Below are 113,496 nucleotides of genomic sequence, written 5' to 3'. Positions count from 1 at the left end.
CCTTTCTCCCTGGCTGGCCGGCGTATTCGTCCATCCGGATCACCGTCGCCAGGGCATTGCACAGCGGCTGGAGGCGGCCATCGTGTTGTTGGCACGCCAACGCAATCACCCCGTATTGCACCTGATCACCGATAAATCCGAGGCGCTGTATGCGGGTTGGGGCTGGCAGACCATCGAACGCCGACGGCAATATGATGGCGAAGTGGTGGTGATGGAAAAAAAGCTGGGCTAACGCGGCGTGCAAATGTAAACCAACGCCGGCGGGAAGTTGCGCACCACCCGCAGCCGCTTCCAGTGAAAATAGCGGGACAGCAGCTTTTCCGACAGGTGGCTGTACTGAAACAGCACCAAGGTTCCGTTGCGCGCGAGCAAACGCTGCTGGGCCTGCTGCAAAATACGCATGCTGATTTTTAGCGGGATCGACAGCAACGGCAGGCAAGAGAACACCACGTCATAATCGCCGGCCATCTCTTCAGCCGAGCGATCCATCACCTGCAGACGACGATCGTCAATTTTCCGCAGCTGATGAACAAAATGAGATTGGATTTCAAAGGCCTCGAGCGAAGCATCTGCACGCATCCGGCCTAATATCCGCTTGGTCAGCACGCCGTCCGCCGCGCCCAGTTCGGCGATCGACAGCGCCCCGGTCCATTCAACCTGATTCAACATCGCCTGACATAGCCAGGGGGAAGAAGGTGCCAGCGTACCAATGGTGCGCGGCGAAGCCATAAACTGCTGGAGGTAGGAAAAGTGGTTTTTCAGTTGCAGCCGTGTCGCGTTTAACATTGGGGCCTCCTTAGGTTGAGTAGTCACCAATCTGACCCCAATTCCTTAAGTATTCATTAACATGTTTCCTAAAACCGCCGATACAGTTGTAATAAAATGCAACCGAGCGCAGATAAAAAAGGGTGTGGACATCATCATCGGGTAATCAAGTAATTGCATTACCGGTCAGATTATTATCCACACCCGTTTATTTTATCGGCCACCTGTTACAGTGGCCGAATTTTATTTACTGCAGACGATTAACGATATATTTCTGCATTACCGCGCCAGTTGCTGGAATCCCCCGGGGTGTCCAACCCGATAATACGAATGCTGCTGGCGCCGTCCGCCTGAGCTTTTTCTTTCAGTGCGTGAACCGCATCGCCCGGAGAACCGCTAACGCCGGAAACCGACACTACGCCAAGGCTTTGCATACCGCTGGCCTGCTCTGTATTGATCTGTTTTACCGATGACAGCGGCGCTGCAAAGGAAGAGAATGAAGCGGCTGCCAAAAGAACTGCTGCGATGCCAGGTAATAGTTTCATAATGAACTCCAGATGTTTTTGTTTATTTTCTCGTATCAGTGGAGTTAATTATCTACCAGGCAGTGAAAGCAGACGTAATCCAATGTAAAGAACATCAATCATTGTGATGAAAATAAGGAGGAAGTACGTGCAGGTATGTCTCTGGCAGGACAAAGCGGGTCTATACCGTCACTCTACCCCTGACAGATGACAATTTAAAGTCCGTTTGGCCAAGGAATATAAAAACCGCCCCTTTTAAGATTCTTCTCCCCGTAACCGCGACTGAACTACGCTATTTCTGAAGGTTATCATTATGGAAGGACTCCCTATGTCGCAAACCTTACTGCGTGTTCGTGATGGTCATGGTGCTTCGGTTTCGTTTTCGGAACTGCTGTTCGATCTGATTTACGTTTTTGCCGTTACCCAGCTTTCCCACTACCTGCTGCACCATCTGACGCTGACCGGCGCGGTGGAAACGCTGCTGCTGTGGTTCGCCGTTTGGCTGGCCTGGCAATACACTGCCTGGGTCACCAACTGGTTTAACCCGGATACCCGTCCTATCCGTATTCTGCTGTTTGGCATTATGTTGTTGGGCCTGTTCGCTTCTTCTGCTCTGCCACAGGCCTTTGGCGAACGGGGGCTGACTTTTGCGCTGTTTTACGTGGCGATCCAGGTGGGCCGATCGTGCGTGGTGCTGAACCTGCTGCTCGCCGGCCATCCACTGAAACAAAACTTCCGCCGTATTTTTGGCTGGATGTGTATTTCAGCGGTGTTCTGGATCCTTGGCGGCCTGGCGGAAGGTCATAACCGACTGTTGCTGTGGGCGCTGGCAGTATTGTGCGAATACGTTTCGCCGATGTTCGGTTTCCGCTTACCGGTGCTGGGTCGCTCCGACAGCAGCAGCGAATGGACTATCGAAGGCCATCATCTGGCGGAACGCTGCCAACTATTCGTGATCGTAGCGTTGGGGGAAACCATTCTGATTACCGGTTCGACCCTCAGCGAAATGGAGTCCTGGAGCGCACCGGTGCTGATTGCCTCACTGGTGGCGTTTCTCGGCAGCCTGGCGATGTGGTGGGTCTATTTTGATACCAGCAGCAAAGCCGGCAGCCATGCTATCAGCCAGGCGGAAAACCCCGGCCAGTTGGGCGCTAACTTCCATTACGTACACGTGGTGCTGGTTGGCGCGATCATCGTCTGCGCCGTTGCCAATGAACTGGTGATCGCCCACCCTGACGGCCATATCGACAATGTGACGGCAGCAGTGCTGCTGCTGGGCCCGGCGATTTACCTGCTCGCCAACGCACTTTACAAGCGGTTGGTGTATCGTCGGTTCCCGCTTTCGCACCTGGTGGGATTGATCGCTTTGGCGGTATTGGCGCCGATAGCTTACCTCACCGATTTACTGATGGTGAATGGCCTGACCACGCTGATTATGGTGGCCGTCGCGGTGTGGGAGAGTATTTCACGCGGCAGAACGCCGCAGGCCGGCGGCGTTCACTGATAAACCAGAAAACAGGGGGCAGCGCGCTATTGAGACGTCGCCCCCTGTTGCCTTATTTACTTCAGCGGTTGCGGTAGCGTCAGCACCCACAGCTCGCTAAGCGATTCCGGTTTCTCCAGCGGTTGCAGCTCGATACGGGTGGATACCGCTTTGCCGTCCAGGCTCAGGCTGCCCTGTTTATCCAGCTGATAATCGCCGATTTTCTTGGCCTTGGGTTGTGCGTCCACCAGCTTGGCCTGCAGGCCAAAATCGTTATCGTTAATCACCGCCAGGGTGCGATCGTCAATTAGCGACAGGCCCTCTACCTTCTCCTGTTGCCAACCCAATTTACGCAGATCCACCACTTCACGTTTCTGCGCCAGCTTCACGCCGCGCTTGGCGAGATCTTTGGCATCGTCAAACTCCAGCGCCTTGCCTTGGCCGTCGAAAGCCGTCAGATCGCTCGCCTGGCTGAGATCGACCAGATAGATCTTATTGATCATCTGCTTGTCTTTATCGCTGCCCTGCTCAACCAGCAGGATATGTTGGTTGTCCACCGCCACGATGTCACCCACCTTGGCGTCTTTGGCTTTTTTATAGCTGTCGATATCGATCGGATAGCCGTACATGGCCGTTTTGCCGCTGGCCGGATCAAAACTGACCAAGCGCGTAAACTGCGCCTTGTTTTTACTCTTGCCGTCGACGTCGAGCGTACTCTGCACCGCAGCCAGAATGCGTCCGTCCGGCAAACGGGTGATCCCTTCGAAGCCCCGGTTCGGCTGGCGCCACTTGATGATATTCGGTAACCCGCTGGCCACCGCTTGCTCCCCCTGCTCCGGGGTCGGGCCGTATTTGGCGAGGATCTTGCCCTGATTGTCGATATGGATCAGGAATGGACCATATTCATCACACAGCCAATAGCCGCCTTTACCGTCCGGCGTGATGCCTTCGGTATCCAGCCCACGTCGATCGCTTTCCAACGTTTTCAGCGTGTCGCTCAGCGCCACTTCATTGGTTGAACCAATCAACCCCGCCGGTAGCGGTAATCCGCTGATAGGGCCTTGCTGGTCATGCAGCGGGCGCAAGTTGCTGGCGACCGCCTTGCCGTCGCCAACGCGAATGTCCATCAGCAACGGCACAAACTGCGGATTAGCGAAGATTTTCGCTTCCTGATCGCCTACCGCAGGCGCGTCGGCATTCGGGCCGCGATCGGTCAACGTCGTTAACAGCAAGTCCTTACCCTCACGCCCATTGAATACCAGGCCCGATCCGATACCCACCGGTAATCCTTGCGGGAAATTCTTGGCGAATGCTCCCTGATAACTCACATGTTCGCCACCCGGAAAACTGACAATATAACGCGCCACTTCAACGTCGGTGGCAGCATAAGAAAACAGGGGGAACAACGCGCTGATTAACAGCGAAACTGATTTTATTTTCATGATGTTGGCTCAGTGTTATGGGGGTAGAGTTGGCAGCTTGCTAAGGTATTAGTCTTACATGACAGCCTGATGACAAACGGACCTAATGCTATGAATTGCAGCAACAATTAAATATGGCAAATAGGAATTAGCAATTAACGCAGACAATTCGAATGGAAAAAACAGATAGAAAATCAAATTTAACCATAGCTATTTTCCGCTAAAAATACCTATACCAGCTAAGCTTAGGGTAAATTCTTATAACAGCGATAAAAAAAACAGCAAACGCACGAAAAACCTTAGAATAGGGATGAAGTCGCATAGACAAAATTAATTCCCGGGGATTTAATACCCGCTGTTACTCAAGGTGCATTAAGAAATTACTTATAGAAACCTGCATTAATTTAAAAAGGTGTTCTATAGTTTTTAGTGCTAACGCCCGTTAGTATTTTCCGTGGGATGGAATCTATGTCAAAGCGACTTTTTGCCGAATTTTTTGGCACATTTTGGTTGGTGTTCGGTGGTTGTGGTAGCGCAGTATTAGCAGCTGCATTCCCACAACTGGGTATTGGTTTTCTTGGTGTCGCACTCGCTTTTGGTCTGACTGTAGTCACTATGGCTTATGCCGTTGGCCATATTTCTGGCGGGCACTTTAACCCGGCCATTACCGTAGGTTTATTTGCCGGTGGTCGCTTCGCCGCGAAAGACGTTATTCCCTACGTGATTGCTCAAGTGATTGGCGGGATTGCTGCAGCGGCGGTGTTGTATTTGATCGCCAGCGGCAAAGCAGGTTTTGATCCTACCGGCGGCGGCTTTGCTTCCAACGGTTACGGTGAACATTCACCGGGCGGTTATTCTCTGCAATCCGCGATTGTTATTGAATTGGTATTGACCGCATTCTTCCTGATCGTTATTCATGGCGTGACCGATAAGCGTGCACCGGCAGGATTTGCTCCGCTGGCCATCGGTTTGACATTAACGCTGATCCACCTGATCAGTATTCCGGTAACCAATACTTCTGTTAACCCGGCACGCAGTACCGGTGTAGCAATATTCCAGGGAACCTGGGCATTGCAACAGCTTTGGGTATTCTGGCTGGTGCCATTAGTCGGTGGTGCTATCGGCGGCCTGATTTATCGCTGCCTGTTGGAAGACAAGAAGTAATTTATACCCGGTAATGTTCTGTCAGGGCAGCCGCTATATCCAATGGACTTCCGGTTATCGCTAATCACGCGGTAATCGTAAAGATAAAGGGTATATAGGCTGCCCTGAAATTATTTATCCTCTGACCGCCTCAAACATCATAATATCGCTGGTGAATGAGCCGTCCGGCTGAATGGCAAAATGCTGCAGCACCTCTTCAGAAACCCCCTGTTGCAACGCTCGGATCGCGGTAACGAAATGCTCCGGCGTACGCATACGTGCGACCCAACTGCTGAATTCCAGATATAACCTGTCCGACGTCACTTCCCGTACCAGCAGCCCTGATTCAGTCAGTAACCCCAACCATTCACCCGGCGCATAATTGCGGACATGCGAAGTGTCGCGCAGCACCTCAACGGTTTGCAGATAGATATCCAGCAGCGGATGTCCCGGTGAGACCACATCCATAAAGATCGCTCTGCCGCCCGGTTTCAACACCCGGTGCACTTCGCGCAGCGCCTGGCCGACATCATGCCAATGGTGAGCCGAATAGCGGCTAATCACCAGATCGAAGCTGGCGTCCTCAAACGGCAGTGATTCCGCGACGCCCTGCTGCACCTGAATATTATTGAAACCTTTCTCTACCGCGGCCTGGCTCACTACCGCCAGCATTTGCGCCGACAAATCGTAGGCCACAACCTGAGCCACTTTCGCTGCGGCGGTAAAGCTGGCATGCCCGGCCCCACACCCCAGATCCAGCAGCCTGGCATCGGGATAAGGCTCCAGCAACTGAGCCAGTCGCTGCAGATCCTTCCCCTGTGCATGAACTGCGCTGGTCAGATAGGCGCTGGCCTGCTCACCAAATTGACGATCGACCGCATTTTTATGGCTGTTGCTGTTGCTCATATGTGCTTCCTTTTTTGTCTGGCTTGCGCCGGTGCCGGATGGCTTTTTTATTACTATAATCAGCTTAATATACGGGTACAATATGAGCAGTTATCCTAGTATGAGAAGGTACCAGCCTATGCAATCTGAAGCCTTATCCGGCCCCAAAGCCCTCGGCGCTTTCCTGCGTGCGCACCGTGAACGCATCACGCCGGAAATGCTGGGCTTACCCACCGCACCACGCCGCCGCACCAGTGGACTGCGCCGTGAAGAGCTGGCGCAAATCAGCGGTATCAGCGCCACCTGGTATACCTGGATCGAGCAAGGCCGCGAGGTATCCATCTCGCCGCATACGCTGGCGCGTATCGCCAAAGTACTGCGGTTAGGGCATGCCGAGCGCCACTACCTGTTTACCCTGGCGCGAGTCGCAGACCCCGAACAGGAACAACCTCACGAAGCCGACAACAGCGCGGTGCTGCAAAGCGTTAACCAGGTGACGGTGCCTTGCTACCTGCTGGATATCACCTGGAATGTCGTCGCCTGGAACCCGGCGGCGGAAAGCCTGTTCTGTGGTTGGCTGGGCCAAGCCGCTACGCCCAATCTGCTGCACTTTATGTTTTTCCACCCGTTAGCCAAAACGCTGGTCAGCGACTGGGAGGAACGGGCACGCCGCGTGGTCGCCGAGTTTCGTGCCGAAACCAGCCACCATCAAAATACCGAAGAGATGCGCGCTTTCGTGCGCAACATGACGCACAACAGCGAAGCCTTCCATCACTGGTGGAAACAGCATGACGTACTGGCACGCGAGGGGGCGAGCGTACCTTCTCTCATGTGCAACACGGGGAGCTGCGCTATCGTCAACTGACGTTTAATCCATCGGAAAATAGCGGTCTGAAACTGGTGATGCTGATCCCTCTGACGTAACGGGTAACAAATTCATAAACAGGTTTACCTGCCATTTATTTATTGGTTCATCTAAACGCGCTAGGGTGACAGTTACCGATGATATCTATCATCCAGTATCGTTATTCATCTCCTAGAGGTAATCCTATGCAATCCGAAGAACAACGTCTTATCGATGGTCTGTTTGGCCGCTTGAAAGAAGCCGAGACCAAGACGGGCCAGAGGGATCTCCAGGCAGAGCAGCAAATCAACCAACACATCCGTGAACAGCCTTCCGCACCTTATTACATGGCTCAGGCGATGATCATTCAGGAAGCGGCGCTGAAGCAGCTCGACCAGCGGGTGAAGGATCTGGAGAGCCAGATTGCCCAGCAACAGCAAAATAACGCCAACCAACAAAGCAGCGGCGGCTTTCTGGCCGGGCTGTTTGGTGGCGGTAATCGCAACGCGCCAAGCCCGCGCGAGCAGTATCAGGCGCAACAGCAGAATAACGCGGCATGGAACAATCAGCCGCAGGCGGGCTATGCTCAACAGCAGCAACCAGCCTACAGCCAACCGCAGCAAGCAGCACCTTCACGTGCCGGCGGGTTCCTCGGCGGGGCATTGCAGACTGCCGCCGGCGTGGCGGGCGGTGTGGTGCTGGCCGACATGTTGACCGGTATGTTCCGCCATTCACAACCACAGGAAATTGTTAATATTATCGATGAAACGCCGGCAACACCGGTGGATGACAGCGCGATGAATAATTTCGACGCGTCCAACAATCTCGATACCTTTAACAACGGCGGTGATAGTCGCTTCCTCAACCAAGATAACGGCTTCCAGAACGCGGATTATCAAAACGACGATAACACCGATTTCGCCGACGACGACTACAGCGACGACGATTCGTTTATCTGATCCTTCCCCCCTTTCCACCCGGAGAGGGGGGTTTCTGTTTCTTCTTCCGCACCGCTGGTCTACAGTTAAACCTGTCCAATCACAGCAGGTTACGCAAGCTATGCCGAAGATGAACCCTATCGCCCCCTATGCAAGCCCTCGCCTGTTGATGCGTCCGCCGGTGGCCGACGATTTGCCGCGTTTTTACGCCATTTTTGGCGATCCCGACACCCAGCGTTTTAATCCCGCAGGCCCCATCGCCAGCGAAGAACAGGCACGATTGGCGCTGACGGGGCGGATCGAAAATTGGGCGCAACACGGCTATGGTTCCTGGGCAATTGCACTGCGTGAGCAGCCGGAATGGGTCATTGGCTTTGGCGGGTTGTCCTGGCGGCCGCTTGGGGCTCAGCGGACGGTGAACTTGGGCTATCGTTTTGATACGCAGGTTTGGGGCAGCGGCTTGGCCACTGAGTTGGCGCAGGCCTCGCTGGAGTATGGTTTCAAGCATCTGCAGTTGACAGAAATTTCGGCTATTGTGCGCGAAAAAAATCTGGCCTCATGCCGCGTGCTGGAAAAAGCGGGGTTACGTTTGGTCGATACTCTGGATGACGTGCCCGGCGATACGCCAAGCCTGGTTTACAGCATTACGCGCAGTGAGTATCAGGGCTGCTGAACCGGCGGTTCATCATTGATCTTCGCCAGCGCCCGACGGTAGGACTTAACCTTTTGGCGCTTCTTCAACCAGGTGGTGGTTGAGACAATAAAAATTAGCCCGGACATGGTCAGCACGCCGATCGGGTGGCCGTAAAACACCATAAGGGCGAAATAAATAGCGGAGACAATCGCCACCCATTTTGCCGTATTTCCCACCGCATTCTTCTCCTGACTCAAACGGCGGATGTACTCTTCTTCACTGATCCCCATACGCGCTCCTTTTTAGCTGAACGTTCCACTATATTGGGGCGGAATGATGATAATTCAATCGATTAAAGGGTAAAGAAGCGTAAAGCTCAGCGAGATTGCTCACGACGATGGCGCAGATAACGCCCCGGCAAAACCTCTCCAGGCAACGACGTGCCAGCATTGCGGCCAAATAACCTATAGCGATTGCTCGCCACTGCATTGTAAAACCTATCCGCCAGCCGCTGCGGCAAAAAGCGCGCCAGCGCCAACAGGCGAAATGGCCAGCCAAGCTGACGCAACGCCTGAAAAAACGCCGCCGAACGCAACCAATGTCGGCCCGGTTCAAGATAGACGATGGAGTCAAAACGATCGGTGGGCAAGGCCAGCCAATTCAGAATTGCCTGACCTTCTTCGGATTGCACCGTGGCCAACAGGATCTTGCCCTGTCGATCGGCACGAATCAAAAATCTCACCAGCCCGTGACACAAATTACATTCGCCATCGAATAACAGCACCCGGTCACCGGGCTGGAGATAAGGGGGGAGCGTTGACGGATTCATCCTGCCTCCTGAGGTTTACCCCAGACTAACGCGCATTCCCCTTCAGAACCAGCGGGGCCGCTTACGGCGCTGGGGACGCAGGTGGCGTATCCGGCAATGCCACTACCGAGATTCGTACTTCGTAATGCTTGGCGTTACCGGCGGGGATCACCGAAGTCAGCTTATTGATGGTTTCAGTGGGATTATCGCTGGCGGAAGTCGCACAGAACAGCTCACCGCCGTGGCAGAAGCCCGGTTTAGGCATATGCCCACCAGGGAAAGGAGGTAAGCGGAACTGCTGTTCTGCAGGGGGGACGTTTTTTTCTGCCGGAGCCGGAGCGGAAAGCGCGCTAACGCTGAACAGCGTCACGGCAGCCAGCACAGGAAGCGTCAGTACTTTGATTGCATTTTTCATGTTGTCGATCTCATTTGCCGGGATTGGGCCTAACCTACCCCGCCCCCGGCCGATGAGAAAGCCGCTTTTCACGACCTTTGCATCCCAATGATCTTTGCTTACATCCCTCCGCTAACGTGATGAAAGCTTAAGGATTGTGTAAAGGTCGTTTGGCTTTTCTTTCTATTTTGATTACTTGCCTTTGGTCAGCGTGCTGTAGCTGGTCATCAGGTTGCGGTAATCGGGAATGTGGTTGGAGAACAAGGCCCCCAGCCCTTCGACATCGTTGCGCCAGTCACGGTGCAGCTCACACGCGACGCCAAACCAGGTCATCAGTTGCGCGCCTTCGGCTTCCATACGGCTCCAGGCCGATTGACGCGTCAGCTCGTTGAAGGTGCCGGAAGCATCGGTGACTACGAACACTTCGAAACCTTCGTTCAGGGCAGACAACGCCGGGAAGGCCACGCACACTTCGGTGACGACACCGGCGATAATCAACTGTTTGCGACCGGTGGCTTTCACTGCCTTGACGAAGTCGTCGTTATCCCAGGCATTTATCTGCCCAGGGCGTGGAATAAAGGGTGCATCGGGGAATTGAGCTTTGAGTTCAGGGACCAGCGGGCCGTTGGGGCCGTCTTCGAAGCTGGTGGTCAAAATAGTCGGCAGGTTAAAATACTTCGCTAAATCACCCAGTGCCAGTACGTTGTTTTTAAAACGATCGGGATCGATATCGCGTACCAGTGAAAGCAGCCCTGCCTGATGATCCACCAGCAAAACGGCAGCCTGATCCTTATCGAGGCGTTTGTAATTTGCAGTCATGGTTTACTCCTGTGGGGTGTTGATTATTACGGTTAAAGGTTGCCTTGGCCGAGAGGCCAAAGTGCAGAGGTTACCTAAGTGTAGAACCGGATCCGGAGGTGTTTTTCCGGATCGGCTCTAAGGTGTGCGGTGAGGGCTTAGCCGGCGTGCTTCTCTGCCGTCATGCTGCCGAACTTGCCGCCGTTGAAGTCACGGAAAGCCTGCTGGATTTCCGCGTCGCTGTTCATCACGAACGGGCCATAACCGACGATAGGCTCATCGATCGGCTCGCCGCTCAGTACCAGCAAGCTGACATCATTGTTGGCTTCGAGGGTGATTGAATCCCCTGCACGGTCAAACCTGACCATTTGGGTTTCGCGCACCACTTCCTCACCGTTTACATGAATCGCGCCATGCAGTATCACCAGTGCCAGCGTATGCCCTTCTTCCACCGTCAACGTGGTGGTGTGACCGGCATTCAGCTTCATGTCCCAGACATTAAGCGGGCTAAAAGTGCGCGCAGGACCGGCGTGGCCGCCGAAGTTACCGGCAATCACCCGCACCTGGCCTGCGCCGTCCGCCAGTGGAACCACCGGGATATCCGCATTCAGCAGCGTCTGATAACCCGGCTCAGCCATTTTGTCCTTGGCCGGCAGGTTTACCCACAGCTGAACCATTTCCATGGTGCCGCCGTTGCGCGAGAAATCCCGTGAATGGAACTCTTCGTGCAAAATACCCGAGGCGGCGGTCATCCACTGTACGTCACCGGGGCCAATCACCCCGCCGCTGCCAGTGGAATCACGGTGCTCCACTTCGCCTTGGTAGACGATGGTGACCGTTTCAAACCCGCGATGCGGATGCTGACCCACGCCGCGGGTGCCGGAGGCAGAGCGGAACTTGGTTGGCGCAGCATGATCCAACAGCAGGAACGGGCTCATTTCTGCCCCCAAATCGTTATAGGAGAACAGCGAATTCACCAGGAAACCGTTGCCGACCCAGTGGGCTTCAGGGCTGTTGTAAATACCGAGGATCTTTTTCATCTTGAACTCCTGTTTCAGGTCTCACGACCTTAAGTTGATGTCAGAAGTTTAATCCTGCGGCGTTTGCCGCAGTAGTAGGCAAGATGTACACTCAGTGTTCTACATATAGAACGATGGTAAGGGCAGGCAATGTTCACCGATTTGAACGATCTGTTTTATTTCGCCAGCGTAGTCGACCATCAGGGCTTCGCCCCCGCCGGCCGGGCGCTGGGTATCCCCAAGTCCAAACTGAGTCGACGCATAGCGCTACTGGAAGAACGCCTGGGCGTACGCCTGATCCAACGCTCGACGCGACGGTTTTCCGTCACCGACGTCGGTCTGAATTACTATGCGCACTGCAAGGCCATGCTGGTAGAAGCCGATGCCGCACAGCAAGCCATCGAACAAACCCGCGCCGAACCCTGTGGCACGGTGCGCATGACTTGCCCGGTGGCCATTCTGCACACCCGGGTCGGTAGCATGGTGGCGGCCTTTATGGCCGATTACCCGAAGGTCACGGTGCATCTGGAAGCGACTAATCGCCGGGTAGATGTGGTGGGTGAAGGCCTGGATCTGGCCATCCGCGTGCGGCCGCCGCCGCTGGAAGACAGCGATTTGGTGCTGAAAATTTTGGCGCAGCGCACCTGGTGCATCGCCGCCAGCCCGGCGCTGGTTCGAACCCTGGGCCCAGTGGAAAAACCGGAAGAGCTGCATAAATACCCCACCCTGGATCTCGGTCCGGCACGCGCACAGCACCTGTGGCAGTTGACCGGGCCGCAGGGAGAAAAAATGGAGTGGGAACACAGGCCACGGCTGGTGACGGACGATATGCTGATGCTGCGAACTGCGGCGATTGCCGGTGCAGGGATCGTGCAATTGCCGTCAATGATGATGCGTGACGATATGCTGCGCGGTGAGTTGGTGCAGTTGCTGCCGGGTTGGCAACCGCAGGGCGGCGTGGTGCATGCGGTTTACCCGTCACGCCGCGGCCTGCTGCCGGCGGTGCGGCTGCTGCTCGACTATTTGGGGCAGCAGTTCGCCAGCATCGAAGAGGAGTGATCAGGCGGTAATTTCGATGGCGTTACCGTCCGGATCACGGATGATCGCCTCATAAAAACCGTCCCCTGTCCAGCGTGGCGCCGCCTGCAGGATCCCCTCCTGCTGCGCGCGCTGCGCCAACTGATCGACACGGCTTTCCTCTCCCACCGACAAAGCAATATGCGCCCAACCCACACGTTCACTGGCCTGCTCCGCTGACAGCAGATCCGGCAAACTCATGATCTCCAGCGTTGGCCCCGCCGCAAGGCTGACAAAGCAGGAAACAAACCCCGGACGGTTCCGGCTAACGTATTGTTCCCCGGCAACGCCGTCAAAATACCGCTGCCAGAACGTCACCTGGGCATCAATATCGCGGGTCCAGAGTGCAACATGGGCTATTTTCATCTCAGTCTCCAATGGGTGAATCGCTGTACAACACTTTGCCGCCACTGTGCGTGATCTGCTGTTCGAGCTGCGGATGACGGCCAGGCGGCGTGACTAAATAATCGACCCGATGGGCGGGCAAAAAGCTGTAGGGGGCATAGGTGTTGAGTTTGTCACCGGTACATAGCACCGCCAAGTTGCCTGACCGCGCCAGCAGACGCTTCTTGAACTGGGCATCCTGATAATTCAGCGCCGAGAAACCGCAGCCCGGGTCATAAGCACAAATGCCGACGAAAGCGAGGTCAAAGTAAAAATCGTCGATTTCCTGTACCGCCTTGGCGTCCACACAGCCGCCAATGTCGGCATCCAGCTCGCCGCCGATTAAAATCGTGCGGATCCCCGGCTGTTCCAGCATTTTGCCGGCAATAGTCAATGCGTTAGTCACCACCGTCAGCCGCAAATCGCGTGGCAACAGCTCGGCCAAATAAAGGTGCGTACTGCCGGCATCGAGGAAAATAACCTGCCCTTCCTTGACCAATGCCAGCGCAGCCAGCGCCAGTGCCTGCTTCTCGTCACCGCTCAATTGCAGCCTTGCGCTGATAGGGCCGGTTGCCGGCGTGGGTGCCAGCGCACCGCCATAAATGCGTTTACACAGGTTTTGTGCCGCCAACTGGCGCAGATCGCGCCGAATGGTGGCTTCGGTGGTTTTCAGGCGTTCCGCCATTTCAACCGCCAGCACTCGCCCCTGCTGCTGCAAGGTAGCGAGGATCGCGTCGTGGCGCTGATTGGGCAACATTTTGGACATTCGGCTTCTCGATGGCGAACAAGTGATCACAAATGTACACAAACGTGCATAAACGTACAAATTTTTATGCAACGCTACGCAATGGCAGCGCTGGGCTAGACTGAAACTTTACGTCTCAAATAAAGGACTATTGATGACCTCAGCCGTGCTTTATCCCTTATTCCCCGCCGCAGCAACCGTCATTGGCGCCGCCATCGCGCTGTACCGCCGCCCTGGCGATGCCGCCATGCGCATCATTCATCACTTTACCGCTGGTATCGTCTTTGCCGCGGCCGCGACCGAAATTCTGCCTGACCTCAAGCAACAATCGCCCTGGGCAGTACTGCTCGGTGGTGCCGCAGGTGTGCTGATGATGCTGCTGGTCAGGCGTTTGGGCGAACGGGCTCAGGGGCCGGTGGGCTTTGTGGCAACCGTCGGCGTGGATATTTTTATCGATGGCCTGGTGCTGGGCATCGCCTTCGCTGCCGGTGCAAAAGCGGGCCTGTTATTGACGCTCGCGCTAACGTTGGAAGTGCTGTTTCTGGGGCTGTCGATCGTGGGCGATTTACGTGATTTTTTCGGCCGACGGATAAAAGCCATGCTGGCGATTGGCGGCCTGGCTCTGCTGTTGCCACTAGGCGGTATGCTGGGTGCGCCGATTGCCATGCTGGGGGCATTCTGGCTAACCGCGTTTCTGGCCTTCGGCCTGATTGCCTTGCTCTATTTGGTCACGGAGGAGTTGCTGGTTGAGGCGCATGAAGGAGGTAAAGATACCCCGCTCGCCACCGCGATGTTTTTTGTCGGTTTTTTACTGCTGTTGCTGCTGGAAGAAGGGATGGGTTAAAACTCAGGAATTTTACGGGGTTATTACCTCACCCCAAGTGATTTGGCTATACTGAGGCGAGCAAGGTTACCGCAGAACGTAACGGCTTGGGCGCTAAGGGAAAAGGATGCTGTCAAAAATTGCGAAGTGGCTATTTCAATTGCCGGGCAGGCTGTTTGGGGGCATTTTCAGGAGCCGCCTGACGATTTTTATCTTCTTTATGCTGATTGCCGCTGGGGTTTTCAGCGCCAAACGCTATCTGCGAGCCGATCAAAATGACGATGAGTTTGTCGCGACGGCTACCACAGATTACAACCGGGCCATCCAGCGTGAAATGCCGATGCGCGAAGCACGCGAACAATGTGGTGGCCCGCTGCATGACAATGCCGGGCAACCCTGGCCTCTTTCGGCTGGCTACCTGCATCAGCCGGAAGGCAAAGCCGCCAACCCACTGCAACAACTGACGCTGGATAATCAAAACAACAATTTTGCGGTGTTGGTCAAACTAGAGACGCCGGGCGCGCCACAGCGTTTGGCGGAAGTTTTTATTCCCGCAGCCGGCAGTTTTAATATCAAAACCAACCCGGCCGGGGAATACGTGATGAAAATTAAAAACATCAAAACCGGCTGTAACTTCCGCTCCAAACCTTTCACCCTGAGTCGTCATCAGGATTGGCGGCTGTCGCTGAAACTGCAAACGGACGGCAGTGTGCAATACCAGCCGATCAGCGACCGCGAGTTTTAATCGCGAGGCTTATTTCTTCACCGGATGATCGCGGCGGAATAATTCCCAGCTTTCGATTTCCTGACCGTTCGGCAAGGTACAGGTGGAGTACTGGCCGTCAGCATTTTGCTTGGCGTTCAGCTTGCCGCCGATCTTGGTGCAATACACGTCCGCCGGGTTCGCCATGCCAATTGGTTTTACCTGCGGCGGCGGTGGCGCATCGTTAGATTTCATGCTGCAGCCCTGTAATATCGCCATCCCTGCCAGCAGGGAAACCATCAGAATTTTTTTCATTTTTTCTCTTACCACTCCCGGTCTATTTCACGCCGCGGATAGCCGGCCCATTTGAAATACGGCGGGGAAAGTTAAAAACGGCGCAGCCTGAGCCTACCGCCGTTTAAGCTATCAGGAAATAAAGGATGCGCCCTGTTTCAGGACCAAATCACAGGCTTTTTGCTTCACTTTTTCAGTGATTTGCGAAGTGCCCAGGCTGTTCAGATCCAGACTCTTGCCTTCGCCGGTTTTCAGCAGGCCACCCAGCCCTTGCTGGTAGTCCTGGCTTTTGGCGTTCTCTGTGCTGGTGATGCCCAGTTTGCTCAGCAACTGGTCTTTCACCGCTTCGGTGCCGTTGGCCGACAGGACGTTATTTTTCACGCAGTACTGCAGGATGCCGGCCGCGTTGGTCATGCTGCTGGAGCTCAGCGCCTTGTCGCCACCGTTCAGTAAACCGGTAAGTGAAGACAGTGAAGTGCCACTGGTGCTGCCACCCGATTTACTCAGTTCACCGGCCGCGCTGCTGAGGGAATCCATCAGTCCGGCAGCCTGAGCGGCGCCGCAGGTCATGGCGGAGGTCAATGTCAGCGCCAGCAGTAAACGATGCTTGGTGTTCATGGGGTAAAGCTCCTGTTTATCTCGCCATCCTTTCGGCATCCCCCTAGCCATTGGCGACGGGAAAAAGCGGATGGGCGAATCGTGTGCAATCAGCGCAATGCGCTGGGTCACATCTTCGGACGCCACCCGCGGCGACAAGTTCCTTTTAGCCGGCAATACGGCGTTTTTTCAGAATTCAGGTAATTTTTTGGGCGAAGAATGTACAGCTCGGGGGCTATGGGCCGCCAAACTGGGCGACCCGCCAGGGATCAGAACTGCCAGCGCAGCCAGGCGAAGAACACGTTGCCGTTATTATAGGTGCCGGGAATATAAGTGGCCTGGAAGGTCAGGCGCTTATAACCGATAGAAGCCAAAGGCAACGGGGCCGGAATAGGAATGTAATTCCAGTTATCTCGCGCAGTGACACTGGCGGTGAAGCCCAGACCCAGTCGGAAGTCCTTGTCGTCCAAAGGACGCCAGATCTTCTCATAAGCGTAACCGCCGATCGGCTCCCACTTATTGAATGAATCTTTGAATGCCATCAGATAGATACCGTGCCAGTCACCGTCGCTGTCGTAACGCGAAATACCATAGCCGGCGCCCCAGGGGCGCTCGTTGTACTTATCGATATGTTCGTCGTCGTAAGTCCAGCGGTTATGCCAGGTGATGGCCGGTAGATAAATGTCTTTATTCGGCGAGTTGTTCCAGGTTTCCGCCACGTTATCGGTGAAACGCTGCCACAACCCCGGTTTTTCAGCCTGCGCCGCGCTGCCATTTTCTGCACCAACCTCAGCGTAAGAAGGTAGTGCAGGAAATAGCAGCGCCACTGAGCAAGCCAAAATTGTCCGTTTAAAAAACATCATCAAACTCCTGTAAAAAATAAGGCCGGCGATTCTTACCGATCGACCCATCAAGATCAAGCTGTATCTTATTTATCCAACCGTTTTCTCCTGCCTCGTTGTCACTTGGTTAAGTTTAACCGCAGGCAAAGGGAAACTGGCCCGGCGGGTCGACTCCGGGCGCTCAGGCTACTGCGCTCCCTATGCACCGTCTGTCGGAATACTCCGCAATAATGCCGCTGCCGAAGTAAAACCCGGCGGCTCACCAGCCTGCTAGCGAACTTCTTTCCTGCTCTGAACGTAGCGAAATCTTTACTGCCGCCCAAAGAGCAACTGTAATCGCCGTCACGCTTTTCGTGGGTTCTCTCCCCTCATTTTGCGGCAATCTCAATAAGCTCAAGGCCCTGTCAGGCGACACGACTGTAAATTTGCAGTTACAACGCTGTTTTAGAGACCTACAACGGCAAAAACGGATGACTTCCCACCGTCATTTTTAGCGGCAGGCAAAAGTACCGATGATCATCCCGCGCGCCATGTTCCGGCCACAGCCGTCATATTTCACATATCTATTACATTAGGTGAAAAATACCACCCACAACATCGCTGCGGTTAATCGCCCTCACCCCCAATGTAAACCCGCAAATACAACAAGCTACCCTCTCATGCGCCCCACTCAACTTGAACAAGCCGATAGTTTAAATAATTGTTAAAGCTAACGAGCATGACCCGGTCTGCAAGGGCTGAACGTTTATTGAATTGCTCATAACACAACATCGCCAGCAAGTTATTTGCTGCTCTCTGCCTGATAAAAGAAAGATAAAAAATCCGGAGAAACACATGAAAATCACTATCGGGACATTCATCCTGCAACAGCTCCGCACCCTGAACATCGATCGTATTTATGGCGTACCCGGCGACTATAATCTGGCGCTGCTGGAATTGATCGAGCACGACAGCAATATTGAATTTATTGGCAACTGCAATGAGCTGAATGCGTCCTACGCGGCCGACGGTTATGCACGGTTAAAAGGGGCTGGGGCACTGATCACCACCTACGGCGTCGGCGATCTGGCCGCGCTGTCCGGCATTGCCGGGGCTTACGCCGAGTCCGCACCGGTTGTCTGCCTGGCCGGTACCCCGCCGCTGCACGCAATGAAAAATCATGAGCTGCTGCACCACACGCTGGCGGACGGCAATTTTGATAACGTCATGAACTGTTTTAAACAATTCACCGTCGCCCAAGCGTTGATCACGCCAGAAAATGCGGCGATGGAGATCCCTCGCGTTATTTCCCGTGCCTGGACGGAAAAGAAACCGGTTTATTTACAGTTACCTTCTGATATTTGTGATGTGGAAATTGAAATCACTCAGGCAATGATCGCGCCGCAATTGCCAGCCAGCGACCAATATAATGTCCAGTTGGCGGCCATGGCATTGCTGGCGCGAATAAAACAGGCAAAGAAATCGATTATTCTGGTCGACCAAATGGTGGATCGCTTTCAACTGCAGCAATTAGTGATCGAGGTCGCACATAAATTTGCCATTCCCCTCACCAATATGCCGACGGCCAAATGCATCATTCCGGAAACCACGCCGGGTTGGATGGGCGGTTACAGCGGCAACCTTTCGCGCCCCGAACTCTATGAACATATGGCGCACGCCGACTGCGTGCTGAGCTTTGGCGTTCGCCTGGTGGACTCGACAACCGGGTATTTTTCGCACCAGATCCCGGCTGACGCGCAAATTGATATTCAGCCGTTCTCCGTGAAGCTGGGCACCACCTCTTACCCGGCAGTGGCGACCGCCGACCTGTTGCAGGCGCTGCTGGCACTGGGTGAAGAGGTAACAGGCCACCCGCCGACACCCCTGCCTGAAGCGCGGCATCGGTTGGCAACCCCCAGCGATGCCCCTATCGATCAGGCTTACTTATGGCAACGCATACAACGCTTTATTCGCGCCGATGACGTAATTGTGGTGGAGAATGGCACCTCGGGCGCGGCGATTGGCGGCATGCGTATGCCGGACGGTGTTCAGGTGGTCAATCAACCGATCTGGGGCTCGATTGGCTATACCCTGCCGGCGCTGCTGGGGACCATGATGGCCGCACCGGATCGCCGGCATCTGCTGTTCATTGGCGACGGTTCTTTCCAACTTACCGCTCAGGAAGTTTCCACCCTGCTGCGCTACGATCAGAAGCCGATTATTTTCTTGATTAACAATGATGGTTACACCATCGAACGTTATATTCTTGGCGAGAACTCGTCGTACAACGATATCGGCCCCTGGGACTACGCAAAACTGCCGGCGGTGCTCAATACCCAGGCGAAGCCGTTCAGCGTGGCGGTAGAAACTACCCACCAGTTGGAATTGGCGCTGGAACACGCCTCGCGTCAGGATCGGCTGGCCTTTATCGAAGTTAAGGTGCCGATGATGGACACCCCGCCGGTGATGAAGGAATTCTGCAACCGCTGCAATAACTTTAACTTCGGCTTGACCAACCCGCGTCGCGCTTAACCGCGTCAACATCCGCCGTAGCTCAATGCGCGGCGGATCCCTCCAGACCTTGCACCACCTGCCGCTGCAAACTTTGCAGAAGCGGGTGTTGTCGCCGGTGGCCCAAACGCAACGCATGTGCCACCTTCGGCAAGGGTAACTTACGCTCAAATACCGTCTCGATCCCTACCCGCCGATCGACAGATTGCTGATTAAGCAGGCCAATCCCCATACCGGCAGAAATCGCTGCCAACATGCCGGATATCGAAGGACACTCCACCGAGACCTTGTGGGCAATGCCCGCGGCACTCAGGCGCTCTTCAGCCAGCCGGCGATAAAAGCAGTCTGGCCCGTAACTGACCAATTTCACACAGTCACCAGGCTGAAAACGCCATCCTGGCGGCACACACCAGTGAATTTGTTCCGTTGCCAGCACCACATCTTCGGTGCTTAACGCATCGCAAAACTGCTGATGCAGTACCAGGTCCAACTCTCCCTGAGCCAAAGCGTTACGCAATACCTGGCTTTGATCGATGACCAACTGCACGTCAACCTGCGGATGTTGATGGGTAAAGGTCGCCAACAAGGTGGCCAACCGGGACAGCGACATCTGCTCTGTGGCGCCAAAACGCACTGTCCCCTGCAATAACGAGGGGGGAAAAATGCGCCAATGCCCGATCGTGTGCCTGCAAAATCTGTCGTCCATGCATCAACAGCGCCTCACCGTCCACGGTGGCGATCAAAGCGCCTCCCTGGCGATCGATCAGAGTGCGGCCCAGCTGTTCCTCCAACCGTTTGATTTTCCAACTCACTGCCGACTGACTGAGATTTAGCTGTTTCGCCGCACGCGTCATGCTGCCGGTGTCGATTACGCTCTGCAGCGCCCGCAATGCATCGATGGATAAACGCTGGTTCATAAACGCCCTCATGACAAAAGTTGGATTGAATCACCATAACTTGTCATTGGCGTCATGAAAAGACGAGGGGTAGGGTGATATTCAACACGGTAATGGGGAGAAATCATCATGAGCGGCTTAACTTCTCAGGTTAATCAGCAGGTCATTATTCAAGGGCATCGGATTGCCACTGGCGTACAGGGGACGGGTGTGCCACTGGTGTTGGTACACGGAACCCCCGCCCATTCGATCATCTGGCGAAATTTGCTGCCCCGCCTGACGGTGGCCGGCTTCCAGGTTTATTACTATGATCTGCTGGGCTACGGCGCATCGGAACGCCCATTGTCCGCAGAGACCTCGATTATCGCACAGGCGGATTTACTGATCGCCCTGCTGAACCACTGGCAACTGGATTCCGCCCACGTATTTGGCCACGATATTGGTGGCGCGTTATCACTGCGCGCGGCCTTCGGGAACGCTAATCGCTTTCGCTCGCTAACCATTGCGGACATTTGCAGCTACGATTCCTGGCCTTCACCCACCTGGCGCAGCATCCGCGATAATTATCGTCAGTACGCCGTCATGGACCCCTTACAACATCAACAAACCCTAACGCGTCAGTTGCAAATGGCCGTGTTCAACAAATCGCTGATGATGGGAGAGCTGTTGCAGAGCTATCTGGCCCCGATCGTTGGCGTGCTCGGTCAACCGGCCTTTTATCAGCAACAGATCGCCCATTATGATGCCCGCTATACTGATGATTTCGCGCAGCGTCTGCCAAAACTGCGCCTACCGGTGCAAATCCTGTGGGGAGAAAACGATGAATGGCAGCCGGTCAGTTACGCCTACCGTTTACAAGCTGACATTCCCGGCGCCAGGCTGCAGGTGATCCCGCAGGCGGGGCATTTTCTTATGGAAGATGCACCGGAAGCCGTATCCCAACAGCTGGAGACCTTTATTCATTCACTTTAAATCGGGCGAATGCGCTCAGGAGAACACAATGCAATTGATAGGCATGCTGGATTCACCCTATGTGCGCCGGGTCGCTATTTGTTTGAAATTGTTGGAGATAGAGTTTGAGCACCAGGCAATTTCAGTGTTCAGCGGTTTTGACCGGTTTAAAGCCATTAATCCGGTGGTAAAGGCCCCAACGCTGGTGCTGGCCGACGGCCAGATCTTGATGGATTCTTCGCTTATTCTGGAATATGCCGCAGGTATCGCCCCCTCTGGCAGAGCTTTACTGCCAAACCAGGGGGCGGCGAGACTGAACGCCCTGCAGTTGAACGGGCTGGCATTGGCCGCCTGCGAAAAAACGGTGCAAATCGTTTATGAACAGCAGTTGCGTCCGCTAGAAAAGCAGCATCAGCCCTGGCTGGATCGTGTTCGGGGCCAACTGCTGGCGGCCTACGCCGAACTGGAAAAACAGTTGCCGCAGTCCGCCGTGTCATCATTTATGGGCAGCGCAGAGGTCAGCGTGGCGGTGGCCTGGGGCTTCACCCAACTGATGCTGCCCGGGCAGATCAGCGACCAGCAACACCCGACTTTGGCGGCATTTGCTGCTCAGGCCGAACAACACCCGGCGTTTATCAGCACTCCGCAGGTTTAACCTGCCGAAGCGCGCGTCATGCAGCGTTGGCTCCGCTCATCCACCCGTTTGGCAAACCAGGCGGTGGTCAGCTTACGGGTGATTTTCGGGCTTTCCAACTGAATGCCTGGCAGCATTTCCCGCGGCAGTTTCTTGCCGGTGGTTTTCTCTGCCAGCGCATACACCCGCGCATACAGGTCGGTATCGGCAAATTCGGGCAGGTCCCCCTTCTCCAGCGCCCGGCGAATTGCCGAGTCGCTCATATTGAGCCGCTTGCCAAGGGTACGCACCGCCAGCTCGGTGGTGCCGGGTTTGTCGGTGCCGTAGTTAATCAAGTCGCCATCCAGTGCCAACGGAATGCCCGTCGTGCGGCTGACCGCACTTTGGAAAGCGGCGTTGCGGCTGGCGTACCAACCGGCATTGAAGTCGGCGAAGCGGTAGATCGGCTGGCTGTAGTCAGCCGGGTAACCCAACAGGTGGGCAATGCCGAAATACATGCCGCCGCGGCGGGTGAACACTTCACGGCGGATCGAGCCGTCGATCGGATACGGATAACCTTTGGCATGCGCTTCGGCAAAGGCGATGCTGACCTGCATCGGCCCGGCGGTATGCACCGGGTTCAGGCTGCCAAACAGCTTTTGCCCCATCGGCACCGAATCAATCATATCGTCAAAGATATCGCTCAGGTCTTTTTCGGTGCGAACCTTATCCAAACGCTCGCTGTAGCTCTTGCCGTTCGATGACTTGATCAGCAAAGCGGTATGCACCAAAAAGTTGGGAATATGCAACTGATCAGCGCGGCGGTCGATCTCTTTCCAGGCGATTTTGGGCAGCCCCGGCACCGGCGGATTGGCCTGGAAGGTCGACTCCTGCTCGGTTACCGCCAGCACTGAACACAGGTTTTGGTCGCTGGGCTCGATACCCTGTGCGGCAAAAGCGGCGGTGATATCGGTGGCCCAGCCCTGGCGATCGGCGGTGTTAGCCGGCATCAAGCGCACCAGTTGAGCTTTGACGTCAGCCGGGCGTTGCACCGGTGAAGTCGTGGTGGTTTTCGTGGTACAACCGGCCAGCACCAGCAGCGCGGCCAGGCTCAACGGACGCAAGGTCATCGGGTTGATAAAACGGCGAATTGGCATCTTTTCCCTGATCGTTTTGACATACACTGCAGTGACGTTAGCCCAGCAGCGGACCCCGATCCAGTCTAAATGTATTGGGTGCCAGGAAATACACCTTTAAGCAATCGCCGCAGGGTAAGACATCTTGCCTCGCACACTCTGAATCACACCTTTCATGATCGCGGGCATTTTCAATGAACCGATAAACATGTATTTTATATGCAACATATAAAATCGTTTATTCGCCCACACCAGGGCAACGCAAAATTTAAGGAGAGACGCATGAATGAGCTGCTTTGTTATAAAACCCTGCCGGTATGGAACAGCGCAACGCTGCCGGAGAGTTTCCAGCAAAAGCACAACACCCAAAGCGGCACCTGGGCCGAACTCACGCTGCTGAGCGGCAGCCTGACCTTTGCGTTGATGACCGAAGAGGGCGAGACCACCGAAACCTGGCAGTTCAGCCCTGAGAGCCAGCCGCCGTTTATCGAGCCACAGCAATGGCACCGCATCGTTTCATTTTCCGATGATATGACCTGCCAACTGGCTTTTTACTGCTCACCGGAAGATTACTACCACAAAAAGCACCAGCTGACGCGCACCCATTCCGAGGTGATCGAAGCCGTGCAGCGCATAAAACCCGGCAAAGCGCTGGATCTGGGCTGCGGTGGCGGACGCAACTCGCTCTATCTCAACCTGAAGGGCTTTGACGTCACCGCCTGGGACAAACATGGCCCGTCGATCGACAACCTCAATAGCCTGATCGAGAGCGAAGGGTTGTCGCACATTCGCGCCAGCGTGCAAGATCTCAATACTCACACCTTCAGCGGCGATTACGACTTTATTCTTTCCACCGTGGTGTTTATGTTCCTCAGCCGTGAACGGATCCCGGGGCTGGTGAAAAACATGCAGGACAGCACCCTGAACGGCGGTTACAACCTGATTGTCGCCGCGATGGATACGCCGGACTACCCTTGCAGCCTGCCCTTCCCCTTCACCTTTAAACCGGGCGAGCTGAAGGAGTATTACGCCGACTGGGAAATCCTGAAGTACAACGAGGATGTCGGCCAACTGCACAAAACCGACGCCGCCGGCAACCGTATTTCACTGCGTTTCGCCACGCTGCTGGCGCGTAAGCCCTAAAATCCCTTCAAATGGTGCCGCTCGATACGATATTGACCGGCGCCGGCCTGTAGCAAAATACGGCAAACAACATGAAGTTTAATACGTTGCCAACCTGGCGCTGCGGCGTTAGGATCGCGCCCGGCTACGGGTGTAGCCAGTGTTATTGGCTGTCAGTTCCGCGCATGGAGAGGTTATTGTGTTAGAGAGTTTTGGCGTCCTGAATCTTTGGACCTATTTGGCCGGGGTGGTTTTTATCATTATCCTGCCAGGCCCGAATACGCTGTACGTGCTGAAGACCGGCGTGACGCGTGGCGTACGTGCTGGTTATACCGCCGCGCTGGGCGTGTTTATCGGCGATGCAATCCTGATTTTCTGCGCCTATATTGGCGTGGCTTCGCTGATCCGTACCACGCCGTTCCTGTTTACCCTGGTACGTTTTCTCGGCGCGATTTACCTGCTGTTCCTCGGTGCGAAAATTCTCTACGCCACCTTTATCCAGAAAAATGCGGCGCAGCAACAACAGATTGAAGGCGGCCACAGCATCCTGCGCAAATCGCTGACGCTCAGCCTGACCAACCCGAAAGCGATCCTGTTCTACGTGTCGTTCTTCGTGCAGTTTATCGACTTCAACTATGCGCACACCGGCCTGTCGTTCACCATTCTGGCGCTGATCCTCGAATCGGTCAGTTTTATCTACATGACCACGCTGATCTTCTCCGGCGCGATGCTGGCGCACTTCTTTAACCATAAGAAAGGCCTGGCAAAACTGGGTAATGGCCTGATCGGCCTGCTGTTCCTCGGCTTCGCCACTCGTTTGGCCACCCTCAGCTCCTAGTTCGCCGCATTAACGGCTGATCCCCTCAGCCGTTTTCTCTACTCTGTCACGCACGACAAACCGAATGTCAGACAGACAAAAGCCCTCCTTCTCTGCCTGCTATAGACTTTTAAGGTTAACGATAGCGACCTTTTTTGTCTGACAGGAGGGCGTATGCCTGACAATAACGTAGCAGTGATGGACAGCGTTTCGCGTTTTCTCGATCGTCATCATGGGCTGTATATCGACGGCCAATGGTGTGGTTCCACCGCCGAAGGCCGGCTGGCGGTGTATAACCCCGCCAATGGACAACAAATTTCCTCCACCGCCGACGCCAACGCGCAAGACGTCGCTCGCGCCGTACAATCGGCCCATCAGGCGTTTACCTCTGGGGTCTGGGCGCAACGTTTACCTGCCGAGCGCGAGCGTATTTTATTGCGCTATGCCGATTTGGTTGAACAACACACCGAAGAACTGGCCCAGTTGGAAACGCTGGAACAGGGCAAGTCGATCAATATTGCCCGCATGTTCGAGGTAGGCTGCACGCTGAACTGGATGCGCTACACCGCCGGGCTGACTACCAAGATCACCGGCCAAACCCTGGACGTGTCGATCCCCATGCCGCCGGGGGCCAAATATCAGGTGTATACCCGTAAAGAGCCGATTGGCGTGGTGGCAGGCATTGTGCCGTGGAACTTCCCGCTGATGATCGGTATGTGGAAAGTGATGCCGGCGCTGGCCGCAGGTTGTTCCATCGTGATCAAGCCCTCGGAGACCACGCCGCTCACCCTGCTGCGCATGGCTGAACTGGCGACCGAAGCCGGCATTCCACCGGGGGTATTCAACGTGGTGACGGGTAAAGGTACCGGCTGCGGCAAAGCGCTGACCGAACACCCGCTGATTGCCAAAGTGAGCTTCACCGGCTCCACGCCGGTCGGCAAAGGCATCGCCCGCGCGGCGGCGGACCGGCTGACACGCGTGACGCTGGAACTGGGCGGTAAAAACCCGGCCATCGTGCTGAAAGATGCCGACCCGCAGCAGGTTATCGAAGGCCTGATGGCGGGCAGTTTCCTGAACCAGGGGCAGGTGTGCGCCGCCAGCTCGCGGATTTATATTGAAGCGCCAATCTACGACACTTTGGTGGCCGGGTTCGAGCAGGCGGTGAAATCCCTGTCCGTCGGACCGGGCATGGATGCCAGTGCGCAGATCAACCCACTGGTCTCCAGCGACCACCGCAATAAAGTGGCGGCCTATCTGGACGATGCCAGATCCAAGCACGCTGAGTTGATCAGCGGCGCGACCGGGCCGGACTCGCAAGGGTTCTATATTCCGCCGACGCTGGTAATTAACCCGGACGACAAGCTGAACCTGACGCGCGAAGAAGTGTTTGGCCCGGTGGTCAATCTGATCCGCGTGGCGGATGCTGAAGAAGCATTGCGCAAAGCCAACGACACCGACTACGGTCTGACCGCCAGCCTGTGGACCACCAGTCTGCAAGCGGCGATGGCCTTCACGCCACGAATTCAGGCCGGCACGGTGTGGGTCAACACCCATACGCTGATCGACGCCAACATGCCTTTCGGCGGCTTCAAACAATCGGGTAGCGGCCGTGATTTCGGCCCGGACTGGCTGGATGCTTATACCGAATCCAAATCGGTGTGCATTCGTTACTGAACAGCGCCTTAATCGCCAGTAGCGCCCTCCAGGGCGCTACTGATACTGCTTACGGTATTCGCTGGGCGAAACGCCAAAACGGCTTTTGAAGGCGGTGGAGAAATGGCTGTGATCGGCAAAACCCCAGTCATGGCCGATAGTGACCAACTTTTGCCGCTCAGGCGCCGTGCGTAGCACCTGAGCGCACAAATCAAGACGGCGGTGCTTGATATATTGCGCCACCACCAGTCCCTGACGGGCAAACATCCGGTACAGGCTGCGGACCGAAATGCCCAGTTCAGTGGCGATCCACTCAGGCCGTAACTGAGGCGACTGGATATGCGTATCGATAAACGCCAGCGTACGGGTGAAAGCCTGCGGGAAAACCTCCGCTCCCACTTCAGGTTCCACCAGCGCCGGGCGCAACAGAGTTGCCACGGCACTGAGTATCGCCTCGCTCTCCGGTGCGCTCATCTGCGCGTCCTGCATGCAGCCCAAGACCAGTTGCCGACTGAGGCGCGCCATGCTGCTTTGCCCATCCAGCCGTCGTGCGAATTGCAGATCGCTAAAACGTGCCGACCGTTCGAAATAGCTGCGCGGCATCAGTAATGAGATTTGGCGGGAGTCCTGTTGAAAGGTAAAACTGCTGGTACGTGAAGCATCGATCAGCGTGACGTCACCGGCGGACAAGACTGCCTGTCGGTCACCCTGCTCCATCAATGAACTGCCGCGCAGTTGAAAGACCGTGAAAAAATGCGAGCCGTCGCTGCGGTTAATTTCTTTTTGGGTTCGATACAGGCGGGTTTGCGTCGCATCCACCACGCTCATACGTAACGCGTGGGCACGAAATTCCTGCATCGCGCCGCTAAATCCCGGCCCCAGAGTTCGGGCGCAGAACCGGCCGCAGGCGGAGTTGATTTTCGCCAACCACTCTTCGAAGCCAACCTCCCTGACCGGTACGGAAATTGCCATGGATCCCCCCTTCACACATCAGCGATGGACGCGTTCGAACCGCAAGCGGCAATGAACAGAAAATCAACATAACAACCCAGTAACATACAAGCAATGCCGACAGTGGGATCTGGCGCTGGGATCACAAATTGCGCCTTATGGCTCCAGACATGAAAAACCCGGCCGTAGCCGGGTTGATAAAAACGGGAAAATCGGGAGGATTAAGGCTGGCTATCCAGCAGATAACGCACCACGGCCGCGTATTCTTTTGCATAGCCGTCAACGCTTTGGCTCGCCATTCCGGCATTATCGATTTTGTACTTGCCGGAGACATAAAACGAGGGGGTTGCCCGTACGTCCAGCGCTTTCACCGCTTCATTCTGCTTGGCAATCAAGCCCTTCACCAACAGGCTGTGGCGCGCATTTTCATAGGCCGCGGCATCTACGCCGGCGGCGGCAAACACCCGCTGAATATCCTCTTCACTGTTGATGGCGCGCTTCTTTTGCAGTTCGTCGAACAGCAGGCCTTCGATTTTATCCTCGATGCCCATCACCATCGCGATCGACCAGGCTTCAGTCAGCTCATTGCCCAATTTGCCCATCAGGCCGACATGATATTTGGTCAGCTTGGTGCCCTCAGGCAGCGCCTGGCTGACGGTGCTGCCCACATGGTAGGTTTCGGCAAACTGATAACAAGGGCCGCAATAAAAAGAGAAAAACTCCACCACCGCAGGGGCTGACGCCACCGGTTTATCCAGGCGAGAATATTGCTCGCCAGCACGGTAATCCGCCGCCACGGCGACAGCAGGAAGCAATAGCGCCAGGAGCGCACCGGCGAACAGCCGATTAACTTTAGCCAACATAACTACTCCAATTTAGATGAGAACATTGTCCCTAACGGCGGTGTTTATAATCAAATTATCGGAACAAGACCAGTTTTTATTACCTTGTGTTTATGTGGGATTGGCTCACATCAAGGGGCCATGCGGGCCGTCAGTGGCGTTCTGCGCCCCAGACGTCATGCTACACAACCGCCTCAGAAGAGGCGGCAGCGAAATGAGCATGCCGTTAATTAATAACAACATTGGTGAGTATGGATTCACTGCGGACAAGAAGACTTATGCCAAGAATACGCTGCGTCAGCCTTCACTGACGCAGCGGGATCACACTCAGTTTTTTGGCAGTTGAATACGGACTACGCTTTCCGGTTTGCCGGCTTTGGTGCTGGCTCCGTCATTCTTCACCGTCACGAACAACACGTTGTTGCTGGTGTCCAGCGCCAGGCTGTTAGGGTGCGGCGGCAGTTCTACGGTTTGCAGGCGCTTGAGGCTGTTTGAATCAAACACCGTCAACGTACCTGCGCCATGATCGACGCGGATCCCTTTGCGGTTGGCGACGTACACACGCTGGTTGCGATCGTCCAACAGCAGGCCAATTGGCACTTCATCGGTCAGTTCGCTGGCCAACACTTTGCCGCTGTCCGCATCCAGCGCAAACACCCGGTGACCGCTGCTGCGCTTCACGTAGTCACGCTCAAGGTGGGTATTGCGGTAGTTGTCGCGGTCGATCCCCTGATCCACCCCTAACAGACGGTTATTCTTCCCGTCGTACACCAGGTTCAGCAGCTGATCCGCTTGAATCTCTTTGGTGGAGGTGATCGCCAGGGTATCGGCATTCAGGGTAATCAGTTGCCCCTGCATGTTAGAGACAAATACGCGCCGTCCTTTCTCATCCAGAGTGATGCCCACCGCGTTGTAGCCGAAACCGGGGATCATTTTCTCCAGCTTTTGAGTCCGGGTGTTGACCACAAACAGCACGCTATCTACCCCAAAACCCAACCCCGGCAAGAACAGGCGGCCGCTCTGCGCGTCATACTTCATTTCGCGGATGCGGTACTGGTAGTCTTCAGTGATCTTGAAGCGCTTAAGCTCCTTGAGCAGGAACTCCAGGCGCTTGCCGCTGATACCGGCCTCCTTGTAGGTCTGCTCCAGCATCGTTTTTTCGGTCACTGGAATGCTGTCCAGCGCACGGTTGGTGGTGGTATCCACCACGCCGACCGAGCCATTGAACCCTTGAGTCAGATACAGCCGGTGGCCGGCATCATCCAGGGCTACGCCGAACCCCTTCACCTGCAGAGGGATCTCCGCCTGCACCGCCAACGTGGTCGGATCCAGACGCAACACGCGGGATTTCGCCTCTTCCTTCCAGTCCGGTGCGCTGACGAACAGCGACTTCTGGCTTGGGCTGTAGGCCATTTCCACCAGCGCCGACGACAACGGCTGGCGCTTGATATCCTGCTGAGAGATCCCTGCGTCACGGGCCTGCGCCGCACCGGCCACCACCAACGACGTTGCAATCAACAGCGACAGTAAAGCGCGGGGTGTTCCTATTGTTCCAGACATCCGTTTATCTCCATGAAAGTAATAAAGTCAGTTAGGGTGAACAACGTTATTGCTGTGGCGCCGGCGGCAAGGCCGACAGTGGCATGTCCCCGCTGGCCTGTTGGGCAAAGTGAGAGAAAACGTGCTGAATAGTTGCAGCGATCAACCCCGCCTGTTGCGCGGTGTAATGATCGGTACGGTAGGTCATCATCACGCGAAGGGATTTCACGCCGTCGAGGTTTTCTTCCATCACTTCAAACTGCAAACCGAGCAGCGATTCGGTTTTCTCCGGCTCCACCTGACGATAGGCCACCGTGCTGCCGTCCTGCAGGGTAAATGCCCCGTTCAGCTTGATACGGCTGTGGATCTGAATGAACACTTCGAACATGTGGTTCTTGCGGTCGGCATGAGCGCCAAACAGCCCTTCTTCCACCAGATCGATAGGAATATCGGTGTAAGGCATAGAACCGTTGATGGTGTTTTTCACCTGGTCAATCAGCCCAGCGACCGTCAACTGGTCGGCGAAGCGCACCCGGTGCACCACCACCGTGGTGAAGTAGCCGATGGTGTCAAAGAACTCGGCGTCGTTACGGCCGGAGGTGGAAGTCCCCACCAGCAGATCCGTCGGACCGCCCAACAGGCGCAGCGCCGTAGTGATACCGGCGTAGACCACGTTGAACAGTGAGGCGTTGTTCTTCCTGGCCTGCGCGTACAACCCCTCAGCCACCGTTGGTGCGACGTCAAATTCCAGCCATCCGCCGTTGACGTCTGCATCGGCCGGGACTGCAGGATGGTGCGAAGGTTCCTGCTGGAACAGCGGCTGACCGACCGGTGCATCGCGCAGGTTATCGAGCCAATAGTCCAGGTGTTGCTGTGCGACGCCGCCGGCCTGCTGCTGCCGGGCAAAGGCATAAAACTGCGGCACTTCACCTTTCCACTGCGGCTTCTGCCCAGCCACACGGTGGCTGTAGGCGATGCCCAGCTCGTCCATCATCAGGTTCAGCGACCATTCATCCAGCACCACATGGTGGAACAGCAGCGAAAGCAGTTGCCGGCCGGTTGCCGCGTCACGCAGGAAGGTAGCGCGCAGCGGCAGCTCGCGGGTCAGATCAAAGCGGTGGTCGCCGGCCTTGGCCAACAGTTCGCTGGCGTTACCGGCCGGTGTTTCATAAGAGAAGTGGAACCACTCGTAATCGAGCAGTTCAGCCGCAGGCACGACCTGTTGGCGAACCTCCCCCTGATGTTCGATAAACAGTGAACGCAATACGCTGTGGCGCGTCATGACGTCGATAAACGCCTGACGCAGGGCCATTTCATCCACCGGATCGAGGAAATTGATGGCGAAAGGCAGATTGAAAATCTCGTCGTGACCGAAGGCCTCGTACACTTTCCACAGGGAGTGCTGGGCCAGCGACAGCGGTACCTGGACGACCTCATCCCGCTGCTGCGTATTGGGCGCTTGCACTGCCGGTGCCGTAACCGCCTGACGTTTGGCGTAGGCCGACAGCCCTCGGGCCGTGGCGTGACTGAACAGGTCGTTAATGTTGAGTTCGATACGGTGCAGGCTTAACAAGCGACCGATGACGCGGGTCGCGACCAGCGAATGCCCGCCGCGATCGAAGAAATCTTCATCGACGGTCATGTCCGGCGCCACCAGGGCATCGCGGAATTCCGCCAGGATCAATTGAGCGATTTCATCATTTTCTTGTTGTTGTGCATCCTCTCCCGCCAGAACAGCTTCGGGCTGGGCCAACGGTTGCTCAGCGGCAGGCAGCAGGGCTGTCGTGATCGTCCGTCCGGCGAGATAAGCGACGAACTGCTCCAGCAGGAACGGCGCGACATGCGGGGTCAGGCGCGGATCCGCCACTAGCTCCAATACCATCGAGTCCGGCTCGGGCAGGCTCAAAGCCAGCATCAGTTCAAAAGGCGTATGCAGCGGCGGTAACAGCAGGCGTTCAGCGTTAACCCCATCCAACTGCAGCGCCACCGAAGGATCCGCCAGCCAGCTCACCAGAAGCTGAGCCAATTCTGGGTTGGGCGCTTCCGCCGTTTGCTGTGCCAGCAGCCGGCTTTCCGCCTCCTGATCCGCAGGCTGCAAGGTCAGGCGTTTCAATCGGCTGGCGCCCTGCCAGCCGTCCATACCGTTCGCCTGTTGTGCGTCGTCGAGCGGCACGCACAACTGCACCGGTTGCCCGCCGGACTGAGCGGCGATAAAGCGGCCAAAGCGAACGGCGATCGCCGCCAGTAAGGTGGTTGGGTTATCGGTTACGGGCAAAATCTTGCGCGCCACGCGGGTCGCTATACGTACCCCGGCCTGCGCCAGACGCTCATCCTGTGCTGCCAATTGTCGGTAGTCCCGCAGCGCTGTCGCATGGCGTGGCCACGGCAGAACCAGCTCCGTCGCTTCCGGCAATGGCGTATTCAGTACAACCGGCGGCAGAGTGTCCGGGACTGGCAGGGGATCATGGCGATTATACAGCGCCGACAGCATCGTCAATAATTGTCGACACGACAGCCTTTCAGCCAAAATGTCGTGGGCAACGACGCCCAGCACCGAACCAGCACCGGTAAACAACAGAAAACGAAGCGGCGCTTCGCTTGCCAACTCAAGAGGCGTCGCCTGCGCCTGCAACAGACGGCTTACCGCCTGCTGTTCGTCCGCGACAGGCTGAATGCTCACCGGATTCAGCGTTGCGTTGCCGCCCAGTTTGCGTAAGCCTAGCTCATCGTCGAAATCGTAACGAACGTCCAGTTCCGGCATCAGCCGGGTCAGGGCTTCCAGCGCGCTGGCCAGTCTGCCGATATCCGGCTCGCCGCCCAGTCGCCAGGCCATCGCCTGCTGGCAACCGCCGTCGCCGCGCTGCTGGTGCATGAACCACGCCAGTTCTTCCGCTTCGCTCAATGGCTGTGAGGCATCCGCCGCCCGCTCGCCCAGCGTCTGAAACGCCAGGTCCAGACGCTGGGCCTCGTCATCGCTGAGAATATTGTCAAAATAACCGCTCACTGCTCTATCTCCTTGTGCCCGGCCATACCGGAACCTCGGGGGGAACGCGGGTCATAAACAGGGGCGTATCCACCACAGATCGCTGACAAACTCGCGCAAGCGCCAACAATCCAAGGCGTGAATACGCCCCTGCTGCAGACCGATTGCTATCGCATCAGAATGTCAGTTCCAGCGCCGCACCGATCATGCGTGGACGCTGCTGAGTCGCGGTGTAGACGTCGTTGCCGCTGACCATCACGCGACGTTCCGAGTCAAACAGGTTCTGCGCATACAGGGTGGCGCGGCCATAGGCGAAGGTGTACGCCAGTTGAGTATTCGCCGACCAGTAAGATCCGATGCGCCCGCGAGAGTCGTTGTCGTACTGCGAGTAGTAGGAGTCCGAGAACGCCACGTTGCCGCTCAGTTCCAACCCGGCCATCAACTGGTACTTGGCGCCCATGTTGGCGGTATAAGCCGGCGCACGCGCCAGTTCATGCCCATCTACGCCGCTGCCCGAGAACTTCTTGATCTTGGTCTTCAACAGACCGACGTTCGTGAACAGTTCGAAGTCCCAACGCGGCTGCCAGGTCGCCCCCATTTCCGCGCCGTAGGTTTCTACCTTGTCGGCATTGCGGATCACCGAGGAGTTCGGCCCCAGGGAATACGGCAGCTGCATGTCCTTGTAGTCGTTGTAGAAGATGTTGCTGGTCAGGATGACGTTGGCATCTTTCAGGTGGTGACGGGTGTACAACTCATAGTTCCAGACATATTCCGAACCATAGGTGTAATTGACTACCGGCGTGCCGATGGTGATGCCTGCGCCACCGGCGTTATAGCCGCGCGCCACCTTGGCGCCGTAGGTCTGGGTATCCGTCGGTTTCCAGGCCAGATCCAGCTTCGGCAGGAATACGTCGTAGGTTTCATCGAAATCGATACGCACGGCCTTGCTGCCGCCGGTACGCTGACGGTGCTCGCGCTCCAAACGGCTGGCGGCGGTGATATCCACCTTCGGCGTGATGGCGTAGGTCAGCTCGGCAAAGGCCGAGTTGGTGTCGGTTTTATCCTTGAAGGTCGAACCGCCGAAAATGTTAACGAACTCAACCTGCTTGGAGTGGAAATAACGCAACCCTGCCAGCCCGCGCAGGCGGCTGTCTGGCCCACCAAAACGCGCCACCGGCTCTACGTGCACCTCTTTTCCGCCGATATCGGCGTACGGCAAGGCATAAGCCGTAGGACGGTTAATATTGAAGTCGGTATAAATAACGCGGTTTTCCAGCGTCAGGCTGTCGGATTGCTCCCAGGACAGATCCCAAACGCCGCTGTTGGTGTTGCTTTTAAACACCGCTCGGCGCGGATCGTGGCGCAGGCTGGTCGGGTGAACCAGCGGGTTGAGGCTCTCGTTTTGCGGCGAGGTACTGCCAAAGTGGTTAAAGGTCAGCTTGGTGGTCAGCTCGCGCAGGCCTGCCGGATTGAACAACAGTTTGGCACGAGCGGTAGTGGCTTCAACCTCACGCGGATCGCCCACCGGCTCATAAGCAGGAAGATCGACATCGCTGCGGCGACGCTGGCGATCGACGCTGACGCGGAACGCCAGTTGATCTTCCACCAGCGGGCCTGAAACCATAGCGGACAATTGCGAAGAGTGCTGGTTGCCCGCACCGCCCTTGAAGGCACTCTCCCAATCGAAAGTGGGATCCTTACTGGCCATCACGATCGCACCGGCAATGGCGTTACGCCCCTGAATATAGCTCTGCGGGCCGAGGAACACTTCGACGCGATCCAGATCCCACAGCGACTGCGGGCCATAGGCCTGCTCGTTATAGGTCAGGGAGCGACCATCCAGAGACAAATTGAGGCGCGGACGGGTGCCGCTGAGGAAGGCGTTGGCGCCGGTGTTCGGGCCGGAGCCGTCGATACCGCGCACGGTGGGCAGATCGTTACCGATGCCGACATCCATGACGTTGGCCGTCATGCGTAATAAATCGGGGATCTGCAACGCATTGGGCATAGCGGCGATCCGCTCACTGTCGAACACCTGCACGCTGGAGCCGGTGTCGAAAATGCTGCGCTTTATCTTTTCGCCGGTCACCAGCAGGCTTTCGGAGTCCTGCCAATTATCGTTACGTTTGCTGTCGGCGGCTTCCTGCACCTTTTCGTCCACTGCGGCGGCGTTAACGCTGCCCACAGATAAAGAACAAAGACCCAGAAAGAGTGAGGAAAATGCCCCAATGGCCTGCAAGCCTGCTTTTTCCTTGTTTCCTACGATTTTATGCCTTTGAGCCGCTGAATGCTTGCTCATAGATGTATTCTCCTTTCATCCCAGATGCACAAAAATATGTTTTATTTCACATAGGTAACGACGCTGATTCTCACACTGACAATGGCATTGCGGCCTTCCTGACCTTGCTATTGCATATCCCTGCCGCAGACAGCCGCCCCACCCCAGATAAACCGGGGGCGGACGCAGATTTTTTGTCTGGAAACGTAAAGAAATGTTAATAATGATAATATTTTACATTTTTTAATGCAAATCATTATCAACTAAACAAATAAACAGGATACAGAACGGGTAAAGTGCTGAACGATAAAACGCAGTTATTGTGGGTTCTTTAAAACCAATAATTTCAATTAAAATGAATATAAAACATAATTATATCGGTATTAATATTTTCTATAAGCGAGCGAGAACCTCCCCTTTCCACATTACCCTTACGTTTTATACCAACAAATAAAAATAGTAATAATTTTCATTCCCATTAACATTGCAATATATTCTTACAGTCTCTCAATACTGATGGAAACCCGATGAAAGCGTTGACCACGATGCAGGCCGCCTACTGGGTAGGTCGGCAATCCGAAGCGCCGCTGGGGGGCGTATCCGCCCACCTGTATGCGGAATTTAACTGCTGCGACCTGGACGTCGAACGACTGAGACAGGCCGTTGCCGCCCTTTACCTGCATCACCCTATGTTGCGCCTGTGCATCACGGCCGATGGCCAGCAGACCATCAGCCCCTGCGGCCCTGAACATGGCCTGCATCTGGACGATTTCAGCCAGTTCGATACCCCCGAAGCGAGCCACCGGCTCACAGCCAAACGGCAGCAAAAAAGCAGCCAAAAACTGCCGCTGGAACAAGGTATCCCCTGCGATATCAGCCTCAGCCTGCTGCCGGGCGGCCACAGCAGGCTGCATGTTGATCTGGATATGATCGCCGGCGATGCCATGGGTTTCCGCGTGTTGATGGAGGATTTGGCGCGGTTTTATCACCAATGTCCGGCATCCCCCGCCGACAATGGCGTACCCTACTTTGACTATCTGGATCGTCACTATGCCGATACCGCGCAGCAGGCACGTCGCACTCGCGCTCAGGCCTGGTGGCGTGAACGCCTGCCTCAGCTGCCGCCGGCACCACACCTGTTGCGCACGCCGGATATTTGCCGCAGCGATCGGCTGGCGCTGCAACTGAGCGCGAGCGAAACCAAAGCGCTGGAAGATGCCGCCAGAGCGCACGGTATCACGCTGTCATCCCTGTTTCTGGCGCTGTTTGCCGTTACCGTCGGCCATGGCTGGAACATGTCGCGCTTCAGGCTCAACGTGCCGCTGTTCCACCGGGATGAAGCCAACCTCGCCCCGATCATTGGCGACTTCTCTAACCTGGTGCTGCTGGGCGTGGAGCTGAACCCGGTTGAAAACTTGCCGGCTTTCAGCCGCCGCCTGATGGCCCAGTTGGCGGAGTTAATAGCTCACGCCGATTACCCCGGCGTCAGCGTGATGCGCGATTTGTCGCGCCTGCAAGGCAGCATGCAGCCTTCACCCGTCGTGTTTACCGCCGGGTTTGGCATCCGTGGCAAAGCGTTGTTTTCTGACAACGTCACTCGTACCTTTGGCCCGCTGGAGTGGGTAATTTCCCAGGGGCCGCAGGTGGCGCTGGACGCTCAGGTGGCACACGCCAACGGCGGCATTCTGATCAACTGGGACGTCCGCCTGGACGCCTTCCCTGATCGGCTGTTACCGCAGCTGTTCGCCACTTACGGCGCCTTGCTGAAACGGGCCGCCAACCGGCCGGACAGCTTTAATCAGCCACTTTCGCAGTGGTTGGCGCAATGCTCCTCAGCGGGCCAGGCACGTCAGATGCCGGTTCGCCAACTGCTGCACCGGCTGCTGGCGCGGGTCGCGCCGGACGCCAGGCTGGGTGACGATGACGATATCCGTACCCTGCAACTGCCGCAGGACGCTCTGATGGCCCTATTGGCGGTACTTAACAAATACCTGCCGGTAGCGCTGGCGCCGAAGGATATAGAGGCGAACCCGACTCCGGCCGCTCTTGCCGCAGTGATCTGCGAGCGAGCCCCCAATGCCGCCGAGGGCGCTCAACTGTTATTGCAGGTGCTGGCACCCAAAGCCTGATACCGATCCGGGCGCGTGGTCTCATGCGCCCTGCTTTCTATTTCGTGGGTTAGTGACAATCAATAGGGAAATACCATGGAGACACCACTAAGCGCACTGCAGCAGGCTTACCTGCTCGGGCGCAGCGAACAATGGCCGCTCGGCGGCGTAGCGATGCACGACTTTCGCGAATATCGCGGTCTGGGACTGGATTTGGCCCGCCTGGAAAGCCGATTGAGCGAACTGGTGCAGCACTACGCGGCGCTGCGCACCTGCATCGATACCCAGCGTTTCACCCAACACGTGCGGGCAGAGGCCACGCTGAATCTGGATCGGCACGATCTGCGTGCGCTCGACCATCAGGCAGCGCAACGCCAATTGGCTGACTTGCGCGAGCAATATTCGCATCAGCGCCACGATCCCGCGCAGCCGTTGTGGCGTATTGCCGCCATTCAGCTCTCGGAGACGCAGGACGCCACCGGCAACCCCTACGACACCGTGATTTTCACCAGCTTCGACGCGCTGATCCTTGACGGCCAGGGTATCTCCACCGTCATCGCCCGGCTGTTCGACGACGCCCCGCTGCCGCCTGTCGTGCCGCCAAGCCCACCGGCTGCAGCCACGGCGGAACAGCGTCAGATTGATGCCGCCTACTGGCAAGCCAAGCTACAGGACGTCACCACGCCGTCGGCGTTACCGTGGCGCACCCCGCTGGCCAATATCAAATCCTCTCGCTATCGCCGCGCCAACCTGACTTTGCCGCGCGAGGTTCTAAAACAGTTCTCGCGCCTGGGATCCTCCCATGCCCTGCTGCGCAACAGCAGCCTTTCGGCTCTGATCCTCGATACGCTGGCGCAATGGACCACCGACGGCGAACTCTGCGTCGGCGTGCCGGTGGCGTTTCCTGCAGCAAATGGTGCGCTCAGCAACGCCTCTACCTTTGTGGCGGTACGCTATTCCCGCCTGGGGGGCACCTTTATCAGCCGCGCCCAGGCCTTGCAGGACGACGTGCTGGGGGCGCTCGACCATCTGGCATTTTCCGGCGTTGACCTGGCGCGGCAGTTGCTAAACCTCAGCCAGGGCTCCCCGGCGCTGCCGGTGATCCTCACCAACTGCCTGGGGTGGGAGACGCTGCCTGGCAACGCGCCGGTTCGCTACCATGACGGCGTGACCCAGACGCCGCAGGTGGCGATCGATATCCGCCTGACACAAGATGCCGACAAGAACCTGCTGCTGTGCGTCGACTACGCCGAGCAGGCGTTGGATGGCGAGCAAGTGCAGGCGATGCTGGACGCATTGCAACGTCGGGTAATGTTGATGTGCCGGGACGGCGATGTGGAAATTCCCCCCGCGCAATTTATCGATTACCAACATTACCGCCATAACCACAGCGAGACGTCATTCAGCGCTTACCCTTATCTTGCGCAGTTGGCCGACAGGTTGTTTAACGATCCGCAGCCGCGCCCCGCGTTAATCTGCGACCAACTAAGCCTGACGTACCCGGAATTGGGCCAACGGGTTAGCGCAGTGATGGCAAATCTGCAACAGCGTGGCCTGAAGCCAGGCAGCGTGCTGGCCTTGTATCTGGCGCGCAGCCCGGAGCATGTAACCATTTCACTCGCCTGTGCGCTGTTGGGCATTATCTGGGTGCCGATCGACATCAACTCGCCGCCGGAACGCACCGCCTATCTGCTGACCAACTGTCGGCCGGATCTGGTGGTACACAAGGGTGAACTGGACACCTCGTTCGGGGTTACGCCAGAGGAACTGCTTGACCCGACGGCGAGCGCCGCCAAGCTGCCGGACAGCCAGACGCTGACCGAGCGCAGCGTCAGCACCGAAGCCAGTTATTATCTATATACCTCCGGTACCACCGGCAAACCGAAATGCGTGGTGCTCAATAACCGCGCCACCGCCAACGTTATCGGCCAGACCCTGCAGAGCTGGGCGGTCACCGCCGACGACGTGATGATTTCGGTCACGCCGCCGCACCACGATATGTCGATGTTTGATCTGTTCGGCTCGCTCAGCGCCGGTGCCACGCTGGTGTTACCGGCACCACATCAGGAAAAAGACGCCATCAGTTGGAACCAGTTGGTTGAGCGCCATGGCGTCAGCCTGTGGTGTTCGGTCCCCGCCATTCTGGAAATGCTGCTTACCTGTAAAACCGACGACAGCCTGCGTTCGCTGCGACTGGTGGCTCAGGGGGGCGATTACATCAAACCGGCGACGGTACAGCAATTGCGCGGCCTGCGTCCGGACATCAGCCTGTTCTCGCTCGGTGGCCCGACCGAAACCACCATCTGGAGCATCTGGCACCCGATAGCGCCGCAGGACACCGGCACCGTGCCTTATGGTCAGCCGCTGCCGGCTAACCAATACTTTATCTGCCATGACGACGGTACCCACTGCCCGACCGGCGTGGTCGGCCGCATCCACACCTCCGGGGTGAATCTGGCGCTGGGGTATCTGGAGGACGGCGATTTAAAACAACATGATTTCGTTACGCTGGATGGGCCCGACGGGCAACCGCTGCGGGCCTTCCGTACCGGCGATCAAGGGTACTATCGTCCGGACGGCAATATCCTGTTCGCCAGCCGGGTGAACGGCTACGTGAAAATCCGTGGCGTGCGCGTTTCGCTGCCGGAAATTGAAGATGTGTTGCGCGGACACGAGGCTATTGTCGATATCGTGGTAGTGGATTACCCTGGCGGTGACAATGGCGAAGCGACGCTCGGGGCGATGTACCTCACCCACGACGGCAAACCGCTGTCGCTGGCGGCGATCCGCGCTTTTTCGACCGGCTACCTTCCTTGTACCCATATCCCGACACGCTTTATTCATACCGAGTTGCTGCCGCTGTCGGGTAACGGCAAGACCGACCGTCACCGCATCCGCGCAGCCTTCAGCGCCGATCGTGCCACTCCGGGCCTGAATGCCTGTGCGGCACCGCTGCCGAGCGCGCCACCGGCGCACAGCGGCAAGATCCTGTCGATCTATTTGCAGGCCATCGGCGCAACGCCGCGCCCGGAATGGGGAGAAGAAACGGCCTTTATCAGCATGGGGTTGAAGCTGCCGCACATTCGCCAGGTGGCGGCGCAGCTTAACCAGGCCTTTGGCACCCAACTGCCGCCAACGCTGTTAATCCCCTGCAAAAATGCGCGGGAAGTGGCGGCGTTGTTGGCACGTTAAACGGTTCAAACTAAAAGGGGCTGCATGCAGCCCCCTATCACCTCATTCAAACTTATATCGGGTCGAGCATGGCCCCAACCATTACGCTGACCTTTCGGCCATCAGGCGGGCACCGCCACCAGTTCGCCGAGCGCCGTCTCCAGCGCTTCTTCCCGCAACGCACGCAGTAAAAACGCCTGCAGGTCACGCCCGTAGTCTTCGATCCCATCGCAGGCAAACTGCTGCACGTAAACATCGATATCCAGGTGCAGATCGCCAGCATCGGTGCGCCCGCGGAAGGTCAGGTTAGCGCCGTCGCCAGATCCTCCTGCCAGTACCCGTCGCGTACAGGTGCAGCCGCTGAAACCGGCGGGATCAAACGGCTGGACGTTGATAAACGGCGAGATAAACAAACGAGAGGCCGGCGTCACACCGCGATCTGCGGCAATGTGCCGCAGACGGTAGCCTGCGTGGCTGCGCAGCTCACGCAGCATCTTCGCCATGCCCGACAGAAAATGGCCTAAAGTCTCTTCCGCACGCAGCGATACCAAAAGCGGCAGCGTATTGACCGCCAGCGCCGGCGTATTGGTGGCCTGGCTGCTGCGGCGGTTCATCACCGGCATCCACATGGTGCGCGAATCGCCCTTATCATGCGGCAACGGCGGCAAGGTAAAGAACAGCCAGGCGGCGGACAGGGAAAGCAACAGGTCGGGCCAACCGATACCGCTACGTTCCGACAGCCAACGCAACCGCTGCGGGATCTCCTCCGGCAACAGCGCGCTGGTACTCAGGGATTTCACGCCATATTCCCTGCCGCCTTTGCGCACCGTTGGCAAGATCTGCGACGGCGGCAAATACCGCTGCCAAAAATGCCGATCTTTAGCGCAGCGTTCAGAAGCCGCATAGGCCAGTTCATGGTGCTGAAAAGCATGAATCTCGCCCAGTGCGTGCCCTGCCGCGCTGTCGTCGAGGAAATGCGCATACAGCGCGGCACAACGATGTTCAACCAACGCCATGCCAAAGCCATCAATCACAATATGGTGGGCGCGCACGTACCAAATAAAATGCGAAGGCCCCAGCCTAATCAACCACACCGCGGCCACCGGCTGGCTGCACAGATCCAGCGGTTGATCGACATCCGCCTGCATCAGCCGCATCGCGGTCTGGTAAGGATCGGGCTGTGCCTGAAGATCTAGGCGATTAAGTTGCGGTATTGCCTGGGGATCATAACGCTGCTGCGGCAAGCTCTCGCCAGTGCCGCCGTGAAAACGCAATGCAAACGCCTGCGTTTCCGCCATCGTCTGAGTGATAGCCCGACACAGCGCCTCTTCATCTACCGCGCCGCGTAGTTCGGTGACGTGAGCGACGGTGGAAAAAGGCTGTCCGGGGTGCAAGGTAAATTCGTCCCAGAAGTCTAACTGCGCCGGTGTCAGCGGCAGCCATTCAGTAGCCAAAACAGTTTCCGACATGTTACCTACCTTTGATAAGCCATAAACAAATGTTGAAACAACGGAAGCGAAAACCCCGCTGCCGCCGATAACGACCAAAAACGGGGTAAATGGCGGACACGACTGGATGACCAGCCTATGGGCTGCCCGGCGTGATCCTTATTATTGTGTTGTGGTTGGCGTGCCTGACCTCCCTGGCGCACGTAAAGCGAGATGGCGTAGCCGCCTTTTCCAAGGCCAGGGCAACGCACTGAAGATGTTTCGGTTCGGTTACAAATGAAAATGATAATAACACTTATTATCATTTTCATGAATATAGAACAACCTGTTCATGCTGCAAACTTACTTGACGGGGAGAGTGCGGTTGAGGAGTGATCGAGGGCTAAATGGCGGGACTATGGGGGCTCAAAATCAACAAAACAGGGACCTTCTGGGGCGGTAAAAGCAAGTACCGCCCCGTTCTAACGGCATGCACCTGCCATTATTGGTAAATTACCGCCACGCCGTGCAGTTTATTGCCTCCGCTGGCGGAAATAATGCGGTATGAACTGGCTCCGGCCCGATCGGCTTTCTTCGCCAATTGCTTTTCCAGACCTGAGAGCGTCAGTGCTCCGCTGGCGGAGACCACGCCGATTTTAGTCAGCCCCTGCTCGGAACTGACGCTGTTGGCCGCAAAGCTGCTGGTGGACACCACCGCCAGGATAAACGCCGCCATGACATATTTAATCGCTTTCATATAACCACCTCATTGGATTGACCAGACCAGGTTCTGTCTGGTGAGGTGATTCTAAGTGGGGGTTGCTGACCCCAAAGTGACCCGTCGATAACATTTTTGTCAGACAACCGGAAAAGCGGGGTTATTTACCTAAGCATACAATTTCATGGGCTATCTTGACGCCCGGCCGGTCTGCGGCCGCCGATCAATCTTCATTCCCCAGTTCCCATATTCGCGATCAATCACTTATATTTAAATTGAGGGCTGCCTGAATGCCACTGCGGCGGCAGTGTCCTCAATCAACCTGAGGGAGCCATCCATTTTATGCGTTTAAAACAAAGCACTGCGGGTCTGTTGTTGGCAGGAACCGGCCTGTTGACGGCGGGCAGCGCACTGGCCGCCACGGATACCCTGGTCTACTGCACCGTAGCCTCGCCCGAATCTTTCAACCCGCAGCTTTCCAGCTCCGGCACCACCTTTATCGCCACCTCGCAGGTGCTGTACAACCGCCTGCTGACGCTGCGTGAAAGCGATAAAACCCCGGCGCCCTCACTGGCAACCGAGTGGACCATCAGCCCGGATGGCAAAACCTACACCTTTACGTTGCGCAAGGGCGTGAAGTTCAACAGCAACAAATACTTCACTCCGACGCGCGACTTCAACGCCGAGGACGTGGTGTTCACCGTGATGCGTCAAAAGGACCCCAACCATCCGTATCACAAGGTGTCCGGCGGCAACTACGAGTACTTCACCGACACCGGGCTGGACAAGCTGATCACCAAAGTGGAGGCGGTGGATAACGACCACGTGCGCTTTACGTTGAGCCAGCCTAACGCCGCTTTCCTCGCCGACTGGACGATGGACTTCGCCTCGATCCTTTCCGCCGAATATGCCGATGCCATGCTGAAAAAAGGCACTCCGGAATATGTCGATAACTGGCCGATCGGCACCGGTCCGTTTGCGCTGCAGCAGTACAAGCAGGACTCGCTGATCCGCTACATCGCCAACCCGCATTACTGGCAGGGCGAAGTGGCCAGCAAACACCTGATTTTCTCCATTACGCCAAACCCGGAAACCCGGCTGGCCAAGCTGAAAACCAACGAGTGTCAGATCATCCCTGCCCCGCTGGCGGAGCAGTTTGACGCCATCAAGAGCGATAAAAACCTGCAGTTGCACAATATCGACGGCCTGAACGTCGGCTATCTGGCCTTCAATACCCAGAAGAAGCCGTTCGACAACGTGTTGGTACGCCAGGCGCTGAGCTATGCGGTGGACAAAAAGGCCATCGTTGCGGCGGTATTCAAAGACAGCGGCACGCCGGCCTATTCGATACTGCCGCCGGGCATGCTGGGCTATAACGACAAACTGCCCGAATACGCTTACAACCCGGAAAAAGCGCGTGAACTGCTCAAGCAGGCCGGGCTGGAGAAAGGGTTTGAGACCGACATCTGGTCGATGCCGGTAGCCCGCCCTTACAACCCGAATTCACGCCGCATCGCCCAGATGATCCAAAACGACTGGGCGAAAGTGGGCGTGAAAGCCAAAATCGTCACCTGGGAGTGGGGCCAGTACCTGGCCGGGCTGCGCAAAGGGGAACAGCAGAGCGCGCTGTATGGCTGGATGTCGGATAACGGCGACCCGGACAACTTCGCTACCCTGCTCAACTGCGCCGGTGTGCAAACCGGTGCCAACGCGGCCCGCTGGTGCGACAGCAGCTACGACAAACTGATCCAGCAGGCGATTCAGGTTAGCGTCCCGGCCGAACGCGCCAAGCTTTATCAGCAGGCACAGGTGATTTTTGCCCAACAGGCTCCGCTGCTGCCGCTGGCTAACGGCAAGGTGTTCTACGCCACCCGCAGCAACGTCAGCGGCTATGTGGTTGACGTTAACGGCAGCGACTTTGCCAAGGCCAAGATCAACTGAGTGAAAGTGTGGCACCCGCGTTGGGTGCCGTACCGGCAATCCGCCGGATGAAATTCTCATCCGGCGCTTTCCTCTCCTGTAACATTTGGTTACTCTCATCAACACTGTGATTTAACATCAAAAGGTAACCCGGTGCAGAACTCTTATATGCCGATACAGATCCGTCTGCACTGGCTGGTGGCGATCCTGGTGGTCGTGACCTGCACGACGATTGAGCTGAGAGGGCTTGCCATACCGGGCACCCCAGTGTGGTACGTGCTGGTGGTGACCCACTTCAGCTGCGGAGTGACGGTATTTGTTCTGATGCTCGCCCGCTTGTTTCTGCGCTGGCGCCACACCAGCCCCGCTATCGAGCCGAAACCGGCAAAATGGCAAACCGGCGCGGCGCATCTGGTGCACAGCCTGATTTACCTGCTGCTGCTGACGTTACCGATTCTGGGCGTCTATTCCCGCTATTTGGGGGGAAAGAGTGGTTTTTATTCGGCCTGCCAATGCCGTTCGCCGAGATTGCCGACCGGCCACAGGCGCGAACGATTATCGGCTGGCACAAGACGCTGGCGGCTTTCGGCTATTGGCTGATCGGGCTGCATGCCGCCGCCGCGCTGTTCCATCACTATATCGTTAAGGATAATGCGCTGGTGCGTATGCTGCCTTGGTTGAATCGGCGTTAGCCCGAAATGACAACCCCAACATTGCAATAATAAGCATATAAATATAAGCCATTGGAAATAGTCCATTGGCTTATTAATTTCCAGGCGCCAAACGGTTAGAAAAATTTATATACGCCGAGTTGTATCTATCCCGGATCTTGACTAAGGTTATTCATACAAAATATAAGCCCATGGGCTGACAGAGTTCCGTAAGAAAAAATTTTTATCCACTCATTGCATTTATCTTAAAAAACGCCAGTTGTTTTTAAAGTCTGCTATGCCATGCCCAATGACGGCACAGGGCCACATAGTGCTACCCATGATTTCATTAATTCAATTCTATCGGCTACACACACGGAAAAGTTAATCCAACTTTTCCAAACTTAAAAGTCAGGAGAAGAGTAATGAAAATAATGACTGGCGTTATTTTACCTACGATTGCTGCCATCACGATGGTCGGCATGGCTCACGCGGCAGACACTAAACAACCGGTGACTGGCAAAGTGCAGGTGACATTGGAACACGTACACGCCGTGCAACAAAACGGCAGCCCCGCCCCGCAGCACGATGCCGCCTGTATGAAAGAACTTTCGATGCCAACCTCCAAGTATGTCGGGATGAAAGTCACCAGCGAATACACCGTCAATACCAGTTCGATGATGATGTCGGCTAAATCCATGCTGCCATCGCCGATGGCCACGCAGCCGCTGGAGCTTACGGTTGATTTATCAGCACTCGGCATAGAAGGGGTTTATGCATTTGGTGCCTTCAAACCCAATGTGTTGCCTAAGGATTATGTTTACTTCACCATCGGCAAAGATTTTAAAAACCCCGTCAGCACCTTTATGATTATTAATGAAGGTAAAGAATATAACTGCGTTATTTCCAGCTCAAACAAGGCGATGAGTAAAGAAGAGCGCAGTCATCTTATGGTTAAAAAATAATTTTTATATTTATTAGAAAATAGTGGGATCGGCGGGAAGGGTTAACCGCCGCCCCATTATTTTATCTTCTGTTTTCATTATCTTTAATAAACATCTCTGGGTTCTAATAAAGAATGGCCGCTATAGTGAAAGCGGACATCATTGTGCGTGCTGTTCGCTAATTTTGGTTCAAACGACAAGATAAAATCCGCTCATAAAAAGAAGGACGCAGAGTGTAAAATGAATTATAATGATTATCAAACAGATCATAGAAACATTCAGTGATGGCACAAAGACTGCCCACCTAAATTGAATAAAAAAGGACTTTTATCAATGAAAAATCTATTAGCATTCACTTTTACCGATTTAGTTTCATTTATAATCCCCGCTATTATTGGTTTACTCATATTCACCAAAAGACGCAAAAGTAATAAAATTACTGCAAACTGCCTCTTATTATGGTTTTTTTTAATAATTGGATCATTTTGCGAGATCTTAAGTAATATTTACACAACGTATTCATATCGGCACAATCATTTATATAACAATGATAATATTAAAACTATTTTTAATTACGATGTCTCTGGCATTGTTTTTTTTGCAATTGTCATGATTGTTGCTATTATTCTTTTTATTCAGGAGCTACGTCTCAGAAAAATCGTTCGATGAGACCAAGTTGACGGCATGACATTGGTCGTCATGCCGTCAATAATATGATGGCGTGATGGTCGCTAAAAATGCAATATGATTGCTGGCATAAGGCGATATTGAATAATATAAACCAAGGGTCGGCTTTTAGCACAAAGCGGACAGGTCCGAAGAACATGACGTCTACAATGCACGAAGTGCGGACGTTGACTGACTGTAACGTCCGTAAGAGTTGATAGAAACTGCAGCAGGTGAGTATTCCTAAGGCATCATGAGCATCTTAAATGCATATCACAAGATCGATATACATAGACATTCTTACACTTCATTTATAGCGCTACCTTCAATGAAGGTTTTCCTAGCAACATTACCAACGACATTGGTCGAAATACCATCAAACGTACCACCAATAACGCCGCCCACGAGTGGAATCATTTTACCTAAGTTGATCGCACCTTTTTCACCAAATTTAGTTAGCAGTCTAAAACCAACCCGTTTGTTAATTGCGAAAATCGTTTCCTTCGATATGCTTTTAATTAACTGAGTGGACATCTTCGAGCCAATAATGATCCCTGTTCCTTTAAGGATATCTTTTGCAGCATTACCAGCTAAGCATGAGTACACTAGAGCTTTGACACGATCATCTTTCACATCATATCCTCCCATGATAGCAATTGCTGTTATCATGCGGATTTGGACATAAATCACGGTTGCAATGCTTGCTGGAATTGCAACAGGCATAGTAATTATCCCCCCAAGCCCGGAAACAAACCCAGTAGTCGCAGATTTGGTGTTTTGCCATCTGATGAGAGAATTAACCTTATCCGCTAAGTCCGCCTCACCCTTTTGGTAGTTTTCAGCCATTTCATAAGAAGAATCCGTTCCCGGAATAGTACCATCCAATGCTTTATCGTAAGCCCAATTAAGGGCTACCATTATTTTTCCTTCGCTAAGTTTTTCAGCCATTTTATTTCCTATTAAAATAGAAATGAAGAGTTATAAGCTTATCGACCACGATTTGATTTTCTTGATATTTAAATTATTCTTAGGCTGTTTTTTTACTCTTGGCCGCCAGTCGTTATGCCCCTTTTTGGCACCAAGCTGACTGTCAGATTAGGTTTCGCTGAGGCCTGCAACAATGCCAGTTCTGGTATGAACCAGCATACAAAAAGGGCGCAGCATGCTGCGCCCCTACATGAAATCTCAACGCCATACTAAACGTTAACTGCGAACCAAATCGTCGCCGTAGCCGATCCACTTGTAGGTGGTCAGAGCGTCCAGGCCCATTGGACCGCGGGCATGCAGTTTCTGCGTGCTGACCGCCACTTCTGCACCCAGACCGAACTGGCCGCCGTCGGTGAAGCGGGTGCTGGCATTCACATACACCGCGCTGGAGTCCACCGCACGCACAAAGTGCTCGGCGCTGCTCAGTGAACGGGTGAGGATCGCGTCGGAGTGGCTGGTGCCGTGGGTACGGATATGGTCGATGGCCTGATCGATATCGTCCACCAGCGCCACGTTCAGATCCAACGACAGCCATTCGTCGTCATAATCTTCTGCCGCCACCGCCACCACCGTTGCCGGGCCGTCTTGCAGCAGCGGCATGGCATTCTCCGCCGCGTGCAGGGTAACCCCCACCGCCGCCATTCTGGCACTCAGCGCCGGCAGGAACTCTGCGGCGATGCTGCGGTTCACCAGCAGCGTTTCCAGCGAGTTACAGGCGCTTGGGCGCTGAATTTTGGCGTTCTCTATCACCGTCAGCGCCTTGTCGAAATCAACGCTGTCATCAACGTAGGTGTGGCAAACGCCGATACCGCCAGTGATCACCGGGATGGTCGACTGTTCGCGACACAGCTTGTGCAGACCCGCGCCACCGCGTGGGATCAGCATATCGACATAGCGATCCAGGCGCAGCAGTTCATTCACCAACGCGCGATCCGGGCTGTCGATAGCCTGCACCGCCGCCGCCGGCAGGCCGCACTGTTCCAGCGCCTGCTGGATCACCTTCACCGTCGCCTGATTGGTGTGGTGGGTTTCTTTACCGCCGCGAAGGATCACCGCGTTGCCGGTTTTCAGGCACAGGCTAGCAACGTCGATGGTGACGTTTGGCCGTGCTTCATAAATCACGCCAATCACGCCCAACGGCACGCGACGGCGTTCCAGTTTCAGCCCGCTGTCCAGCAGGCTACCGTCCAACACGTGACCGACCGGGTCGTTTAAACGACATACCTGGCGCACATCGTTGGCGATCGCCGCCAGTCGCGCCGGGGTCAGTAGCAGGCGATCGAGCAGCGCTTCGGTCATCCCGCTGGCGCGTGCCTGCGCCATGTCCTGTTCATTAGCCTGTAAAATCACTTCGCTTTCGGCTTCCAGCCGATCGGCGATAACCGACAACACCTGGTTTTTCTTCGCCGTGCTCAGCACCGCCAGTTGCCAGGAAGCCTGTTTGGCGCCTTTCCCCATTTGCTCTAGCATGCTCACTCCTTAACTGACTATCATATCGTCACGGTGCACTGCTACCGGGCCATATTCATAACCGAGAATTTCGCTGATTTCCTGCGAGTGATGGCCGGCAATCATGCGCATCGCGTCGCTATTATAGCGGCTGACGCCGTGGGCCAAATCGCGCCCCGCCAGATTGCGGATGCGGATCACTTCACCGCGGGAGAAATCACCTTTCACTTCGCGAATGCCCTTCGGCAACAGTGAACTGCCGCGCGCCATAATCGCATCGACCGCGCCGTCGTCGACGGTGATCTCACCGGCCGGCGGTGCGCCGAAGATCCAGCGTTTGCGGTTTTCCAACGGGGTTTCCAGCGCGTGGAAACGCGTGCCCACCGGTTTACCCTCAATAACGTCCGCCACCACGCCCGGCTTGCTGCCGGCAGCAATGATCACGTCGATGCCGGCGCGACAAGCCACGTCGGCAGCTTGCAGTTTAGTGCCCATGCCGCCGGTGCCCAGGCCGGAAACGCTGTCACCGGCAATGGCGCGCAGCGCATCGTCGATGCCATGCACTTCGCGGATCAGTTCCGCCTGCGGGTTATTACGTGGGTCGGCGGTGTACAGGCCTTGCTGATCGGTCAGCAACAGCAATTTGTCTGCCCCGGCCAGGATCGCCGCCAGCGCCGACAGGTTGTCGTTGTCGCCCACCTTGATTTCTGCGGTCGCTACCGCGTCGTTCTCATTGATTACCGGCACGATACGGTTGTCCAGCAGCGCGGTCATGGTGTCACGCGCGTTGAGGAAGCGTTCGCGGTCTTCCAGATCGGCACGCGTCAGCAACATCTGCCCGACGTGGATGCCGTAAATGGAAAACAGTTGCTCCCACAGTTGGATCAGCCGGCTCTGCCCGACCGCCGCCAGCAGCTGCTTGGAGGCGATGGTGGCGGGGAGTTCGGGGTAACCCAAATGTTCGCGCCCGGCGGCAATCGCGCCGGAGGTGACGATAACGATGCGGTGACCCGCTGCATGCTGTTGTGCGCACTGGCGTACCAGTTCGACAATATGAGCACGGTTAAGACGCAGCGATCCGCCGGTCAACACGCTGGTGCCCAATTTCACAACCAGTGTCTGGCTGCCGTTCATAGTATTTCTGCCGTGTAAGATGAGAAGAATAATGCAAAGGACTTTGTAACAGGAGAGACGCGTTATGCCAACAGGCACAACGCGAAATCAGCAGAATACTTGTGGTCTAACGGGGTCAGGCGGAAAGTTTAATCAGTTTTTCTTTGAAATTCTCGGCCGGTTCAAGCGTCAGTTCCATGGTGGTCAGCAGCTCGCCCAGACGACGGTGGAAATCACGCAGGGTGGTTTCCAACTTGGTTTTCACTTCAGCATCTTTAATCTTTTCCGGCGTCCAGTGCCCATCTTTATCAAACAGGCCAAACTGATAGGCGTAGGTGAAACGCGTATCTTCGGCATGCAGTTCGATCCACCAACCCCAGAACTCGCGCTTCTCTGGAGCGGGCTTAACATTGACGCACACGGCTAAACAATCAAAGAAAAAACGGTCGTTCTCACACTGCCCTTCACGCAGGTACGGCCCCAAGCTGGCGAAACGTTTCATTAGTCGGCTTTTAGGGTGACCACTCGGTAACGTCATTCTTTAACCTCCTCAATGTAGACCACTCTTTTTAACAAACTGTTAAAATTTAGCAACTAATTAACGCATTTTATCTTTCATCCAGTGGGTCATTTGCAGCAACGCCTTGTGGAAACTGCTGTAGACAGGGGCGCGCGGTATGGCGATCAGTTTGCCGTCCAGCGAGGATGATGCGATCAGCTGCGCTTCTTCTTTCGGGCTGAGCGGATCCTGATCCCAGTAACCGGCCAGCATTGGCGTCGGGCAACGGCGGCCCAACAGCCCTTGGGTTTTCAGCGAATAGCTGTTCAGTTCCACCTTCAGCACGTTATCCGACGCGTTGGCCATCCCCATCCGGCTGGCCAGCACATCCATGTACATGTCCGGCACATGCTGTTGCGTTTTGCTGTCGCACAGCAGGCGATGCACCACCGGCCCCAGACAAGCCACGCCCCGCAGCCGCTGTGGCTCCAGATAGGCCAGGCGTACCGCCACGTTGGCACCAAAACGGAAGCCAAACGCGGTGACGCGCTGATGATCGACCCACGGCACCGAAGCCAGCTGGATCAGCACCTGCTGATGCAGGAAGCTGGAATCTTGCGTCAGCTTCCACTTGTATGAAGAGCCGATGGAAGGCATATCGATGGTCAGCATGGCGATGCCGTGCGGTGCCAGATAATCGCGGAACAGGCGGTGGTAGTCAGTTTGCAGCGTGTCCAGGCTGCCGCACATCAACACCGTCGGGAACGGGGCCTCGCCCTTTTCCGGCAGGTGCAGGAAACCATTGATGCTGCTGCCGCCCTCAATGCGGAACTCCAGCTCTTTCAACTGATAAGGCAGCAACAGCGCGGCTTCTTCGTAAGCCCGACAGGAGAGCGCTTCGGCCTGCTCGGCCAGTTCGTCCCCTTTCAGGTGCGGGTAGCCAGCGATGCTGTAAAAATTGGCGGCGTTGAGCCAGTGCTGACCGCCGATCAAAGGATCCTGCTGTTCCAACGCGCTCTGTTGCCAGCGCATGCCCTGGTGAACCCATTCGTAAATCCAGTTGCCGTTACGGTAACCGACCACGGTATCCAGCCATTTGTCGTTGGTGTGCTCCACATCGGCGACTGCGATGCGCGCCAGCACTTCGTTGATTTCGATCGGATCAACGCCGCGCCAGGCCCACAACAGCGGGTTAAGCATGCGATACCAGTTGCTGACGGTGTTGCCTTCCAGCGTGGAATGCAGATCTGCGCTGACTTTGTTGCGCGCGCGCATCACCAGCGTCGAGGTCTCAGGATGTTTAAATGAGGGTTTGAACAGAATTTCAGAAAGGTTGGCTTGTGCCATGGTAACAACAGCCTCCGTAAATCTGGCTATAGGCCGCAAACAGCCTAATCAACTGGAGGTAGTGTACCTAACTCTGGGGCGATAAACCAAAATAACGAAAACGCCCGGCGAAACCGGGCGTTTTAATGGAACAGCCTGTCGAACTTAACGACCGCCGATCGGTGGTACGAAGGTCACCGCCATGTCCCATGGCTGTTCGATCCAGGTATCCTGTGGGATATCAACCACATAATCGTCCACCAGCGGGCGACCTGCCGGCTTGGCGAAGATGGTGACGAAATGCGCTTTCGGGTACATCTCGCGGATCGCTTTTGCAGTACCACCGGTATCCACCAGATCGTCGATGACGATAAAGCCTTCGCCGTCGCCTTCAGCGCGCTTGAGCACTTTCATTTCGCGTTGGTTGTCATGGTCATAGCTGGAAATGCACACGGTATCCACATGGCGAATACCCAGTTCACGCGCCAGTAAGGCTGCCGGCACCAGGCCGCCGCGGCTTACGGCAATAATGCCTGTCCATTGGTCTACGGGCAGCAGGCGGTGAGCCAGTTTGCGCGCTTGCATTTGCAGCATGTCCCAGGTAACAACGTATTTTTCGCTCATAGAATGGTGTCCCAGCCAGCCAGGGTGTGGCTTATTCAGTAATCAGGGGAAAAAAGGTTGCGCGAGATTATAGAGACTGGGCGCGCCGAATACCAGTTGTACCGTGGAAATCATAAGTATTTCCTCTGGTGATTGATGCTGAAAAAATGAACTGCAGCGCAGCAAACTAGTGTGATCAAGCGCTTAAACAGCACAATTCGGGACGGGCACCGCCCGGTAGAAAGTGATATTCTCTGGAGATCGTGCCAAAACCGCACAGATGCCCCTAACCCTAACCGAGCGGTATTCCCGCTATGCCGTGAATGCCGTTACAGGAGACTTATTGTGTCTGAATTGTCTCAACTTTCGCCACAGCCGCTGTGGGATATTTTTGCCAAAATCTGCTCTATTCCACACCCTTCTTATCATGAAGAAGCGCTGGCGCAGCACATCCTCGAATGGGCCAAAGAGAAAAACCTGCACGCCGAGCGTGACCAGGTAGGCAATATCCTGCTGCGCAAGCCGGCCACCAAAGGCATGGAAAACCGCAAGCCGGTTGCCCTGCAGGCGCACCTGGACATGGTGCCGCAGAAGAATAACGACACCGTGCACGACTTCACCAAGGATCCGATTCAGCCGTATATCGACGGTGAGTGGATCAAAGCGCGCGGCACCACGCTGGGCGCCGACAACGGCATCGGCATGGCCTCCGCGCTGGCTGTGCTGGCAGACGACAGCGTCGAGCACGGTCCGCTGGAAGTGCTGCTGACCATGACCGAAGAAGCCGGCATGGACGGTGCGTTCGGGCTGCAGGCTAACTGGCTGCAGGCGGATATCCTGATCAACACCGATTCCGAAGAAGAAGGCGAGATCTACATGGGTTGCGCCGGCGGTATTGATTTCATCACCACCCTGCCGCTGCAGCGTGAAGCCGTACCGGCCGGTTACCAGACCCTGAAGCTGACGATCAAGGGCCTGAAAGGCGGCCACTCCGGCGCGGATATTCACGTCGGCCTGGGCAACGCCAACAAACTGCTGGCGCGCTTCCTGTTTGATAATGCCGTGGCGTTGAATCTGCGCGTACTGGACCTGAACGGCGGCACCCTGCGCAACGCCATCCCGCGTGAAGCTTCTGCCGTGGTTGCCGTACCGGCAGCTAAGGCCGATGAGCTCAAAGCACTGAGCCAGGCGTTCCTGGCCACCCTGCAAAATGAGCTGTCCGCTAAAGAAAAGAACATCACCGTTCTGCTGGAGCCAACCACCAGCACGTCTCAGGCGATGACCGCAGACAGCCAACTGCGTTTCCTGGCACTGCTCAACGGCACGCCAAACGGTGTGATCCGCATGAGCGACGCGGTGAAAGGCGTGGTGGAAACCTCACTGAACGTGGGCGTAGTGACCACCAGCGACAGCGAAGCAGAAATCATCTGCCTGATCCGTTCGTTGATCGACAGCGGTAAAGATTACGTGGTCGGCATGCTGACCGCGCTGGGCCAGTTGGCCAACGCCAAAGTGGCCCCGAAAGGCGGCTACCCTGGCTGGCAACCGGACGCTGACTCACCGGTCATGCATTTGGTACGCGAGATCTATCAGGATCTGTTCAACAAGACGCCAAACATCATGGTGATCCACGCGGGGCTGGAATGCGGCCTGTTTAAAAAGCCGTACCCGAATATGGATATGGTGTCGATTGGGCCGACCATCACCGGGCCACACTCGCCGGATGAGCAGGTGCATATCGAAAGCGTGGGCCTGTACTGGAAACTGCTGACGGCACTGCTGAAGGCTATCCCAGAGCGCGCGTAATTTGCCGGGTTCGGTGTACTGAACCCTAAAAAATACCGGGCTGTGCAAGCAAGGGCGCAATATTGCATTGCGCCCTTGTTATTCCCACGGCAGCAACAGCTGGCGCTCAAGCTGCGGATCCAGCAGCGTCACGTGCAAGCCTACCAGCCGCACCCCACGCCCTTCACGTCTTTCGCTCCATGCCTGACGCGCTACATTGATCAAATCGTCTTTATTCAGTACTGGCCAAACGTGTTCCTGGGTTGTTTGCTGGAAATCCTGAAACTTCAGCTTTACGCCTTGGCGGGCGATATGCAGATCCGGTTTTACCTTGCGCAAGCGCATTTCCAGTTCCGGATACAGTTTGTCGACGATCAGCGCTTCGCACTCTTCCCAGGCATGAATGTCCTCCGCCAGCGTGCGTTCTACCCCCACCGACTTGCGCAGCCGCTCTGGCGAAACCTCACGCAGATCGATGCCCTGACAGCGTTCCCAAAGTACGCGGCCAAATTTGCCAAAGCGCTTTAACAACGCCGCAAGATCGTACTGCTGCACGTCGGCGCAGGTGATCAACCCCACTTCTTCCAACCGTTTGGCGGTCACTTTTCCCACGCCCGGGATTTTACTCAGCGGCAGTTGCTGTAAAAATGCGGGTACCTGCGCCGGAGTAATAACGTATTGGCCGTTCGGCTTATTCAGCTCCGAGGCGATTTTGGCGAGGAATTTGATGGGCGCGACACCGGCAGACGCGGTGAGGTTCAGTTCATCGGCTATCGCCTGGCGGATTTGTTCGGCGATCAGCGTCGCCGAGCCGTTGCACTGGCTGCAGTCAGTGACGTCCAGATAGGCTTCATCCAGAGACAGCGGTTCGATCAACGGGGTGTAGCGGGCAAAAATTTCACGGATATGCAGCGAGGCTTCCTTGTACGCCGCCATGCGGCCGGGCAGCAGCTTAAGGTGCGGGCAAAGCTTGAGCGCCATCGCCGTCGACATGGCACTGTGTACGCCATAGCGACGTGCAGGATAGTTGGCGGTGCTGATCACCCCACGCCGGTCGGCGCTGCCGCCAATCGCCAACGGAATATCGCGCAGGCTGGGATCGTCGCGCATTTCTACCGCCGCGAAGAAGCAGTCCATATCGACATGAATGATTTTACGCATCGCCCCTCCAATAATACTGTATAAGTATACAGCCAATAATGGAAAGCTCAAGCCTCGGCAAAACTCGGATCAGCTCGGATAAAACAGGGTTTCACCCAATTATCTTCGACTTGTTAAAAAAGCGTAATTTTTGAATAGTACGCTGTGGCAAATTAATCGCCTCAGTTATTGATAACAATAAACCTTGCACAGGAAGGTGCCCTACATGAAAGCATTATCGGTCTATTTATTCGCTTCAGCATTATCCCTGATATCCCTTGCCGCGAGCGCAGCCCCTGCCATTATTGCGCACCGCGGTGGCACTGCCGACGCACCTGAAAACACTCGCGTCGCAATTGAAACCGCACTGAAAAACGGCGCCGACGCCATTTGGATCACGCTGCAGGAATCCAAAGACGGCGTTATCGTGCTATACCGTCCCTCAGACCTGAAAGCGCTGACCAACCAACAGGGCCTGGTCTCCGCTTACACCGCCGAACAACTGGCGAAAGTTGACGCCGGCTGGTCATTCGCCAAAGGGGAAACGCACCCGTTCCGGGGGAAAGGCATTGGCATTCCTCGGCTGGATGAAATACTCAACGACTTCCCCAAGGTCAATTTCTATCTGGACATCAAGTCACCGGATGCCAATCCGGCCCAGTTCGGTAAAACCTTGCTGGCAACCCTGGAAAAAACCGACAGCCTGAACCGCACCCGCGTTTACTCCACCGATGCCAAATATTTGCAGGCGCTACCGCCGACTATCAAGCGTTTCGAAACCCGCGATGAAACCCGCGACCTGCTGGCGAATATCAGCCTGTCGCACCTGTGCGAACTGAAGCCGGATAACCAGAAGCCGCGCTGGTACGGGTTGGAACTGAAACGGGAAGTGGAAGTGGTGGAGAAATTTACCCTGGGCGAGGGGCGCTCCAAGGCGTTTCTGACCTGGGATAAAGAATCGATCGACTGCTTCCGTTCGCAAGGCCCAGCGCACATCATTCTGTTTGGTATTAACACCCCGGCAGACTACCAGCAGGCGCTGGCGCTTGGGGTAGACGGGGTGATGGTCAACTCACCGGCCGATGCGAAAAACTTTCGCCAGGCCAAATAACCGATAAAAAAAGGGGCGCTGCATGCGCCCCTTGTAGTCAGATAATCCGGTGCTTTTCCAGCTGCTGCTGGCGCAACGCCTCTTTCTCCAGGCGTTTTTTACGCGCATCGCAAGGTTCCGGACAGTCGCAGACCTTATCCATCCCCAGCGCCGTAATGCCGCCGCAGCTGCCCTGCAGGCTTTTACGTTTAAACACGTAGCCCAGGGACATGCCGCCGACAATCAGCAGAAACAACACGAAGGTGGCGACAAATACCGTCAACATAGCGACCTCACGAGTGCTTGTTCAAATAGGGTTTAAACGCCTCAGAGTAGCGTTCTTCAAAACCGGCGGCGGTTTTCACAATCATGAACACCGGGATCCCCATCAGGTTCGCCAATGCCATGCCGCGTTCCGGCCCCAGTACGTTTAATCCGGTCGACAAACCGTCTGCAGCCATACAGGTTGGGCTCAACACCGTGACCGACACCAGATGGTGATGGATCGGCCGGCCGGTGATCGGATCTATGGTATGCGAATAACGCACGCCGTCCTGTTCGAAATAGTTACGGTAATCCCCCGAGGTGGCTATCGACATCTCACCGGGCTGGATCACCAATTGCGCTTTCTGCTCCATGCCGGCGGTCGGCCGCTCAATGGCGATGCGCCACGGTTTTTTCTCACCGTTGTGGCCGCGAGTGCGCACCTCGCCGCCAATATCGACCATATAGTTTTTCACCTGCTGCGACTGCAGGTACTGGGCAATCACATCCACCCCGTACCCCTTGGCGATCGAGGAAAGATCGACATACAGCTCCGGAATGCGTTTGACCAACGCGTTGCCCTGTACCGACAGCTTGTCGATACCGGTCCAGGCGCGGCGCTGTTCCAGTGCGGCGGCGCTCGGTACCTTGTCCGGCCGCCCTTCCGGCCCGAAGCCCCACAGGTTAACCAACGGCCCGACGGTCACGTCCAGCGCGCCGTCGGTAACGCGGTTGATACGCAGCGCCTCCAGCACCACTTCTGCCGTCGCGGCCGACACCGGGAAGGGTTTATCCACTGCGCGACTTGCGTTGAAGCGGCTCAGTTCCGAGCCAGGACGATAGGTGGACATTTGGTCGTTCACCAACTCCAACCGTTTGTCGATCTCCGCCTGTATCTTGGCGGCGGACGGCGTGTCGTCGCCGGTGACGTAGCGGATCGAATAGGAGGTCCCCATGGTTTTACCCTCGAGATTCACCTGCTCCGGCCCGCAACCGGTCAATAACAGGGTGGCGCTCAGCACCACCGTCGTCATCCAGCCCTTCATTGCCCCTACGCGCATTTAGCCACCAAAGTCATCCAGCATGATATTTTCGTCTTCGACGCCCAGATCTTTCAGCATTTTGATCACCGCGGCGTTCATCATTGGCGGACCGCACATGTAGAATTCGCAGTCTTCCGGCGCCGGGTGGTTGCGCAGATAGTTTTCCAACAGAACATTATGGATAAAGCCGGTGTAACCCGTCCAGTTATCCTCTGGCTGCGGATCGGAAAGCGCCACGTGCCAGGTAAAGTTTTCATTCTCTTCCTGCAACCGATTGAAATCGTCCTCGTAGAACATCTCACGCAGCGAACGCGCGCCGTACCAGAAGGTGATTTTGCGCTTGGACTTCAGGCGATTGAGCTGGTCAAAGATGTGTGAACGCATCGGTGCCATGCCGGCACCACCGCCGATAAAGATCATTTCGGCGTCGGTATCCTTGGCAAAGAACTCGCCGAATGGCCCGGAGATGGTCACCTTGTCACCGGCCTTCAGCGACCAGATATAGGAAGACATAATGCCCGGTGGCACGTCAGGATCGCGCGGCGGTGGCGTAGCGATACGCACGTTGAGCATGATAATGCCCTTTTCATCCGGATAGTTCGCCATGGAATAAGCGCGCACCGTGGTGTCATTCACCACTGAGCGATAGCGGAACAGGTTGAATTTGTCCCAGTCGCCGCGGTACTCCTCCGGCACATCGAAATCGGCATAGCTGATGTCGTGCGCCGGCGCCTCGATCTGAATAAAACCACCGGCACGGAACGGCACGTCTTCACCGTCAGGAATTTTCAGCTTCAGCTCTTTGATAAAGGTGGCTTTGTTATCGTTGGAGATAACTTCGCACTCCCACTTCTTCACGCCAAAGATTTCTTCCGGCAGCTCGATTTTCAGGTTTTGCTTCACGTTCACCTGACAGGCCAGGCGGCAACCCTCTTTCGCTTCACGCTTGTTGATGTGCGACAGTTCAGTCGGCAGGATATCGCCGCCGCCCTCTTTGATCACCACCCGACATTGCCCGCAGGAACCGCCGCCGCCACAGGCGGACGAAACGAAGATCCCCTGGCTGGAGAGCATATTCAGCAGCTTGTCGCCCGCCGGAGCGGTAAAGCTTTTGTCCAAATCGCCATTCACTTCCACCGCAATATCGCCGGTGTTCACCAGCTTCGATTTGGCGAACAAGATCAGCAGTACCAGCACCATAACGATGGCGGTAAACATCGCGACGCCTAAAATAATTTCCATAAATTCTTCCCGCCTTTACAACTGAACACCGGAGAAGGACATAAAGCCCAACGCCATCAGCCCGGTGGTGATAAAGGTAATGCCCAGGCCGCGCAACCCTGCGGGGACATTGGCATACTTGAGTTTTTCGCGGATCCCCGCCATCGCGACTATCGCCAACATCCAGCCCGTGCCGGAACCGAAGCCGTACACCACCGATTCGGCGAAGTTGTAGTCACGTTGCACCATGAAGGACACACCGCCGAAGATGGCGCAGTTCACGGTGATCAGCGGCAGGAAAATGCCGAGTGCGTTGTACAGCGACGGGAAGAAGCGATCGAGGATCATCTCCAGAATCTGCACCAGCGCAGCAATCACGCCAATAAAGGTGATGAAGTTGAGGAAGCTCAGATCAACGCCTTCCACCAGCGCGCCATCACGCAGGATCAGGTTGTAGACCAGGTTGTTCACCGGCACGGAGATGCCGAGCACCAGGGTAACCGCAATCCCCAAACCAAAGGCGGTCGAGACCTTCTTCGATACCGCCAGGAAGGTACACATCCCCAGGAAGAACGCCAACGCCATGTTCTCTACGAACACTGCGCGTACAAACAGGCTGATATAATGTTCCATCGGCCATTACTCCTTTTCGATCTGCGCTGGTTTCAGGGTGCGGAGCGCCCATATCAGCAGGCCGATGATAAAGAACGCGCTCGGTGCCAACAGGAACAAACCGTTTGGCTGATACCAACCGCCGTTCTGTACCGTTTCCAGCACCGGGATGCCGAACAGCTTGCCGGAACCGAACAGCTCACGCAGGAAGCCAACCAGCACCAGGATCACCCCGTACCCCAGCCCATTGCCGATACCGTCCATGAAACTCTCGATGGGCGGCGACTTCATGGCATAGGCTTCGGCGCGCCCCATCACGATACAGTTGGTGATGATCAGGCCAACGAACACCGACAGCTGTTTGGAAATCTCGAACGCATAGGCGCGCAGCAGCTGATCGACCACGATCACCAGCGAGGCGATAATCGCCATCTGCACGATAATGCGCACGCTGTTCGGAATATGGTGACGGATCAACGAAATAAAGAAGCTGGAAAACGCCGTAACCAGCGTTACCGCGATGGTCATCACCACCGCCGTTTCCAGCTTGGTAGTCACCGCCAGCGCGGAGCAGACGCCCAACACCTGCAGGGCAATCGGGTTGTTGTCGAACAGAGGCCCTAAAAGGACCCGTTTAATCTCTTTGGAATCAGCCATTTTTCAGCGCTCCTTCACGAACTTTTTTCAGGAACGGGCCAAAGCCGTGCTCGCCCAACCAGAAGTCAAAAGTATGCTGCACGCCGTTGGAGGTCAGCGTGGCGCCGGACAAGCCGTCCACCCCGTGTTCATCTCCCTGACGCGCCCCGCCTTTCACTACGCGGATCGCCGGTTGCCCGTTATCGTCAAACAGCTTTTTACCGACCCACTGCTGGCGCCAGCTGGCATTCTCAACCTCACCACCCAGACCCGGGGTTTCCCCTTGCTGGTAGTAAGTAATGCCTTTCACCGTGTTACCGTCATTATCCAGCGCAACAAAGGCGTACATCATTGACCACAGGCCCGTGCCGTAAACCGGCAGCACAATTTTGTTCACCGCGCCGCTGTCGTCACGCACCAGATAGATTTCCGCCTGGTTACTGCGGCGTTTGATGCCCGCCGGATCGTCAGCCGCCGGCAACGCCGCACTTTTGCTGTCATCACGCAATGCCGCAGCCAGATCGAACGCCGCGGCCTTGCCGGTAACAAACTCACCGCTGTTTAAATCCAGCAACCGGGGTTCGATGCGTTGGGTGAACAGCGTTTTGACCTGCTCGCCCTCCATTTTCGGTTGCAGCAGGCCGGCCACGTCGAGGATATTGCGCTGCTTGTCGAGCAGCTTTTGTTCCTGCTGTTTGGACTTCAGGCCGACGGCGGAACCCGCCACCACCACAGAACACACCAGGCACAACAGCAGTACCACCAGCAGCGTTTTACCGATGCTGTCGTTTTTAGATTCATTCGCCACGGGCTTTTCTCCGCTTGATGTTGGCCTGCACCACCAGATAATCGAACAGCGGCGCGAACAGGTTGGCGAACAGGATCGCCAGCATCATGCCTTCCGGATAGGCCGGATTGACCACCCGGATCAGCACGCACATCACGCCAATCAGGATGCCGTACCACCATTTCCCCTTATTGGTGAACGAGGCGGAAACCGGATCGGTGGCCATAAAGATCATGCCGAAGGCGAAACCACCTAACACCAGGTGCCAGTACCACGGCATGGCGAACAGCGGGTTAGTAGTAGAACCGATGGAATTAAACAGGAAGGCGGTAGCCATCATGCCCAGCATCACGCCGGCGACGATGCGCCAGGATGCCACACGGCCGAACAGAATTATCGCCCCGCCAAGCAGGATCATCAGCGTGGAAACTTCGCCGACGGAGCCGGGAATGTTGCCGAGAAACGCGTCCATCCAGCTGATTGACTGGCCGGTAGCGACGTTGCTCAGACTGTGCGCCCCACCCGCGCTCCATTGCGCCAGCGGCGTTGCGCCGGAGAAACCGTCGGCGGAGGTCCACACCAGGTCACCGGAAATCTGCGCCGGATAAGCGAAGAACAGGAAAGCGCGCCCCGCCAATGCCGGGTTAAGGAAGTTGCGCCCGGTGCCGCCGAAAATCTCTTTCGCCACCACCACGCCGAAGGTAATCCCCAGCGCGGCCTGCCACAGCGGCAGCGTGGGCGGCACAATCAGCGCAAACAGAATCGAGGTAACAAAGAAACCTTCGTTAATCTCGTGCTTGCGAATGATAGCGAACAATACTTCCCAAAATCCGCCGACCAGAAACACCACGGCGTATATCGGCAGGAAGTAGCAGGCACCCAGCACCATTTTGCTGACCCAGCCGGCGTCCGCCGCCAAAGAAGCCCCCAACCATTGCGCCAGCCGGTAGTGCCAGTCGCCCGCCAATACCTGTTGCAGCTGATCGCCGCTGTAGAGGTGATGCAGCGCCGGAATGGCCTGTTGGCCAACGTTGTACATACCCCAGAACATCGCCGGGAAAACGGCCAGCCATACCAGGATCATCATACGTTTCAGATCGATGGCGTCGCGCACGTGCGAAGCGCCGCGTGTCACCAAACCCGGGGTGTAAAACACCGTCGTCGTGGCTTCAAACAGCGGGTACCACTTTTCCAGCTTGCCGCCCGGAGTGAAGTGATGCTCGATTTTGTCAAAAAAGTTCTTCAGGCCCATCGGTTATCCTTCCTGCTCAATCTTGGTCAGCACGTCGCGCAGCACCGGAGCGTATTCATACTTGCCGGGGCAGACGAAGGTGCAAAGCGCCAGATCTTCTTCATCCAGCTCCAGACAGCCCAGCGCCTGTGCACTGTCGCTGTCACCCGCCAGGAGGTCACGCAGCAGCAGCGTCGGCAGAATGTCCAGCGGCATCACCCGCTCATAGTTGCCGATCGGTACCATGGCGCGTTCGCCACCGTGGGTGGTGGTCGAGAAGGCGAACAGCTTGTTTTTCAGGAAATGGCCCAGCGTGGTGCGGGTGATAGAGAATTTATCCGGCGACGGCGCGATCCAGCCGAACAGCTGTTTATCACGCCCTTCTTCCAGCACGGAAACCTGCGAGTGGAAACGGCCAAGATAGGCGTTAGGGCCGGCGACGTGGGTGCCGCTCAGCACCGAGCCTGAAATCACCCGGTTTTCACCGGCTTTAAGACGGCCGGCGGTCAGTTCATCGAGGCTGGCCCCCAGGCGGGTACGCATCAGTTGCGGCAGTTCCACCTGCGGGCCGGCCAGCGCCACCACCCGTTCGGTATCGAGCTTGCCGGTAGTGAACAGCGTCCCTATAGCGATCACGTCCTGATAACCGATATGCCAGACGGTTTTTTTCAAACTGACCGGTTCGAGGAAGTGGATATGGGTCCCCACCAACCCGGCAGGATGCGGGCCGGCAAACTCGTTATAGGTCACCTGTGCATCCGGCTGCTTGCCCAGGTTCGCACCTGATGCGTGACAGACGTGGACTTTACCGTCGGTCAAGCGTGCCAATACCGATAACCCGGCGTTAAATGCCGCCATCTGTTCGGTAATGATCACCAACGGATCGGCAGCCAGCGGCTGGCTGTCCATGGCGGTAACGAAAATGGCACGCGGCGTCCTTCCCGGCACAGGAGTTTTGCTGAAAGGGCGGGTGCGCAACGCCGTCCACAAGCCGCTGGCGATCAGTTCGCTTTCGACCTGCTCGCGCGGCAACATGGCCAGTTCCGCCATCGGGTAATGGGCAAACTCCAGCTGTTCGTCACCGCCATTTTCGATGGCGATCACCACCGACTGCAAGACGCGCCGTTCACCACGGTTGATGGCTACGATACGGCCGCTGGCTGGCGCAGTGAAGAATACGCCGGGGGTCTTTTTATCTTCGAACAGCGCCTGACCTTTCTTAACGCTATCGCCTTCCTGCACCAGCATGGACGGGCGCATTCCGACGTATTCTTCCCCAAGCAGGGCGACATGCTGAATGATTGGGCCGTCATGAATTGCCTGAACCGGTGTTCCGGCAATGGGCAGATCTAACCCTTTTCTGATTTTAATCATAAGATTTATACGATGTTGGTTAGTTTCACACGTCTTACCGGCCCCAGAGGCTGGTGCTGACGATGCCTGGATGATGAGACTGCATCAGCAGCCTCTGGGTTAAGCGCAACGGCATCACGCTCAACATGAAATCTTTCGCACTGACAAAATGGGGTCGCGAACATTCCGTTGATAACTCCTGGATCCATTTTTGCGCGCTAAAAACGCTGTTAATACTTTGTTGCCGCAGGGGTGATTCAATCCCCCGAGAAGTAAGCTCAACACCTCATTCTGCGGACGTAACAGCAGATTAATTCGAGCCGGGATATTAACATTTTTCACAACATTTTTCTGCGCTGGGCAGTGACCTGAGTCAAGCAAACGCAATTAAATTTTCGCTGTTTTACTCCACCAATCGTTAAAATCTGCCTGTCGATTCACTTTTATCGAAGTTTGTAGTTTTTTTATACACATCGCATATTGCTAAAAAAGAACACGCTGGTAATCTGACGGTGTTTTAAGACCGTAAAACAATAATCAGTGGCATGTTGGCCATGTCTACATTGAGCCAGCAGATAAATATAAGCAGGAATAATAATGAGCAAAATCGCGTTGTTGTTTGCGATGCTTTTTTCTATGCCGATGATCACGGCCTGCAGCGCCAGCGAGCAGGTTCCCGAGGCGCCGGTGGTTAAGCAGCAATTAGTGGGTTCACCGGTTTATATTCAGATATTCAAAGAAGAACGCACGCTGGAGTTGTATGCCAAAATGGGCAATGAATTCCGCCTGGTGAACTCTTTCCCTATCTGCAATTTCTCCGGCGGCCTGGGCCCGAAACGTCGTGAAGGTGACTTTAAAAGTCCGGAAGGCTTTTATAGCGTCGACTCGCGCCATCTGAAACCCGACAGTAAGTATTATCGGGCAATAAATATCGGCTTCCCTAATGATTACGATAAATCACAGGGGTATTCCGGCGCTTATCTGATGATCCACGGTGAATGTAAATCGATTGGGTGTTACGCGATGACCAACACCTATATGGATGAGATTTATCGTTATGTCGAAGCTGCGTTCGCTTATGGTCAGAGCCGGATTGATATCAGTATCTACCCGTTCCGCATGACCGATCAAAACCTGAAGCGACACAGTTCGTCTAACTACATCGCTTTTTGGCGCCAGTTGAAGCCGGGTTATGACTACTTCGTCAAAAACCATCAACCGCCAATGGTGGGGGTATCCAACGGTCAGTACGTGCTGGGCCAACCGTTGATGAGCAGCAGCCAGATGACGCAGTATGCGTCAACCACGGCTCCCGCCGTCAGCACCAATCCCTTCGCTCAGGCCAAGCCGCTCACCGAAGTGAAATAACGCGAATTCGCCTGGTGCGATCTTGTGCCAGGTTTCATTCGCCGTCAGCGGTTGGGTGGCAATCACCGTGACCACATCGTTAGGTGTGGTCTGCTGCTGGAAATCAATCTCCACGTCCTGATCGAGTAACGTCGCTTTCCCGAATGGCGCACGACGCGTGATCCAATACAAATTGGTGGAGCAGTACGCCATCACAAAGCGCCCGTCCGACAGCAGCATGTTGAATACCCCTTTCTGACGCAGTTGATCCGCCAACAGCGCGATATAGCGGAATACCGGCGGCCAACGGCTCGGGGTACGAGGGTATTTCAGGGAAAGCTGGTGCAGCAACCAGCAGAAAGCATATTCGCTGTCAGTCTGGCCGACCGGGCGGAAGTTGCCGGTTTCCAACTGGCGATAGCCTTTCAATTGGCCATTGTGCGCGTAGGTCCAGTTACGGCCCCACAGCTCACGGGTAAAAGGGTGGGTATTCTCCAGCGCCACTTCACCGCGATTAGCCTGGCGGATATGCGAAACCACCGCACAGGACTTAATCGGATATTCTTGCACCAGACGGGCGATCGGCGAGTCGAAACTCGGCTGGGGATCTTTAAACGTGCGGCAACCGTTCCCTTCATAGAAGGTAATGCCCCAACCATCTTTATGTGGCCCGGTACGGCCACCGCGCTGAACCAGCCCGGTAAAGCTAAAGCAAATATCGGTCGGTACGTTTGCGCTCATCCCGAGCAGTTCACACATCGCTTGCCACTCCTTAACCACCCTGACGCCGTCTATTGGAGCGCGGCACGCGCACCCCAATACAATATTAGCGGGGGCAGTGCACCCCCTAAAGCCGTTAAGCCTTAACCATCTCTTTTTCGATCAGCTGAATCAAGATGTGGATCGCTTTGATATGAATTTCCTGGATGCGATCGGCGTAACCGAAGTGCGGTACGCGGATTTCCACGTCTGCGGAACCGGCCATTTTGCCGCCGTCTTTGCCGGTCAGGGTGATCACTTTCATCCCTTTGGCACGCGCCGCTTCGATAGCTTTAATGATGTTGCCGGAGTTACCTGAGGTGGAAATGCCCAACAGTACGTCGCCTTCGCGGCCTACCGCTTCCACATAGCGCGAAAACACATACTCGTAGCCGAAGTCGTTGCTGACGCAAGACAGGTGGCTGACGTCGGAAATGGCAATTGCCGGATAGCCTGGGCGGTTTTCACGGTAGCGGCCGGTCAGCTCTTCGGCAAAGTGCATGGCGTCACAGTGGGAGCCACCGTTACCGCAGGAAATGACTTTCCCGCCGGCTTTGAAGGAGTCGGCCAGCAGCACTGCCGCACGTTGAATGGCATCGATATTGGCATCGTCATTGATAAATTTCGCCAGGGTATCGGCAGCTTCGTTCAGTTCACTGCGAATAAGGTCGTGGTACATGAGGAACCTCTTGTTATCGTCAATCTTCCGCCCCGCAGTGTACCGGATCGGGGAAAAACCGAGAAGCACTCTGAGTCAAACAGCGCCTTCGTTGAGGTGCCGCTGAGGTTTTTGATGATTGGTGCGGTCAGATTGTGACTTAAGTTGTAATTAAACTGTAAATGCATTGATAAAAATATGGGCTTGTACTAAAACCTATTACATACACACAACAGGTCAGACCTCTTGCCACTTTGGAGCTTCTTATGATGGTTCTTAGTATTGTTGTTTTACTGGCACTCATTGGTGTGGTGTTCTATCACCGAGTGAACCTCACCCTCAGTAGCCTTATCCTGCTGGCATACACCGCCGCCATGGGCGCCATCGGTCTTTGGACCTTCTGGATGCTGCTGCCGCTGGCGATTATCCTGCTGCCGCTGAACATCACGTCACTGCGCCGTTCGATGCTGTCTGCACCGGCGCTGCGTGCGTTCCGCAAGGTAATGCCGCCTATGTCCACCACCGAAAAGGAAGCGATCGAAGCCGGTACCACCTGGTGGGAAGGCGATCTGTTCCGCGGGACGCCGGACTGGAACAAGCTGCATAATTACCCGAAACCGCAACTGACCGCCGAAGAGCAGGCGTTTATTGACGGCCCGGTGGAAGAAGCTTGCCGCATGGCCAACGACTTCCAGATCACCCACGAACTGGCCGATTTGCCGCCGGAACTGTGGGCGTACCTGAAAGAACACCGCTTCTTCGCGATGATCATCAAGAAAGAGTACGGCGGCCTGGACTTCTCTCCTTATGCTCAGGCTCGCGTGCTGCAAAAACTGGCTGGCGTTTCCGGCATTCTGGCGATCACCGTTGGCGTGCCCAACTCCCTCGGTCCGGGCGAACTGCTGCAGCATTACGGGACTGACGAGCAGAAAAATCATTACTTGCCGGGCCTGGCGCGCGGCGACGAGATCCCTTGTTTCGCCCTGACCAGCCCGGAAGCGGGTTCCGATGCCGGCGCTATTCCGGATGTCGGTACCGTCTGCATGGGTGAGTGGCAAGGCGAGCAGGTGTTGGGCATGCGCCTGACCTGGAACAAGCGCTACATCACGCTGGCACCGGTGGCGACCGTGCTGGGCCTGGCGTTCAAACTTTATGACCCGAACCACCTGCTGGGCAATAACGAATCACCGGGCATCACCTGTGCGCTGATCCCAACCAGCACTCCGGGCGTTGAAATCGGTAACCGTCACTTCCCGCTGAACGTGCCGTTCCAAAACGGCCCTACCCGCGGTAACGACGTGTTCGTACCTATCGATTACATCATTGGCGGGCCAAAAATGGCCGGTCAGGGCTGGCGCATGCTGGTTGAATGTCTGTCGGTAGGCCGTGGCATCACCTTGCCTTCCAACTCCACCGGTAGCGTGAAATCCATGGCGTTGGGCATTGGCGCTTACGCCCATATCCGCCGTCAGTTCAAAATCTCGATCGGCAAAATGGAAGGCATTGAAGAGCCACTGGCGCGTATCGCCGGTAACACCTATGTGATGGATGCCGCGGCTACGCTTATCACCAGCGGCCTGATGCTGGGCGAGAAACCGGCGGTGCTGTCGGCCATCGTGAAATACCACTGTACCCACAGAGGCCAGCAGGCAATCATCGATGCAATGGATATTGCCGGCGGTAAAGGCATCATGCTGGGCAAATCCAACTTCCTGGCCCGTGCCTATCAGGGCGCGCCTATCGCCATCACGGTGGAAGGCGCGAATATCCTGACCCGTACCATGATGATCTTCGGTCAGGGCGCTATCCGTTGCCATCCTTATGTACTGGATGAAATGGCGGCAGCGCAAAATAACGACCTGAACGACTTCGATAAATCGCTGTTCGGCCATCTGGGCCACGTCGGCAGCAACAAGGTGCGCAGCTTCTGGCTGGGCCTGACCAACGGCCGCACCAGTGGTACACCGACCAAAGACGCGACTCGTCGCTATTATCAGCAGTTGAACCGCCTCAGCGCTAACCTGGCGCTGCTGTCGGACGTTTCTATGGGGGTGCTGGGTGGTAGCCTGAAGCGCCGCGAGCGTATCTCCGCTCGTCTCGGGGATATTCTCAGCCAAATGTACCTGGCTTCCGCTACGCTGAAACGTTTTGAGGATGAAGGCCGTCAGAAAGAAGATTTACCGCTGGTCCACTGGGGCGTGCAGGACAGTCTGCACCAGGCGGAACAAGCGTTGGACGATCTGCTGCGCAACTTCCCGAACCGCTTTATCGCCGGTGCGATGCGCTTCGTGATCTTCCCGTTCGGCCGCGTGCATACTGCACCTTCTGACCGTCTGGATCACCAATTGGCCAAGATCCTCCAACAGCCGTCTGCCACCCGCAGCCGTCTGGGACGCGGTCAGTATCTGACGCCGAGCGAGCATAACCCGGTCGGCCTGCTGGAAGCCGCATTGGCGGACGTGATTGCCGCTGAGCCCATTCACCTGCGTCTGTGCAAGGAGAGTGGTAAAAACCTGCCATTCACCCGACTGGATCGTTTGGCACAGCGGGCGCTGGAAGAAGGCAAAATCAGCGCCGATGAAGCGAAGATCCTGGTGAAAGCCGAAGAGAGCCGTCTGCGTTCGATCAACGTGGATGATTTCGAGCCGGATGCGCTGGCGGCCAGTAAGCCGGAAAAGTTGCTAAAGCAGGATAAGCGCCAGAAGCACACCGAAGCCGCTTGACTGCAATAAACACATATACCCAGGGGCGATAATCATCGCCCCTTTTTTATTTCCACTGAGAAATGCGCAGCCGTTCGCAACGTTAACAGAACGGCTAATTTAACCCTGGGAATAATCAGATAGACTGCCGGTGGGTGCTCTGGATCTTTCTGTCCGGAGCTTCAATTTAGTCGAGGATAGAAAGAGAAAGGCCCCGAGTCGATACATCAACCCGAGGCCACTCTGAACGTCTAAGCAACGTCAGGTTAGCCTCTTACCCGCCGGAAGGCAAGGATAAGGAGGTCAAAAATGCAGCAGGAACGGGTCGTTCTTAGGCTGATGATTATCTGCATAACGCTTGTCGCGCTGATGTGGATCACTCGCGGTTCACTGTGTGAACTGCGCATCAAACTGGGGGACACGGAGGTTGCAGCCATTTTGGCTTACGAACCCGAACGGTAAGGCAACCCAACGGCGGGGGCATTGCTCCCGCCTGTTGGTTGTTACGACAGATCCATGAGCACCCTTCCTCACCGTATCCGTCAGGTTGCTAGCCATTTTGGCGGATCCGCGCCAGCAGCGCATCGATATGTTCGATCTGCGACGCATTAACGATCAGCGCGCGACCCAGACTCAATGCGTGGCGCTGGCATTCTGCACGCATCTCGGCATCGCTAATACTGTCCAGATCGGCAACGTGTGCCAGACCAATAGTTCGGCGAATCAGTTCGCTGCCACAGTAACCGACTGCATCCGCCCACACCTGCTGCAGGAACTGCTCGGCGTAACCCGGCACCGCCAGCGCCGGCTCACGAGTGTATTGGTGACACAGCGCCAGGAAGCGATCGGCAAAAATCAGCCAGAGTTCGCGCACATCCTGCAGACGTTGTTCTCGCCCGGCGGCGGCGTCACGCGGCCCTAACAGCCCCGGCAGGCCGCAGTAGTTCAGCAACAGATTGCCCAAGGCGCTGCCGACGTCAAACCCGATCGGGCCATAGAAACCAAACTCGGCGTCTATCGCCTTCAACTTGCCTTCCGCAACAAAAATTGAGCCGCTGTGGATGTCGCCGTGCAGCAACGCTTCCGCCTTGCTCAAAAAGCGGTGTTTCAGTCCTGCCACCGCCAGCTTCAACGCTGAATCGTCACGCAGCTCTAGCACCTGGGGCAACAGCGCAGGATCAAACTGATTACGCTCATGATCGATATAGGGATCGGTAAAGAAAAGATCTTCGGTGATCTGACACAGTTCTGGGTTGGTGAAGCGGCTGACTTCGGCTTTTTTCGCCTGTGCCGTCTGATAAAAGTCAGAGGTATGAAACAGGGTCTGCGCCAAATATTCTGCCAGTTGCCCGGCCGCCAGAGGGTAATAATGGCCCTTGAGCAATTCACTGCGCCAGATGTGGTGGTCGGAAAGATCTTCCTGCACCATCACCGCCAGCTCGGGATCGTGATGCAATACTTTTACCGTATGCCTTGGGCAAAAACCGCCGTGGGTCAACAGGGTTTCCGCTTCAATTCGCGCCCGATCCAGGGTCAGTGGCCAGGATTCGCCCACGCAGCGTACGTACGGCAGCGCCTGTTTAACGATCACCCTGCTCACGCCCTCGCGATCGCGGATCTTGAACACCAGGTTCAGATTGCCGTCACCAATCTCGTCAGCGCTCACCAGCGCCTGCGGATCGGCTAACTGCCCGTATTGGCGGGCATACTCAACGGCATCGGCAGCAGTAAACGTACGATAATGCGACATTCCCAACCCCTCTTTCCTGTCTCTCTGACACAACGATTATTATTTTTTAGACGTAAAAGCATTTGGACGTCTATACATCCGGAAGTCATGTTGGCAGAATAGCTTTCCAGATGCAATAACTACGCAACAAGGAATTAACCGCCGATGCAAGCGCTTAACACCACCAGTTTGACCCTGCGTGACAACCGACTTTGGATCCTCGATCAGCAGGCTTTGCCGCAGGAAAAACAGTGGCGAACCTGCGACAGCGTAGAGGAACTGGTTGATCATATTCACAGCTTGCGGGTGCGGGGCGCACCGCTGATCGGCCTGTCCGCCAGCCTGCTGTTGGCCCTGTTGGCAGAACGTGGGCTGCCGCGTGGACAGCTTGAGCAGGCACTGATCACTCTGCGTGCTTCAAGGCCGACGGCGGTCAATCTGATGAACAATCTGGACCGCATGAAGCTGGCGCTGGCGCAACCGCAATGGGTGGCGGCGATGGTTGAAGAAGCCTTGCGGCTAGTGGAAGAAGACCGCAAATTGTGCGATCGCATTGCCGACCACGGGGTCGAACTGGTCAAACCCGGCAGTCGCCTGCTGACCCATTGCAATACCGGTGGCTTGGCGACCGCTGGCGTCGGTACTGCCATTGGCGTGCTACTACGCGCCCATCAGCAGGGCAAAGTGCAGCAGGTGTGGGTGGATGAAACCCGGCCGCTGCTGCAGGGTGGCCGCTTGACCGCCTGGGAGCTGGGCGAGTTGGGTATTCCTTATCGGTTGATTTGCGACTCCATGGCTGCCAGTCTGATGGCGCAGGGCCAGGTCGACGCCGTATGGGTGGGTGCCGATCGCATCGCCGCCAACGGTGACGTTGCCAATAAAATAGGCACCTACAGCCTGGCAGTCCTGGCGCATTACCACAACATCCCCTTCTACGTTGCCGCCCCGCATACAACGCACGACCCCCACTGTCCGAACGGCGCCGCCATCCCTATCGAGCAGCGCGCCGCAGCTGAGGTGACCGGTGTGTCGGGCAGTTTTGGCTCATGCCAATGGGCGCCAACCGATGCGCAGGTTTACAACCCGGCATTTGACGTCACGCCGGCGAAGCTTATCAGCGGTTGGGTGTTTGACAGCGGCGTGATTACGCCACAGCAGGTCAATGATGGGATCTTCCAGCGGGCGTTAGGCTAACGCCCGCGCAGTATCAGTTGAGACGCGGATAAGCATCGGCGATTTTATCGCCGGTGAAATGTGCCACCCAGCCTTCCGGGTTATCGAACACGCGGATCGCCGTGAAATTCGGCGCCGATCCCATGTCAAACCAATGGCGAGTGTCTGCCGGCACGGAAATCAGATCGTTCTTCTCGCACAGGATCTGGTAGATCTTGCCGTTCAGATGCAGACAGAACAGCCCCGCGCCTTCGACAAAAAACCGCACTTCATCTTCACCATGGGTGTGTTCGGAAAGAAACTTCTCGCGCAGCACTTCGCGCTGGGCGTTGTCCGGACGCATGCTGATCACATCCCAACTCTGGTAGCCTTTTTCCGCCACCAGACGATCAATTTCATGCTGGTAAGCGGCAATCACCGCCGCCGGTTCCGGGTTGTCACCCAGTTCACGATCGGCCTGCCAGCGTTCAAAACGCACGCCGATTTGTGCCAGTTGCTGCTGAATAGCTTCGGCGTCGCGGCTCTGCCACAGCGGCTGCTGCGGCTCTTTATCGCTGAAAATCGTCAATCCACTCATGAGGCAAACTCCCCTAAATCGATGTGATCAAAACGGTTAACCTGCGGGTGCCGGCTCTGCGCATCGGCGTCGTCGCGGATCAGCTGACAGGTGTGCCAACCGGCGGCTCGCGCGGCATCCAGCTCTTGATGAATATCGGAAAGGAACAGCAGCTCGTCGGCGGCGATACCGATTTCATTGGCAATATTGCTGTACGAGGCGGTTTCACGCTTGGCCCCGACGTGGGTATCGAAATACCCGCTGAACAATGGCTGCAGATCGCCGGCATCACTGTTGCCGAACAGCAGTTTCTGCGCTTCCACCGAGCCGGAAGAGTAAACGTATAGCTTCAGCCCCTGCTGCTGCCAGGCGCTTAGCTGCCCGGCCACTTCAGGGTATAAATGCCCGCGGAAATCACCGTTGTGGTAGCCGCTGCGCCAGATGATGCCTTGCAGTGCCTTCAGCGCGGTGGATTTGCGATCTTCGTCCATAAAACGGTAGAGCGCGGCAATAAGCTGCTCAATATCCGCCTGCGGTTGGTCAATCTCATGTCGCAGGGCAGCCAGCGGCGCAGCCACCTCAGCCTCTGCCTGGTGCTGACGGATAAACGGTGCCAAACGTTCACGCGCATAGGGAAACAGCACCTGATGAACAAAGCGGATATCGCTGGTGGTACCTTCAATGTCAGTGACGATGGCGCGGATCATTTTGCCTCCAGTAAACGGCGTTGCAGTTCGCACTGGAACAGGAATTCCAGTCCTTCAAGGTGACGACGAGCCTCCGCAACCTGGCGGCCCCAGCAATACAGGCCGTGACCCCGCACCAGAAAACCGTACTGCAATGGCGTCACTTCGGCATAGGCCGCGACGCGTGCGGCCAAGTGCGGAATGTCCTGATCGTTGTCGAAAATGGGGATCGCTACGGTATCCAGATGAGAGCTCTGCCCGGCGAGAGATTTTTGCATCTCATAGCCCTGCAACACCAAACGCTCACTGGATTCAACGCGTGACAACACTGTCGCATTCACCGAATGCGTATGCAACACCGCGCCAATCTGCGGGTACAGCCGGTAAATCAAGGTATGCAGGCCGGTTTCCGCCGAGGGTGTGCGGCCACTCGGCACATGGTTGGTGGCGGTTTCCACCAGCAGGAAATCCGATTCGCTCAGGCTGCCTTTATCCTTGCCGGATTCGCTCACCAGACAGTGTCGGTCATCAAGACGCAGCGACATGTTGCCGCCGGTCGCCGGGCACCAGCCCTTTTCGCCAATCCAGTGACAGGCAGACAACAGCGCTGTAAGTTGCGGATTTTCGGTCATTATCGTTTCCCGGTCAGTAAGGTCGTCCAGCAGGTGAAGCTTAGAATGATTTGATTAATGATTAGATTTTTTCTTCATTTAGCCATCTAAGCGTCTTGATTGCCAAATACTAACATCGTGTTATATTGACGGCAACATAAGCGCCAGGAGTATTAGCCTGCTATGAGCACTTCAGCATTGATTCCCGAAAGCAAACTGCCCGCTCTGGGCACCACCATTTTCACCCAGATGAGCGCGCTGGCAGCGCAGCATCAGGCAATCAACCTGTCTCAGGGTTTCCCCGATTTCGATGGCCCGGACTACCTGAAAGAGCGTCTGGCCTGGCATGTCAGCCAGGGCGCAAACCAATATGCACCGATGACCGGCGTCGCGTCTCTGCGCGAAGCCATCGCCGAGAAAACGGCGGCGCTGTATGGCTGGCTGCCGGACGCGACCACCGAAGTTACCGTCACGGCTGGGGCTACCGAAGCGCTGTTCGCCGCCATCAGCGCGTTGGTGCGTCCGGGAGATGAAGTGATTTGCTTCGATCCCAGCTATGACAGCTATGCGCCGGCGGTCACCTTGTCCGGCGGTACGCTGAAACGCATTGCGCTGCAGCCGCCGGCCTTTAGCGTCGATTGGAGACAGTTCGAAGAATTATTGTCGCCCCGCACCCGCCTCGTGATCCTCAATACGCCGCACAACCCTTCCGCCACCGCCTGGCAGGCGGAAGATATGCAACAGCTGTGGCATGCCATTAGCGAGCGTGAAATCTATGTGCTCAGCGATGAAGTCTATGAGCATATTTGTTTCGCCAAAGGGGGACATGCCAGCGTGCTGGCCCACCCGCAGCTGCGTCAACGCGCCATTGCGGTGTCATCCTTCGGCAAAACCTTCCACATGACCGGCTGGAAAGTGGGTTATTGCGTCGCCCCGGCAGCGCTGAGTGCGGAAGTGCGCAAGGTACACCAGTACCTGACCTTCTCGGTTAACACCCCGGCACAGTTGGCTCTGGCCGATATGCTGCGCAGCGAACCGGAACACTGGCAGCAGCTATCTGCGTTTTACCGCGCCAAGCGCGACCGTTTCGTGCAGGCGCTGTCCAGTAGCCGACTGGAAATTATACCCTGCGAAGGGACATACTTCTTACTGACGGATTACAGCGCGGTCTCGGATCTGGACGACGTGGCATTCTGTCATTGGTTAACCGAGCACGTAGGCGTGGCGGCGATCCCGCTGTCGGTCTTCTGTGCCGATCCTTTCCCTCATAAATTGATCCGGCTGTGCTTCGCTAAACAGGATGCCACGCTGGATGCAGCTGCGGAGCGGTTATGTCGACTTTAAAAATTACCCTGTTGCAGCAACCCCTGGTGTGGCGAGATGGCCAAGCCAATCTGCAACATTTTGACGCCTTGCTGGCCCCCTTAAGCGGCCGCGATCTGATCGTATTGCCGGAGATGTTTACTACCGGTTTTGCCATGGATGCCGGGGAAAGTGCACTGCCGGAACAGCAGGTGATTGACTGGCTGCACGGCTGGGCGAACAAAAACAACGCGCTGGTTGGCGGCAGCGTGGCGCTGAAAACCGCCGAGGGCGCGGTTAACCGTTTCCTGTTGGTGGAGCCCAACGGCCGGGTGCATGCCTACGATAAGCGCCACCTGTTCCGCATGGCGGGTGAACACCTGCACTATCAGGCAGGCAAACGGCGTGAAATCTTCGAATGGCGCGGCTGGCGCATCCTGCCGCAAATCTGTTACGACCTGCGTTTTCCGGTCTGGTCTCGCTACCAGCAGGATTACGATCTGGCGCTTTACGTCGCCAATTGGCCGGCACCGCGCAGCAAACACTGGCAAACGTTGCTGGCGGCACGGGCCATTGAGAATCAGGTCTACGTGGCCGGCTGCAACCGCGTCGGCGAAGACGGCAACGGTCTGAACTACAGCGGTGACAGCCTGATCCTTAGCCCGCAGGGCGAAACGCTGGCGCAGGCGGAACCCGGCATTGCCGCAAGGCTTGACGCGGAACTGTCGCTGGAAACCCTGCAAAGCTATCGCAGTGCCTTCCCGGCCTGGCGGGATGCCGACAGTTTCCTGCGCCACGATTAAGCATTTCGGGCGCGGTACAGGTACACCGCGCCCGTTGCTTCAGGAAAGCTCTTCTTCCGCCGCTTTTTCTTCTGTCCCCCAATGCGGTTAAACAACAGGTTCAGCAACAGCGCCACCAGGCACGAGGCACTGATGCCTGAATGCAGCAAAGTACGCACCCAGTTCGGAAACTGATCGTAAAAGGTCGGCATCACGATAGGGATCATGCCGAAGGCAATCGCCGTTGCTACCACCACCAGATTCATGTTGTCCTTATACTCAACCTTGGCCAGAGTGCGGATGCCGCTGGCGGCCACCGAGCCGAACAGCACCACACCCGCGCCGCCCAAGACCGGCAGCGGAATGCAGGCCACCAGTCGCCCCAGGACCGGCAACAGCCCCAGCAGCACCAGAATCGTCCCGCCGGCGCTGACCACAAAGCGGCTCTTCACGCCGGTGATCGCCACCAGCCCGATATTCTGGGCAAACGAGCTTTGCGGAAACGAGTTGAATACCGGCGACAGGGCGCTGGACAACATATCGGCACGCAACCCGTTGGCGATACGGCGCGCATTCACCGGCGAACCGACAATTTCACCGACGGCCATCAGCCCGGCGGTGGTTTCCGTGAGTAATACCAGTACGATCAACAGCATGGATAGCACTGCGCTCAGTTCGAAGGTTGGCCAACCGTAGGCAAAAGGCGCGGGGAATGCCAGCCAAGGCCCGTGGCCTACGGCAGCGAAGCTCAGCTTACCCACCCACGCGGCCGCCACACAGCCGACAGCCATCGCCAGCAGCACCGATAACCGTTTTAACGCCGGGGAACCCACCTTGTTCAGCAACAAAATAACCGCAAGTGTGAAAGCCGCCAGGCCAATATTTCCGGTTGATCCCCAATCTGCGGCCTTGGCGTTGCCCCCCATCGCCCAGCGTACCGCCACCGGCATCAGCGACAGCCCAATCACCGTCACCACGGTGCCGGTCACCACCGGCGGGAAATAGCGAATAATCTGCGAGAAAAACGGCGCGATCAGTAACCCAATCAACGACGCCGCGATCACCGCACCAAACACCGCAGGCAACCCGCCGTCGCCAGTGACTATGGTCACCATGGTCGCGACTCCCGCAAAGGAAACGCCCTGCACCAACGGCAAACGAGAGCCGAAACCCGGCGCACCAAGCGTTTGCAATAACGTCGCCAAACCGCTGACAAACAGCGCTGCCGTCACCAGCAGGCCAATTTGCGCGGCGTCTAACCCTGCGGCAGAACCTATGATCAATGGCGGCGCTATGATGCCGCCATACATGGTCAGAATATGCTGCAGGCCGTAGGCGAAGGTTTTTGCCAGCGGCAATTTTTCATCTTCCGGGCAGCACGAAGCCGCGCCCTTATCCTGAGACAGAGCCATAGATACCTCGTCAATGCGGGTTAACCGCTAAGGGCGTTTAGCTGCCCCGGTAGGTTGAATAGGAATACGGGCTGATGAGCAGCGGTAAATGGTAATGCTGCGCCGCATCCTTGATGACAAAATCGATGATCGCCGTGGCGTATAACGTTTCACGATTGTCTGCGGTAAAGTAACCGCCCACGTCGGCATGCAGGCGGTAATGCCCCGCGGGCAGCTCATCCGGCGTTAGCTCACGGGCGCGGCCATCGGCATCGGTGGTGCCTTCGGCTATCGCCCGCCATTGCCCCTGCTGTTCCCGCTCCAGCCAGACTCGCACCTTTGCCGCCGGTTTACCCAGGGAGGTATCCAAAATATGGGTGCTGATATTACTCATCGCTCAGTAACTCCTTAAAACGCAGCATCACGATTTCGCGCAGCTGTTCGGCGGTTTCCTGCCGCTCCTGCTCCACGTCGTTGTTCAAGCGTCGTTCCAGCTCACTCAGAATGGCTCGCCCATCTCGACCGGCGGCACGGATCAAAAACACCTGGCCAAATTGCTGTTCATAACGCCGGTTGCCCACCAGCAGCGCTTGGGCCAATTCCGGATCCCGGTCATTGACCGCCGACTGTTCACGCTTGGAGAACTGCGCCTCTTTCCCCTGGCCTGCGGCACGTTCGCCAATGCGCGGGTGCTGCGCCAATGCCTGGCTGACCTCTTCATGCCGCCAACGCTGCGCCGCCTGCCAGGCCACCGCCAACGCGGCATCGCTGCTGCTGAACGGCCGGGCCGCAATCACTGAAGCTATCCAGCTCGCAATGTTCACGCAGGGCCGCAGCAAACGCTCGGCTTCCGCCACGGGCAATTGATTAAACTGCTGCAGGTTCATCGGTGTTCTCCCAACTGGCCACCGTCTGGCTGTAGGCCTGAATAGCCAGCGCCACGTCGGTCTGGCTTACGGCTTCGGCCGGATGATGGCTGATGCCGCGATCGCAACGGACAAACAGCATGCCCACCGGCCAGCAAGCCGCCACGGCAATCGCGTCATGCCCGGCACCACTGGGCAAAGCCATGCTGCGCCCCTGCACCGCCGCCACGCTCTGCTGCCAACGTTGCTGCAAATCTGCATCACATTCCGTTGCGTTTATGCGATAAAACTCCTCGCTGGCAAAACCTAATCCGCGACGTGCACAGATCTCCTGCGCTCGTTCCAACAGCTGCGTAAGCAATGCCGCCAGCGGGCCATCTTGCGGGCCGCGAACGTCCAGCGACAGTTTCACCTCACCGGGAATGACGTTAACCGCCCCCGGAAGACTTTCGATACAGCCGACAGTCGCCACCAAATGTTCATCGCGGGTACGGGTTATTGCTTCAACCGCCACCATCCACTCCGCCGCGGCCGCCAAGGCGTCTTTGCGTTGCCCCATCGGCACCGTGCCTGCATGGCCTGCCTCGCCGCTAAAGGTGCAATGGAGTCGACGCGCGCCGTTAATCGCCGTCACCACGCCCAGGGCCAGATCGGCGGCCTCCAGACAAGGCCCTTGTTCAATGTGCAATTCCAGATAAGCGCAGATATCACCTGGTGCTCGCCGCGCCTCAACCACCGCCGCCGGATCCAGGCCAAACTCGCGCAACGCCTGCGCCACGCTGATGCCCTCGGCATCAGTCCGCGCCAACCACTCGGCTGGCCACTGGCCGGTAATGCCCCGGCTGCCCAGCAGGGCGACGCTAAATCGCGTCCCTTCTTCATCGGCAAAGCCAATCACTTCAACCGCCACCGGCAGACGCCGCTGCTGCTGATGCAAATGCGCCACCACCTCCAAGGCGGTCAATACGCCGAGCATGCCGTCATAACGGCCGGCATTGCGCACCGTATCCAAATGCGAACCGAGTAACAGCGCGGGCGCACCTGGCGTTTGACCTTCGTAGCGGCCACAAACATTGCCAACGGCGTCCTGCCAGACCCGCATACCGATACTGCGCATCCAGTCGCCTACCAACAGGTTGGCGCGCCGATGCTCCGGCGACAGATAAACCCGCGTCAGTTGGTCTGGCGTAGCGCTGATCGCCGCCAGCGCGTCGCAACGCGCCATCACCCGTGCGGCCGCCTGTTCCGCCTCCTGGACGGTTAACCGCAACGCCATCACCGGCTCCCGTCGTCGTAGGTGTTCCACGCTGCCTGCAGCGCTTCCCCCTGCTTGCTGGCGAAACCCAGACGGTTCAGCACCGCTTCCAGCGCAGTCAAGGTTTGCAGCACACAGTCTTTACGCGCGTTATAGCCCATGGTGCCGATACGCCAAATCTTGCCCTGCAGCGGGCCAAACGAAGTGCCAATCTCGATGGCAAAATCATTGAGCATCATCTGCCTCACCTGCTCGCCATGCACCTGCGGCGGGATCACCACCCCCAACACGTTGTTCATGCGGTTATCGAGATCGCCGAACACCTCAAGCCCCATGCCCTGAATGCCGGCCAGCATCGCCGCGCCGTGCAGCCTGTGGCGAGCGATGGTGTTATCCAGTCCCTCTTCCAGGATCACCCGGGCACATTCGCGCGCGGCGAACAACATGCTGGTGGCTTCGGTGTGGTGATTCAGACGCTCGGGGCCCCAGTAATCCATGATCATGCCGAGATCAAAATAGTTGGAGTAGATCATCTCATCGTCGCCGTCGGCATGGTCGGCAGTGCGGATCCCCTGCTCCACGCACTTGCGACGGCGGACGATCTCTTCGAACTGCGGGCTTAGGGTGACCGGCGAACTGCCGGACGGACCACCCAGACATTTCTGCAGGCCTGCGGATACCGCATCCAGCCCCCAGGCATCGGTTTCCAGCGGGTTACCGGCGAAGGATGCAGTCGCGTCGGTATAAAACAATACGCCGTGGCGGCGGCAGATATCCCCCAGTTGATCCAGCGGCTGCAGCATGGTGGTCGAAGTGTCTCCCTGCACCGTCAACAGCAGACGTGGACGCACCTTCTTGATCGCATCTTCAATCTGATCGGCACTGAACACTTCCCCCCACGGCGCCTCGAGGGTGTGCACTTCGGCACGACAGCGGCGGGCAATTTCACACAGCAAATGGCCAAAACGGCCAAACACCGGCACCAGCACTTTGTCGCCGGGGCGGATGGAGGAGACCAGCATCGCTTCGATGCCCGAACGGGAGGTGCCGTCGATCAGCATCGTCCAGCGGTTTTCGGTACGAAACAGCGCGCGATACAGCTCCATAACCTGATTCATGTAGCCGGTCATTGCCGGATCATACTGCCCAATCAACTGGCTAGACATGGCACGCAGCACGCGCGGATCGGCGTTGATCGGCCCTGGCCCCATCAGCAGACGGGCAGGTGGGTTAATCTGATCGAACTGGGTAATATCCAACATGTTAATTCCTTACCAGCTTAATAACTCAGTAAACTCAGAACTCAGCACGCGCCTCATGGCATATCACGCCTCGGACAGGCCGCGAACTGAAGCAATAAACTGTTTCAATTCCTGCGTTTGCGGATTGGCGAACAGCGTGCGGCTGTCGCCTTGCTCCCACGCTTTGCCCTGGTGCATAAACACCACCCGGTCACCGACCTCACGGGCAAAGTTCATTTCATGGGTCACCAGAATCAGCGTCATACCCTCTTTGGCCAACTGCTCCAGGACTTTCAGCACCTCGCCCACCAGCTCAGGATCCAGCGCCGAGGTAATTTCGTCGCACAGCAACACCTTCGGGTTCATCGCCAGCGCCCGGGCAATCGCCACCCGCTGCTGCTGCCCTCCGGAAAGGTTAGCCGGGGAATAATGCATCCGCTCACCCAGACCAACCTTGTTCAGCATCTCTTCCGCCAGCTCGCGGCATTCCGCCGGGCTTTTCTTCAGCACCCGACGCGGTGCCAACATCACGTTTTCCAACGCGGTCATATGGGGAAATAGATTGAAGTTCTGGAACACCATGCCAATGGAGCGACTGATCTCACGCGCCTGCGAATCACGGTCGGTGATGGTCATGCCACCCAGTTTGATGCTGCCTTCCTGGTACCCCTCGAGCCCGTTGATACAGCGTAACAGGGTGCTCTTGCCCGACCCGCTACGGCCGATAATCGAAATCACCTGGCCCATATCGATATCCAGATCCACGCCCTTCAGCACGTGGTTCTGGCCGTAATATTTTTGAACCTGATTAATTGTGATGAGCGGCATGGAACTTCCTCTCCAGATAATGGCTGTAGCGCGACAGCGGGTAACACATCAGGAAATAGCCCAGCGCGACCAGGCCGAACACTTTAAAGGGTTGATAAGTGACGTTGTTTAACATGGTGCCTGCCTTGGTCAGTTCGACAAAACCAATGATCGACGCCAACGCGGTGCCCTTGATCACCTGAACTGAAAAACCGACGGTCGGCGCAATGGCAATGCGAACCGCCTGTGGCACCACTACCCGCACCAGGGTCTGGCCGAAGCTCAGCCCAAGACAGCGCGACGCTTCCCATTGGCCTTTGGGCAACGCGGCGATGCTGCCGGACCAGATATCCACCAGAAAAGCGCTGGTAAACAGCGTCAGTGCCAGTGCCGCAGCGGCCCAGGGGCTAACATCAATGCCGAACAGCGCCAGCCCAAAGAAGGCCAGGAACAGCTGCATCAGCAGTGGCGTGCCTTGAAACAGCTCTGAATAACAGCGGACAAAACGCAGCGCCCACCGGCGCTTGCTCAGGCGCAGCAATAACAGCGGCAGCGTCACCAGTGTGCCGCCAAAGAACGCCGTCAGCGACAGCAACAGCGTCCAGCGCGCGGCCAGCAGCAGGTTGCGCACAATGTCCCAGTCGGTAAAAGTCAGCATCAGTTCTGGCTCCCTAAAAAGCGGCGGCCGGCGGCCAGCAACAGTTGGCGCATCAGTATCGATAGCAGCAGGTAGAACAACGCCGTCACTAAATACACCTCAAAACTGAGGAAGGTGCGCGACTGGATCAGGTTGGCGGCAAAGGTCAATTCTTCGAACGACACCTGCGACACCACCGACGAGCCCAGCATGACGATAATGCACTGGCTGACCAACGCCGGGTAAATGCGCTGCAGCGAAGGCGGTAACACGATGCGCAAAAATGTCTGGCTGCGGCTAAAGCCCAGCACCCGCCCGGCCTCCCACTGCCCTTTCGGCGTCACCTGAATGCCTGCGCGTATAATTTCGGTGCTGTAGGCGCCCAGATTAATCACCATCGCCAACAGAGCCGCCTGCCCGGCGGTCAGCTTCCACCCCAGGCTCGGCAGACCAAAGACGATGAAGAACAGCTGCACCACGAACGGCGTGTTGCGCACCACCTCGACGTAAATCCCCCAGGCACGGCTAAACAGGTTGGCTTTGCCGCTGCGGATCGCCGCCCCGAAAATCCCCAGCGCAACGCCCATCAGGGTGGCCAGTGCCGTCAACTCAATCGTGGTTAGCAAACCGGCCAACAGCTCCGGCAGATAGGGCCACAGCGCGGGAAAATTTAGCTGATAGGTCATCGGGTGCTCCCATTACGCGCCAAGATGGGCGGGCAGCGGCGCTTTCAGCCATTTTTCCGACAGCCCATTCAGGGTGTTGTCTTTCAGCGCTTGTTCAATCAATTCATCCACTTTGGCTTTCAGCGCCGGTTCGCCCAGACGCAGGCCGACGAAGCATGGCGAATCCTTCAACATAAACTTGGCCACCGGCGCTTTGGTCGGGTTCTGTCGCGCCAGAGCGCTCACCACCAGATTGCCGGTAGCAATGTATTGCACCTGACCGGACAGGTAGGCCGACAGCGTGGTGTTGTTGTCTTCGTAGCGTTTGATCTGCGCGCCCTTCGGCGCAGTGTCGCTCAACACCATGTCTTCTACCGCCCCGCGCGTCACGCCAACGGTCTTGCCTTCCAATTGAGCGGCATCGCTCAACGCGGTGTCTTTAGGGCCAAACACCCCCAGGAAGAACGGCGCATAGGCACGGCTGAAAGCGATAGCCTTTTCGCGTTCAGGGTTTTTGCCCAGGCTGGAAATCACCAAATCCACTTTGTTAGTCTGTAGATAAGGGACGCGGTTGGCACTGGTGACCGGTACCAGCTGCAACTTAAGTTTCATCTTGTCGGCCAGATACTGCGCCATATCGATGTCATAACCCTGCGGCTGCAGATCGGTGCCTACCGAGCCAAACGGCGGGAAGTCTTGCGGTACCGCTACCCGCAACACGCCGCGCTGCTGGATTTCTTGTAGTTGATCCGCCATCACCGACGTGGCCTGCGCCATCAACAGCACCGCCCCTAACGCCGCTATCCCGATTTTCTTGAAGTTCATAGACTATCCCCGATGGTGAAATGATGAAACAAAAGATTCTTTGATTATCACTTTGCAACTAATGTGCCAATCGGAAGCGGCAACCAGCTTAACCTTTGCTGTCTTTGAGTTAGGGGGCTAAGAGGAAACTCCCCTGCCATGACTGTGGCAGGAGGAAGGGATATCACGGAGAAAAATGCGCACCATCAAAGTGCGAAGGCACCAAAATGGCGCGGAAATTAGCGCTGTTCCAACTCATCCAGATCGCCATACAGATCGGCGATCTGATGGATCCGTTGGCGTCCTTGCGTCAGCGTCTCATGCAGCAAGGCATTGCTGAGCAGATTGGCCAGGCTCATGGCGACGGAATAGCTGTCAAAGGCGGAAACGCTATCCAGCGGCGCCGCCAGGTGCCAGTTCGCCAGTGGGATCAGCGACTGCGCCTGCGGTTCGCACACCAGCAGCGTCGGAACCTGCTGAATCTGCAACTGCGTCAGCAAGGCCCGCAACTGACGCGGCCGGCGGCGAAAAGCCACAACTACGGCCACGTCCCCGTGGTCCAAATCGACCAGCTCTTCCGCCAGCGTTTGCCCGGGCTGCGGCATCAATAACACCTGCTCACGTACCTGCATCAGTTGCTGGCGCAGGTGCATGGCAATCGGATAACTGTTGCGAAACCCCATCAGTACCACACGCCGAGCCTGCACCAGGGCGGCGATCACCGCATTGAACTGGCCGGCGTCAATATGGTTCACCCACTGAGTAAGGTTGGCCATTTCCTGCTTGTAGTGCCGCGCCAACAGGGTGTTGCCCTGCACCGCGTCACGATTATCGGTCAGCGGCATACCGCTCTGGCGCAGGGTGCGCAATTCATCACGCATTGCACGGTAGCTTGGGTAGCCCAAGCGTTTGAACAGGCGGCTGACGGTAGCTTTGGATACGCCGCTCAGGCGCGCCAGCTCGGCGCTGTTGTAGCTGATCAGGTCGTCAAAGTGATCGAAAATAAAATCGGCTACCCGCTGTTCCTGCGGCGTAAGCTGCGAATATTCCCCGCGCAGGCGTTCATCGATCTGCTTCATTGCTGCTCCTGCTTGTAACCTTTGTTTCAGCGGAACATAGCACGGCCAATCTACCCGCTGGCAAGCGTTTATTACCGCCGAAGAAAACATGGAACGCCTCTTGCTTGTCTTTGAGACAGAAGCTGACCTCAAACAAGGGCCAAGAAATGATTAACAGTAATACCGCGCCATTGGGCATGGCCGTCACGCCTCACCACCTCGCCAGCGAAAGCGCGCTGGCGATTCTGCGTGAAGGGGGTAACGCCATCGAAGCCATGGTCGCCGCCGCCGCGACTATCGCCGTGGTTTATCCGCACATGAATGGCCTGGGCGGTGACGGTTTTTGGCTGATTGTGCCGCCACAGGGCGATCCGGTGGCGATCGACGCCAGCGGCGCTGCCGGTTCCTTAGCCACGCTGGATTTTTACGCCGGTGAAAGCCACATCCCGCATCGCGGACCCAGGGCGGCGCTGACCGTTGCCGGCACCGTTGGCGGCTGGCGTGAAGCGCTAGACTATTCCGGCGAGCTGGGCGGCGAGCAGCTGCCGCTACCGCGTCTGCTGGCCGATGCCATTCGCTATGCGGCGGACGGCATTCCGGTTACCGCCTCACAGGAGGCCGCCACACGCAGCAAATATCATGAACTGGCGGATGTGGAACATTTTGCCCGCACTTATTTACCGCAGGGGGAAATCCCCCTTGCCGGACAGCGTTTCTGCCAGCCACGGTTAGCGGATACCCTGATTGCCCTGGCCGAAGAGGGGTTGGACAGCTTCTATCGCGGCCGACTGGCGCAAAGCATGGCGGCCGATATGGCCCGGCTGGGCATGCCGCTCACCGCCCAAGATCTGGCGGATTATCGGCCGCGTCGGCGCACACCTTTGCGACTTGAGCATCAGAAAGGTGAAGTCTTCAACCTCACCCCACCGACTCAGGGCCTGGTGTCGCTGGCGATCCTCGGTTTGACCGATCGCCTACCCCTGGCCAGCAAAAGCGAAGGCGCAGTGGTGCATGGCATCGTCGAGGCCACCAAGCTGGCTTTCGGTCTGCGTGACCAATTCATCACCGATCCACGCCAAATGACGCAGGATCCGCAGGCACTCCTGACGACAGAACGCCTGGATACGCTGGCCAAGCATATCGATCCTGAGCATGCCGCGGCCTGGGGCAAAGGCAAGGGGCCGGGCGATACCGTGTGGATGGGCGTGATGGACAGCAGCGGTCTGGCGGTGTCCTTTATCCAAAGCATTTACCACGAATTCGGCAGCGGCGTGGTATTGCCGCAAAGTGGCGTGCTGTGGCAAAACCGCGGAGCGTCCTTCAGCCTGGATGCCGCCCATCTGCTGGCACTGGCGCCAGGCAAACAGCCTTTCCACACTCTGAACCCCGCGGCAGCTCGCCTGTATGACGGACGCACCTTGGTGTATGGCTCCATGGGCGGCGACGGCCAGCCGCAAACCCAGGCGGCGGTGTTTGTTCGCCATGTGGTGCAGGGCCTGCCGCTGCAGCAGGCGATCAGCGCGCCGCGCTGGCTGCTGGGCCGCACCTGGGGTGAAAGCTCTGACTCACTGAAGCTAGAAGGTCGCTTTAGCGCGGAAACCGTCGACTACCTGCGCCAACGGGGCCACGACGTGGAGTTGTTACCGGACTTTAGCGAAGCGGTCGGCCATGCCGGCGCTATTGTTCGCCATACTAACGGCATGCTTGAAGGGGCTTTCGATCCCCGCAGCAACGGCAGTGCCGCCGGCTTCTAGCCGCCATTTATATTGGGGAGAAGTAAAATGAAAAACCAACCTGTCGTCGACTGGGCGGCCTATATCAGCCAAATGGAAGCGATACTGGCGCTGGAAATGGATGACGCGCGCCGTCAGGAACTGCTGACCCAGTTCAATCGCATTGCTGCACTGGCGGAACCCTTGATGGCCTTTCCGCTCGATCCACGCCTGGAGATCGCAGGAGTGTATCGCGCATGAATTCGTTAAGTGCCCTATCGATCGCCGAGATCCGCGCGGCCCTGAAGCAAGGTGCGATTTCTGCACGTGAGATTGCCCAACAGACGTTAGAGAATATTGACGCACGGGATCCGGCGCTGAACGCCTATACCCACATCACGCGCGAACGCATGTTGAGCGAAGCCGATCACCTCGATCGCGCACGTGCCAAAGGTCTTCCATTGCCGAGCCTGGCGGCGATCCCTTACGCGGTAAAAAACCTGTTCGACGTCACCGGCGAAACCACCCTGGCGGGGGCCAGTCTGTTCAGCGATAACCCGCCGGCCAAACAGGACGCCTGGGCGATCGGCAAACTGGCCGGCCAAGGTGCCTTGCTGTCCGGCATGCTGAATATGGACGCCTATGCGTACGGTTTTACCACCGAAAACAGCCACTACGGCGCGACGCGTAACCCGCATGACACCACGCGTATTGCCGGTGGCTCCTCAGGCGGTTCGGCAGCGGCGGTCGCCGCCGGGCTGGTGACATTTTCCCTCGGCAGCGACACCAATGGGTCAATACGCGTACCCGCGTCACTGTGCGGCATCTTTGGGCTGAAGCCAACCTTTGGCCGTCTGTCGCGCAGCGGTAGTCAGCCATTCGTCGCCAGTCTGGATCATCTCGGCCCCTTTGCCCGCCGGGTGCGAGATCTGGCAACGGTGTATGACGTGATGCAGGGCACGGATATTGAAGACCGTTTTCAGGCGGATAAACCGGTCACGCAAACCGAATCGCTGTTGCCCCGTGGCCAACAAGGCCTGCGCTGCGCGGTGCTGGGCGGGTATTTTCAGCAATGGTGCAACGATGATGCTAAAACCGCTGTAAGACAGGCTGCGCAGGCACTGGAGGCCGTGGCTGAAGTTGAATTTCCGCAGGCCGAATTGGCCCGGTCGGCAGCGTTCATCATCAGCGCCGCCGAGGGGGGCAATCAGTATCTGCCGCTGTTGCGCAGCCAGCCAAACCGCTTTGAGCCGCTGTCGCGTGAACGCCTGCTGGCCGGTGCCATGCTGCCCTCCGCCTGGTATGTGCAGGCGCAGCGCTTTCGTACCCATTTTCAGCAACAGGTGCTGCCGCTGTTCGAACGCTGGGACATCCTCATCGCCCCCGCAACGCCCTGCAGCGCCACGCCGATCGGCCAGGAAACCATGCATATCAACGGCACGGATCTGCCGATCCGCGCCAGTATGGGCATGCTGACGCAGCCGGTCTCTTTCCTCGGCCTGCCGGTAGTGACGGTGCCGCTGAAAACCGACTCTGGCCTGCCGATAGGCCTGCAGCTGATTGCCCCCCCCTGGCGAGAGGATCTGGCACTGCGTGCCGCCTATGCGCTGGAACAACGTGGCGTGGCAAGATGTGTTTTACCGGGAAAACAGGACTAAATGATGAAAAGTGAGTATATCGATCGTCCGGCGGTGCTGGCAGAGGTGAACGCCGCCTTTTACCGTTACGAACAGGCGCTGATCGGCAATGATATTGAGGTGCTGGATGAGTTGTTTTGGCACGATGGTCGTACCGTCCGTTACGGCGCGACGGAGAATTTGTACGGCATCGATCAGATCCGTGACTTCCGCCAACAGCGTCCTTCCAAAGGGTTGGATCGCCTATTGGAGAACACCGTTATCACCACCTACGGTGACGATATGGCCGTCGCCAGTACCGAATTCCGCCGCCCCGGCAGCGAAAGCGTTGGCCGCCAGATGCAAACCTGGGTCAAATTGCCCTGCGGTTGGCGCATCGTCGCCGCGCACGTGAGCTTGATGGCTTAAGGCAAACCCGGCGCACAAAAAATGGATAGTCTGGCATGTTGAGCCTTATAGTCGTCAGAGGTATTACCTTTAGCTAACTGAGGCTACTTATGACTACGGCTACATCGATAAAAATTGATGATGAGCTCAAGCAACGGGTGCAACAAATCGCGGCCACGCGTCAGCGAAGTGCGCACTGGATTATGCGCGAGGCTATCCGTGAATACGTCGAGCGAGAAGAAAAGCGCGAAGCGCTGCGCAAAAGGCCGTGGCATCCATTCGTAGCAGCATCAATATCCTGGCCCATCATCCTCAGGCCGGTCGGCCCATTGAAGATATGGAAATTGAATTTAGGGAATGGCCGAACGATTTCGGCAACAGCGGCTATATTGCCCTGTATCATTTTGATGGCAGCACCGCTGTACTGCTGGCAGTGCGCTATCAAAGTGAAGCCGGTTACTGACCGGGTCCCTCAACACCAGTACGCCATAAAGTTAACGGTGGAGCGATCGAGATCGCGTTCGCCAATCAGATAACGGCGTAGCGCCTTCACCGCGGAAGACTCTGCCGCAACCCAGGCGTAGAAGCTTTTCGCCCCTTCGGCTCGTTCCCACAGCAGATCGCCGCCCAAACTGTTTTCCGCCAGCGACTGCGCTTGCGTCCGCGCCGATTCGGGAATATTTACCCGTTGGCGCACCGACTCCACCAGCAGCGTACCGTGCATCTGCTGATGCCCGACGTCACGCGGCAGCCAATAGACCTCGGCGAATGGGAAGCGCTCCATGTTCAGGCAGTCGCCCGCCACAGGAACCTCGAAGAAAGCCTGTACCCGCGGCGGATTGGCCCGCTGCGCCAGCTGTTCCAGAATGCCTACCGCCGCCGGTACCGCCGTCTCGTCGGCGATCAACAGCGCCTGCTGCAGCTCGCTCGGGGGAACCCATTCGTAACCGCCGCTGTCACCGTCAAAATCGGCATTGGGGGCTACGGTTTGAATAACATCCCCCGGTTTGGCATGGGTCGCCCACGCCGAGGCCGGGCCGTTCACGCCATGCAGCACAAACTCGACGTCCATTTGATTCTGTTCGGCACGCAGCGCCCGCAGCGTATAGGTGCGCATCACCGGGCGTTGATCTTTCGGTATCGCCATATAGTCGCGATACCAGTCGTCGCTGTTTTCCAGACGCAGGATCTGCCCCTCTTCGGCCGGGAACAACAGTTTGATGCGCTGATCCGGCGCCTCCAGCTTCATGCGATGGACATCCGGCCCCTCGAAAACGCAACGCAGCAAGGAAGGTGATACGTTTTCTTTTATTTTCAGTGTGATATCAAAAATTCTGTAGCTTGATGCGCCGGACATACTTGTTACTCTCCCGCAGAATTTGCACTGATGCGGTGCTGGCGCCACAGCCAGCCGCTGATGCCCCCCAGCAGAACCGCCATCGTCAAAGCCGCCGCAATCAGCTGCGACTCACCATAAAATTTGGCCACCACCGGCACCATCAATGCGCTCAGGCCGTAACCCAGCGTATGGCTGGTAGCAATGGCCCCCGACCCTTTGCCGGTAGACAATTTCTCGTTCAACATCAGTTGATAACCCGGCGTCGCCATGGCTGCGCCAAAAGAGGCCAGTGCGCAACCAACATAGAATAGCGCCAAAGGCTGAGCGCACATCAGGCCCAGTCCCACTATCATCAGCACGGCGGCAATCAGCAGCAGCTGCGACGCGCTAAAACGCTGCGGGCGCACCACCAGAAACTGAGCCAACAGCGTACAGGCCGCCGCCACGCTCAGCAACACCGCAACGTGATGACTGACGGTGGTGGCGGAATGACTGAATAAACCGGTCAAATGCGGTGCCAATCCCAATTGCATCAAGCTGACCGACGCGGCCAGCAACAGTGCGCACAGCAGGTAAGGCACCATATTGAGGCGAAGTCGGTTTTGCTGATGGGCAACCGGCGGCAGCGGTGGATCGTTATGCTGGCGGCACACTACCAATAGGGCGATCAATGGCGCAAGCGCCATCAACCACAGCGGCGCCATCGGATGAATCGACAACGCCAGCGCGGCGCACAGCGGCCCCAACAGTCGCCCGCAGCTCAGCCCGGAACTGATGGTCGCCAGCGCCGACATACGCTGTTCATAGCCGGCACGCTGTAGCGCCCAGGTCTGGCTCGCTGGCACCATGCCGGACACCGTCAGCCCGTAGATAATGCGTGCCGCAATCAGGCCGCCCAACCCCAGCGTCGATGAAAGCCAGCCAGCCGCCAACCCCCAAACCGCCAGTGCCAGTAAAGCAAAACTGAACAAATACCCTGCTAACGCCATGGTTACTACGAACTTGCAGCCGCGAATTTCAGACTGCCTGCCCCACCAGGGTGACCCCACCAAAAACAGCATCGAGCCGAGCGTCAATAGCCCGGCCCAGACTGAAAGCGACAGCTGGGTCATGCTGACCAGCACCGGCAACGCCACCAGCAGGCCGTTTTGCCCGATACCCAGCAGCCCGGCGCACAACGCCAGCGGCCAGTTGGAAGGAGACGTATTCGCTATTGGCGGTGATTTAGGGGGAGATGAAATATGCATCAAACGTAAATTTACCGTTAATAAAATTATAAGGTTATGTTCAATTCATTGAAAAATTGTATCATACGACGATTGATAACAATAAATATTATTGATATAAGAATCATTCTCAATTGATTCAATAGTGAAATGGGATCATGACAATCCAGTTTGAAACCGCGACGACCGACGTGGCTGCGCAATGTTTTCTCAACGCGTTGATGCGTGAAACCCGGGACTGGCAAATCGTTCCGGCGGCCAACAACCAACAGTATCCGCAGCTTCATATTCCACTTTCGCCTTCTCAGGCTATCCGCATCACTTTACGTCACACCTCCCCCACCCAACATCACCAGTATCTGTTCCCTGCCCGCTTGCATCAGCAAGACGACGGCGCTGGTGTTGCGCTGAGCGTGGAGCAACTGGTGACCCTGTTGCTGGAAAAACCGTCGGTGAAGGGGGAACTGCCGGATGAGGTCGTTACCCGTTTCCGCCAGCGCGTACTGGAGAGTCATGACAATACCCAACAGGCGATCGCGGTTCGCCTGGACTGGCCGACGCTGCGCGACAAGCCGCTCAACTTCGCTCAGGCGGAACAGGGGCTGTTGGTAGGCCACGCCTTCCACCCGGCGCCTAAATCCCATGAACCTTTCGACGAACAGCAGGCGCGCCGTTACCTGCCAGATTTTGGCGCCCGTTTCCCGCTGCGCTGGTTTGCCGTCGATAAAAATCACCTGTGCGGCGACAGCCTGAACCTGACGTTGCAGCAGCGCCTGCAGCGTTTTGCCGCCGAAAGCGCACCGCAACTGCTGGCGCATTTTACCGATGACGTCTGGCTGTTGCCGATGCATCCGTGGCAGGCCGACCATTTGCTGACGCAGACCTGGTGCCAGGAACTGGTGACCCAGGGATTGCTCAGCGATCTGGGCGAAGCCGGCGAGCGCTGGCTGCCAACCAGCTCTTCCCGCTCGCTGTACAGCGCCAGCAATCGCGACATGATTAAATTCTCCCTCAGCGTGCGCCTGACCAACTCGGTGCGTACCCTGTCGGTAAAAGAAGTGAAGCGCGGCATCCGTTTGGCTCGTTTGGCGCAAACGCCACGTTGGCAGCAACTGCAGGCACGTTATCCCACCTTCCGCGTGATGCAGGAAGACGGCTGGGCCGGGCTGCGTTCTGCGGACGGGACGATTCAGGAAGAAAGCCTGATGGCACTGCGCGATAACCTGCTGTTTGAGCAGCCGGAAAGCCAGACCAATGTGCTGGTGACCCTGACCCAGGCCGCACCGGACGGCGGCGACAGCCTGCTGGCGGCGGCGGTGCGTCGTTTAGCCGCCCGACTGAATCTGCCGGTGCAACAGGCCGCTCATACCTGGCTGGATGCTTACTGCCAACACGTCTTACTGCCGCTGTTCAGCACCGAAGCCGATTACGGGCTGGTGCTGCTGGCCCACCAACAAAATATTCTGGTGGAAATGCAGCAGGATCTGCCGATCGGCATGCTGTATCGCGACTGTCAGGGCAGCGGCTTTACCCGCGATGCCGGGCCGTGGTTAGAAGAAATTGGCGAGGCCGAGGCGGAAAACCGCTTCAGCGAACAGCAGTTACTGCGTTACTTCCCTTACTACCTGCTGGTGAACTCCAGCCTGGCGGTCACTGCGGCGTTAGCCGCGGCCGGCTTCGACACTGAAGAACAGCTGATGGCCCGGGTGCGCGATGCGCTGAGTGGTCTGCGTGCCAACGCCAAAAACACCCTGTGTCTGGACTACGTCCTCGACAGCAGCCACTGGAACTGCAAAGGCAACTTCTTCTGTTATCTGCATGACCACAACGAAAACACCATCGTCGATCCGGCGGTGATTTATTTCGACTTCGTCAACCCGCTGCGCCAGGGAGCCGCTCAATGATGCCGCAAGCCAAACTGACGCATGCCGGCAACGGTTTTTGCTGCGAGCAGATGGGAAAGGCGCTGCAACTCAGTCTGGGCCTGGACGGTAGCGCGGTGTTGCACTATCCGGGGCCACTGCCGCAGGACTGGCTGGTGCAGGCGCTGGACCAGTTGCTGGTGGCGGCACCGCAGCTCAGCGGTGTCACCTTGCCCTATGCGCAATGGTGCGAAGAACCGCAGGCACAGGCGCTGTTCGCGTTAGCCAGCAGTGACTATCTGGCGCGCGAAACCTTTTATCAGTTACCGCTGTGGCTCGGTGCCGAACGCCACTCCGCGTCCGGGAAAATGCAGTATGACGCCGAGCGTAGCCTGTGGTTCCCACAGCGACCCGCTCGCCCCAGCGGCGAGGTGTATCGTCGTTACGATCCGCAGCTCAAGCGAACCCTGAGCTTCCGCCTGCCGGAAGTGGCACACGACGCCGAGCAGTTCACCCGCTGGATGAATTCACCGCGCGTGGATGCCTTCTGGGAAATGAGTGGCCCGCTCGAAACCCAGGCCGCCTACCTGCAGCGTCAGTTGGACTCCAGCTACTGCTATCCGTTGCTGGGGTGCTTTGACGATCGCCCGTTCGGCTATTTCGAAGTCTATTGGGCTCCGGAAGATCGCATCGGCCGCCACTACCGTTGGCAGCCGTTCGACCGCGGGCTGCACATGCTGGTCGGTGAAGAAGACTGCCGCGGCGCGCAATACATCCGCAGTTGGCTACGCGGCCTGACGCATTATCTGTATCTGGATGAACCGCGCACCACGCGCGTGGTCGCCGAACCGCGCGCGGATAACCAGCGACTGTTCCGTCACCTGCCGACAGCCGGCTACCACACAGTCAAAGAGTTCGATTTCCCGCATAAGCGCTCGCGTTTGATCATGAATCAGCGTGATGAATTCTTCCGGGGGCTTCAGTATGAACACCGTAGATTACGCCGACTGGCAGCGCGTAAACCGCCAGATGATCGCCAAGATCCTCGCAGAGCTGGAATATGAACGCACGCTGCAGGCCGAACAATACGGCGAACAATGGCGCATTCTGCTGGGCGACGCTCAGTATAGCTTCAGCGCCGAACGCGGTATTTGGGGTTGGCTGCACATCGATCCGGCAACGCTGGCCTGCGATCAATCGCCGTTAGCCGCCGACCAAACGCTGCGCCAACTGGCTCAGGTGTTGAAAATGGACGATGCGCAGGTCGCCGAGCATCTGGAGGATTTGTACGCCACGCTGCGCGGCGATATGCAGTTGCTGTCCGCCCGTCACGGCATGAGCGCACAGGATTTGATTGCCCTGGATGCTGACGCGCTGCAGTGCCTGTTGGCCGGACACCCCAAGTTTATCTTCAATAAAGGTCGTCGTGGCTGGGGCCTGGCCGCGCTGCATCAGTACGCGCCCGAATACCAGGGGCAGTTCCAACTGCACTGGGTGGCGGCTAAACGCGGCAGCTTTGTCTGGTGCGCCGACGAAGAGTATTCACTGGATAACCTGCTTAACAGCGCGATGGACAGTGCCGAACGCCAACGCTTCGACCGCCGCTGGCGCGAGCTGAAACTGACCCATGACTGGATCCCGGTCCCGCTGCACCCCTGGCAGTGGCAGCAAAAGATCGCTTTGCACTTCCTGCCGCAGTTGGCCGAAGGGGATCTAGTGGAACTGGGTGAATTCGGCGACAGCTATCTGGCGCAGCAATCGTTACGCACGCTGACCAACATCAGCCGCCGTTCCGCTTTCGACATCAAGCTACCGCTGACCATTTACAACACCTCGTGCTATCGCGGCATTCCGGGCAAGTACATCAGCGCCGGGCCGGCCGCTTCCCGTTGGCTGCAGCAGATTTTTACCGAGGACGATACGCTGAGCGCCAGCGGTGCCGAGATCCTCGGCGAGCCGGCGGCAGGCTATATGACCCACCCGACCTACGCCTCTTTAGCCAAAGCACCTTATCGCTACCAGGAAATGCTGGGGGTGATCTGGCGTGAGAATCCCTCTTGCTACCTGCAGGAAGGCGAACAGGCCATCTTGATGGCGACGCTGATGGAAACCGACAACCACGGCCAGCCGCTGATTGCCGCCTATATCGCCCGTTCCGGCCTGAGCGCTGAAGCCTGGCTGCAGCAGATGTTCAGGGTGGTGGTGGTGCCGATGTACCACCTGATGTGCCGCTACGGCGTAGCGCTGATCGCCCATGGGCAAAACATCACGCTGGTGATGAAAGATCATGTGCCGCAGCGCGTGCTGTTGAAAGACTTCCAGGGCGATATGCGTCTGGTGGATCAGGACTTCCCCGAGGCAGCATCACTGCCGAAAGTGGTGAGAGACGTCACCGTGCGCCTGTCCGCCGACTATTTGATCCATGATTTGCAAACCGGGCATTTCGTCACCGTGCTGCGCTTTATCTCGCCGCTGATGAAGGCCTGTGGGGTCAGTGAAACCCGCTTCTATCAACTGCTGGCACAGGTGCTGAAAGGCTATATGGCACAGCATCCGGACATGGCGGAACGCTTTGCGTTGTTTGATCTTTTCAAACCACAAATTATTCGCGTGGTGCTCAACCCGGTAAAACTCACCTACTCAGAGCAGGATGGCGGTAGCCGCATGTTGCCAAACTATCTGCAGGATCTGGATAACCCTCTTTACTTGGTCACCAAGGAGTTTGCCCAATGAATCAGCCCCTGGATTTCATCGGCATTGGTATCGGCCCGTTCAACCTCAGCATTGCCGCACTCGGCAGTGAAGTTGCCGGTTTTAACAGTAAATTCCTCGAACGCAAGCCGCACTTTTCCTGGCATCCCGGCATGATGGTGCCGGATTGCCATATGCAGACCAGCTTCCTGAAAGATCTGGTCAGCGCGGTATCGCCAACCAATCCCTACAGCTTTCTTAACTACCTGGTGAAAAGGAAGAAGTTTTATCGATTCCTGACCACCGAGCTGCGTACGGTGTCGCGCGAAGAGTTCGCCGACTACCTCGACTGGGCCGCCAACGGGCTGAAGTCGCTGGAGTTCAGTCAGGATATTCAGAGCGTCGATTTTGACGACCAGCAGCGCCAATTCATCGTCACTACCCAGCGTGCGACTTACCGGGCGCGCCACGTCTGCCTGGGCATAGGCAAACGCATCAAACTGCCGGACTGCGTTACCGAACAAAACGATCGCTGCTTCCATGCCAGCGAAATGACGATGCGCAACCCGAACCTGGCCGGAAAACGCGTCACCATCGTCGGTGGCGGTCAGAGCGGTGCAGACCTGTTCCTGAACATCTTCCGCGCCGAATGGGGGCAGCCAGCGCAACTGAATTGGATCTCGCGTCGCAATAACTATAACGCGCTGGATGAAGCCGCCTTCGCCAACGAGTACTTCACGCCGGACTACGTTGACAGCTTCTATGGCCTGAACGACGGTGCCAAGCAGCGCATGCTGACCGAGCAGAAGATGACCTCTGACGGCATCACCAGCGATTCGCTGCTGGCTATTTACCGCGCGATGTATCACCAGTTTGAAGTGTTGCGCGAAAAGCCCTGGGCGCACCTGCTGCCAAGCCGCTCGCTGGCGGCAATCCAGGCCGCAGGCGATGGCTGGCAGTTGGTTACCCATCACCATCTTGATCAGGGTAAAGAAACCTTCGACACCGACGTGGTGATTTTCGCCACCGGCTATCAGCAGGATCGCCCGGCGTTCCTCGAACCGCTGGCCGATCGCCTGCTGACCACCGCCGATGACCAGTTCCGCGTAGCCCCCGACTTCAGCCTGGAGTGGGAAGGCCCCAAGGAAAACTGCCTGTTTGCCGTTAATGCCGGCATGCACAGCCACGGCATCGCCGAACCCCAGCTCAGCCTGATGGCCTGGCGTTCGGCACGCATTCTCAACCGGGCTTTAGGACGCGACCAGTTCGATTTAACGTCCACCCCGGCGGTGATCCAATGGCGTAGTCGGCAGCCGGGTATTCCGTCCCGCGCCGAGCACGTCATGCTCAATTACACCGAGTTTTAACTACACACCAATATGGGACACTCTGGAAAATAACGATGAAACGCAAACACCTCTGGGTATTAAACCCTTGCCTGCTGGCGATGCTCGCCCCTACGGCCTGGGCAGAAGAACAAAAAAGCGAAGAGCAAATGGTGGTTTCCGCCAGCCGTACGCACCGTACAGTGGCAGAAATGGCGCAGACCACCTGGGTGATTGAGAGCCAGGAAATTGAGCAGCAAGTCCAGGGCGGCAAAGAGATCAAGGACATGTTGGCGCAGTTGATCCCGGGCATGGACGTCAGCGGTCAGGGGCGTACCAACTACGGCATGAACCTGCGCGGCCGTTCAATGATGGTGATGATCGACGGCGTACGTTTGAACTCATCGCGCAGCGACAGTCGCCAGTTGGATTCGATCGATCCCTTTAATATCGATCACATTGAAGTGATCTCCGGTGCTACCTCGCTGTACGGCGGCGGCAGCACCGGTGGCTTGATCAACATCGTTACCAAAAAAGGCCAGAAAGAGCAGCAGGTTGAACTGCAGATCGGCGGTAAAACCGGCTTTGGCGGCCACACCGACCACGACGAGAACGTAGCGGCAGCGGTCAGCGGCGGCAACGACAACGCCTCGGGCCGGTTGTCGGTCTCCTATCAGCGCTACGGTGGCTGGTATGACGGCAAGGGCAACGAAGTCCTGATTGATAATACTCAGACCGGCCTGCAATATTCCGATCGCCTCGACGTGATGGGCACCGGCACCATCAATATCGATGACCACCAGCAGTTGCAGTTGACCACTCAGTATTACAAAAGCCAGTCCGATGGCGACCACGGCCTGTTCCTGGGGGAAAATTTCGCCGCGGTGACCGGCAGCGCCAAGGCGTACAACAGCGGTAATCTCAATTCGGATCGTATTCCAGGCACCGAACGCCACCTGATCAACCTGCAGTACTCCAACACCGATTTCCTCGGTCAGGATCTGGTGGCGCAGGTCTACTATCGCGATGAGTCGCTGACCTTCTATCCGTTCCCGACGCTGGCGGGCAAAGCCCCGAATTATTACGTCAGCAGCATCGGCGCTTCCCAGCAAAAGACCGACTTTTACGGCGGCAAACTGACGCTGAACAGCAAGCCGATCGAGGCCCTGACGTTAACCTACGGCATCGACGCCGAGCATGAGACGTTCAACTCCAACCAGCAGTTCTTCGATCTGGCGAAAGCACAGCAGTCTGGCGGTATGGACCTGCAAAACGCCTATAACACCGGGCGCTACCCGGGCTACAGCACCACCAACCTGGCGTCCTTCCTGCAGGCCAGCTACGACATCAACCCTATCTTTACCCTGAGCGGCGGCGTGCGCTACCAGTACACCGAAAACAAGATTGATGACTTCGTCGGCTACAACCAGCAGCAGGCTATCGCTACCGGCGCCGCCACCTCGGCTGATGCTATCCCGGGCGGGAAAACGGACTACAACAACGCCCTGTTCAACGCCGGCCTGTTGGCACACCTGACCGAACGCCAGCAGACCTGGATCAACTTCTCGCAGGGTTACGAGATCCCGGATCCGGGCAAATATTACGGCAACGGTACCTATGCGCTGAACAACGGCCACTACCAGTTGAACAAAAGCGTCAACGTTGGCGACTCCAAGCTGGAAGGCATTAAGGTTAACTCCTACGAACTTGGCTGGCGTTACACCGGCGATAACCTGCGCACGCAGATTGCCGGCTACTACTCCCTGTCCGATAAGAGTATTTCGATCAACAAAACCGACATGACCATTAACGTCAACTCGGACAAACGCCGTATTTACGGGATGGAAGGCGCGGTCGATTACTTCTTCGAAGACAGCGACTGGAGTGCGGGCACCAACTTTAACTTCATCCGCTCCGAGACCAAGGTCAACGGCGAATGGAAAAAGCTGGTAGTGGATACCGCCAGCCCATCCAAAGTGACTGCCTATGTCGGCTGGGCGCCGGGCGACTGGAACCTGCGCCTGCAGTCACAGCAGACTTTCGACGTATCGGATGACGGCGATTACACCAAGGCAGGCTCTACCCAGGGACGTAAAATTGATGGCTACAACACCATCGATTTCCTCGGCAGCTACGCGTTGCCGGTGGGTAAACTCAGCTTCAGCGTGGAAAACCTGCTGGATAAGGAATACACCACCGTTTGGGGCCAGCGCGCACCCATTCTCTATAGCCCGACCTATGGCTCACCCGAGCTTTACAGCTATAAAGGCCGCGGCCGTACCTTTGGTCTGAACTACTCCGTACTGTTCTGATCCATGCCCGAGCGCAATCCTGCGCTCAAACATAACGAAAAGGGCCACATCGGCCCTTTTTTACTTCTTAAAAGGATGCTGTGCCAGCCAGTGGTCAGCAATATCCTGACGTCGACATACCCAAACCCGATCGTATTGCTCGATATAGTCCAGGAATCGCTGCAGCGCGCGAAATTTGCCCGGACGGCCCAATAAACGGCAGTGCATGCCGATCGACAGCATCTTCGGCGACTCCTCGCCTTCGGCATACAGCACGTCAAAGCTGTCTTTCAGATAGGTAAAGAACTGCTCGCCGGTGTTAAACCCCTGTGGCGAGGCAAAACGCATATCGTTGGCCTCGAGGGTATAGGGTACGATCAGGTGCGGCTTTGTTTCACCATTGGCGCACTGCACCTCGGTCCAGAACGGTAAATCGTCTCCGTAATAGTCGCTGTCGTATTGCAAGCCACCGTGCTCTACCACCAAACGACGGGTATTGGGACTGTCCCGCCCGGTATACCAACCGAGCGGTGCCTGGCCGAACAGATCCCGCAATACCGTCATCGCCTGCTGCATGTGCTGCCGTTCGGTCACTTCATCCATCTGCTGATAGTGGATCCAGCGCCAGCCGTGGCTGACCACATCGTAACCGGCATTTTTAATCGCTTCGACCACCTGCGGGTTACGCGCCAGCGCCATCGCCACGCCAAACACCGTCAAGGGCAGGCCGCGACGCTGAAACTCATCGTGGATGCGCCAGAACCCGGCGCGTGAACCATATTCGTAAAGGGAATCCATCGACATATGCCGTTCTGGATAGCTGGCCGCGCCGATGATATCGGAAAGAAACTGTTCGGAGCCGGCGTCGCCATGCAGCACGTTGTTTTCAGCCCCTTCCTCATAATTGAGGACAAACTGCACCGCGATGCGCGCCTGACCAGGCCAACGAGCATGCGGCGGACGACCGGCGTAGCCGATCAAATCACGGGGATAATCTTTATTGAACGCGAAATCACTCATCGTTGTTTCCCCTTACCGATCACCCGTTAAAATGACTGAACATGCCGGACAAAGGTTTTGCCCGCGGAAAATCCAGATCGCCGTGCTTGCTGGTGCTCAGACCGAGCGCGCTTAGCGATTCGATCATTTTTACCGCAGCGCTGACGCCGTCGATTACCGGGATCCCCAATTCCAGCGTCAGTTCGCGCGCCAAATCGGCCATGCCGCCGCAGCCAAGCACAATCGCCCCGCTGCCATCCTGTTGCTTAGCCCGGATGCACTGCTCACGCACTTTTTGCTGAGCCCGACCGCTACCGTCCTCCAGCGCCAACACCGGCAGATCAATCGCATGCAGCGCCGCACAGTGCCGCTCAAAACCGTATTGATGCAGTAAATGCCTTGCAATGACCAACGTGCGCGGCAGCGTGGTAACAATGGAAAAACGCGTCGCCACCAGCGTCGCCATGTGCATTGCCGCCTCGGCGATACCGACCACCGGCTTGTCGGCCAGCTCACGCGCGGCCAGCAAACCCGGATCGCCAAAGCAAGCAATGACATGACCGCTCACACCGGCTTCTCGGCCGGCTTTCACCTGCTGCAAAACGCCAATGGCAGCAATGGCTTCGTCAAAATGTCCCTCTATCGATGGCGCCCCTTCCTGCGGGCAGACCGCCAGGATTTCGGTGCCCGGCGCAGCCACCGCACGCGCCGCAGCGGCGATGGTTTCGGTCATTGCCTGGCTGGTGTTCGGATTGATGACCTGAATAATGCAGCGAGTTGTCATAGCGTCTCCCGTGGATCGGCGTCGGCAAAAATATGGGCGAAATCCGGCGTTTCATTCGCGTCGTGGTTAAACCGTAAATTAGCCACAATATCGTCAAAATGGCGGACCATATGATCTGCCAGCGCCGCGCTGTCTTTCCCCCTCAACAACGCCAGCAAATCGCCGTGATCGTGGCAGCGACATCCCTGCTGCCAGGGTGAACCATAAACGGCAATCGCCAGCGACGATCGCAAAGTGAGCTGCGACACCATTTCGGTCAGCACCTGATTACCGGCGATAGCCTGCAGTTGAACGTGAAACGCGGCGGACAGGCGGATCGCCGCAGCGCCGTCCTGATCGCGGTGCGCCTGCTGTTCCTGCGCCACGATCTCCTCCATCGCCAGCAGATGATTTTCGTCGCAGTGGGCAAGCACCTGCGGCAGGTTGGTGCATTCCAGCATCTTGCGCGTCTGGAATACCTGGGTTGCCTCGTCCTGCCCGGGCGTAGCCACCTGTGCACCACGTTTGGGCAGTTGGGTCACCAATTGCACTGCGGCAAGGCGCTGCAGCACCCGACGGATCCCGGTTCGGCTTACGCCGAAGGTCTCGGCCAAGGCTTCTTCCGGCAATTTGCTGCCGGGCAGCAACCGATGTTCGACAATGGCTTTCACCAACGAGTTGTAAATATGATCGTCTTTATCTTCAATGAAATAAGTGGCCTGTTGCCCATGCCACGCGGCGTTGGTACCGATCGTCGTGCCAACCATTTTTCTGCTCCCCGTCCCCTTGAATAGTCAAATCGTATACAAGATGAAGATCTTTTGTATACAAAAAAGAAAAGTCTGGCCTGGATCCTGCAAAAGCCCTCTCAGCAACCTTTGCCAAAAAACAGATAACAACATCCGGGTGACGTTCTTGAGAGGAGCACGATTTATGCCAAACCCTAATGAAAACTACAGTCCCAAGCTGTGCAACGACGATCTGGCACCAACGCGTGACCAGAACTGGAGCTGGTACAACATTTTTTCTTTCTGGATGTCCGATGTACACAGCATGGGCGGCTATGTGGTGGCCGCCAGCTTCTTCGCCCTCGGCCTGTCGAGCTGGCAGGTCCTGATTTGCCTGCTGGTGGGGATTTGCATCGTGCAGTTTTGCGCTAACCTGGTGGCCAAGCCCAGCCAGCTCGGCGGCGTGCCCTACGCCGTCTTAAGCCGCCAGGCGTTTGGCGTGTTCGGCGCCAATATTCCGGCGGTGATCCGCGGCATGATCGCCTTCGCCTGGTATGGCATCCAAACCTATCTGGCCTCCAACGCCCTGATGCTCACACTGCTGAAATTCTTCCCGTCGCTGGAACCGATGACCCAGCCGCATTTTCTTGGGCTGTCGCAGCTTGGCTGGGTTTGTTACATCACCATGTGGCTGCTGCAAGCGATGGTGTTTTGGCACGGTATGCAGGCGATTAAGCGTTTTATCGACATCGCCGGGCCGGCGGTTTACGTGGTGATGTTCGCGCTGGCTGGCTGGATTGTATACCGCGTAGGTTTCTCTAATCTCTCCCTTACTCTGGCGAGCAAAAACCTGAGTGCCGGTGAGCAAGGCTGGCTGATGCTGACCGCCACCGCGCTGGTGGTTTCTTACTTCTCCGGCCCGCTGCTTAACTTCGGCGACTTTACCCGCTACGGAAAAAGTTTTGCTGAGGTACAGCGCGGCAATCGCTGGGGTTTACCCTTCAACTATCTGCTGTTTTCGTTGGTAACCGTGGTGATCGTTTCCGGCACCCTGCCATTGTTCGGGCAACTGATCACCGATCCGATCGAAACCGTCACCCGCCTCGACAGCGATATCGCCGTGGCCCTTGGGTTGCTGACGATGATCGTCGCCACCATCGGCATCAATATCGTGGCCAACTTTGTCTCGCCGGCCTTTGATTTTTCCAACTGTTCGCCGCAGAAGATCAGCTTCCGTACCGGCGGGATGATTGCCGCCGTCGGCTCGTTCCTGTTGACCCCCTGGAACCTGTTCCAGTCACCCGAGCTGATTCACTACACGCTGGACGTATTAGCGGCCTTTATCGGCCCGTTGTTCGGCATTCTGTTGGTGGATTTCTACATTATCAAACGCGGTGAACTGCACGTCGACGACCTGTACAATGCCACGCCAGGCGGCCGTTACTGGTATAAAAACGGCTTCAATCCGAATGCGATTTGGGCACTGGTACCCTCAGTGATTATCGGGTTGGCGATCAGCTTCACGCCGAGTTTGCATCAGGTGGCTAACTTCAGTTGGTTTATCGGGGCAGCGTTGGGTGGGGGCTGTTATCGCATCATTGCTCGCCGGGAGTGGGCAGCCAATCAGGCGGTGACCTTCGCCAAAACGCAATTGAGCAAAGATTAAAAACAACGAAGCCCTGAGTTATTGCTAACTCAGGGCTTCTAAATGTTGGCGGAACGGACGGGGCTCGAACCCGCGACCCCCTGCGTGACAGGCAGGTATTCTAACCAACTGAACTACCGCTCCGCGCCGTTCTTCTCTTGCGAGAGGAACGAGGCGCATATTACGGTTGAGCCACTATGTCGTCAATGCCTTTTTCTTACCAAATGAACCGTTTGCACAGTTTTTCAGCTAACGGAACCCAAAGGTGATAACGCCCGGTTTATTTACGGCGAAAATACCGTTATTCCACTTCCGTACGCCACAGGCAACTGCCGCCCTTTTTCGCTACCAAATCCAGACGCGCCTCATGGGCCATCACTTCTTCATCGCTGGCGTAGACTACTTTCATTGCCGTTGCCGGACGCACAATGCGCTGAATGTCCTGCGTCGAATTGTTGTTTTGCGTATCCCCTTCCATCTGGAAGGCCATTGACGTCTGACCGCCGGTCATCGCCAGATAGACTTCCGCCAGGATCTCGGCATCGAGCAATGCGCCGTGCAGCGTACGCTTGCTGTTGTCTATCTCATAACGACTGCACAGGGCGTCGAGGTTGTTGCGCTTGCCCGGGAACAGGCGACGCGCCATTAACAGGCTGTCGGTGATGGTGCAGAAGGTATCGGTCTTCGGAATGCCCTGCTGCAGCATGCGGAATTCGTGATCCATAAAGCCGATGTCAAACGCCGCGTTATGGATAACTAACTCACCGCCGCGGATAAAGTCGATAAACTCATCGGCAATTTGGTCGAACGTCGGTTTATCCGCCAGGAACTCGTCGCTGATGCCGTGAACCCCATAGGCCTCCGGATCCACCAGCCGATCCGGCTTGATGTAGACGTGGTAGTGGCGACCGGTCGGGCGACGGTTAATGACCTCGACCGCACCAATTTCAATGATGCGATGGCCTTCGTAATGCACCCCGAGCTTGTTCATACCGGTGGTTTCGGTATCGAGGACAATCTGTCTGGTGGTTGTAGTGATCATATTGCAGTGCTCACAGCGTTCGTTTATGTCAGACTTGGCTTTTATAAAACTGATAGGAAGAGTCTACCAGAGATGCTTAAACAGGTAGAAATTTTCACCGACGGCTCCTGCCTTGGCAACCCGGGTCCCGGTGGTTACGGCGCCATACTGCGCTATAAGCAGACGGAAAAAACCTTTAGCGCGGGCTTTCGCCTGACCACTAACAATCGCATGGAGATGATGGCGGCGATTGTCGCATTGGAAGCGCTGACCACGCCTTGCGAAGTGATCCTCAGCACCGACAGCCAATATGTACGCCAGGGCATTACCAGTTGGATCCATAACTGGAAAAAGCGTGGCTGGAAGACTGCCGACAAAAAGCCGGTCAAGAATGTCGATCTTTGGCAGCGTCTGGACCTGGCCATTCAGCGCCACACCGTCAAATGGGAATGGGTCAAGGGCCACGCCGGCCATCCGGAAAACGAACGCTGCGACGTACTGGCACGCGAGGCGGCCGGCAATCCAACGCAGGAAGACGTGGGTTACAAACCGGAAAACTAAGGCTGCTTGCGATAACTCTTGGTCGCGCCGACGGCGCGGCTGAGAGAAGGCTTTCGCGCCCCGAACTTCATCGGCGTTGGCGTCAACGGCAAAGTGCGCTTACGCGCTACAATCACGCTCATACACCCCAGCGCCGGTAAATGGGTGCACAAAAACTTCCCGCCCTTACGCTGCCACGGCAGCACGTGAAAACGCGACTGATGCAACACCTCATAATTCAACAGGCTCAGCCAGTCCAGCAGGCGCATTTGAGTAAACATCCGGCTGACGTAAGGCTGGCGGCGGCGTAACCCTGGCACCAGTTTCCCCAACCCCAACAGACTGAACGGGTTGAAGCTGCTGATCACCAGCCAGCCGTCGTCGATCAACACGCGATCGACTTCACGCAGCATGCGGTGCGGATCGTCAGCATAGGATAGCGTGTGTGCCAGCAAACAGGCATCTACCGACTTGGCGGCGAAGGGCAATTGGTAAGCATCTGCGACTACCTGCAGGTTATCGCCTTCCAGGCTGACGTTGACCTGGTGGGAAATGGCGCATTTATCCGTTGCCAGACTGGCGCTGAGATTACCGATTTTAAGCAGGTGGAAACCAAACAGCTTCGGCCACCAGGGTTGCAACTGCCGCTCTAGCGCCTCACGATAGTATTCCCCCCACGGCAACTCGGCCCAAGACTGTGGGCTGGCGAGCTTTTGTAGAGTATGGGCTGGTTTCATGATTTATTATCTTCTTTCAAGCCGTTGCCAACGAGAGGTCCAAGATGAATCTTATCAGTATTCCCGCCTTCCAGGACAATTACATTTGGTTGTTAGATAACCAGCAGGGGCACGGCATCATTGTCGATCCCGGTGAGGCACAGCCGGTACTTGATGCGCTGGAACGCCTGAATTTGACGCCTGACGCGATTCTGTTGACCCACCATCATCACGATCACGTCGGTGGCGTAGCGCAAATTGTGGCACGCTATCCTGGGCTGAAGGTCTATGGGCCACAGGAAACTGCCGACAAAGGCGCTAACCACATCGTTCATGACGGAGAAACCCTCGAGATCGATGGCCGAAAATTCGCCGTAATCGCGGTTCCCGGACATACCTTGGGTCATATTGCATTCTATAGCGCCCCTTATCTTTTCTGCGGAGACACTATTTTTTCTGCCGGCTGCGGCAGGCTGTTTGAAGGGACCGCAGAACAAATGTACGACTCATTTCAACAACTCGCGCAACTTCCCGATAACACCTTAATTTGTTGCGCGCATGAATATACACTTTCAAATCTTAAGTTTGCGCGGGCTATTTTGCCGGAAGATCGAGGAATTGAAACATATCAGCAACAAGTTGAAGCGTTACGGGCAAAAGGCCTGCCTAGCGTCCCCACTCAGCTACAATTAGAGCGTAAAATTAACCTATTTTTACGCTGTCATGACACTGATTTACAAAGAAAATTAGGCTTTCACTCGCCACCACAGCACCTTCATTCGGTTTTTTCCGAATTACGCCTGCGAAAAGACAACTTCTGAGCTTTTAGTTGTGTTATTTGACGAAGCAAAGTATGATTGCTCGTCTTTTAAGCAACTACATTGACACACACATGAAGGCTAAAGCGATATTTCTCGCCTCAGTCTTGCTAGTGGGGTGCCAGTCGTCCAGGCAGGACGCACCGGCCCCAGAACAGCATGCACAGAGTTTGTCTTCGGCAGGTCAAGAGAGTGAAGCAGGAGAGTACACAGCGAATGGTCGAGCGAGCTCGGCGCGGTGGCTAGATAACAATAGTGGTGCCGCGCAACAGAACCTGTGGAACTTCATTAGCGACGAGCTGAAGATGGAGGTTCCGGAAAATTCCCGGATCCGTGATCAAAAAAGAAAGTACCTAAAAAGTAAGAGCTATCTCCACGATGTAACATTACGGGCAGAGCCGTACATGTACTGGATAGTCGGGCAGATTAAGAAACGCAATATGCCGATGGAACTGGTACTGCTACCCATAGTGGAGAGCGCTTTTGACCCACACGCCACGTCAAGTGCCAACGCCGCAGGGCTATGGCAAATCGTGCCGCAAACGGGTCGCAATTATGGTTTGAAAAACAACCAGTGGTATGACGGGCGACGCGATGTCGTCGCCTCGACGACTGCTGCGCTTGATATGATGCAGTATTTGAACCGCATGTTTAACGGTGACTGGTTACTGACCGTTGCCGCTTATAACAGTGGTGAAGGCCGTGTCATGCAAGCGGTTAAGGCGAATAAACGCCAGGGTAAGCCAACCAATTTCTGGGCATTGTCGCTTCCGCGTGAAACGTCAATTTATGTTCCGAAAATGCTGGCGCTGAGCGACATCATTAAAAACAGCAAGAAGTACGGTATCAATCTTCCGAAGACTGATAATACCCGTGCACTGGCGCGTATCGATGTTGGGCAGCAAATACAGTTAACTCAGGCGGCTGAGATGGCTGGGCTTTCAATCACCAAGATGAAAGCTTATAACCCAGGCTACAAAAAAGGCGTTACGGCACCCAACGGGCCCCATTATATTATGGTTCCCAAAGGTCATGCCGATCAGCTGAAAGACTCGTTGGCCGATGGCCAGATCGCAGTGACTCAGCCAACCACTCAGTTGGCGAAGAATAGCGGTTTGACAGGCGGTAGCTCGTATAAGGTTCGCTCCGGCGACACGGTATCGGGCATTGCCAAGCGGTTGAATATTAAGTCCAGCGATTTGCAGAGTTGGAACAACTTACGTGCCAAGAGCACCTTAAAAGTTGGGCAAACCCTGCAAGTGGCCAGCAACACCGGCAGTAACAGCAGTATCACCTATCAGGTTCGCAAAGGTGATTCGCTGGCCAGTATTGCACGTCGTCACGGCGTCGATATTAACGACGTGATGCGTTGGAACTCAACGCTAGCCAAGGCTAACAATCTGCAACCGGGTCTGAAATTGACCCTGTTTGTCAGTGATAAGTCGTCGCCGGATACCTAAATTTTCGGCACAAAAAAAGCACCCTTCGGGGTGCTTTTTTATTGTCTGAATACGGACGATAATCACCAGTGCGGTTTGTCAGCCTCGGGATGAAACTCCACCAGCAGCGGATTATGGTCTGACGCGCTGGTCACCAGCACCGAAGCCTCCGCCACGCCCATATTGCGATAAAACACAAAGTCCAGCGGGCGGCCAAACGCCTTACGACGATGATCGTCCGTGAAGCTCACCTCACGCAGTGCCATATCGCTGGCGAACTGATACAGCGCATTGATTCGTTTGCGGCTCCAGGCATTAAAATCCCCGGCCATAATCACCGGCCCGTGGTGGTTGGCAATCTGCTCACCAATCGGCCCCAGTTGCTTACTGTAGACGTCCACGCCCAGGCTGAAGTTCACCGCATGAATATTTACGACCATCAAAAGCTGTCCGTTAAACAACGGGTAGACGGTGATTAACGCCGATTTGGCCAGCCGCAGCAGTGGTTCGCGTTCGCGTAATGGGCAGCAATACACTGGATGCGCTGCCGCCAAAGTCATCACGCCCGAAGGGTGTTGCGGCAATACAAAAGCCGGCACCTGATCGGCAGCCAGATAGTTTGACGTGGCAAAGCTCACCAGTTCAGGCGTGGTTTGCGCCTCCTGCAGCAGGACCAGTTGCGCATCCTTGCCATAGCTTTTCAACACCGAGAGCCAGTCTGCTCGTTGCTGTTTAAAGATGTTCCACACCATCACTCGCAACGCGCCGGACGTAGGCAATACAGCCCCAGGCGGCAGCGGTTGATTAATAGCGCCAGGGAAAATTCGCTCAACTGGCTGACCTGCAACATACCTCATTGCATAAGTTCGTTTCGGCACGCTATTCGCCTATTTCCCATTAGGATGAAACTGGCGGTGACATTCCCGCCAACATTGAATCGATTATACGCCTGCCCTCACCTGACGGCATGGCTTTTACGGGGTATATCTTTTCCAGTTATAGGGGCGTGAGGTAGGGATTTCAATCTTCTGACAGTATATGTGTGTAAAGGTTAGCGGTGATCGATGATAAATGCGAAAAGGCCCGCATTTTGCGGGCCAAAGAAGGGGAAAGTGTGGCTATCAAGCCAATTGCTGCCGGTACTTCTTATCCAGACGCCCGCTAACCCCCACCAGCAGCAGAGCCACCAGCACGATCAGCGCACCAATCCACGGCGTTTGCGCCAGGCCCAGCGTGGATACGGTCTGACCGCCGATGACCGATCCCAGAGCAATGCCCACGTTGAAAGCTGCGATGTTCAGACCGGAAGCGACATCTACCGCATTCGGCGTGTACTGTTCGGCTTTCTGCACCACGTAAACCTGCAGCCCCGGTACGTTACCGAAGGCGAATACGCCCATCACCACCACCGTCATCAGCGCTGCGATGCTATGGCTGGCTGTGAACTGGAACACCAGCAGCAAAACGGCCAGCGCGGCAAAGATAAAGCTGAGGGCACGGACGGCACCATGGCGGTCGGCCAATTTTCCGCCCCAAATGTTGCCAATCGCTACCGCAATGCCGTAGGCCAGCAGGATCCAACTGACCGCGGGGGCGGAGAACCCCGCCAGTTCCTGCATCATTGGCGCCAGGAAGGTGAAGGTGGTGAATACGCCACCGTAACCCAGCGCGGTGATGGCGTAAATCAGCAGCAGGCGTGGATGAGTCAGCACTTTAAACTGCTCGCCAATGCTGGCGCTGGCCTGATTTTTAATATTGTTGGGTACCAGGATGACGCTGGCCACCGTGGCAATCACACCAATAAGCGACACCGCCAGGAAGGTTTCACGCCAGCCAAAATGTTGGCCGATAAAGGTCCCCAAGGGTACCCCTGTCACCAACGCTACGGTCAGGCCGCCGAACATAATGGCGATCGCCGAGGCGGCTTTCTCTTTCGCAACCAGACTGGTGGCGATAGTAGAGCCGATGGAGAAGAATACCCCGTGGGCCAGGCCGGTCAACAAGCGGGCCACAACCAACGACTCATAGCTCGGCGACTGCCAGGCCAGCAGGTTGCCGAGGGTAAACAGCACCATCAGGCTGATCAGCAGCAGCTTGCGCGGTACGCGGCCGGTTAAAGCCGTCAGTACCGGCGCACCAATCGCCACGCCGATAGCATAAATGGTAACCAGCAGCCCGGCGGACGGTACTGTCACTCCCAGTTGTTCCGCGATAGTCGGGATTAGCCCAACTATCACAAACTCGGTAGTACCAATAGCAAAGGCGCTGATGGTCAATGCAAGTAATGCGAGAGGCATCTTTTTTACTCCAAATAGCGTTCAGGTTGATGGCGGCTATTATCGGCCTGTGCTTAAATGATAAAAATGCTCAAAATATCAAATGAATTTTGCCAATGGAGCAACAGTGAAAGCGAATTCCGATGAGTTGATTACTTTCGTGACCGTGGTGGAAAGCGGCAGTTTCAGCCGTGCGGCCGAACGACTGGATCAGGCCAATTCGGTAGTGAGCCGCACCGTCAAAAAGCTGGAAACCAAGCTCGGAGTCACGCTGCTCAACCGCACGACGCGTCAGATCAGCCTGACACAGGAAGGGGAAAACTATTTCCGCCAGGTGCAGAAGGTACTGAGTGATATGGCCGCGGCGGAGAATGCGCTGATGGAAAGCCGTCAGCGTCCACAGGGGCTGTTGCGCGTCGATGCTGCCACGCCAGTCGTGCTGCACGTATTAACGCCGCTAGTGGCGGAATTTAGGGCCCTGTACCCGGAAATGTCGCTGTCACTGGTGTCTTCAGAGAACTTTATTAACCTGATCGAGCGTAAGGTGGATATTGCCATCCGCGTCGGTGAGTTGACCGACTCCAGCCTGAAGGCACGCAAACTGATGACCAGCTATCGACGCGTGCTGGCCTCCCCTGCCTATTTGGCACAATATGGCATGCCACAAAAGGTGGAAGACTTAGCGCAACACTGCTGCATCGGTTTTAACGATCTGCCCAGTTTGAATCGTTGGCCACTGGCCTGCGCCGACGGTCGGCAGTTGGAAATCACCCCAGGCCTGACCACCAACAGTGGTGAAACTCAGCGTCACCTGTGCCTGCATGGCAACGGCATTGCCTGCCTGTCCGATTTTATGATTAGCGCAGACATCGAGCGCGGCGATCTGGTGCCGATCTTGGTGGAGGAGACGCTGCCGGTCGCCATGCCAATCAATGCGGTGTATTACAGCGACAGTGCCGTCAGCAACCGCCTGCGCAGCTTTATCGATTTTCTCAGCAAACATCTGGGGTAATAAAAAAGGCGCCCGTCTGGGCGCCTCTGATGTAAAGGTACGGAAAATTAATCCCAGTTCGGTGCCAGGCCTTCCGGGCTGACCAAACGGCCATTGCTTTCCAGCTTGGCAATTTCTGCCATTTCCTCACTGCTTAACGTCAACTGCTGCGCCAACAGGTTGCTCGCCAGGTTTTCACGTTTGGTCGATGATGGGATCACCGCGTAACCCAGCTGCAGCGCCCAGGCCAGAATAACCTGTGCCGGAGTGGCATTGCGGCGTGCCGCAATCGCCTTGATGGTCTCATCCTTCAGCGCCTGACCATAGGACAGCGTCATGTAGGAAGTGATGGCAATGCCGTGCTGCTGGGCAAACTCCACCACTTTGCGGTTTTGCAGGTAGGGCGAGAGCTCAATCTGGTTTGTGGCGATCTGCTCTGCCCCAACGGCGTCAATCGCTTGCTGCATCAGATCCAGAGTGAAGTTGGAAACGCCAATTTGGCGCGTCAGGCCTAATTTTTTCGCCTCCGCCAGTTCGGCCATAAACTCGGCAACAGGAACTTCGTCGTTCGGCGAAGGCCAGTGAATCAGGGTCAGATCAACATAGCCGGTTTGCAACTTGCTCAGGCTCTCTTGCAGGCTCGGGATCAGCTTGCCTTTCGCCAAATTGGCGATCCAGATCTTGGTGGTGATAAACAGCTCTTCACGCGGTACGCCGCTGGCGGCAATCGCCTGCCCCACCGCCGCTTCGTTTTCATAGATTTGCGCCGTATCGATCGCGCGGTATCCCAGCTCGAGTGCCGTAGTGACCGAGTCGATCACCACCTGATCCTGGAGACGGAAGGTGCCTAAACCAAATGCAGGGATGCTCATAATTTTATTCTCTCATTAGGATGTTGAAGCGATATGGGAGGATTATGGCAACTGTTTTGTTGATCAAAAACGCCCTATTGTGCATAAGACTTTTGATTAGATAGCAACAATTGCCGGAGGAAAACCTCCGGCAGTGCAAGATTACGCCCAGCGGCGCAGGATCAGTGAAGTATTGATGCCGCCGAAAGCGAAGTTATTCGACTGCACAAACTCGGTATCAATCTGACGATAGTCGCCCATGATGTAGTCCAGATCGCCACAGGCGCTGTCCGGTTCGCTGAGGTTGATGGTAGGGGCGAAGCTGCCTTCGCGCATCATCTCCAACGTCATCCAGGCTTCCAACGCACCACAGGCGCCCAACGTATGGCCAAAATAACTTTTCAGCGAGGAGATCGGCGTTCGATTGCCGAAAATCGCCGCCGTTGCCTGACTTTCCGCGATATCGCCACGATCGGTCGCCGTGCCGTGGGCACTGATATAGCCGATATCACCGATTGCCAACCCGGAAGCCCTCAGCGCCTGCTGCATGCAAATCTGCATGGTTTCCTGCTGCGGCTGAGTGATATGTGCCGCATCACAGTTGGTGGCAAAGCTGATAACCTCGCCGTAAATGGTCGCACCACGCGCCTGTGCATGTTCCAGCGACTCCAGGATCAGCGTACCTGCCCCTTCGCCAATCACTAATCCATCTCGCTGACGGTCAAACGGCCGTGGCGAAAACTCGGGGCGATCGTTCTGCTGGCTGGTTGCAAACAGCGTATCGAACACCGCCGCTTCCGAAGGGCACAGCTCTTCGGCCCCGCCGGCCACCATCACCGTCTGATAACCGTGGCGGATGCTCTCATAGGCATAACCAATCGCCTGACTGCCGGAGGTGCAGGCACTGGATGTCGGGATCACCCGGCCCCGCAGGCCGAAGAACAGGCCAGTGTTTACCGCCGCGGTATGAGGCATCATCTGCACATAGGTGGTGCCGGTAATATTGCCGGTGTGCTTCTCGGTGAGCATGGTGGCGAATTCACTGACCGGCTTGGTGCTGCCGGTCGAAGAGCCG

At 56.5% G+C, this 113,496-nt stretch carries 106 protein-coding genes, 1 tRNA gene and 4 pseudogenes (2 of these 111 only partly in view); 44 read left to right on the top strand and 67 right to left on the bottom strand.

What is annotated here, in order from left to right; genetic code table 11:
* Positions 1-232 carry the final stretch of a GNAT family N-acetyltransferase gene (locus EBA31_RS03850; RefSeq protein WP_122077444.1) on the top strand. It extends 233 nt beyond the left edge of the window, so the window shows 232 of its 465 coding nt (coding positions 234-465); the start codon falls outside the window, past its left edge; it ends in the stop codon at positions 230-232.
* On the opposite strand, the gene EBA31_RS03845 is transcribed toward EBA31_RS03850, so the two are convergent.
* Entirely contained in the window at positions 229-786 is a 558-nt protein-coding gene (locus EBA31_RS03845) for a class I SAM-dependent methyltransferase (protein WP_020825419.1), read from the bottom strand. The genes EBA31_RS03850 and EBA31_RS03845 overlap by 4 nt on opposite strands.
* A 239-nt stretch (positions 787-1,025) precedes the next feature.
* Positions 1,026-1,310 carry a DUF1471 domain-containing protein gene (locus tag EBA31_RS03840; RefSeq protein WP_020825418.1) on the bottom strand — a complete coding sequence of 95 codons (285 nt, stop codon included), beginning with the start codon at positions 1,308-1,310 and terminating at the stop codon, positions 1,026-1,028.
* Positions 1,311-1,617: 307 nt separating this feature from the next.
* Between EBA31_RS03840 and EBA31_RS03835 the strand changes: the two genes are divergently transcribed.
* Positions 1,618-2,793: a low temperature requirement protein A gene (locus EBA31_RS03835; RefSeq protein WP_122077442.1), complete on the top strand. Its 1,176-nt coding sequence runs from the start codon at positions 1,618-1,620 to the stop codon at positions 2,791-2,793.
* A gap of 56 nt (positions 2,794-2,849) precedes the next feature.
* Here the strand turns inward: EBA31_RS03835 and EBA31_RS03830 are convergent, their stop codons facing one another.
* Positions 2,850-4,214: an esterase-like activity of phytase family protein gene (locus EBA31_RS03830; RefSeq protein ID WP_116691200.1), complete on the bottom strand. Its 1,365-nt coding sequence runs from the start codon at positions 4,212-4,214 to the stop codon at positions 2,850-2,852.
* A 447-nt stretch (positions 4,215-4,661) separates the two neighbouring features.
* Between EBA31_RS03830 and aqpZ the strand changes: the two genes are divergently transcribed.
* Positions 4,662-5,357: an aquaporin Z gene (gene aqpZ / locus EBA31_RS03825; RefSeq protein ID WP_115059915.1), complete on the top strand. Its 696-nt coding sequence runs from the start codon at positions 4,662-4,664 to the stop codon at positions 5,355-5,357.
* 114 nt (positions 5,358-5,471) lie between these two features.
* Here aqpZ and EBA31_RS03820 read toward each other — a convergent pair whose 3' ends face one another.
* Positions 5,472-6,242, bottom strand: coding sequence for a class I SAM-dependent methyltransferase (locus EBA31_RS03820; protein ID WP_122077440.1), 771 nt, complete (start codon positions 6,240-6,242; stop codon positions 5,472-5,474).
* 118 nt (positions 6,243-6,360) lie between these two features.
* Here EBA31_RS03820 and EBA31_RS03815 point away from each other — a divergent pair.
* From EBA31_RS03815 to EBA31_RS03805, 3 genes and pseudogenes are all read left to right on the top strand, one after another.
* Positions 6,361-7,145: pseudogene (locus tag EBA31_RS03815) on the top strand (helix-turn-helix transcriptional regulator).
* Between the two features lie 126 nt (positions 7,146-7,271).
* Entirely contained in the window at positions 7,272-8,024 is a 753-nt protein-coding gene (locus EBA31_RS03810) for a DUF2076 domain-containing protein (RefSeq protein ID WP_116691201.1), read from the top strand.
* A gap of 100 nt (positions 8,025-8,124) precedes the next feature.
* Positions 8,125-8,676, top strand: a complete 552-nt coding sequence (locus tag EBA31_RS03805; protein WP_122077438.1) for a GNAT family N-acetyltransferase — start codon at positions 8,125-8,127, stop codon at positions 8,674-8,676.
* Here the strand turns inward: EBA31_RS03805 and EBA31_RS03800 are convergent.
* The 5 genes from EBA31_RS03800 to EBA31_RS03780 form a co-directional block, all read right to left on the bottom strand.
* A complete protein-coding gene (locus EBA31_RS03800) occupies positions 8,664-8,927 on the bottom strand; it encodes a hypothetical protein (RefSeq protein WP_046374395.1) in 264 nt (87 codons plus the stop codon). The genes EBA31_RS03805 and EBA31_RS03800 overlap by 13 nt on opposite strands.
* A gap of 86 nt (positions 8,928-9,013) precedes the next feature.
* Positions 9,014-9,466 (bottom strand): thiol-disulfide oxidoreductase DCC family protein, encoded by a 453-nt coding sequence (locus tag EBA31_RS03795; protein WP_122077436.1) that lies wholly within the window; start codon positions 9,464-9,466, stop codon positions 9,014-9,016.
* Between the two features lie 61 nt (positions 9,467-9,527).
* Positions 9,528-9,860: a hypothetical protein gene (locus tag EBA31_RS03790; protein WP_046374397.1), complete on the bottom strand. Its 333-nt coding sequence runs from the start codon at positions 9,858-9,860 to the stop codon at positions 9,528-9,530.
* Positions 9,861-10,031: 171 nt separating this feature from the next.
* The gene (gene ycaC, locus EBA31_RS03785) at positions 10,032-10,658 is read right to left on the bottom strand and encodes an isochorismate family cysteine hydrolase YcaC (RefSeq protein ID WP_115059919.1); all 627 of its coding nucleotides are present in this window, start codon (positions 10,656-10,658) and stop codon (positions 10,032-10,034) included.
* 137 nt (positions 10,659-10,795) lie between these two features.
* Positions 10,796-11,677 carry a pirin family protein gene (locus tag EBA31_RS03780; RefSeq protein ID WP_046374398.1) on the bottom strand — a complete coding sequence of 294 codons (882 nt, stop codon included), beginning with the start codon at positions 11,675-11,677 and terminating at the stop codon, positions 10,796-10,798.
* Between the two features lie 129 nt (positions 11,678-11,806).
* On the opposite strand from EBA31_RS03780, the gene EBA31_RS03775 reads away from it, so the two are divergent.
* On the top strand, positions 11,807-12,715 hold the full coding sequence (locus EBA31_RS03775; protein ID WP_020825405.1) for a LysR family transcriptional regulator: 909 nt from the start codon (positions 11,807-11,809) through the stop codon (positions 12,713-12,715).
* Here EBA31_RS03775 and EBA31_RS03770 read toward each other — a convergent pair whose 3' ends face one another.
* Both EBA31_RS03770 and EBA31_RS03765 read right to left on the bottom strand, forming a co-directional pair.
* Positions 12,716-13,099, bottom strand: a complete 384-nt coding sequence (locus tag EBA31_RS03770; RefSeq protein ID WP_122077434.1) for a VOC family protein — start codon at positions 13,097-13,099, stop codon at positions 12,716-12,718.
* A 1-nt stretch (position 13,100) separates the two neighbouring features.
* Complete coding sequence (locus EBA31_RS03765; RefSeq protein ID WP_122077432.1) at positions 13,101-13,883, bottom strand: DeoR/GlpR family DNA-binding transcription regulator; 783 nt, start codon at positions 13,881-13,883, stop codon at positions 13,101-13,103.
* 133 nt (positions 13,884-14,016) lie between these two features.
* Here EBA31_RS03765 and EBA31_RS03760 point away from each other — a divergent pair, with 133 nt between their 5' ends.
* Positions 14,017-14,706 (top strand): ZIP family metal transporter, encoded by a 690-nt coding sequence (locus tag EBA31_RS03760; RefSeq protein ID WP_202914188.1) that lies wholly within the window; start codon positions 14,017-14,019, stop codon positions 14,704-14,706.
* 106 nt (positions 14,707-14,812) lie between these two features.
* Positions 14,813-15,430, top strand: coding sequence for a hypothetical protein (locus EBA31_RS03755; protein WP_020825401.1), 618 nt, complete (start codon positions 14,813-14,815; stop codon positions 15,428-15,430).
* A gap of 9 nt (positions 15,431-15,439) precedes the next feature.
* Here the strand turns inward: EBA31_RS03755 and EBA31_RS03750 are convergent, their stop codons facing one another.
* The 3 genes from EBA31_RS03750 to pagP form a co-directional block, all read right to left on the bottom strand.
* Positions 15,440-15,703 (bottom strand): DUF333 domain-containing protein, encoded by a 264-nt coding sequence (locus tag EBA31_RS03750; protein ID WP_020825400.1) that lies wholly within the window; start codon positions 15,701-15,703, stop codon positions 15,440-15,442.
* 111 nt (positions 15,704-15,814) lie between these two features.
* Positions 15,815-16,300 (bottom strand): DUF2501 domain-containing protein, encoded by a 486-nt coding sequence (locus tag EBA31_RS03745; protein ID WP_020825399.1) that lies wholly within the window; start codon positions 16,298-16,300, stop codon positions 15,815-15,817.
* A gap of 248 nt (positions 16,301-16,548) precedes the next feature.
* Positions 16,549-17,142 (bottom strand): lipid IV(A) palmitoyltransferase PagP, encoded by a 594-nt coding sequence (pagP, locus tag EBA31_RS03740; RefSeq protein WP_170868519.1) that lies wholly within the window; start codon positions 17,140-17,142, stop codon positions 16,549-16,551.
* An 813-nt stretch (positions 17,143-17,955) separates the two neighbouring features.
* Between pagP and EBA31_RS03735 the strand changes: the two genes are divergently transcribed.
* A complete protein-coding gene (locus EBA31_RS03735) occupies positions 17,956-19,632 on the top strand; it encodes an alpha-keto acid decarboxylase family protein (protein WP_122077427.1) in 1,677 nt (558 codons plus the stop codon).
* 22 nt (positions 19,633-19,654) lie between these two features.
* Here EBA31_RS03735 and EBA31_RS27010 read toward each other — a convergent pair whose 3' ends face one another.
* Both EBA31_RS27010 and EBA31_RS27005 read right to left on the bottom strand, forming a co-directional pair.
* The gene (locus EBA31_RS27010; RefSeq protein WP_238387427.1) at positions 19,655-20,221 is read right to left on the bottom strand and encodes a LysR family transcriptional regulator substrate-binding protein; all 567 of its coding nucleotides are present in this window, start codon (positions 20,219-20,221) and stop codon (positions 19,655-19,657) included.
* Positions 20,160-20,528 (bottom strand): LysR family transcriptional regulator, encoded by a 369-nt coding sequence (locus EBA31_RS27005; protein WP_238387426.1) that lies wholly within the window; start codon positions 20,526-20,528, stop codon positions 20,160-20,162. Before EBA31_RS27005 ends, EBA31_RS27010 begins: the two co-directional genes overlap by 62 nt.
* 108 nt (positions 20,529-20,636) lie before the next feature.
* Between EBA31_RS27005 and EBA31_RS03725 the strand changes: the two genes are divergently transcribed.
* Together EBA31_RS03725 and EBA31_RS03720 are read left to right on the top strand one after the other, a co-directional pair.
* Positions 20,637-21,479, top strand: a complete 843-nt coding sequence (locus EBA31_RS03725) for an alpha/beta fold hydrolase (protein WP_172958951.1) — start codon at positions 20,637-20,639, stop codon at positions 21,477-21,479.
* Positions 21,480-21,507: 28 nt separating this feature from the next.
* On the top strand, positions 21,508-22,113 hold the full coding sequence (locus EBA31_RS03720; protein WP_122077425.1) for a glutathione S-transferase N-terminal domain-containing protein: 606 nt from the start codon (positions 21,508-21,510) through the stop codon (positions 22,111-22,113).
* On the opposite strand, the gene EBA31_RS03715 is transcribed toward EBA31_RS03720, so the two are convergent.
* On the bottom strand, positions 22,110-23,228 hold the full coding sequence (locus EBA31_RS03715; protein WP_122077423.1) for a DUF1615 domain-containing protein: 1,119 nt from the start codon (positions 23,226-23,228) through the stop codon (positions 22,110-22,112). The genes EBA31_RS03720 and EBA31_RS03715 overlap by 4 nt on opposite strands.
* 261 nt (positions 23,229-23,489) lie before the next feature.
* On the opposite strand from EBA31_RS03715, the gene tehB reads away from it, so the two are divergent.
* The 3 genes from tehB (at position 23,490) to EBA31_RS03700 (ending at position 26,820) form a co-directional block, all read left to right on the top strand.
* Entirely contained in the window at positions 23,490-24,350 is an 861-nt protein-coding gene (tehB, locus tag EBA31_RS03710; RefSeq protein WP_122077421.1) for an SAM-dependent methyltransferase TehB, read from the top strand.
* A 178-nt stretch (positions 24,351-24,528) separates the two neighbouring features.
* A complete protein-coding gene (leuE, locus tag EBA31_RS03705; protein WP_020825394.1) occupies positions 24,529-25,167 on the top strand; it encodes a leucine efflux protein LeuE in 639 nt (212 codons plus the stop codon).
* Between the two features lie 153 nt (positions 25,168-25,320).
* The gene (locus EBA31_RS03700; RefSeq protein ID WP_046374407.1) at positions 25,321-26,820 is read left to right on the top strand and encodes an aldehyde dehydrogenase family protein; all 1,500 of its coding nucleotides are present in this window, start codon (positions 25,321-25,323) and stop codon (positions 26,818-26,820) included.
* 36 nt (positions 26,821-26,856) lie between these two features.
* On the opposite strand, the gene feaR is transcribed toward EBA31_RS03700, so the two are convergent.
* From feaR to EBA31_RS03675, 5 genes are all read right to left on the bottom strand, one after another.
* A complete protein-coding gene (gene feaR / locus EBA31_RS03695) occupies positions 26,857-27,771 on the bottom strand; it encodes a transcriptional regulator FeaR (protein WP_122077419.1) in 915 nt (304 codons plus the stop codon).
* A gap of 200 nt (positions 27,772-27,971) precedes the next feature.
* Positions 27,972-28,613, bottom strand: a complete 642-nt coding sequence (locus EBA31_RS03690) for a DsbA family protein (protein ID WP_046374409.1) — start codon at positions 28,611-28,613, stop codon at positions 27,972-27,974.
* 306 nt (positions 28,614-28,919) lie between these two features.
* Complete coding sequence (locus EBA31_RS03685; protein ID WP_041414258.1) at positions 28,920-30,152, bottom strand: YncE family protein; 1,233 nt, start codon at positions 30,150-30,152, stop codon at positions 28,920-28,922.
* A 46-nt stretch (positions 30,153-30,198) separates the two neighbouring features.
* Entirely contained in the window at positions 30,199-33,135 is a 2,937-nt protein-coding gene (locus tag EBA31_RS03680; protein WP_122077417.1) for a condensation domain-containing protein, read from the bottom strand.
* Positions 33,136-33,289: 154 nt separating this feature from the next.
* Entirely contained in the window at positions 33,290-35,413 is a 2,124-nt protein-coding gene (locus tag EBA31_RS03675; RefSeq protein WP_122077415.1) for a TonB-dependent receptor, read from the bottom strand.
* Positions 35,414-35,919: 506 nt separating this feature from the next.
* On the opposite strand from EBA31_RS03675, the gene EBA31_RS03670 reads away from it, so the two are divergent.
* Positions 35,920-37,521 carry a condensation domain-containing protein gene (locus EBA31_RS03670; protein WP_122077413.1) on the top strand — a complete coding sequence of 534 codons (1,602 nt, stop codon included), beginning with the start codon at positions 35,920-35,922 and terminating at the stop codon, positions 37,519-37,521.
* Positions 37,522-37,596: 75 nt separating this feature from the next.
* Positions 37,597-40,692 carry an amino acid adenylation domain-containing protein gene (locus tag EBA31_RS03665; RefSeq protein WP_122077411.1) on the top strand — a complete coding sequence of 1,032 codons (3,096 nt, stop codon included), beginning with the start codon at positions 37,597-37,599 and terminating at the stop codon, positions 40,690-40,692.
* Between the two features lie 101 nt (positions 40,693-40,793).
* Here EBA31_RS03665 and EBA31_RS03660 read toward each other — a convergent pair whose 3' ends face one another.
* Together EBA31_RS03660 and EBA31_RS03655 are read right to left on the bottom strand one after the other, a co-directional pair.
* Complete coding sequence (locus tag EBA31_RS03660) at positions 40,794-42,140, bottom strand: condensation domain-containing protein (protein ID WP_122077409.1); 1,347 nt, start codon at positions 42,138-42,140, stop codon at positions 40,794-40,796.
* A 460-nt stretch (positions 42,141-42,600) separates the two neighbouring features.
* Entirely contained in the window at positions 42,601-42,855 is a 255-nt protein-coding gene (locus tag EBA31_RS03655) for a YdgH/BhsA/McbA-like domain containing protein (RefSeq protein ID WP_122077407.1), read from the bottom strand.
* Positions 42,856-43,158: 303 nt separating this feature from the next.
* Here EBA31_RS03655 and EBA31_RS03650 point away from each other — a divergent pair, with 303 nt between their 5' ends.
* From EBA31_RS03650 to EBA31_RS03640, 3 genes and pseudogenes are all read left to right on the top strand, one after another.
* Positions 43,159-44,757: an ABC transporter substrate-binding protein gene (locus EBA31_RS03650; RefSeq protein WP_122077405.1), complete on the top strand. Its 1,599-nt coding sequence runs from the start codon at positions 43,159-43,161 to the stop codon at positions 44,755-44,757.
* Positions 44,758-44,904: 147 nt separating this feature from the next.
* A pseudogene (gene cybB, locus EBA31_RS03645) lies at positions 44,905-45,428 on the top strand (cytochrome b561).
* Positions 45,429-45,811: 383 nt separating this feature from the next.
* Complete coding sequence (locus EBA31_RS03640) at positions 45,812-46,351, top strand: hypothetical protein (RefSeq protein ID WP_115059946.1); 540 nt, start codon at positions 45,812-45,814, stop codon at positions 46,349-46,351.
* 945 nt (positions 46,352-47,296) lie between these two features.
* Here the strand turns inward: EBA31_RS03640 and EBA31_RS03630 are convergent.
* The 6 genes from EBA31_RS03630 to gpt all read right to left on the bottom strand — a co-directional run bounded on the left by EBA31_RS03630 (position 47,297) and on the right by gpt (position 52,994).
* A complete protein-coding gene (locus EBA31_RS03630) occupies positions 47,297-47,944 on the bottom strand; it encodes an EcsC family protein (protein ID WP_046374419.1) in 648 nt (215 codons plus the stop codon).
* 255 nt (positions 47,945-48,199) lie between these two features.
* Positions 48,200-49,453 carry a glutamate-5-semialdehyde dehydrogenase gene (proA, locus tag EBA31_RS03625; protein ID WP_162302864.1) on the bottom strand — a complete coding sequence of 418 codons (1,254 nt, stop codon included), beginning with the start codon at positions 49,451-49,453 and terminating at the stop codon, positions 48,200-48,202.
* Positions 49,454-49,462: 9 nt separating this feature from the next.
* Positions 49,463-50,566: a glutamate 5-kinase gene (gene proB / locus EBA31_RS03620; RefSeq protein WP_020825379.1), complete on the bottom strand. Its 1,104-nt coding sequence runs from the start codon at positions 50,564-50,566 to the stop codon at positions 49,463-49,465.
* Positions 50,567-50,681: 115 nt separating this feature from the next.
* On the bottom strand, positions 50,682-51,083 hold the full coding sequence (gene crl, locus EBA31_RS03615) for a sigma factor-binding protein Crl (RefSeq protein ID WP_041414255.1): 402 nt from the start codon (positions 51,081-51,083) through the stop codon (positions 50,682-50,684).
* A gap of 60 nt (positions 51,084-51,143) precedes the next feature.
* Positions 51,144-52,391, bottom strand: coding sequence for an esterase FrsA (frsA, locus tag EBA31_RS03610; protein WP_044548514.1), 1,248 nt, complete (start codon positions 52,389-52,391; stop codon positions 51,144-51,146).
* Between the two features lie 144 nt (positions 52,392-52,535).
* Positions 52,536-52,994, bottom strand: coding sequence for a xanthine phosphoribosyltransferase (gpt, locus tag EBA31_RS03605; protein ID WP_044548512.1), 459 nt, complete (start codon positions 52,992-52,994; stop codon positions 52,536-52,538).
* Positions 52,995-53,318: 324 nt separating this feature from the next.
* Between gpt and pepD the strand changes: the two genes are divergently transcribed.
* Positions 53,319-54,779: a beta-Ala-His dipeptidase gene (gene pepD / locus EBA31_RS03600; protein ID WP_122077399.1), complete on the top strand. Its 1,461-nt coding sequence runs from the start codon at positions 53,319-53,321 to the stop codon at positions 54,777-54,779.
* A 78-nt stretch (positions 54,780-54,857) separates the two neighbouring features.
* Here the strand turns inward: pepD and dinB are convergent, their stop codons facing one another.
* Positions 54,858-55,919, bottom strand: a complete 1,062-nt coding sequence (gene dinB, locus EBA31_RS03595; RefSeq protein ID WP_046374422.1) for a DNA polymerase IV — start codon at positions 55,917-55,919, stop codon at positions 54,858-54,860.
* Between the two features lie 205 nt (positions 55,920-56,124).
* Here dinB and EBA31_RS03590 point away from each other — a divergent pair, with 205 nt between their 5' ends.
* The gene (locus EBA31_RS03590) at positions 56,125-57,009 is read left to right on the top strand and encodes a glycerophosphodiester phosphodiesterase family protein (RefSeq protein ID WP_122077397.1); all 885 of its coding nucleotides are present in this window, start codon (positions 56,125-56,127) and stop codon (positions 57,007-57,009) included.
* A 37-nt stretch (positions 57,010-57,046) separates the two neighbouring features.
* Here the strand turns inward: EBA31_RS03590 and nqrM are convergent, their stop codons facing one another.
* The 8 genes from nqrM to EBA31_RS03550 are packed head-to-tail and all read right to left on the bottom strand — an operon-like array spanning position 57,047 to position 64,156.
* Positions 57,047-57,274 carry a (Na+)-NQR maturation NqrM gene (gene nqrM / locus EBA31_RS03585; protein ID WP_020825372.1) on the bottom strand — a complete coding sequence of 76 codons (228 nt, stop codon included), beginning with the start codon at positions 57,272-57,274 and terminating at the stop codon, positions 57,047-57,049.
* A gap of 7 nt (positions 57,275-57,281) precedes the next feature.
* Positions 57,282-58,313, bottom strand: coding sequence for an FAD:protein FMN transferase (locus EBA31_RS03580; protein ID WP_122077395.1), 1,032 nt, complete (start codon positions 58,311-58,313; stop codon positions 57,282-57,284).
* Positions 58,314-59,537 (bottom strand): NADH:ubiquinone reductase (Na(+)-transporting) subunit F, encoded by a 1,224-nt coding sequence (gene nqrF, locus EBA31_RS03575; RefSeq protein ID WP_044548498.1) that lies wholly within the window; start codon positions 59,535-59,537, stop codon positions 58,314-58,316.
* A gap of 15 nt (positions 59,538-59,552) precedes the next feature.
* On the bottom strand, positions 59,553-60,149 hold the full coding sequence (gene nqrE, locus EBA31_RS03570) for an NADH:ubiquinone reductase (Na(+)-transporting) subunit E (protein WP_012005400.1): 597 nt from the start codon (positions 60,147-60,149) through the stop codon (positions 59,553-59,555).
* 6 nt (positions 60,150-60,155) lie between these two features.
* Entirely contained in the window at positions 60,156-60,785 is a 630-nt protein-coding gene (locus EBA31_RS03565; protein WP_020825369.1) for an NADH:ubiquinone reductase (Na(+)-transporting) subunit D, read from the bottom strand.
* Positions 60,778-61,572 carry a Na(+)-translocating NADH-quinone reductase subunit C gene (locus EBA31_RS03560; RefSeq protein ID WP_020825368.1) on the bottom strand — a complete coding sequence of 265 codons (795 nt, stop codon included), beginning with the start codon at positions 61,570-61,572 and terminating at the stop codon, positions 60,778-60,780. Before EBA31_RS03560 ends, EBA31_RS03565 begins: the two co-directional genes overlap by 8 nt.
* Complete coding sequence (locus EBA31_RS03555; RefSeq protein ID WP_020825367.1) at positions 61,562-62,803, bottom strand: NADH:ubiquinone reductase (Na(+)-transporting) subunit B; 1,242 nt, start codon at positions 62,801-62,803, stop codon at positions 61,562-61,564. The genes EBA31_RS03560 and EBA31_RS03555 overlap by 11 nt, the downstream gene beginning before the upstream one ends.
* Positions 62,804-62,806: 3 nt before the next feature.
* Entirely contained in the window at positions 62,807-64,156 is a 1,350-nt protein-coding gene (locus tag EBA31_RS03550) for a Na(+)-translocating NADH-quinone reductase subunit A (RefSeq protein ID WP_122077393.1), read from the bottom strand.
* A gap of 576 nt (positions 64,157-64,732) precedes the next feature.
* Here EBA31_RS03550 and dpaA point away from each other — a divergent pair.
* Positions 64,733-65,503: a peptidoglycan meso-diaminopimelic acid protein amidase gene (dpaA, locus tag EBA31_RS03545; RefSeq protein WP_020825365.1), complete on the top strand. Its 771-nt coding sequence runs from the start codon at positions 64,733-64,735 to the stop codon at positions 65,501-65,503.
* Here dpaA and EBA31_RS03540 read toward each other — a convergent pair.
* The gene (locus EBA31_RS03540; protein ID WP_122077391.1) at positions 65,435-66,241 is read right to left on the bottom strand and encodes a class II glutamine amidotransferase; all 807 of its coding nucleotides are present in this window, start codon (positions 66,239-66,241) and stop codon (positions 65,435-65,437) included. The two genes, dpaA and EBA31_RS03540, sit on opposite strands and share 69 nt — an antisense overlap.
* Positions 66,242-66,338: 97 nt before the next feature.
* On the bottom strand, positions 66,339-66,920 hold the full coding sequence (lpcA, locus tag EBA31_RS03535; RefSeq protein WP_004949058.1) for a D-sedoheptulose 7-phosphate isomerase: 582 nt from the start codon (positions 66,918-66,920) through the stop codon (positions 66,339-66,341).
* A 245-nt stretch (positions 66,921-67,165) separates the two neighbouring features.
* Here lpcA and fadE point away from each other — a divergent pair, with 245 nt between their 5' ends.
* Together fadE and EBA31_RS03525 are read left to right on the top strand one after the other, a co-directional pair.
* The gene (gene fadE, locus EBA31_RS03530) at positions 67,166-69,622 is read left to right on the top strand and encodes an acyl-CoA dehydrogenase FadE (RefSeq protein WP_122077389.1); all 2,457 of its coding nucleotides are present in this window, start codon (positions 67,166-67,168) and stop codon (positions 69,620-69,622) included.
* Between the two features lie 288 nt (positions 69,623-69,910).
* Positions 69,911-70,063, top strand: coding sequence for a Hok/Gef family protein (locus EBA31_RS03525; protein ID WP_048759719.1), 153 nt, complete (start codon positions 69,911-69,913; stop codon positions 70,061-70,063).
* An 88-nt stretch (positions 70,064-70,151) separates the two neighbouring features.
* Here EBA31_RS03525 and mtnK read toward each other — a convergent pair whose 3' ends face one another.
* Positions 70,152-71,351 carry an S-methyl-5-thioribose kinase gene (gene mtnK, locus EBA31_RS03520; protein WP_122077387.1) on the bottom strand — a complete coding sequence of 400 codons (1,200 nt, stop codon included), beginning with the start codon at positions 71,349-71,351 and terminating at the stop codon, positions 70,152-70,154.
* 144 nt (positions 71,352-71,495) lie between these two features.
* Here mtnK and mtnA point away from each other — a divergent pair, with 144 nt between their 5' ends.
* Positions 71,496-72,524 (top strand): S-methyl-5-thioribose-1-phosphate isomerase, encoded by a 1,029-nt coding sequence (gene mtnA / locus EBA31_RS03515; protein WP_122077385.1) that lies wholly within the window; start codon positions 71,496-71,498, stop codon positions 72,522-72,524.
* 13 nt (positions 72,525-72,537) lie between these two features.
* Here the strand turns inward: mtnA and EBA31_RS03510 are convergent, their stop codons facing one another.
* Genes EBA31_RS03510 through EBA31_RS03500 form a run of 3 tightly spaced genes read right to left on the bottom strand, consistent with a single transcriptional unit; the run spans position 72,538 to position 74,377 of the window.
* Positions 72,538-73,080, bottom strand: a complete 543-nt coding sequence (locus EBA31_RS03510) for an acireductone dioxygenase (protein WP_044548476.1) — start codon at positions 73,078-73,080, stop codon at positions 72,538-72,540.
* A complete protein-coding gene (gene mtnC / locus EBA31_RS03505) occupies positions 73,077-73,766 on the bottom strand; it encodes an acireductone synthase (protein WP_122077384.1) in 690 nt (229 codons plus the stop codon). Before mtnC ends, EBA31_RS03510 begins: the two co-directional genes overlap by 4 nt.
* Positions 73,763-74,377, bottom strand: a complete 615-nt coding sequence (locus tag EBA31_RS03500) for a methylthioribulose 1-phosphate dehydratase (RefSeq protein WP_122077382.1) — start codon at positions 74,375-74,377, stop codon at positions 73,763-73,765. The genes mtnC and EBA31_RS03500 overlap by 4 nt, the downstream gene beginning before the upstream one ends.
* A 162-nt stretch (positions 74,378-74,539) precedes the next feature.
* Between EBA31_RS03500 and EBA31_RS03495 the strand changes: the two genes are divergently transcribed.
* Positions 74,540-75,700, top strand: a complete 1,161-nt coding sequence (locus EBA31_RS03495; RefSeq protein WP_122077380.1) for a pyridoxal phosphate-dependent aminotransferase — start codon at positions 74,540-74,542, stop codon at positions 75,698-75,700.
* Positions 75,688-76,461, top strand: coding sequence for an amidohydrolase (locus EBA31_RS03490; RefSeq protein ID WP_115059976.1), 774 nt, complete (start codon positions 75,688-75,690; stop codon positions 76,459-76,461). The genes EBA31_RS03495 and EBA31_RS03490 overlap by 13 nt, the downstream gene beginning before the upstream one ends.
* On the opposite strand, the gene EBA31_RS03485 is transcribed toward EBA31_RS03490, so the two are convergent.
* The 10 genes from EBA31_RS03485 to EBA31_RS03440 all read right to left on the bottom strand — a co-directional run bounded on the left by EBA31_RS03485 (position 76,458) and on the right by EBA31_RS03440 (position 85,185).
* The gene (locus tag EBA31_RS03485) at positions 76,458-77,852 is read right to left on the bottom strand and encodes a nucleobase:cation symporter-2 family protein (protein ID WP_238387425.1); all 1,395 of its coding nucleotides are present in this window, start codon (positions 77,850-77,852) and stop codon (positions 76,458-76,460) included. The genes EBA31_RS03490 and EBA31_RS03485 overlap by 4 nt on opposite strands.
* A 37-nt stretch (positions 77,853-77,889) precedes the next feature.
* On the bottom strand, positions 77,890-78,225 hold the full coding sequence (gene uraH, locus EBA31_RS03480; RefSeq protein WP_046374433.1) for a hydroxyisourate hydrolase: 336 nt from the start codon (positions 78,223-78,225) through the stop codon (positions 77,890-77,892).
* On the bottom strand, positions 78,218-78,718 hold the full coding sequence (gene uraD / locus EBA31_RS03475; RefSeq protein WP_020825353.1) for a 2-oxo-4-hydroxy-4-carboxy-5-ureidoimidazoline decarboxylase: 501 nt from the start codon (positions 78,716-78,718) through the stop codon (positions 78,218-78,220). Before uraD ends, uraH begins: the two co-directional genes overlap by 8 nt.
* Positions 78,699-79,973, bottom strand: a complete 1,275-nt coding sequence (hpxK, locus tag EBA31_RS03470) for an allantoate amidohydrolase (RefSeq protein WP_122077378.1) — start codon at positions 79,971-79,973, stop codon at positions 78,699-78,701. The genes uraD and hpxK overlap by 20 nt, the downstream gene beginning before the upstream one ends.
* Positions 79,973-81,214, bottom strand: coding sequence for an alanine--glyoxylate aminotransferase family protein (locus EBA31_RS03465; protein ID WP_046374436.1), 1,242 nt, complete (start codon positions 81,212-81,214; stop codon positions 79,973-79,975). The genes hpxK and EBA31_RS03465 overlap by 1 nt, the downstream gene beginning before the upstream one ends.
* 63 nt (positions 81,215-81,277) lie before the next feature.
* Entirely contained in the window at positions 81,278-82,021 is a 744-nt protein-coding gene (locus tag EBA31_RS03460; protein ID WP_122077376.1) for an amino acid ABC transporter ATP-binding protein, read from the bottom strand.
* The gene (locus EBA31_RS03455; RefSeq protein WP_046374437.1) at positions 82,002-82,658 is read right to left on the bottom strand and encodes an amino acid ABC transporter permease; all 657 of its coding nucleotides are present in this window, start codon (positions 82,656-82,658) and stop codon (positions 82,002-82,004) included. Before EBA31_RS03455 ends, EBA31_RS03460 begins: the two co-directional genes overlap by 20 nt.
* The gene (locus EBA31_RS03450) at positions 82,658-83,323 is read right to left on the bottom strand and encodes an amino acid ABC transporter permease (RefSeq protein ID WP_020825348.1); all 666 of its coding nucleotides are present in this window, start codon (positions 83,321-83,323) and stop codon (positions 82,658-82,660) included. The genes EBA31_RS03455 and EBA31_RS03450 overlap by 1 nt, the downstream gene beginning before the upstream one ends.
* 12 nt (positions 83,324-83,335) lie before the next feature.
* Positions 83,336-84,127: a transporter substrate-binding domain-containing protein gene (locus EBA31_RS03445; RefSeq protein WP_020825347.1), complete on the bottom strand. Its 792-nt coding sequence runs from the start codon at positions 84,125-84,127 to the stop codon at positions 83,336-83,338.
* A 218-nt stretch (positions 84,128-84,345) separates the two neighbouring features.
* On the bottom strand, positions 84,346-85,185 hold the full coding sequence (locus EBA31_RS03440; RefSeq protein ID WP_048759736.1) for a MurR/RpiR family transcriptional regulator: 840 nt from the start codon (positions 85,183-85,185) through the stop codon (positions 84,346-84,348).
* A gap of 146 nt (positions 85,186-85,331) precedes the next feature.
* Between EBA31_RS03440 and EBA31_RS03435 the strand changes: the two genes are divergently transcribed.
* The 6 genes and pseudogenes from EBA31_RS03435 to EBA31_RS03410 all read left to right on the top strand — a co-directional run bounded on the left by EBA31_RS03435 (position 85,332) and on the right by EBA31_RS03410 (position 89,363).
* The gene (locus tag EBA31_RS03435) at positions 85,332-86,918 is read left to right on the top strand and encodes a gamma-glutamyltransferase family protein (protein ID WP_122077374.1); all 1,587 of its coding nucleotides are present in this window, start codon (positions 85,332-85,334) and stop codon (positions 86,916-86,918) included.
* Between the two features lie 27 nt (positions 86,919-86,945).
* The gene (gene hpxX, locus EBA31_RS03430; protein ID WP_115059989.1) at positions 86,946-87,137 is read left to right on the top strand and encodes an oxalurate catabolism protein HpxX; all 192 of its coding nucleotides are present in this window, start codon (positions 86,946-86,948) and stop codon (positions 87,135-87,137) included.
* Positions 87,134-88,534 (top strand): AtzE family amidohydrolase, encoded by a 1,401-nt coding sequence (locus tag EBA31_RS03425; RefSeq protein WP_020825343.1) that lies wholly within the window; start codon positions 87,134-87,136, stop codon positions 88,532-88,534. The genes hpxX and EBA31_RS03425 overlap by 4 nt, the downstream gene beginning before the upstream one ends.
* Before the next feature lie 3 nt (positions 88,535-88,537).
* Positions 88,538-88,921 (top strand): oxalurate catabolism protein HpxZ, encoded by a 384-nt coding sequence (gene hpxZ / locus EBA31_RS03420; protein WP_041415223.1) that lies wholly within the window; start codon positions 88,538-88,540, stop codon positions 88,919-88,921.
* 89 nt (positions 88,922-89,010) lie between these two features.
* Positions 89,011-89,181, top strand: a pseudogene (locus EBA31_RS03415) (CopG family ribbon-helix-helix protein); the annotation flags it as partial.
* A complete protein-coding gene (locus tag EBA31_RS03410) occupies positions 89,169-89,363 on the top strand; it encodes a type II toxin-antitoxin system RelE/ParE family toxin (RefSeq protein ID WP_238387424.1) in 195 nt (64 codons plus the stop codon). The pseudogene EBA31_RS03415 and the gene EBA31_RS03410, both read left to right, overlap by 13 nt.
* Before the next feature lie 9 nt (positions 89,364-89,372).
* Here EBA31_RS03410 and EBA31_RS03405 read toward each other — a convergent pair whose 3' ends face one another.
* Together EBA31_RS03405 and EBA31_RS03400 are read right to left on the bottom strand one after the other, a co-directional pair.
* Positions 89,373-90,257, bottom strand: a complete 885-nt coding sequence (locus tag EBA31_RS03405; protein ID WP_122077370.1) for a siderophore-interacting protein — start codon at positions 90,255-90,257, stop codon at positions 89,373-89,375.
* Between the two features lie 5 nt (positions 90,258-90,262).
* Entirely contained in the window at positions 90,263-91,486 is a 1,224-nt protein-coding gene (locus EBA31_RS03400) for an MFS transporter (RefSeq protein ID WP_115059997.1), read from the bottom strand.
* Between the two features lie 137 nt (positions 91,487-91,623).
* Here EBA31_RS03400 and EBA31_RS03395 point away from each other — a divergent pair, with 137 nt between their 5' ends.
* The 5 genes and pseudogenes from EBA31_RS03395 (at position 91,624) to EBA31_RS03375 (ending at position 99,655) form a co-directional block, all read left to right on the top strand.
* Entirely contained in the window at positions 91,624-93,369 is a 1,746-nt protein-coding gene (locus tag EBA31_RS03395) for an IucA/IucC family siderophore biosynthesis protein (protein ID WP_116691239.1), read from the top strand.
* Positions 93,366-94,301: pseudogene (locus tag EBA31_RS03390) on the top strand (GNAT family N-acetyltransferase); the annotation flags it as partial. The gene EBA31_RS03395 and the pseudogene EBA31_RS03390, both read left to right, overlap by 4 nt.
* Positions 94,302-94,311: 10 nt before the next feature.
* Positions 94,312-96,060: an IucA/IucC family siderophore biosynthesis protein gene (gene iucC / locus EBA31_RS03385; RefSeq protein ID WP_122077368.1), complete on the top strand. Its 1,749-nt coding sequence runs from the start codon at positions 94,312-94,314 to the stop codon at positions 96,058-96,060.
* Complete coding sequence (locus tag EBA31_RS03380) at positions 96,057-97,385, top strand: lysine N(6)-hydroxylase/L-ornithine N(5)-oxygenase family protein (protein ID WP_122077366.1); 1,329 nt, start codon at positions 96,057-96,059, stop codon at positions 97,383-97,385. Before iucC ends, EBA31_RS03380 begins: the two co-directional genes overlap by 4 nt.
* A gap of 35 nt (positions 97,386-97,420) precedes the next feature.
* Positions 97,421-99,655 (top strand): TonB-dependent siderophore receptor, encoded by a 2,235-nt coding sequence (locus EBA31_RS03375; protein ID WP_048759747.1) that lies wholly within the window; start codon positions 97,421-97,423, stop codon positions 99,653-99,655.
* 60 nt (positions 99,656-99,715) lie between these two features.
* Here the strand turns inward: EBA31_RS03375 and puuE are convergent, their stop codons facing one another.
* The 3 genes from puuE to EBA31_RS03360 are packed head-to-tail and all read right to left on the bottom strand — an operon-like array spanning position 99,716 to position 102,163.
* Positions 99,716-100,654 carry an allantoinase PuuE gene (puuE, locus tag EBA31_RS03370; protein WP_020825332.1) on the bottom strand — a complete coding sequence of 313 codons (939 nt, stop codon included), beginning with the start codon at positions 100,652-100,654 and terminating at the stop codon, positions 99,716-99,718.
* Positions 100,655-100,673: 19 nt separating this feature from the next.
* On the bottom strand, positions 100,674-101,417 hold the full coding sequence (hpxA, locus tag EBA31_RS03365; RefSeq protein ID WP_046374450.1) for an allantoin racemase: 744 nt from the start codon (positions 101,415-101,417) through the stop codon (positions 100,674-100,676).
* Positions 101,414-102,163, bottom strand: a complete 750-nt coding sequence (locus tag EBA31_RS03360; RefSeq protein ID WP_122077365.1) for a GntR family transcriptional regulator — start codon at positions 102,161-102,163, stop codon at positions 101,414-101,416. Before EBA31_RS03360 ends, hpxA begins: the two co-directional genes overlap by 4 nt.
* 166 nt (positions 102,164-102,329) lie before the next feature.
* On the opposite strand from EBA31_RS03360, the gene EBA31_RS03355 reads away from it, so the two are divergent.
* Positions 102,330-103,790, top strand: coding sequence for an NCS1 family nucleobase:cation symporter-1 (locus EBA31_RS03355; protein ID WP_020825329.1), 1,461 nt, complete (start codon positions 102,330-102,332; stop codon positions 103,788-103,790).
* A gap of 46 nt (positions 103,791-103,836) precedes the next feature.
* On the opposite strand, the gene EBA31_RS03350 is transcribed toward EBA31_RS03355, so the two are convergent.
* Positions 103,837-103,913 (bottom strand) — tRNA-Asp (locus EBA31_RS03350).
* Between the two features lie 157 nt (positions 103,914-104,070).
* Positions 104,071-104,811 carry a DNA polymerase III subunit epsilon gene (gene dnaQ, locus EBA31_RS03345; RefSeq protein ID WP_122077363.1) on the bottom strand — a complete coding sequence of 247 codons (741 nt, stop codon included), beginning with the start codon at positions 104,809-104,811 and terminating at the stop codon, positions 104,071-104,073.
* Between the two features lie 72 nt (positions 104,812-104,883).
* Between dnaQ and rnhA the strand changes: the two genes are divergently transcribed.
* A complete protein-coding gene (rnhA, locus tag EBA31_RS03340) occupies positions 104,884-105,351 on the top strand; it encodes a ribonuclease HI (protein WP_020825327.1) in 468 nt (155 codons plus the stop codon).
* Here the strand turns inward: rnhA and EBA31_RS03335 are convergent.
* Positions 105,348-106,067, bottom strand: coding sequence for a class I SAM-dependent methyltransferase (locus EBA31_RS03335; RefSeq protein ID WP_020825326.1), 720 nt, complete (start codon positions 106,065-106,067; stop codon positions 105,348-105,350). The two genes, rnhA and EBA31_RS03335, sit on opposite strands and share 4 nt — an antisense overlap.
* A gap of 44 nt (positions 106,068-106,111) precedes the next feature.
* Here EBA31_RS03335 and gloB point away from each other — a divergent pair, with 44 nt between their 5' ends.
* Both gloB and mltD read left to right on the top strand, forming a co-directional pair.
* Complete coding sequence (gene gloB / locus EBA31_RS03330; protein WP_046374451.1) at positions 106,112-106,867, top strand: hydroxyacylglutathione hydrolase; 756 nt, start codon at positions 106,112-106,114, stop codon at positions 106,865-106,867.
* A 71-nt stretch (positions 106,868-106,938) separates the two neighbouring features.
* Positions 106,939-108,324, top strand: coding sequence for a murein transglycosylase D (mltD, locus tag EBA31_RS03325; RefSeq protein ID WP_170868526.1), 1,386 nt, complete (start codon positions 106,939-106,941; stop codon positions 108,322-108,324).
* A 62-nt stretch (positions 108,325-108,386) separates the two neighbouring features.
* Here the strand turns inward: mltD and EBA31_RS03320 are convergent, their stop codons facing one another.
* Positions 108,387-109,181: an endonuclease/exonuclease/phosphatase family protein gene (locus EBA31_RS03320; protein WP_122077361.1), complete on the bottom strand. Its 795-nt coding sequence runs from the start codon at positions 109,179-109,181 to the stop codon at positions 108,387-108,389.
* Between the two features lie 243 nt (positions 109,182-109,424).
* Positions 109,425-110,600 carry an MFS transporter gene (locus EBA31_RS03315; RefSeq protein ID WP_020825321.1) on the bottom strand — a complete coding sequence of 392 codons (1,176 nt, stop codon included), beginning with the start codon at positions 110,598-110,600 and terminating at the stop codon, positions 109,425-109,427.
* A gap of 106 nt (positions 110,601-110,706) precedes the next feature.
* On the opposite strand from EBA31_RS03315, the gene yafC reads away from it, so the two are divergent.
* Positions 110,707-111,591: a DNA-binding transcriptional regulator YafC gene (gene yafC, locus EBA31_RS03310; RefSeq protein WP_122077357.1), complete on the top strand. Its 885-nt coding sequence runs from the start codon at positions 110,707-110,709 to the stop codon at positions 111,589-111,591.
* Positions 111,592-111,638: 47 nt separating this feature from the next.
* Here yafC and dkgB read toward each other — a convergent pair whose 3' ends face one another.
* Positions 111,639-112,442, bottom strand: a complete 804-nt coding sequence (gene dkgB / locus EBA31_RS03305; RefSeq protein WP_122077353.1) for a 2,5-didehydrogluconate reductase DkgB — start codon at positions 112,440-112,442, stop codon at positions 111,639-111,641.
* Between the two features lie 141 nt (positions 112,443-112,583).
* Positions 112,584-113,496, bottom strand: the 3' portion of a protein-coding gene (locus EBA31_RS03300; RefSeq protein ID WP_122077349.1) for a beta-ketoacyl-ACP synthase. The gene runs 317 nt beyond the window's last position; the window shows 913 of its 1,230 coding nt (coding positions 318-1,230); the start codon falls outside the window, past its right edge; its stop codon occupies positions 112,584-112,586.

This window comes from Serratia sp. P2ACOL2 (assembly GCF_003691565.1).
Taxonomy (GTDB): Bacteria; Pseudomonadota; Gammaproteobacteria; order Enterobacterales; family Enterobacteriaceae; genus Serratia; species Serratia liquefaciens.
The sequence above is the reverse complement of the archived record's forward strand: the minus strand, read 5'-3'. Positions and strand labels throughout refer to the sequence as shown.

Excerpts from the sequence above, each read along its gene's own strand:
- EBA31_RS03845 (WP_020825419.1), bottom strand. The coding sequence starts at position 786 with ATGTTAAACGCGACACGGCTGCAACTGAAAAACCACTTTTCCTACCTC.
- EBA31_RS03840 (WP_020825418.1), bottom strand. The coding sequence starts at position 1,310 with ATGAAACTATTACCTGGCATCGCAGCAGTTCTTTTGGCAGCCGCTTCA.
- EBA31_RS03835 (WP_122077442.1), top strand. The coding sequence starts at position 1,618 with ATGTCGCAAACCTTACTGCGTGTTCGTGATGGTCATGGTGCTTCGGTT.
- EBA31_RS03830 (WP_116691200.1), bottom strand. The coding sequence starts at position 4,214 with ATGAAAATAAAATCAGTTTCGCTGTTAATCAGCGCGTTGTTCCCCCTG.
- aqpZ (WP_115059915.1), top strand. The coding sequence starts at position 4,662 with ATGTCAAAGCGACTTTTTGCCGAATTTTTTGGCACATTTTGGTTGGTG.
- EBA31_RS03820 (WP_122077440.1), bottom strand. The coding sequence starts at position 6,242 with ATGAGCAACAGCAACAGCCATAAAAATGCGGTCGATCGTCAATTTGGT.
- EBA31_RS03810 (WP_116691201.1), top strand. The coding sequence starts at position 7,272 with ATGCAATCCGAAGAACAACGTCTTATCGATGGTCTGTTTGGCCGCTTG.
- EBA31_RS03805 (WP_122077438.1), top strand. The coding sequence starts at position 8,125 with ATGCCGAAGATGAACCCTATCGCCCCCTATGCAAGCCCTCGCCTGTTG.
- EBA31_RS03800 (WP_046374395.1), bottom strand. The coding sequence starts at position 8,927 with ATGGGGATCAGTGAAGAAGAGTACATCCGCCGTTTGAGTCAGGAGAAG.
- EBA31_RS03795 (WP_122077436.1), bottom strand. The coding sequence starts at position 9,466 with ATGAATCCGTCAACGCTCCCCCCTTATCTCCAGCCCGGTGACCGGGTG.
- EBA31_RS03790 (WP_046374397.1), bottom strand. The coding sequence starts at position 9,860 with ATGAAAAATGCAATCAAAGTACTGACGCTTCCTGTGCTGGCTGCCGTG.
- ycaC (WP_115059919.1), bottom strand. The coding sequence starts at position 10,658 with ATGACTGCAAATTACAAACGCCTCGATAAGGATCAGGCTGCCGTTTTG.
- EBA31_RS03780 (WP_046374398.1), bottom strand. The coding sequence starts at position 11,677 with ATGAAAAAGATCCTCGGTATTTACAACAGCCCTGAAGCCCACTGGGTC.
- EBA31_RS03775 (WP_020825405.1), top strand. The coding sequence starts at position 11,807 with ATGTTCACCGATTTGAACGATCTGTTTTATTTCGCCAGCGTAGTCGAC.
- EBA31_RS03770 (WP_122077434.1), bottom strand. The coding sequence starts at position 13,099 with ATGAAAATAGCCCATGTTGCACTCTGGACCCGCGATATTGATGCCCAG.
- EBA31_RS03765 (WP_122077432.1), bottom strand. The coding sequence starts at position 13,883 with ATGTCCAAAATGTTGCCCAATCAGCGCCACGACGCGATCCTCGCTACC.
- EBA31_RS03760 (WP_202914188.1), top strand. The coding sequence starts at position 14,017 with ATGACCTCAGCCGTGCTTTATCCCTTATTCCCCGCCGCAGCAACCGTC.
- EBA31_RS03755 (WP_020825401.1), top strand. The coding sequence starts at position 14,813 with ATGCTGTCAAAAATTGCGAAGTGGCTATTTCAATTGCCGGGCAGGCTG.
- EBA31_RS03750 (WP_020825400.1), bottom strand. The coding sequence starts at position 15,703 with ATGAAAAAAATTCTGATGGTTTCCCTGCTGGCAGGGATGGCGATATTA.
- EBA31_RS03745 (WP_020825399.1), bottom strand. The coding sequence starts at position 16,300 with ATGAACACCAAGCATCGTTTACTGCTGGCGCTGACATTGACCTCCGCC.
- pagP (WP_170868519.1), bottom strand. The coding sequence starts at position 17,142 with ATGATGTTTTTTAAACGGACAATTTTGGCTTGCTCAGTGGCGCTGCTA.
- EBA31_RS03735 (WP_122077427.1), top strand. The coding sequence starts at position 17,956 with ATGAAAATCACTATCGGGACATTCATCCTGCAACAGCTCCGCACCCTG.
- EBA31_RS27010 (WP_238387427.1), bottom strand. The coding sequence starts at position 20,221 with ATGTCGCTGTCCCGGTTGGCCACCTTGTTGGCGACCTTTACCCATCAA.
- EBA31_RS27005 (WP_238387426.1), bottom strand. The coding sequence starts at position 20,528 with ATGAACCAGCGTTTATCCATCGATGCATTGCGGGCGCTGCAGAGCGTA.
- EBA31_RS03725 (WP_172958951.1), top strand. The coding sequence starts at position 20,637 with ATGAGCGGCTTAACTTCTCAGGTTAATCAGCAGGTCATTATTCAAGGG.
- EBA31_RS03720 (WP_122077425.1), top strand. The coding sequence starts at position 21,508 with ATGCAATTGATAGGCATGCTGGATTCACCCTATGTGCGCCGGGTCGCT.
- EBA31_RS03715 (WP_122077423.1), bottom strand. The coding sequence starts at position 23,228 with ATGCCAATTCGCCGTTTTATCAACCCGATGACCTTGCGTCCGTTGAGC.
- tehB (WP_122077421.1), top strand. The coding sequence starts at position 23,490 with ATGAATGAGCTGCTTTGTTATAAAACCCTGCCGGTATGGAACAGCGCA.
- EBA31_RS03700 (WP_046374407.1), top strand. The coding sequence starts at position 25,321 with ATGCCTGACAATAACGTAGCAGTGATGGACAGCGTTTCGCGTTTTCTC.
- feaR (WP_122077419.1), bottom strand. The coding sequence starts at position 27,771 with ATGGCAATTTCCGTACCGGTCAGGGAGGTTGGCTTCGAAGAGTGGTTG.
- EBA31_RS03690 (WP_046374409.1), bottom strand. The coding sequence starts at position 28,613 with ATGTTGGCTAAAGTTAATCGGCTGTTCGCCGGTGCGCTCCTGGCGCTA.
- EBA31_RS03685 (WP_041414258.1), bottom strand. The coding sequence starts at position 30,152 with ATGTCTGGAACAATAGGAACACCCCGCGCTTTACTGTCGCTGTTGATT.
- EBA31_RS03675 (WP_122077415.1), bottom strand. The coding sequence starts at position 35,413 with ATGAGCAAGCATTCAGCGGCTCAAAGGCATAAAATCGTAGGAAACAAG.
- EBA31_RS03670 (WP_122077413.1), top strand. The coding sequence starts at position 35,920 with ATGAAAGCGTTGACCACGATGCAGGCCGCCTACTGGGTAGGTCGGCAA.
- EBA31_RS03665 (WP_122077411.1), top strand. The coding sequence starts at position 37,597 with ATGGAGACACCACTAAGCGCACTGCAGCAGGCTTACCTGCTCGGGCGC.
- EBA31_RS03660 (WP_122077409.1), bottom strand. The coding sequence starts at position 42,140 with ATGTCGGAAACTGTTTTGGCTACTGAATGGCTGCCGCTGACACCGGCG.
- EBA31_RS03655 (WP_122077407.1), bottom strand. The coding sequence starts at position 42,855 with ATGAAAGCGATTAAATATGTCATGGCGGCGTTTATCCTGGCGGTGGTG.
- EBA31_RS03650 (WP_122077405.1), top strand. The coding sequence starts at position 43,159 with ATGCGTTTAAAACAAAGCACTGCGGGTCTGTTGTTGGCAGGAACCGGC.
- EBA31_RS03640 (WP_115059946.1), top strand. The coding sequence starts at position 45,812 with ATGAAAATAATGACTGGCGTTATTTTACCTACGATTGCTGCCATCACG.
- EBA31_RS03630 (WP_046374419.1), bottom strand. The coding sequence starts at position 47,944 with ATGGCTGAAAAACTTAGCGAAGGAAAAATAATGGTAGCCCTTAATTGG.
- proA (WP_162302864.1), bottom strand. The coding sequence starts at position 49,453 with ATGCTAGAGCAAATGGGGAAAGGCGCCAAACAGGCTTCCTGGCAACTG.
- proB (WP_020825379.1), bottom strand. The coding sequence starts at position 50,566 with ATGAACGGCAGCCAGACACTGGTTGTGAAATTGGGCACCAGCGTGTTG.
- crl (WP_041414255.1), bottom strand. The coding sequence starts at position 51,083 with ATGACGTTACCGAGTGGTCACCCTAAAAGCCGACTAATGAAACGTTTC.
- frsA (WP_044548514.1), bottom strand. The coding sequence starts at position 52,391 with ATGGCACAAGCCAACCTTTCTGAAATTCTGTTCAAACCCTCATTTAAA.
- gpt (WP_044548512.1), bottom strand. The coding sequence starts at position 52,994 with ATGAGCGAAAAATACGTTGTTACCTGGGACATGCTGCAAATGCAAGCG.
- dinB (WP_046374422.1), bottom strand. The coding sequence starts at position 55,919 with ATGCGTAAAATCATTCATGTCGATATGGACTGCTTCTTCGCGGCGGTA.
- EBA31_RS03590 (WP_122077397.1), top strand. The coding sequence starts at position 56,125 with ATGAAAGCATTATCGGTCTATTTATTCGCTTCAGCATTATCCCTGATA.
- nqrM (WP_020825372.1), bottom strand. The coding sequence starts at position 57,274 with ATGTTGACGGTATTTGTCGCCACCTTCGTGTTGTTTCTGCTGATTGTC.
- EBA31_RS03580 (WP_122077395.1), bottom strand. The coding sequence starts at position 58,313 with ATGCGCGTAGGGGCAATGAAGGGCTGGATGACGACGGTGGTGCTGAGC.
- nqrF (WP_044548498.1), bottom strand. The coding sequence starts at position 59,537 with ATGGAAATTATTTTAGGCGTCGCGATGTTTACCGCCATCGTTATGGTG.
- nqrE (WP_012005400.1), bottom strand. The coding sequence starts at position 60,149 with ATGGAACATTATATCAGCCTGTTTGTACGCGCAGTGTTCGTAGAGAAC.
- EBA31_RS03565 (WP_020825369.1), bottom strand. The coding sequence starts at position 60,785 with ATGGCTGATTCCAAAGAGATTAAACGGGTCCTTTTAGGGCCTCTGTTC.
- EBA31_RS03555 (WP_020825367.1), bottom strand. The coding sequence starts at position 62,803 with ATGGGCCTGAAGAACTTTTTTGACAAAATCGAGCATCACTTCACTCCG.
- EBA31_RS03550 (WP_122077393.1), bottom strand. The coding sequence starts at position 64,156 with ATGATTAAAATCAGAAAAGGGTTAGATCTGCCCATTGCCGGAACACCG.
- dpaA (WP_020825365.1), top strand. The coding sequence starts at position 64,733 with ATGAGCAAAATCGCGTTGTTGTTTGCGATGCTTTTTTCTATGCCGATG.
- EBA31_RS03540 (WP_122077391.1), bottom strand. The coding sequence starts at position 66,241 with ATGTGTGAACTGCTCGGGATGAGCGCAAACGTACCGACCGATATTTGC.
- lpcA (WP_004949058.1), bottom strand. The coding sequence starts at position 66,920 with ATGTACCACGACCTTATTCGCAGTGAACTGAACGAAGCTGCCGATACC.
- fadE (WP_122077389.1), top strand. The coding sequence starts at position 67,166 with ATGATGGTTCTTAGTATTGTTGTTTTACTGGCACTCATTGGTGTGGTG.
- EBA31_RS03525 (WP_048759719.1), top strand. The coding sequence starts at position 69,911 with ATGCAGCAGGAACGGGTCGTTCTTAGGCTGATGATTATCTGCATAACG.
- mtnK (WP_122077387.1), bottom strand. The coding sequence starts at position 71,351 with ATGTCGCATTATCGTACGTTTACTGCTGCCGATGCCGTTGAGTATGCC.
- mtnA (WP_122077385.1), top strand. The coding sequence starts at position 71,496 with ATGCAAGCGCTTAACACCACCAGTTTGACCCTGCGTGACAACCGACTT.
- EBA31_RS03510 (WP_044548476.1), bottom strand. The coding sequence starts at position 73,080 with ATGAGTGGATTGACGATTTTCAGCGATAAAGAGCCGCAGCAGCCGCTG.
- mtnC (WP_122077384.1), bottom strand. The coding sequence starts at position 73,766 with ATGATCCGCGCCATCGTCACTGACATTGAAGGTACCACCAGCGATATC.
- EBA31_RS03500 (WP_122077382.1), bottom strand. The coding sequence starts at position 74,377 with ATGACCGAAAATCCGCAACTTACAGCGCTGTTGTCTGCCTGTCACTGG.
- EBA31_RS03495 (WP_122077380.1), top strand. The coding sequence starts at position 74,540 with ATGAGCACTTCAGCATTGATTCCCGAAAGCAAACTGCCCGCTCTGGGC.
- EBA31_RS03490 (WP_115059976.1), top strand. The coding sequence starts at position 75,688 with ATGTCGACTTTAAAAATTACCCTGTTGCAGCAACCCCTGGTGTGGCGA.
- EBA31_RS03485 (WP_238387425.1), bottom strand. The coding sequence starts at position 77,852 with ATGGCTCTGTCTCAGGATAAGGGCGCGGCTTCGTGCTGCCCGGAAGAT.
- uraH (WP_046374433.1), bottom strand. The coding sequence starts at position 78,225 with ATGAGTAATATCAGCACCCATATTTTGGATACCTCCCTGGGTAAACCG.
- uraD (WP_020825353.1), bottom strand. The coding sequence starts at position 78,718 with ATGAACCTGCAGCAGTTTAATCAATTGCCCGTGGCGGAAGCCGAGCGT.
- hpxK (WP_122077378.1), bottom strand. The coding sequence starts at position 79,973 with ATGGCGTTGCGGTTAACCGTCCAGGAGGCGGAACAGGCGGCCGCACGG.
- EBA31_RS03465 (WP_046374436.1), bottom strand. The coding sequence starts at position 81,214 with ATGTTGGATATTACCCAGTTCGATCAGATTAACCCACCTGCCCGTCTG.
- EBA31_RS03460 (WP_122077376.1), bottom strand. The coding sequence starts at position 82,021 with ATGCCGCTCATCACAATTAATCAGGTTCAAAAATATTACGGCCAGAAC.
- EBA31_RS03455 (WP_046374437.1), bottom strand. The coding sequence starts at position 82,658 with ATGCTGACTTTTACCGACTGGGACATTGTGCGCAACCTGCTGCTGGCC.
- EBA31_RS03450 (WP_020825348.1), bottom strand. The coding sequence starts at position 83,323 with ATGACCTATCAGCTAAATTTTCCCGCGCTGTGGCCCTATCTGCCGGAG.
- EBA31_RS03445 (WP_020825347.1), bottom strand. The coding sequence starts at position 84,127 with ATGAACTTCAAGAAAATCGGGATAGCGGCGTTAGGGGCGGTGCTGTTG.
- EBA31_RS03440 (WP_048759736.1), bottom strand. The coding sequence starts at position 85,185 with ATGAAGCAGATCGATGAACGCCTGCGCGGGGAATATTCGCAGCTTACG.
- EBA31_RS03435 (WP_122077374.1), top strand. The coding sequence starts at position 85,332 with ATGATTAACAGTAATACCGCGCCATTGGGCATGGCCGTCACGCCTCAC.
- hpxX (WP_115059989.1), top strand. The coding sequence starts at position 86,946 with ATGAAAAACCAACCTGTCGTCGACTGGGCGGCCTATATCAGCCAAATG.
- EBA31_RS03425 (WP_020825343.1), top strand. The coding sequence starts at position 87,134 with ATGAATTCGTTAAGTGCCCTATCGATCGCCGAGATCCGCGCGGCCCTG.
- hpxZ (WP_041415223.1), top strand. The coding sequence starts at position 88,538 with ATGAAAAGTGAGTATATCGATCGTCCGGCGGTGCTGGCAGAGGTGAAC.
- EBA31_RS03405 (WP_122077370.1), bottom strand. The coding sequence starts at position 90,257 with ATGTCCGGCGCATCAAGCTACAGAATTTTTGATATCACACTGAAAATA.
- EBA31_RS03400 (WP_115059997.1), bottom strand. The coding sequence starts at position 91,486 with ATGCATATTTCATCTCCCCCTAAATCACCGCCAATAGCGAATACGTCT.
- EBA31_RS03395 (WP_116691239.1), top strand. The coding sequence starts at position 91,624 with ATGACAATCCAGTTTGAAACCGCGACGACCGACGTGGCTGCGCAATGT.
- iucC (WP_122077368.1), top strand. The coding sequence starts at position 94,312 with ATGAACACCGTAGATTACGCCGACTGGCAGCGCGTAAACCGCCAGATG.
- EBA31_RS03380 (WP_122077366.1), top strand. The coding sequence starts at position 96,057 with ATGAATCAGCCCCTGGATTTCATCGGCATTGGTATCGGCCCGTTCAAC.
- EBA31_RS03375 (WP_048759747.1), top strand. The coding sequence starts at position 97,421 with ATGAAACGCAAACACCTCTGGGTATTAAACCCTTGCCTGCTGGCGATG.
- puuE (WP_020825332.1), bottom strand. The coding sequence starts at position 100,654 with ATGAGTGATTTCGCGTTCAATAAAGATTATCCCCGTGATTTGATCGGC.
- hpxA (WP_046374450.1), bottom strand. The coding sequence starts at position 101,417 with ATGACAACTCGCTGCATTATTCAGGTCATCAATCCGAACACCAGCCAG.
- EBA31_RS03360 (WP_122077365.1), bottom strand. The coding sequence starts at position 102,163 with ATGGTTGGCACGACGATCGGTACCAACGCCGCGTGGCATGGGCAACAG.
- EBA31_RS03355 (WP_020825329.1), top strand. The coding sequence starts at position 102,330 with ATGCCAAACCCTAATGAAAACTACAGTCCCAAGCTGTGCAACGACGAT.
- dnaQ (WP_122077363.1), bottom strand. The coding sequence starts at position 104,811 with ATGATCACTACAACCACCAGACAGATTGTCCTCGATACCGAAACCACC.
- rnhA (WP_020825327.1), top strand. The coding sequence starts at position 104,884 with ATGCTTAAACAGGTAGAAATTTTCACCGACGGCTCCTGCCTTGGCAAC.
- EBA31_RS03335 (WP_020825326.1), bottom strand. The coding sequence starts at position 106,067 with ATGAAACCAGCCCATACTCTACAAAAGCTCGCCAGCCCACAGTCTTGG.
- gloB (WP_046374451.1), top strand. The coding sequence starts at position 106,112 with ATGAATCTTATCAGTATTCCCGCCTTCCAGGACAATTACATTTGGTTG.
- mltD (WP_170868526.1), top strand. The coding sequence starts at position 106,939 with ATGAAGGCTAAAGCGATATTTCTCGCCTCAGTCTTGCTAGTGGGGTGC.
- EBA31_RS03315 (WP_020825321.1), bottom strand. The coding sequence starts at position 110,600 with ATGCCTCTCGCATTACTTGCATTGACCATCAGCGCCTTTGCTATTGGT.
- dkgB (WP_122077353.1), bottom strand. The coding sequence starts at position 112,442 with ATGAGCATCCCTGCATTTGGTTTAGGCACCTTCCGTCTCCAGGATCAG.